At 45.3% G+C, this 115343-nt stretch carries 102 protein-coding genes, 2 tRNA genes and 1 rRNA gene (1 of these 105 running past the window's edge); 56 read left to right on the top strand and 49 right to left on the bottom strand.

Features of this window, described 5'->3' with window-relative positions:
• On the bottom strand, positions 1-1821 hold the 5' portion of the coding sequence (gene can, locus EML15_RS00525; protein ID WP_144272911.1) for an aconitate hydratase. 1002 nt of this gene lie to the left of the window's left edge; the window shows 1821 of its 2823 coding nt (coding positions 1-1821); its start codon is at positions 1819-1821; the stop codon falls past the left edge of the window.
• 269 nt (positions 1822-2090) lie between these two features.
• On the opposite strand from can, the gene EML15_RS00520 reads away from it, so the two are divergent.
• The 3 genes from EML15_RS00520 to EML15_RS00510 all read left to right on the top strand — a co-directional run bounded on the left by EML15_RS00520 (position 2091) and on the right by EML15_RS00510 (position 6119).
• On the top strand, positions 2091-2585 hold the full coding sequence (locus tag EML15_RS00520; RefSeq protein WP_144272910.1) for a DUF6676 family protein: 495 nt from the start codon (positions 2091-2093) through the stop codon (positions 2583-2585).
• A gap of 498 nt (positions 2586-3083) precedes the next feature.
• Positions 3084-4892 carry an NlpC/P60 family protein gene (locus EML15_RS00515; RefSeq protein WP_144272909.1) on the top strand — a complete coding sequence of 603 codons (1809 nt, stop codon included), beginning with the start codon at positions 3084-3086 and terminating at the stop codon, positions 4890-4892.
• 84 nt (positions 4893-4976) lie between these two features.
• Positions 4977-6119 carry a ferrochelatase gene (locus EML15_RS00510; protein WP_144272908.1) on the top strand — a complete coding sequence of 381 codons (1143 nt, stop codon included), beginning with the start codon at positions 4977-4979 and terminating at the stop codon, positions 6117-6119.
• Positions 6120-6128: 9 nt separating this feature from the next.
• On the opposite strand, the gene EML15_RS00505 is transcribed toward EML15_RS00510, so the two are convergent.
• Positions 6129-6923: a hypothetical protein gene (locus tag EML15_RS00505; RefSeq protein ID WP_144272907.1), complete on the bottom strand. Its 795-nt coding sequence runs from the start codon at positions 6921-6923 to the stop codon at positions 6129-6131.
• A gap of 54 nt (positions 6924-6977) precedes the next feature.
• Between EML15_RS00505 and EML15_RS00500 the strand changes: the two genes are divergently transcribed.
• The 3 genes from EML15_RS00500 to EML15_RS00490 are packed head-to-tail and all read left to right on the top strand — an operon-like array spanning position 6978 to position 9485.
• On the top strand, positions 6978-7820 hold the full coding sequence (locus tag EML15_RS00500) for a DUF3097 domain-containing protein (protein WP_144272906.1): 843 nt from the start codon (positions 6978-6980) through the stop codon (positions 7818-7820).
• Between the two features lie 54 nt (positions 7821-7874).
• Positions 7875-8315 (top strand): NfeD family protein, encoded by a 441-nt coding sequence (locus EML15_RS00495; RefSeq protein ID WP_144272905.1) that lies wholly within the window; start codon positions 7875-7877, stop codon positions 8313-8315.
• Positions 8316-9485: an SPFH domain-containing protein gene (locus EML15_RS00490; protein ID WP_144272904.1), complete on the top strand. Its 1170-nt coding sequence runs from the start codon at positions 8316-8318 to the stop codon at positions 9483-9485.
• 11 nt (positions 9486-9496) lie between these two features.
• Here EML15_RS00490 and EML15_RS00485 read toward each other — a convergent pair whose 3' ends face one another.
• Positions 9497-10090, bottom strand: a complete 594-nt coding sequence (locus EML15_RS00485; protein WP_144272903.1) for a MarR family transcriptional regulator — start codon at positions 10088-10090, stop codon at positions 9497-9499.
• Positions 10091-10128: 38 nt separating this feature from the next.
• On the bottom strand, positions 10129-10839 hold the full coding sequence (locus tag EML15_RS00480) for a TVP38/TMEM64 family protein (protein ID WP_144272902.1): 711 nt from the start codon (positions 10837-10839) through the stop codon (positions 10129-10131).
• Between the two features lie 286 nt (positions 10840-11125).
• Between EML15_RS00480 and EML15_RS00475 the strand changes: the two genes are divergently transcribed.
• From EML15_RS00475 to meaB, 3 genes are all read left to right on the top strand, one after another.
• Positions 11126-12937, top strand: a complete 1812-nt coding sequence (locus tag EML15_RS00475) for a methylmalonyl-CoA mutase family protein (RefSeq protein ID WP_144272901.1) — start codon at positions 11126-11128, stop codon at positions 12935-12937.
• 2 nt (positions 12938-12939) lie between these two features.
• On the top strand, positions 12940-15141 hold the full coding sequence (gene scpA, locus EML15_RS00470) for a methylmalonyl-CoA mutase (protein WP_144272900.1): 2202 nt from the start codon (positions 12940-12942) through the stop codon (positions 15139-15141).
• 66 nt (positions 15142-15207) lie between these two features.
• Positions 15208-16299: a methylmalonyl Co-A mutase-associated GTPase MeaB gene (gene meaB, locus EML15_RS00465; RefSeq protein ID WP_144272899.1), complete on the top strand. Its 1092-nt coding sequence runs from the start codon at positions 15208-15210 to the stop codon at positions 16297-16299.
• Between the two features lie 33 nt (positions 16300-16332).
• Here the strand turns inward: meaB and EML15_RS00460 are convergent.
• Positions 16333-16418 (bottom strand) — tRNA-Leu (locus EML15_RS00460).
• 283 nt (positions 16419-16701) lie between these two features.
• On the opposite strand from EML15_RS00460, the gene EML15_RS00455 reads away from it, so the two are divergent.
• Both EML15_RS00455 and EML15_RS00450 read left to right on the top strand, forming a co-directional pair.
• Entirely contained in the window at positions 16702-17238 is a 537-nt protein-coding gene (locus EML15_RS00455) for a YbhB/YbcL family Raf kinase inhibitor-like protein (protein WP_144272898.1), read from the top strand.
• Entirely contained in the window at positions 17225-17611 is a 387-nt protein-coding gene (locus EML15_RS00450) for a hypothetical protein (protein ID WP_144272897.1), read from the top strand. Before EML15_RS00455 ends, EML15_RS00450 begins: the two co-directional genes overlap by 14 nt.
• Before the next feature lie 31 nt (positions 17612-17642).
• Here EML15_RS00450 and EML15_RS00445 read toward each other — a convergent pair whose 3' ends face one another.
• Together EML15_RS00445 and EML15_RS00440 are read right to left on the bottom strand one after the other, a co-directional pair.
• A complete protein-coding gene (locus EML15_RS00445) occupies positions 17643-18749 on the bottom strand; it encodes a quinone-dependent dihydroorotate dehydrogenase (protein WP_144272896.1) in 1107 nt (368 codons plus the stop codon).
• A gap of 12 nt (positions 18750-18761) precedes the next feature.
• Positions 18762-19892, bottom strand: coding sequence for a hypothetical protein (locus tag EML15_RS00440; protein WP_144272895.1), 1131 nt, complete (start codon positions 19890-19892; stop codon positions 18762-18764).
• A 154-nt stretch (positions 19893-20046) separates the two neighbouring features.
• Between EML15_RS00440 and EML15_RS00435 the strand changes: the two genes are divergently transcribed.
• The 9 genes from EML15_RS00435 (at position 20047) to EML15_RS00395 (ending at position 31946) form a co-directional block, all read left to right on the top strand.
• The gene (locus tag EML15_RS00435; RefSeq protein WP_185967156.1) at positions 20047-20907 is read left to right on the top strand and encodes an undecaprenyl-diphosphate phosphatase; all 861 of its coding nucleotides are present in this window, start codon (positions 20047-20049) and stop codon (positions 20905-20907) included.
• A 52-nt stretch (positions 20908-20959) separates the two neighbouring features.
• The gene (gene mshC / locus EML15_RS00430) at positions 20960-22225 is read left to right on the top strand and encodes a cysteine--1-D-myo-inosityl 2-amino-2-deoxy-alpha-D-glucopyranoside ligase (RefSeq protein WP_144272894.1); all 1266 of its coding nucleotides are present in this window, start codon (positions 20960-20962) and stop codon (positions 22223-22225) included.
• 57 nt (positions 22226-22282) lie between these two features.
• Positions 22283-22717, top strand: a complete 435-nt coding sequence (locus tag EML15_RS00425) for a hypothetical protein (RefSeq protein ID WP_144272893.1) — start codon at positions 22283-22285, stop codon at positions 22715-22717.
• A 67-nt stretch (positions 22718-22784) separates the two neighbouring features.
• Positions 22785-26387 carry a methionine synthase gene (gene metH, locus EML15_RS00420; RefSeq protein ID WP_144273422.1) on the top strand — a complete coding sequence of 1201 codons (3603 nt, stop codon included), beginning with the start codon at positions 22785-22787 and terminating at the stop codon, positions 26385-26387.
• Positions 26388-26471: 84 nt separating this feature from the next.
• Complete coding sequence (locus EML15_RS00415; protein ID WP_185967129.1) at positions 26472-27167, top strand: HAD family phosphatase; 696 nt, start codon at positions 26472-26474, stop codon at positions 27165-27167.
• Positions 27168-27215: 48 nt separating this feature from the next.
• Complete coding sequence (locus tag EML15_RS00410; RefSeq protein WP_144272891.1) at positions 27216-27479, top strand: phosphoribosyl-ATP diphosphatase; 264 nt, start codon at positions 27216-27218, stop codon at positions 27477-27479.
• A gap of 49 nt (positions 27480-27528) precedes the next feature.
• Positions 27529-28374 carry an ATP phosphoribosyltransferase gene (gene hisG / locus EML15_RS00405; RefSeq protein WP_144272890.1) on the top strand — a complete coding sequence of 282 codons (846 nt, stop codon included), beginning with the start codon at positions 27529-27531 and terminating at the stop codon, positions 28372-28374.
• Between the two features lie 236 nt (positions 28375-28610).
• Positions 28611-30140: an aspartate ammonia-lyase gene (gene aspA / locus EML15_RS00400; RefSeq protein ID WP_144272889.1), complete on the top strand. Its 1530-nt coding sequence runs from the start codon at positions 28611-28613 to the stop codon at positions 30138-30140.
• Positions 30141-30278: 138 nt separating this feature from the next.
• The gene (locus tag EML15_RS00395) at positions 30279-31946 is read left to right on the top strand and encodes a formate--tetrahydrofolate ligase (protein ID WP_144272888.1); all 1668 of its coding nucleotides are present in this window, start codon (positions 30279-30281) and stop codon (positions 31944-31946) included.
• Here EML15_RS00395 and EML15_RS00390 read toward each other — a convergent pair whose 3' ends face one another.
• Positions 31947-32777, bottom strand: a complete 831-nt coding sequence (locus EML15_RS00390) for a RecB family exonuclease (protein WP_144272887.1) — start codon at positions 32775-32777, stop codon at positions 31947-31949.
• A gap of 89 nt (positions 32778-32866) precedes the next feature.
• On the opposite strand from EML15_RS00390, the gene EML15_RS00385 reads away from it, so the two are divergent.
• From EML15_RS00385 to EML15_RS00310, 16 genes are all read left to right on the top strand, one after another.
• Positions 32867-34144, top strand: coding sequence for a M18 family aminopeptidase (locus EML15_RS00385; protein WP_144272886.1), 1278 nt, complete (start codon positions 32867-32869; stop codon positions 34142-34144).
• A gap of 6 nt (positions 34145-34150) precedes the next feature.
• Complete coding sequence (locus EML15_RS00380) at positions 34151-34987, top strand: tRNA (adenine-N1)-methyltransferase (protein ID WP_144272885.1); 837 nt, start codon at positions 34151-34153, stop codon at positions 34985-34987.
• An 84-nt stretch (positions 34988-35071) separates the two neighbouring features.
• Positions 35072-36658: a proteasome ATPase gene (gene arc / locus EML15_RS00375; RefSeq protein WP_144272884.1), complete on the top strand. Its 1587-nt coding sequence runs from the start codon at positions 35072-35074 to the stop codon at positions 36656-36658.
• Between the two features lie 3 nt (positions 36659-36661).
• Positions 36662-38194 carry a depupylase/deamidase Dop gene (gene dop / locus EML15_RS00370; RefSeq protein WP_144272883.1) on the top strand — a complete coding sequence of 511 codons (1533 nt, stop codon included), beginning with the start codon at positions 36662-36664 and terminating at the stop codon, positions 38192-38194.
• Between the two features lie 63 nt (positions 38195-38257).
• Positions 38258-38449, top strand: a complete 192-nt coding sequence (locus EML15_RS00365; protein WP_144272882.1) for a ubiquitin-like protein Pup — start codon at positions 38258-38260, stop codon at positions 38447-38449.
• Between the two features lie 26 nt (positions 38450-38475).
• The gene (gene pafA / locus EML15_RS00360) at positions 38476-39867 is read left to right on the top strand and encodes a Pup--protein ligase (protein ID WP_144273421.1); all 1392 of its coding nucleotides are present in this window, start codon (positions 38476-38478) and stop codon (positions 39865-39867) included.
• 53 nt (positions 39868-39920) lie between these two features.
• Positions 39921-40910 carry a WYL domain-containing protein gene (locus tag EML15_RS00355; protein WP_144272881.1) on the top strand — a complete coding sequence of 330 codons (990 nt, stop codon included), beginning with the start codon at positions 39921-39923 and terminating at the stop codon, positions 40908-40910.
• Positions 40903-41877: a WYL domain-containing protein gene (locus EML15_RS00350; RefSeq protein WP_185967128.1), complete on the top strand. Its 975-nt coding sequence runs from the start codon at positions 40903-40905 to the stop codon at positions 41875-41877. Before EML15_RS00355 ends, EML15_RS00350 begins: the two co-directional genes overlap by 8 nt.
• A gap of 76 nt (positions 41878-41953) precedes the next feature.
• The gene (gene tatA / locus EML15_RS00345; protein ID WP_144272879.1) at positions 41954-42229 is read left to right on the top strand and encodes a Sec-independent protein translocase subunit TatA; all 276 of its coding nucleotides are present in this window, start codon (positions 41954-41956) and stop codon (positions 42227-42229) included.
• Between the two features lie 64 nt (positions 42230-42293).
• A complete protein-coding gene (gene tatC, locus EML15_RS00340) occupies positions 42294-43349 on the top strand; it encodes a twin-arginine translocase subunit TatC (RefSeq protein ID WP_144272878.1) in 1056 nt (351 codons plus the stop codon).
• Positions 43350-43358: 9 nt separating this feature from the next.
• Positions 43359-46151 carry a DEAD/DEAH box helicase gene (locus tag EML15_RS00335; protein ID WP_144272877.1) on the top strand — a complete coding sequence of 931 codons (2793 nt, stop codon included), beginning with the start codon at positions 43359-43361 and terminating at the stop codon, positions 46149-46151.
• Positions 46152-46221: 70 nt separating this feature from the next.
• A complete protein-coding gene (locus EML15_RS00330; protein WP_144272876.1) occupies positions 46222-47367 on the top strand; it encodes a Xaa-Pro peptidase family protein in 1146 nt (381 codons plus the stop codon).
• The gene (locus EML15_RS00325; protein WP_144272875.1) at positions 47364-48122 is read left to right on the top strand and encodes an SDR family oxidoreductase; all 759 of its coding nucleotides are present in this window, start codon (positions 47364-47366) and stop codon (positions 48120-48122) included. The genes EML15_RS00330 and EML15_RS00325 overlap by 4 nt, the downstream gene beginning before the upstream one ends.
• Before the next feature lie 22 nt (positions 48123-48144).
• Complete coding sequence (cbiE, locus tag EML15_RS00320; RefSeq protein WP_246858044.1) at positions 48145-49440, top strand: precorrin-6y C5,15-methyltransferase (decarboxylating) subunit CbiE; 1296 nt, start codon at positions 48145-48147, stop codon at positions 49438-49440.
• A gap of 78 nt (positions 49441-49518) precedes the next feature.
• Positions 49519-50292, top strand: coding sequence for a precorrin-4 C(11)-methyltransferase (cobM, locus tag EML15_RS00315; RefSeq protein WP_144272874.1), 774 nt, complete (start codon positions 49519-49521; stop codon positions 50290-50292).
• Positions 50280-51014 (top strand): cobalt-precorrin-6A reductase, encoded by a 735-nt coding sequence (locus tag EML15_RS00310; RefSeq protein ID WP_144272873.1) that lies wholly within the window; start codon positions 50280-50282, stop codon positions 51012-51014. The genes cobM and EML15_RS00310 overlap by 13 nt, the downstream gene beginning before the upstream one ends.
• A gap of 2 nt (positions 51015-51016) precedes the next feature.
• Here EML15_RS00310 and cobJ read toward each other — a convergent pair whose 3' ends face one another.
• The 3 genes from cobJ to EML15_RS00295 are packed head-to-tail and all read right to left on the bottom strand — an operon-like array spanning position 51017 to position 54431.
• Positions 51017-52528 carry a precorrin-3B C(17)-methyltransferase gene (gene cobJ / locus EML15_RS00305; protein ID WP_144272872.1) on the bottom strand — a complete coding sequence of 504 codons (1512 nt, stop codon included), beginning with the start codon at positions 52526-52528 and terminating at the stop codon, positions 51017-51019.
• A complete protein-coding gene (locus EML15_RS00300; protein WP_144273419.1) occupies positions 52525-53226 on the bottom strand; it encodes a precorrin-8X methylmutase in 702 nt (233 codons plus the stop codon). Before EML15_RS00300 ends, cobJ begins: the two co-directional genes overlap by 4 nt.
• Positions 53226-54431, bottom strand: a complete 1206-nt coding sequence (locus EML15_RS00295; RefSeq protein ID WP_255455962.1) for a precorrin-3B synthase — start codon at positions 54429-54431, stop codon at positions 53226-53228. Before EML15_RS00295 ends, EML15_RS00300 begins: the two co-directional genes overlap by 1 nt.
• Positions 54432-54628: 197 nt before the next feature.
• On the opposite strand from EML15_RS00295, the gene cobN reads away from it, so the two are divergent.
• From cobN to EML15_RS00270, 5 genes are all read left to right on the top strand, one after another.
• Positions 54629-58267 carry a cobaltochelatase subunit CobN gene (cobN, locus tag EML15_RS00290; RefSeq protein ID WP_144272871.1) on the top strand — a complete coding sequence of 1213 codons (3639 nt, stop codon included), beginning with the start codon at positions 54629-54631 and terminating at the stop codon, positions 58265-58267.
• 31 nt (positions 58268-58298) lie between these two features.
• On the top strand, positions 58299-58844 hold the full coding sequence (locus EML15_RS00285) for an FxsA family protein (protein WP_246858043.1): 546 nt from the start codon (positions 58299-58301) through the stop codon (positions 58842-58844).
• 12 nt (positions 58845-58856) lie between these two features.
• Entirely contained in the window at positions 58857-60452 is a 1596-nt protein-coding gene (gene lnt / locus EML15_RS00280) for an apolipoprotein N-acyltransferase (RefSeq protein ID WP_144272870.1), read from the top strand.
• 68 nt (positions 60453-60520) lie between these two features.
• On the top strand, positions 60521-61318 hold the full coding sequence (locus tag EML15_RS00275) for a polyprenol monophosphomannose synthase (protein ID WP_144272869.1): 798 nt from the start codon (positions 60521-60523) through the stop codon (positions 61316-61318).
• A gap of 57 nt (positions 61319-61375) precedes the next feature.
• On the top strand, positions 61376-62227 hold the full coding sequence (locus EML15_RS00270) for a hypothetical protein (RefSeq protein WP_144272868.1): 852 nt from the start codon (positions 61376-61378) through the stop codon (positions 62225-62227).
• Positions 62228-62278: 51 nt separating this feature from the next.
• Here EML15_RS00270 and EML15_RS00265 read toward each other — a convergent pair whose 3' ends face one another.
• Positions 62279-62662, bottom strand: coding sequence for an RNA polymerase-binding protein RbpA (locus EML15_RS00265; protein WP_144272867.1), 384 nt, complete (start codon positions 62660-62662; stop codon positions 62279-62281).
• Between the two features lie 222 nt (positions 62663-62884).
• Here EML15_RS00265 and EML15_RS00260 point away from each other — a divergent pair, with 222 nt between their 5' ends.
• Entirely contained in the window at positions 62885-63229 is a 345-nt protein-coding gene (locus EML15_RS00260; protein ID WP_144273416.1) for a hypothetical protein, read from the top strand.
• Between the two features lie 32 nt (positions 63230-63261).
• Entirely contained in the window at positions 63262-63951 is a 690-nt protein-coding gene (locus tag EML15_RS00255; RefSeq protein ID WP_144272866.1) for a YceI family protein, read from the top strand.
• A gap of 150 nt (positions 63952-64101) precedes the next feature.
• Here the strand turns inward: EML15_RS00255 and EML15_RS00250 are convergent, their stop codons facing one another.
• Positions 64102-65439, bottom strand: coding sequence for a class I SAM-dependent methyltransferase (locus EML15_RS00250; RefSeq protein ID WP_144272865.1), 1338 nt, complete (start codon positions 65437-65439; stop codon positions 64102-64104).
• Between the two features lie 253 nt (positions 65440-65692).
• On the opposite strand from EML15_RS00250, the gene EML15_RS00245 reads away from it, so the two are divergent.
• Entirely contained in the window at positions 65693-67039 is a 1347-nt protein-coding gene (locus tag EML15_RS00245; protein ID WP_144272864.1) for an NAD(P)/FAD-dependent oxidoreductase, read from the top strand.
• Between the two features lie 156 nt (positions 67040-67195).
• Entirely contained in the window at positions 67196-68275 is a 1080-nt protein-coding gene (locus EML15_RS00240) for a magnesium and cobalt transport protein CorA (RefSeq protein ID WP_255455977.1), read from the top strand.
• An 87-nt stretch (positions 68276-68362) separates the two neighbouring features.
• Here EML15_RS00240 and EML15_RS00235 read toward each other — a convergent pair whose 3' ends face one another.
• A complete protein-coding gene (locus tag EML15_RS00235) occupies positions 68363-68677 on the bottom strand; it encodes a GlsB/YeaQ/YmgE family stress response membrane protein (protein ID WP_144272863.1) in 315 nt (104 codons plus the stop codon).
• A gap of 76 nt (positions 68678-68753) precedes the next feature.
• Positions 68754-69218: a PaaI family thioesterase gene (locus EML15_RS00230; protein ID WP_246858042.1), complete on the bottom strand. Its 465-nt coding sequence runs from the start codon at positions 69216-69218 to the stop codon at positions 68754-68756.
• A gap of 168 nt (positions 69219-69386) precedes the next feature.
• Between EML15_RS00230 and gndA the strand changes: the two genes are divergently transcribed.
• The 5 genes from gndA to EML15_RS00205 all read left to right on the top strand — a co-directional run bounded on the left by gndA (position 69387) and on the right by EML15_RS00205 (position 75661).
• The gene (gene gndA / locus EML15_RS00225) at positions 69387-70844 is read left to right on the top strand and encodes an NADP-dependent phosphogluconate dehydrogenase (protein WP_144272862.1); all 1458 of its coding nucleotides are present in this window, start codon (positions 69387-69389) and stop codon (positions 70842-70844) included.
• Between the two features lie 19 nt (positions 70845-70863).
• Positions 70864-72228, top strand: a complete 1365-nt coding sequence (locus EML15_RS00220; protein WP_144272861.1) for a DEAD/DEAH box helicase — start codon at positions 70864-70866, stop codon at positions 72226-72228.
• Positions 72229-72307: 79 nt separating this feature from the next.
• On the top strand, positions 72308-73729 hold the full coding sequence (locus tag EML15_RS00215) for a hemolysin family protein (RefSeq protein WP_144272860.1): 1422 nt from the start codon (positions 72308-72310) through the stop codon (positions 73727-73729).
• A complete protein-coding gene (locus tag EML15_RS00210; protein WP_144272859.1) occupies positions 73729-74784 on the top strand; it encodes a hemolysin family protein in 1056 nt (351 codons plus the stop codon). The genes EML15_RS00215 and EML15_RS00210 overlap by 1 nt, the downstream gene beginning before the upstream one ends.
• 1 nt (position 74785) lies before the next feature.
• Positions 74786-75661 (top strand): 3-methyladenine DNA glycosylase, encoded by an 876-nt coding sequence (locus EML15_RS00205; protein ID WP_144273413.1) that lies wholly within the window; start codon positions 74786-74788, stop codon positions 75659-75661.
• A 51-nt stretch (positions 75662-75712) separates the two neighbouring features.
• Here EML15_RS00205 and EML15_RS00200 read toward each other — a convergent pair whose 3' ends face one another.
• From EML15_RS00200 to secA2, 5 genes are all read right to left on the bottom strand, one after another.
• Positions 75713-76261, bottom strand: a complete 549-nt coding sequence (locus EML15_RS00200) for a MerR family transcriptional regulator (protein ID WP_144272858.1) — start codon at positions 76259-76261, stop codon at positions 75713-75715.
• Between the two features lie 265 nt (positions 76262-76526).
• The gene (locus EML15_RS00195; RefSeq protein ID WP_144272857.1) at positions 76527-77111 is read right to left on the bottom strand and encodes a bifunctional nuclease family protein; all 585 of its coding nucleotides are present in this window, start codon (positions 77109-77111) and stop codon (positions 76527-76529) included.
• A gap of 59 nt (positions 77112-77170) precedes the next feature.
• Positions 77171-77899, bottom strand: a complete 729-nt coding sequence (locus EML15_RS00190) for a MerR family transcriptional regulator (RefSeq protein ID WP_144272856.1) — start codon at positions 77897-77899, stop codon at positions 77171-77173.
• 108 nt (positions 77900-78007) lie between these two features.
• Positions 78008-78436 carry an oxoglutarate dehydrogenase inhibitor Odhl gene (gene odhI / locus EML15_RS00185; protein ID WP_144272855.1) on the bottom strand — a complete coding sequence of 143 codons (429 nt, stop codon included), beginning with the start codon at positions 78434-78436 and terminating at the stop codon, positions 78008-78010.
• Positions 78437-78770: 334 nt separating this feature from the next.
• Positions 78771-81065 carry an accessory Sec system translocase SecA2 gene (gene secA2 / locus EML15_RS00180; RefSeq protein ID WP_144272854.1) on the bottom strand — a complete coding sequence of 765 codons (2295 nt, stop codon included), beginning with the start codon at positions 81063-81065 and terminating at the stop codon, positions 78771-78773.
• Between the two features lie 183 nt (positions 81066-81248).
• Between secA2 and EML15_RS00175 the strand changes: the two genes are divergently transcribed.
• The 4 genes from EML15_RS00175 (at position 81249) to EML15_RS00160 (ending at position 84726) form a co-directional block, all read left to right on the top strand.
• Positions 81249-82439 (top strand): alpha/beta fold hydrolase, encoded by a 1191-nt coding sequence (locus tag EML15_RS00175; RefSeq protein WP_144272853.1) that lies wholly within the window; start codon positions 81249-81251, stop codon positions 82437-82439.
• A gap of 155 nt (positions 82440-82594) precedes the next feature.
• Positions 82595-82668 (top strand) — tRNA-Pro (locus tag EML15_RS00170).
• Positions 82669-83168: 500 nt separating this feature from the next.
• Positions 83169-83834: a hypothetical protein gene (locus EML15_RS00165; RefSeq protein ID WP_144272852.1), complete on the top strand. Its 666-nt coding sequence runs from the start codon at positions 83169-83171 to the stop codon at positions 83832-83834.
• An 85-nt stretch (positions 83835-83919) separates the two neighbouring features.
• The gene (locus tag EML15_RS00160) at positions 83920-84726 is read left to right on the top strand and encodes a class I SAM-dependent methyltransferase (RefSeq protein WP_144272851.1); all 807 of its coding nucleotides are present in this window, start codon (positions 83920-83922) and stop codon (positions 84724-84726) included.
• Positions 84727-84736: 10 nt separating this feature from the next.
• Here EML15_RS00160 and der read toward each other — a convergent pair whose 3' ends face one another.
• From der to EML15_RS00055, 21 genes are all read right to left on the bottom strand, one after another.
• A complete protein-coding gene (gene der / locus EML15_RS00155) occupies positions 84737-86245 on the bottom strand; it encodes a ribosome biogenesis GTPase Der (RefSeq protein ID WP_144272850.1) in 1509 nt (502 codons plus the stop codon).
• Complete coding sequence (gene cmk / locus EML15_RS00150) at positions 86242-86952, bottom strand: (d)CMP kinase (RefSeq protein WP_144272849.1); 711 nt, start codon at positions 86950-86952, stop codon at positions 86242-86244. Before cmk ends, der begins: the two co-directional genes overlap by 4 nt.
• Complete coding sequence (locus EML15_RS00145; protein WP_144272848.1) at positions 86952-87908, bottom strand: pseudouridine synthase; 957 nt, start codon at positions 87906-87908, stop codon at positions 86952-86954. Before EML15_RS00145 ends, cmk begins: the two co-directional genes overlap by 1 nt.
• Positions 87909-88022: 114 nt before the next feature.
• Positions 88023-88571, bottom strand: coding sequence for an SMC-Scp complex subunit ScpB (gene scpB / locus EML15_RS00140; protein ID WP_144272847.1), 549 nt, complete (start codon positions 88569-88571; stop codon positions 88023-88025).
• A gap of 42 nt (positions 88572-88613) precedes the next feature.
• Positions 88614-90191: a sodium:proton antiporter gene (locus EML15_RS00135; protein WP_144273412.1), complete on the bottom strand. Its 1578-nt coding sequence runs from the start codon at positions 90189-90191 to the stop codon at positions 88614-88616.
• A 52-nt stretch (positions 90192-90243) separates the two neighbouring features.
• Positions 90244-90921, bottom strand: coding sequence for a dethiobiotin synthase (gene bioD, locus EML15_RS00130; protein WP_144272846.1), 678 nt, complete (start codon positions 90919-90921; stop codon positions 90244-90246).
• 15 nt (positions 90922-90936) lie between these two features.
• Positions 90937-92253, bottom strand: coding sequence for an adenosylmethionine--8-amino-7-oxononanoate transaminase (locus tag EML15_RS00125; RefSeq protein ID WP_144273411.1), 1317 nt, complete (start codon positions 92251-92253; stop codon positions 90937-90939).
• Positions 92254-92267: 14 nt separating this feature from the next.
• Positions 92268-93119: a segregation/condensation protein A gene (locus EML15_RS00120; RefSeq protein WP_144272845.1), complete on the bottom strand. Its 852-nt coding sequence runs from the start codon at positions 93117-93119 to the stop codon at positions 92268-92270.
• 6 nt (positions 93120-93125) lie between these two features.
• Positions 93126-94001: a ParA family protein gene (locus EML15_RS00115; protein WP_144272844.1), complete on the bottom strand. Its 876-nt coding sequence runs from the start codon at positions 93999-94001 to the stop codon at positions 93126-93128.
• A gap of 195 nt (positions 94002-94196) precedes the next feature.
• A complete protein-coding gene (gene xerD, locus EML15_RS00110) occupies positions 94197-95141 on the bottom strand; it encodes a site-specific tyrosine recombinase XerD (RefSeq protein WP_144272843.1) in 945 nt (314 codons plus the stop codon).
• Positions 95131-95826, bottom strand: a complete 696-nt coding sequence (locus tag EML15_RS00105; RefSeq protein WP_144272842.1) for an NUDIX hydrolase — start codon at positions 95824-95826, stop codon at positions 95131-95133. The genes xerD and EML15_RS00105 overlap by 11 nt, the downstream gene beginning before the upstream one ends.
• Positions 95827-95831: 5 nt before the next feature.
• The gene (locus tag EML15_RS00100; protein ID WP_144272841.1) at positions 95832-97499 is read right to left on the bottom strand and encodes a CTP synthase; all 1668 of its coding nucleotides are present in this window, start codon (positions 97497-97499) and stop codon (positions 95832-95834) included.
• 222 nt (positions 97500-97721) lie between these two features.
• The gene (locus EML15_RS00095; protein WP_144272840.1) at positions 97722-98687 is read right to left on the bottom strand and encodes a copper transporter; all 966 of its coding nucleotides are present in this window, start codon (positions 98685-98687) and stop codon (positions 97722-97724) included.
• A 7-nt stretch (positions 98688-98694) separates the two neighbouring features.
• The gene (steA, locus tag EML15_RS00090) at positions 98695-99888 is read right to left on the bottom strand and encodes a putative cytokinetic ring protein SteA (RefSeq protein ID WP_144272839.1); all 1194 of its coding nucleotides are present in this window, start codon (positions 99886-99888) and stop codon (positions 98695-98697) included.
• A gap of 65 nt (positions 99889-99953) precedes the next feature.
• Positions 99954-101687 carry a DNA repair protein RecN gene (gene recN, locus EML15_RS00085; RefSeq protein ID WP_144272838.1) on the bottom strand — a complete coding sequence of 578 codons (1734 nt, stop codon included), beginning with the start codon at positions 101685-101687 and terminating at the stop codon, positions 99954-99956.
• A gap of 118 nt (positions 101688-101805) precedes the next feature.
• Complete coding sequence (locus EML15_RS00080) at positions 101806-102729, bottom strand: NAD kinase (protein ID WP_144272837.1); 924 nt, start codon at positions 102727-102729, stop codon at positions 101806-101808.
• 4 nt (positions 102730-102733) lie between these two features.
• The gene (locus tag EML15_RS00075) at positions 102734-103549 is read right to left on the bottom strand and encodes a TlyA family RNA methyltransferase (RefSeq protein WP_144272836.1); all 816 of its coding nucleotides are present in this window, start codon (positions 103547-103549) and stop codon (positions 102734-102736) included.
• An 18-nt stretch (positions 103550-103567) separates the two neighbouring features.
• Positions 103568-103747: a hypothetical protein gene (locus EML15_RS00070; RefSeq protein ID WP_144272835.1), complete on the bottom strand. Its 180-nt coding sequence runs from the start codon at positions 103745-103747 to the stop codon at positions 103568-103570.
• A 6-nt stretch (positions 103748-103753) separates the two neighbouring features.
• Positions 103754-104737, bottom strand: coding sequence for an HAD-IIA family hydrolase (locus EML15_RS00065; protein WP_144272834.1), 984 nt, complete (start codon positions 104735-104737; stop codon positions 103754-103756).
• 34 nt (positions 104738-104771) lie between these two features.
• A complete protein-coding gene (locus EML15_RS00060) occupies positions 104772-105725 on the bottom strand; it encodes a tetratricopeptide repeat protein (RefSeq protein WP_144272833.1) in 954 nt (317 codons plus the stop codon).
• A gap of 244 nt (positions 105726-105969) precedes the next feature.
• The gene (locus EML15_RS00055) at positions 105970-107676 is read right to left on the bottom strand and encodes an ABC transporter ATP-binding protein (RefSeq protein ID WP_144272832.1); all 1707 of its coding nucleotides are present in this window, start codon (positions 107674-107676) and stop codon (positions 105970-105972) included.
• A 70-nt stretch (positions 107677-107746) separates the two neighbouring features.
• Here EML15_RS00055 and EML15_RS00050 point away from each other — a divergent pair, with 70 nt between their 5' ends.
• Both EML15_RS00050 and EML15_RS00045 read left to right on the top strand, forming a co-directional pair.
• On the top strand, positions 107747-108439 hold the full coding sequence (locus EML15_RS00050; RefSeq protein WP_144272831.1) for an antibiotic biosynthesis monooxygenase: 693 nt from the start codon (positions 107747-107749) through the stop codon (positions 108437-108439).
• A gap of 11 nt (positions 108440-108450) precedes the next feature.
• The gene (locus tag EML15_RS00045; protein ID WP_144272830.1) at positions 108451-110244 is read left to right on the top strand and encodes an ABC-ATPase domain-containing protein; all 1794 of its coding nucleotides are present in this window, start codon (positions 108451-108453) and stop codon (positions 110242-110244) included.
• On the opposite strand, the gene EML15_RS00040 is transcribed toward EML15_RS00045, so the two are convergent.
• From EML15_RS00040 to rrf, 8 genes are all read right to left on the bottom strand, one after another.
• On the bottom strand, positions 110241-110441 hold the full coding sequence (locus EML15_RS00040) for a hypothetical protein (protein WP_144272829.1): 201 nt from the start codon (positions 110439-110441) through the stop codon (positions 110241-110243). The two genes, EML15_RS00045 and EML15_RS00040, sit on opposite strands and share 4 nt — an antisense overlap.
• Positions 110442-110461: 20 nt before the next feature.
• Positions 110462-111127: a hypothetical protein gene (locus tag EML15_RS00035; RefSeq protein WP_144272828.1), complete on the bottom strand. Its 666-nt coding sequence runs from the start codon at positions 111125-111127 to the stop codon at positions 110462-110464.
• The gene (locus tag EML15_RS00030; protein WP_185967127.1) at positions 111124-111759 is read right to left on the bottom strand and encodes an ABC transporter ATP-binding protein; all 636 of its coding nucleotides are present in this window, start codon (positions 111757-111759) and stop codon (positions 111124-111126) included. The genes EML15_RS00035 and EML15_RS00030 overlap by 4 nt, the downstream gene beginning before the upstream one ends.
• 285 nt (positions 111760-112044) lie before the next feature.
• Entirely contained in the window at positions 112045-112641 is a 597-nt protein-coding gene (locus EML15_RS00025) for a class I SAM-dependent methyltransferase (RefSeq protein WP_144272826.1), read from the bottom strand.
• Positions 112642-113072: 431 nt separating this feature from the next.
• The gene (locus EML15_RS00020) at positions 113073-113435 is read right to left on the bottom strand and encodes a hypothetical protein (protein WP_144272825.1); all 363 of its coding nucleotides are present in this window, start codon (positions 113433-113435) and stop codon (positions 113073-113075) included.
• Position 113436: 1 nt separating this feature from the next.
• Positions 113437-114090: a hypothetical protein gene (locus EML15_RS00015; protein ID WP_144272824.1), complete on the bottom strand. Its 654-nt coding sequence runs from the start codon at positions 114088-114090 to the stop codon at positions 113437-113439.
• Between the two features lie 297 nt (positions 114091-114387).
• The gene (locus tag EML15_RS00010) at positions 114388-114969 is read right to left on the bottom strand and encodes an MFS transporter (RefSeq protein WP_144272823.1); all 582 of its coding nucleotides are present in this window, start codon (positions 114967-114969) and stop codon (positions 114388-114390) included.
• 262 nt (positions 114970-115231) lie between these two features.
• A 5S ribosomal RNA gene (gene rrf, locus EML15_RS00005) occupies positions 115232-115343 on the bottom strand; the annotation flags it as partial.

The following is a 115343-nucleotide window of genomic DNA, read 5'->3' as shown; positions in this document are numbered from 1 at the left end:
CATGGTACCGGCAATAGCATAAGCGATAACCATGATTGGAGATGCGAGGTAGTTCATTTTCACGTCTGGAGAAATGCGACCCTCGAAGTTACGGTTACCAGAAAGCACAGCAGTAGCTGCTAAGTCATTCTTGTTAATTGCTTCTGATACTTCATCTGGCAATGGACCAGAGTTACCGATACAGGTAGTACATCCGAAACCAGAGAGGTAGAAGCCAAGAGCTTCTAGGTCTTTCCACAAGTCTGCGCGCTGGTAGTAACCATCAACGACCTGGGAACCAGGAGCACAGATGGTCTTTACCCATGGTTTAGCCTTAAGACCTTTTTGCGCAGCCTTACGTGCAATCAGACCAGCACCAATCATTACAGAAGGGTTAGAGGTGTTCGTGCATGAGGTGATAGACGCAATAGCGACCATACCGTGATCGAGAGTATAGGAACCACCATTTGGTGACTGAACAGTAATTGGATTTGATGGACGTCCTTTAGCTCCTGCAGCTGCGGATTCACCTGCACCACGACGTGAAGAGTTGTACCCAGCTACCTCAGCTGGAGTTTCCTCTACATTTTCGACGTCGCCGCCTTCGCTTTCCATCTTCTTTGCTGGCAGAGAATCATCAACGCATACTTCGTCGCTAGTGTATGTACCAAGATCTTTACGGAACTGCTCTTTAGCTTCATCGAGCAAAATGCGATCTTGTGGACGCTTTGGACCAGCGATGGAAGGCTTAACAGTTGATAGATCAAGTTCAAGGTACTCAGAGTATTCAGCCTCTGGCGCATCTTGCTCAAGCCACATTCCCTGTGCTTTTGCGTATGCCTCAACAAGTGCAATCTGCTCTTCTGGACGACCTGTAAGGTGCATATACTTTGTGGTTTCTTCGTCAATAGGGAAGATCGCACAAGTAGAACCGAACTCTGGGGACATATTACCAATGGTTGCACGGTTAGCTAGTGGAATTGACTTCACACCATTGCCGTAGAATTCAACGAATTTCTGTACTACACCATGCTGGCGCAACATATCGGTAATGGTCAATACCACGTCGGTTGCGGTAACACCGGCAGGGATTTCTCCAGTGAGCTTGAAACCAACAACTTTTGGAATCAACATAGAGACTGGCTGACCAAGCATTGCAGCCTCAGCCTCAATACCACCAACACCCCAGCCAAGAATACCAAGACCATTTTCCATAGTGGTGTGAGAGTCGGTACCGATACAGGTATCTGGATAAGCGAGTCCTTCATTATCGAAGACAACGCGAGCAAGATACTCAATGTTTACCTGGTGCACAATTCCTGTTCCAGGTGGTACCACACGGAAATTAGAAAAGTTCTCTGCACCCCAACGCAAGAACTGATAGCGTTCCTCGTTGCGTTCATATTCAATGTCAACATTCTGTTTTAATGCGTCAGAAGAACCAAATGCTTCAACGATAACAGAGTGATCGATAACCATTTCTGCTGGATTAAGCGGGTTAACTTTGTCTGGATCTCCGCCAAGAGTTTTCACAGCTTCACGCATGGTTGCCAAATCAACAACACAAGGCACACCTGTAAAGTCCTGCATAAGAACACGGGCAGGTGTGAACTGAATTTCGATGCTTGGTTCAGCAGTTGGATCCCAGTTTGCAATAGCTTCGATATGCTCGGTAGTGATGTTTGCACCGTCTTCCGTGCGCAAAAGGTTCTCACCGAGAACTTTTAAGGAATACGGTAGTTTCTCCATGCCTGCAACCGCATTGAGTGCGAAATAGTCATATGACTTATTGCCAACTTCAAGCTTTTGCTTGGCATTAAAGGAGTTCTTGCTTTCAGTCACAGTTGCTCCACTTCAGATAATTGTCAGATAAATAGGTGATCAGTTTGGATTAATCTGTTCACACACGAACGGCTGGTATTCATGTGATATGCATGCCATCGTTATTGACTTACCAGACAATAACGTCGCCTGACGCATAGTTTAACAATACAGGCGTACTGTTGCCGAATTAGACACCCCCCAATTGGTTAGCCGCTTTTTCCTTGAACTTATATATGCTTAGCAATGATAAATGTTGTAGAAGTTTTGATTGTGAGAGTATAGCGCCAATGATTCCTAATAGCGTTGATCTTGAAGGGCTAATCACGCAGTTAAATGAGGATCACGTAGCTTTCGATGAATATAATGCGCCACTCAATGACGCTATGCGTGAATCTATTGTTGACGCACAGAATCGTGGGTTTGGTGAGTTGGGGGCCGTCATTCTTAGCGATACAGAACTAAAAGGAACCGAAGTGCGTGATACCGCCCAGCATTTACTTGATAACTCTGAGGTAGAAACACTTATTTTTATTTCCCCTGGCACGGGGGCGGTAATGAGTAGCAAATACTCCAGAGCTGAGGTCGAATCGGCTCAAGTGGATTTTCTTGGCAAACCGGATTTCCCACGCGCAACAACTCAATTGGTGGATCATATACTTGACGATCCTGTACCAGGGACAGTCTTATTATCATCGGCAGTATTGATCGTTGTGCTGGCTATTGTGGGCACTCTTATTTTCTTGCGACGATTAACTCCGCGCTCCTTGCGCGATAATGTTTAAGCATATCCACGTTATTGCACTTGCTGCCTAGGTCTTAAACCCTCTTGACGTATTCAGTCAAGAGGGTTTTGTCTACCCCGTAGACTTGACTATAGCTAAAAGGGCGCCATAGTTACACTATGTGACTTTTATCACTAAAAAAATAGCTATCTCATTTATGCAGCTCAAGGGACGAAAGTTTCTATTGTTACTACTGTGAATCAAGGTAACTCATGAATCTAATGAGGAAAATGCTAAGTAAATAATCTAATGTTTAACACATTGACTCATGAGTCGATTTCAGAAGCTTGACTATCTTCTTTGTGGAGGATGTTCACTATGGAAATTGGGTATGTGGGGAAGCATGCGCGCAATTGCTAATAGCTGTAGTCGGGTTGAAAAGTATGTACGTGGGTCATGCTCATTAAATCGGTCGTTATTACGGCTGTTGATTGAGTGTAAACCGATCAGGAGTCTTGCCCTCAGGCTTGACTTTGGGTAAGAATGCAAGGAGTTTAGGTGCGTAAATACAACTTCGGAGACAGTACGGCGAGGTCTGTATCACGTAGTGTCGTTGCGGCAGCTCTGTGTTTGAGTTTTTCTGCAGGTCTTGTTCCTGCAACAGCACAACCTGTGAATCCTTCTGATGAAGAAATTTCTTCAGCACAAGGGGCTGTTACTGGTGCGCAAGGCAAGGTTGCAGATCTCGCTGCATCTATATCTGAATCTGATTCAGAATTAGCTGCACTAGAGTTAGAGATGGGCGCGTTGCGTGAATCTGTGAACAAGAGTCTTGTTGATTTGCATGATGCTCAATCTCGAGCAGAACAAGCTCGTCGTGGTGTTTCTGCCGCTCGTTCCAATCTTGATCATACTCAAAGCGAGATTGAGCAAGCTCAACAGCAGCTCGACGAAATCTCACGTACTGCTTATCGTCAAGGTGCGACCTCGGCAGGGGTTAGCGGTATGTCTGGAAAAGCTAATTCTGAAGACTCCCTTGATCGCCAGACATATTTGAGGACTACTGCTGAAAAGCAGCGTGAAGCAATCGACGAATTAGATCGTTTGCGCACCGAACAGGCTAACGAAGAATCTAGGTTACGTGTTGCGCGTAACTACGCAGATGAGCAAGAGGCAGAGGCGGAGGCTGCGCAGGAGCGCGCGCAGGCAGCGATTAGTGAGTCTGCGGCAAAAATTAAGCAACGTCAGGTTGAGCATGATGAGTTGGTGGCAAGTCGTGCTCAGGCGCAAATTGAGTTAGATGAGGCTAAAGGCAATGTCTCAAACTTGACTGGGCGTCGTGCTGAATACCAGGCATATGTAGAAGCTGAGGCCGCGCGTAAGAAAGCTGAAGAAGAAGCAGCACGTGCGGAAGCTGCACGTAAAGCTGCTGAGGAAGAGGCCGCACGCAAAAAGGCTGCTGAAGAGGCGGCACGTGCGCAAGCAGAACGCAAAGCTGCCGAAGAAGAAGCTGCACGCAAGGCTGCAGAAGAAAAAGCCGCAGAAAAGGCAGCGGCTGAGGCGGCTGCAAAGAAGGCAGCAGAGCGTGCTGAAGCAGAACGCAAGGCACAAGAAATGGCTGAGGCAGCTGAGGCCGCGCGTAAGAAAGCTGAAGAAGAAGCAGCAAACGCACAATCAGCACAACAAGAAAGTGAGCAAGCTGATTCTTCGGCCACCCAGGCTGCTGAAGCACTTGTGGCTGCATCGCAGCCGGAGCATACAGATACTTCTACTCCTGCGAATCAGAATGTGAGTGATAGTACTGAACAGGCAAGCGTGCCTGCAGTGCAAAATGCAGCAGTAGCTGAATCAGTGAATTCAGAACTTGCAGATTTGGATGTGGTGAAATTAGAGTCATCTGAATCTGTTAGCCAACAGACTACACAGCTTTTGAGCGGTAGCTCTAGAGAGCAGCAGATTGAAACTGTTATTGCTCGTGCTATGTCTCAAATTGGTATGCCGTATGCTTGGGGTGGCGGTAATGCTTATGGTCCTACGCTAGGTATTCGTGATGGTGGAGTTGCTGATTCATATGGGGACTACAATAAAGTTGGCTTTGACTGTTCTGGTTTAACTCTTTATGCCTACGCGGGTGTTGGAATATCTTTGCCACACTACACTGGATACCAGTATGAACGCGGTACAAAAGTATCGCCAGAAAATATGCAGCGCGGTGATTTGATTTTCTATGGACCTAATGCTGAATATCACGTTGCCATTTATTTGGGAGATGGCACGATGATTGAAGCGCCACAGTCGGGTTCTACAGTTCAGATTTCTCCTGTTCGTTGGAGCGGAATGAGTCCTTATGCAGTGCGTTTGCTCTAAAAAATAAGAGTTGTATTTTGCCAGTGAACTTTTATGAGTTCGCTGGCAATTTTGTTTCTGGTCAGTCGGTGCTACGGTAATTTTATGAGTTCATATGAACAAGACTCCCCATATTTTGATTGTGTCACTAGTCAAACTTTTGATTGGTCAATTGCGGATGTTGATGCCCTTTTGGTTCTTTCTTTTGGCGGACCAGAGGGGATGGAAGATGTTCGTCCTTTTCTAGAAAATGTAACTCGTGGTCGAGGTATCCCTCCTGAGCGCCTGGATGAAGTAGGAGCCCACTACTACCATTTTGGTGGAGTAAGTCCGATTAATAAACTAAACCGAGAACTTATCTCAAATATCGAAGCAGAGCTTGTGCAGCAAAATCTTGATATTCCGGTTTTTTTCGGAAACAGAAATTGGCATCCATTTGCTCACGACGTCGTGAGTGATATGGCAGCACAAGGCATTCGCAATGTGCTGGTTTTCGCGACAAGCGCGTGGGGAGGCTATTCGGGATGTCGGCAATATGGTGAAGACATAGAAAAACTTGTTGATACATTGGCTGTACATGATGCACCGAAAATGAATTTTGTTCGTATGCGGCAGTTTTTTGATCATCCGGTATTTATTCAGGAAAATGCCCAGGCGATTCGTTGCGCCTTTGCTCAACTTCCACAGCAGCTGCAAGAGGAAGCACGGCTGGTTTTTAGCGCTCATTCTATTCCTATTGTTGCGGATAAGGCTTCAGGTACCGTTGAGGACGGTGCCTTATATTCACGACAAGTCAAACAAGCAGCAGCATTAGTTGCGCAAGAATTGGATATTGATAACTACGATGTTGTCTGGCAATCGGCTTCTGGTGATGGAAAAATACCGTGGTTGGGACCAGATATCGTCGATCATACTCACGACTTAGCACAGCAAGAAGTAAAAGCTATGGTCGTATGCAGCATTGGTTTTATCTCTGACCATATGGAAGTGGTATGGGACCTCGATTATGAGTTGCAAGATGCAGCGGCCCAACTAGGGATGACTGTTGTTCGAGCACGCACTATTGGTAGTGAAAAGCGTTTTGCACAACTTGTAGTGAGTCTCATGAATGAAACACTACATCCCGATATAGCGCAGCATTGTGGTTCAGTAGCCTCAAAAGGGGTTTCTTTCAATGGTGCCCCTTGTGAAAAGGGTTGCTGCAATATGCCCAAAAGGCCTACAAGACCTACTAGAGAGAATAGCTAGCCGATAATTTTAGGTTCGTGCCCATTCGAGAAAAGCATAATTTACTGCGCTCATTCGTGCCTGGCGAATATGCTGCCCTAAAGGGAACAAAATGTGATCAAAACTGTGGTCGCCGATGCGGGAGACAAGCGCTTCGACGATGGCAGCAACATTATTTGCTCGTGCAATGAGTTTTTCGCTGCGCACAGGTGTCATGGGCGGTATTCCTGGAGCTTCATAAAAATCATTGAGAGAGCCTACCAAAAGCCTTGGTTGGGACGCCTTAAGCGCATGAGAATCTGCATGGATCTTGGCGGCAGTGGTATTTTGTTCAATGCTCTTTACTGCATCACGTGTTGCGTCACTGAGCATTTTATCGGCTTGACCTGGTAAAAGATAAGATGGTGCAGGTGCGATTCCTTGACTCTCATGCCAATGCCAAATAGTTGAGCCATCTGTTTCAACAGGGATAAGCGTAGCGTAGTCGAGATCTGCTCCACTAAAAAATAATGCGCCTGTGCCCTGTTTGACAAGGTCATAAGCAGGATGACTAGGGGCGATGCCAATGGGATTTCCTATACCCCCAAGTGCAAAAGATACAGGTACTGTGTAAGTATTTTGAGAAAAGGGCTGATGGTATTGCCTTATTCTTGCTAGCAAATCGATAAAAGGTTCCTCGGTGGCAGATTGCTGGCTACCAGAAAGCTCATCTAATGCTTCTAAAAGGTCATCATACGAGACGTGATTATATAACCAAGCTACTAGCCATAGCGCCATATTCTGTATCGGTGAATAAACCTGAGAACGAAAATCCATAGTGCTCATAATTATGGCAAGCCTAATACAAACACGCACACAAGTTGGTTAGGCTAGTGCCTTATGAGTTTTGATGACCGGTACGCGGGAGATATTTTCTCTGGCCATGCACGCAATAAAACGCCAGAATACCCAAAAATTGAGGCACAACCCGGCCTCGTCGTCGAAGTGCTTGCCGACGGTTTCGTTGGTGCGGTTATTAACTTTGAGCGCACATATGACGGTGATTTTATTCGTCTGGAAGATCGCTATGGGGTGCAGCGGTTATTCAAGATGCGTCCTGGTGCTTTCTTGGTTGAAGGGCAACGTGCGACGCTTATTCGCTATGTCCCAAAGCAACAACCGAAACTTTCTCATTCGGGCTCTCGACGAGTAGAAAATCTACAGGCACGAGTAGCACTGCCTTCTCGTATTTTGGTTGAAGGAGTTCATGATGCTGCTTTAGTAGAAAAAATATGGGGACATGACTTAAGAGTGGAAGGCGTTGTGGTGGAATATCTGGAGGGTCTTGATAATCTTCCTAGCTATTTAGCCCAGTTTAAGCCCAACCCACAGAGGCGTATTGGTGTATTAGCAGATCACCTCACCGAAGGTTCCAAAGAAACGCGACTCACCCAGAATCTAGGTCCGGATGTTGCGGTGACTGGACATCCGTATATTGATATTTGGGCAGCCGTGAAACCGCAGAAACTCGGCATGCGAGCATGGCCAGAAATCCCTTATGGAGTTGATTGGAAAACAGGTGTATGCCAAGCACTTGGGTGGAGTGATCCTCGAGAGGGATGGAATAGGGTATATAACGCTGTAGAAAATTATAAGGATCTTGACTCCTCCCTAATCGGAGCGGTAGAGCGGCTTATCGATTTCGTCACCAATCCGCATTTAACAAAAGAAGACATCATGTAGTTTCTTTTCCCATCTACATAACTTTGTGCTGCCTAATCCATTATGCTGGTATATGTGGGAGCAATTATTTGGTTGGTTATAGCGGCAGTGCTAGTAATAGCAGAATTAGCAATTGCTGGTGAATTAACTGCTCTTATGTTAGGAGCCGGTGCTTTAGCTACTGCAGGCATTGCGCTTTTGCCAGTTCCACTGTGGGCTGAATTAGTGTGTTTTTCAGGTGTTTCTTTTGGCTTATTATTTTTCCTCAAGCCGATATTAAAGCGGCACATGACCAAGAACATCGGATTGGATACGTCGCCGCGCGCATTACTCGGGCAAAAAGCTCTTGTAGTAGAGCCATTCAGAAATGGTCGCGGTATGGTGCGTCTTGATGGTTCATTGTGGAGTGCTCGCACAGCTGACAGCACCGATGAGGCTAATGACTATGAAATCGATCAAGAGCTACAGGTTGTCGACATTGATGGCAATACTGCAGTGGTGTGGAAAGGAGTGTAGATGATAGTCGCAGCAGTAATCATTGTTCTGGTGTTATTGCTTATTTCCCAGACAATAAAATTAATTCCACAAGGTCAAGCGGCAGTGATTGAACGTCTTGGCAAGCACATTAAAACTGTTGATGGTGGAATTACTTTCTTAATCCCGATGATTGATAAAGTACGCACCAAAGTTGATACCCGTGAACGCGTGGTATCTTTTCCACCTCAAGCGGTAATTACCAAAGACAACCTCACAGTTGCTATTGATACCGTAGTGACATTCCAAATCAATGATGCTGCAAAAGCAATTTATGGCGTAGACAACTATATCGTTGGTGTTGAGCAAATCTCTGTAGCGACATTGCGCGATGTCGTAGGTGGTATGACCTTAGAAGAAACCCTTACCTCACGTGAGATAATCAACCGACGCTTGAGGGGCGAACTGGATGACGCTACCACAAAGTGGGGGTTGCGTATTAGTCGTGTGGAACTTAAAGCTATTGATCCACCTCCTTCGATTCAGAAATCGATGGAAATGCAGATGAAAGCTGATCGTGAGAAACGCGCCATGATTTTGACTGCTGAAGGTCGTCGCGAAGCAGACATTCGTACAGCTGAAGGTCAAAAGCAAGCGATGATTCTAAGCGCAGAAGGCGAAAAGCACGCAGCAATTTTGGCTGCTGAGGCAGAACGTCAAGCAACTATTTTGCGTGCTGAAGGTGAGCGTGCGGCGAAGTTCTTAGCTGCCCAAGGTGAAGCTCGAGCAATTCAGAAAGTCAATGCTGCTATCCGTTCTTCTCAGGTCACACCAGAGGTACTTGCTTATCAGTACTTAGAGAAATTGCCAAAGATGGCACAGGGTGAGGCTTCTACAATGTGGATGATTCCTAGCCAATTTGGTGACGCACTCGAAGATTTTGCCAAGGCATTAGCTAAAAAAGGCGATGATGGTGTGTTCCGCTATGAGCCTGCCGATGCAGCTGCACAAGACAAAGAAATCCTTGAGCGTGATGCAGATGAAGATTGGTTTAGCACTGAGTCTAATCCAGAGATTGCCGCTGCTGTAGCAGCAGCAAATGCGGTAGCCAATAGTCCCATGAGTGATTCTCCCATGGGTGCAGAAATCTCTAGTGAGGCAGTAGTTGCCGATGACCAGCTAAATACCTCTGAGTCATTACCTGAAGAATGAGAGCAATATAGCTAGTGCTCTTTGATGACTCGTTCTAATAGGCTAATGGCTTGAGTGTACCCGGCCATTTCTGCTTGCCAGCCAGCTGCTTGTAGGCGTTGGCTCATAGCCTGTTTAGAAATACCGAGTTCGTGAGCTGCCTCATTCTGGTTAAGTCCAGATCGTACCAATGAGGTTGCCTCACGTCCTTCAGCGGTACGCTTGTTGAGTATAAAAGCGAGCATGGTAAAAGCAGCCTGGATATCCTGTGCCCAGGCTGCATCTTTTTTCTTATCCCGTTGTACTACTACTTTTACAGTTCCACTGCGGGCATGAGTGCCTAAGCTGCGCGTAGCAAGTGAGCGAACTTTTTGTTCTGCTTCTTCATCGTTTGCTGTGTCGTCGCATGATATGGCAAGTGCTATTGCCCAATCATGGGCAGAAAGCAGTGCCATGATTGTGTCACACACACCTTCTGCAGAGTCTATTGTGGCTGCAATATCTTCCACACCGATTACGTGAAAAGAGTCAACACCATTGAGCGTTGAGAGAGCCTGTGCAGAGCGTTCCACGAGTTGTGCTCTGCGACGTTCTTTTCCTCTATACCTAGCATGAATTGCAAACATAGACTATCTTTCTGAGATAAAATACCACCAAGTAAAATCTACTCCGGAGACTTGACTTTTCTTTTAGAGTCTAGCACTAAAATAGTGCAACCAATGATAGCGAAGCTAACTACGATAACAAGATAATACGGATTTGTGTCCCCGGTTAAGGAGTGTGCAAGCAAAACTGTGGTGATTGTTCCAGGTGCTGAACCAAGTAAAGTTGCAAGCGCAAAAGTAACAAGTGGCACACTAGTCAAGGCTGCAGCATAGTTCATAATGGAAAAAGGAATACCAGCTATCATGCGCAGTGAAATAATAGGCAACCAACCACGTGTTTTTAAGCGCTCATTGATGCTATAAACCGCAGGATGTTGCAGACGGGGTGCGATCCATTCCCCCAAGAAGCTGCGCACGATGAAAAGGGATAGAGCTGCTGAAAGCATTGTTGAACTCAGTGCGACGATACACCCTAATAAAGGGCCGAATAAAATCCCCGAGGATAGCGTCAAGAGGGTACGTGGGATGGGGAATTGAGTGATGATGATATAAAGCAACGCAAATACCAGAGGAAAAACTGATCCCAGATCATGCGCCCATTGTTGTAGTTGGGCAAGTGGAGGAGCGTCAATACAGACTGTAGCGACGATAAACAGCGCTACTAGGCCGATGACTATAACTTTTTTGGGAATTGACCAGGATCTGAACGAAGCAAGCGCATCTTTAGAAAGTTCAATGCAGAAATCGAAAATGGTGGAGAGAATGCGCATAACCTATCAGCCTAGCGTGCTTTTTAACATTGCGGGAGAACATGATTCGTAGCGTTTCCTCATGGTTTTCACCTGTACGGGGGTGTTTTTTACGAAAAAGAAAATAAGACTTCCTGTATTAAGGGGTGGGAACAGTAGAATAGCTAGTGATTTTGCGAGTGAGAACACTTAGTGAATCTAAGCAAATATAGGTCACACAGTGGCGGGCCATCACTCCGATAGCATATGGAAAGTGCAAGGTTTCTTAGCAAAATCGGTGCCAAATAGAAGGAAGAGTAGGTTTCGCGTGGTCGATACACACTATCAACTCGATGAAAATTTTAGCGAGAGTCAACAAGCGTGGTATAAAGCTGTCGCAGGTGTTTTTGCGCGTGTAGAAAAGAAGAATGTCGAAGATGTTTCTCTCGACTCTTGGCGAAAACTCATAAAAACCACATATGACGGGATAGAAATTAATCCACTCTATACCAGAGAAAATGAATTAGATGAGCTGCAAGCTCCCGGTGCTTTTCCCTATACGCGCGGCGCAAAGAACGCATCTACTGCTCACAATTATGGGTGGGGTGTCACCGAGACTTTTGACTCCAAGAACACAAATGAGCAACTTCTTGACGCGATGGCTAATGGTACTACCGATATTGTCCTTGCTGGAAAAGTTTCCGTCGCCCAGCTACTAAAAGGCGTTATGCTTTCGCTAGCTCCAGTTCGTTTAGCAGCTGGCAACGATACTCTGGCTGTTGCAGAGGAATTATTAGAGTTTGCCGATTCTCAGGAACATATGCCAGTTTCCCTAGAGTTAGGTGCCACACCACTTTCTTCGCTTATCGACGATTCGCCAAGTATTTCGCTGACAGAAACTATTGCCCTTGCACAAAAGGTAGTTGAGCGTGACAACGTCCGCCCAATTCTTATTGATGCTGTTTCCTTTGCCAATCAGGGCGCAACTGATGCGGAAGAAGTTGGTTTAGCACTTGCCGCAGGCGTGGAATATGTGCGAAGTCTTGAATCAGCTGGGATAGATATCGATAAAGCTCTTGATCAACTTTCGTTCCGCTACAGCATTAGCGATGATCAATTTGCGCAAATTGCTAAGCTCCGTGTGGCTCGCAAACTATGGGCTAGGGTTGCTGAGATTCTGGGGTATCCAGAGCATGGTTCTGCACCACAGCACGCTCTTAGCGCGCCAATCATGTTTAGCCAACGTGATCCGTGGGTCAATATGTTGCGTTGTACAGTAGCTGCTTTTGCTGCAGGCGTTGGTGGGGCAACTGATGTAGAGGTTCTTCCTTTTGACTGGGCAATACCTGGTGGTTTAGCTAAAACCTCACGTACCTTTGCCGCGCGTATCGCTCGAAATACTAATCTATTACTTCTTGAAGAGTCTCATCTTGGTCATGTTCTTGATCCTGCCGGTGGTTCTTATTATGTCGAAGAACTAACCAACCAGTTGACCCAAAAAGCATGGCAGGTATTTAGTGATATTGAAGCTCAAGGCGGGTTCTTAGCTGCTCATTCTGCTGGAGCAATCAATGAATTGCTTGACTCATCATATGCGGCAATACGTGCGGATATTGCACATCGTCGTAAGCAAATTACTGCAATCAATGAGTTTCCTAACCTAGCTGAAGCGCCATTAACACCGCAACAACGTGTAGAGCCTGACCACGTACGTAGATGGGCAGCCGACTTTGAGGCATTACGCAATCGTTCTGATGCGTACTTAGAAGCACATGGCCAACGACCATGCGTTGCGCTTATTCCGTTAGGACCTTTGGCTAAGCATAATGTTCGTACAGGTTTTGCTACCAATTTACTTGCCTCAGGTGGGATATCGGTTGTCAATCCTGGTGCCATTGAGCTTGGCAGCGAGGAATTTAATGCTGCAGCTTCAGAAAGCGACGTGCTAGTTATCTGTGGCACCAATCAAGAATATGAAAATAGTGGTGCCCGAGCAGTTGAATTACTCAGAACACAAGGAGAGAAAACGATTTTATTGGCTGGTTCTCCAAAAGCAGGTTTAGCCGTCGACGGGCACCTAAATCTGACCATTGATGCAGTAAAGACACTATCTGAGCTATTGGAACAGTTGGGAGCATAACGATGAGTACAATTCCAGATTTTTCTCAGTATTCACCAGAGCCAGAAAAAACTCTTGACGCGACAGCTGCAGGAACAAATGAGGTTTGGTCTACTCCAGAGGGCATTGATGTTCCCCGAGTCTTCACGCGCAAAGATCGCAATGAAGAAATATCAGCTGCTCAGCTTGATTCTTTTCCTGGATTGCCACCTTTTATGCGTGGTCCCTATCCAACGATGTACACCAATCAGCCGTGGACAATTCGCCAATATGCCGGTTTTTCGACAGCAGCAGAATCAAATGCGTTCTATCGTCGCAATCTTGCTGCTGGTCAGAAAGGTCTTTCTGTTGCTTTTGACCTAGCAACACACAGAGGATATGACTCCGACAATGAGCGTGTTGTTGGCGATGTTGGTATGGCTGGTGTAGCGATTGACTCAATCCTCGATATGCGTCAGCTATTTGAGGGCATTGACTTAGGCAACGTATCTGTGTCGATGACTATGAATGGTGCTGTGTTGCCAATTTTAGCGCTCTATATTGTTGCTGCTGAAGAACAAGGCGTAGCACCAGAGCAATTAGCTGGTACGATCCAAAATGATATTCTCAAAGAATTCATGGTGCGTAATACCTATATTTATCCACCAAAACCATCAATGCGCATCATCTCTAATATCTTTGAGTACACCTCATTGAAGATGCCACGCTTTAATTCCATTTCTATTTCTGGCTACCATATTCAGGAGGCGGGTGCTACAGCGGATCTCGAACTTGCTTATACTCTTGCAGATGGTATTGAATATATCCGTGCTGGTCAGGAAGTAGGGCTTGACGTCGATAAGTTTGCTCCGCGCTTGTCATTCTTCTGGGGTATTTCGATGAATACCTTTATGGAAATTGCCAAATTGCGTGCTGGTCGACTTCTATGGAGTGAATTAGTCGAGCAATTCGAGCCAAAGAATAAAAAATCGCAATCACTGCGTACTCATTCCCAAACCTCTGGTTGGTCTTTGACAGCTCAAGATGTGTTCAACAACGTTGCGCGTACTGCAATCGAAGCAATGGGAGCAACCCAGGGGCATACGCAATCTTTGCACACTAATGCTCTCGACGAAGCATTAGCGCTGCCTACTGATTTTTCTGCACGCATTGCTCGTAATACTCAGCTTTTACTGCAACAAGAGTCAGGCACTGTCCGTCCTGTAGACCCATGGGCTGGTTCCTATTATGTGGAATGGCTTACCGAGCAGCTCGTACAAAGAGCACGCAAGCATATTGAAGAGGTTGAAGCTGCTGGAGGAATGGCACAAGCAACAGTTGAAGGTATCCCTAAACTACGCATCGAGGAGTCTGCTGCGAGAACACAAGCTCGCATTGATTCTGGTCGTCAGGCATTAATCGGCGTAAACAAGTATATTGCTGTCGAAGACGAGGCCATTGAGGTACTTAAAGTTGATAACTCTAAAGTACGTGCTGAGCAACTGGCAAAGCTAGAAAAACTACGTGCAGAACGCGATGAAGAGCAAGTACAAAAAGCTCTCGCAGCACTAACTGCAGCAGCACGCAATGAGCACAAAGAACCAGGTGACTTGGAACAGAACCTGCTCAAACTTTCTGTCGACGCAGCGAGAGCCAAAGCAACCGTCGGTGAGATTTCTGATTCATTAGAGGTCGTATTTGGCCGTCATGAGGCAGAAATCCGTACCCTATCGGGTGTGTACAAAGATGAAGTATCTAAAGAAGGAACCATGAGTAATGTGGCTCAGGCTATTGCCTTAGCAGATGAGTTTGCTAAGCAGGAAGGCCGTCGTCCACGTATTTACATCGCCAAGATGGGGCAGGACGGGCATGATCGTGGTCAGAAAGTGGTTGCTTCTGCTTACGCTGATCTTGGCATGGACGTTGATGTTGGACCACTATTCCAAACTCCTGCTGAGGCTGCACAGGCAGCAGTCGACGCCGATGTGCACGTCGTTGGTGTGTCTTCTTTGGCAGCAGGACATCTCACCCTAGTTCCAGCGCTCAAGGAAGAACTGGCTAAACTAGGGCGCGAGGATATTATGATTACTGTTGGTGGTGTTATCCCACCTGGTGATTTCCAAGAATTATATGACGACGGTGCGGTGGCAATTTATCCACCGGGAACTGTTATTGCTGAATCTGCAATTGATTTGATTACAAAACTTGCAGATAGTCTAGGCCTTGACCTAAACAGCCCAGAATAATAGTTGTACTTGTCATGCCAGCTCGCCAACGCGCAGCTGGCATGATTCGTCTGGCAAGGAAAAGATATGTCTCCCCATGATTTTTTAGAAGAAAATTTAGGTACATTGAGCACCGTGGCGGGTACAGCAATCGGAGCACACTATCGCGTCGCACCTGAGCGAGTGCAACAAGCTCGAAAACGAATTGATGTTCCTGAACTATTTGATGGCGTGCGTTCCCATAATAGGACAATACTTTCCCGGGCGATTACTCTTCTAGAATCAACAGCACCGGCACACCGCGTTCTTGCACAAGAACTATTAGTGCAGCTTTTACCCTTTAGCGGTAATGCTTTGCGCGTAGGTATTACTGGTGTACCTGGTGTAGGAAAATCGACCTTCATTGAAGCACTAGGAACAAAATTAATTGCCGAAGGGCATAAAGTGGCGGTACTTGCTATTGATCCTTCGTCAACTAAGACAAGAGGGTCAATTCTAGGCGATAAAACGCGTATGCCGAAATTAGCGCGTAGCACAAATGCTTTTATCCGTCCATCACCTTCTGCTGGAACACTTGGTGGCGTAGCCAAAGCTACCAGAGAAGCAATAGTAGTGTTTGAGGCAGCAGGATACGATGTCATATTGGTGGAAACAGTAGGAGTAGGGCAGTCTGAGATTGCAGTATCGCAAATGGTTGATTGCTTTAGCTTTTTAGCGCTAGCTGGTGCAGGAGATCAACTACAAGGTATTAAAAAAGGCGTTTTAGAGATGGCAGATATTGTTGCCATCAATAAAGCTGATGGTAACAATCTCAAAAATGCCAAAAGAGCAGCGCGAGAACTGGCAGCAGCCCTAAAGATGGTAAGACCCGAACAAGATATATGGCATCCCCGTACCATGACACTTTCAGCAGTGGAAAATAACGGTATTGATCAATTTTGGGATGCTGTCCAGCAACATCAGAAAATAATGCATGAGAAAGGTGTTTTTGATAGGAAGCGGCGGGAACAGCAAGTGCAATGGATGTGGTCAATGGTTCATGAAACTATTGTGCAGCGGCTTAATAGTGATCCATCAGTAGTAGAGGCACAGAGTATTGTGGAGCGACAATTAAGAAATGCACAAATTACGCCAACCTTGGCTGCCGAGAAAATACTGGCTGCTTTTGATGGGAAATAAAAAATGCTGTGAGATGATCTCACAGCATTTGAGTGCCCGAGGGGGGACTTGAACCCCCACGTCCATTAGTAGGACACTAGCACCTCAAGCTAGCGCGTCTGCCATTCCGCCACCCGGGCTTAGGGTGTTTAAGGCTGCAACAGCCTGGCACTCGCTAAACTATAATGACCCAACGAGGATTTATGCAAATCGCAATGTCAGAAGGGATTTATTCAGTTGTCGGCATGATTTTCTGCTCGGTCAATATAGTGCACTGCAGGTTGCTTAATCCGAGAAAACGATATGCAGTGCCTCACATTTGGGGGTGAAAAATGGTCCTTGATGTTCGATTTTCTTTGCTTTTTCGATCCAAGAAACAGATTAAGTAGTAATTATCCCCACTAATAAGGTAAAAAGTGAGGCATGAGTAACTATGCTGATGATTCACGTTTTCCAGGTCCTGACCCCTATGCACCATTAAAAAAATTACCCAGCTTTGAGTTACACTCTGATGATTTCTCACATGGCGATAAACTCAATGATATCCATGCAGCGCCACAGCATATTTCACCTCATTTAGCATGGTCACAATTGCCAGAAGGTACACAGTCTCTTGCCATTACGTGTTTTGACCCAGATGCGCCGACTGCTGCTGGTTATTGGCACTGGGCAGTATTTAATATCCCAGTTAGCGTCCAAGAAGTATCCCAGGGCGGTAGCGTCGATCTTGCGCAGCTTCCTGGAGTAACGGAGCTCAAAAATGATGCAGGCACAATAGGGTACTATGGTCCACAACCACCTGCTGGACATGGACCACATCGTTATCTTTTTGCCGTCCATGCTGTCGATGTCTCCGAACTAGATATCACACCAGAATCAACGCCCACTGTGCTAGGTTTTAATCTTTATTTCCATTCAATCGCGCGTTCGATTATCTGGGGTTGGTATGAAAACACCTAAAGAAGAGCAAAGAATAGAGTTATCATGGCAAATGCGTATTGCCGGTGCATTCATGGCAATGGGATGCGTATTAGCTCTTTTCTTTGTTCTGGATGTGTTACAACACGGATGGGCATGGGATGAGCCGTTTGCTGTGACTATTCGTGTTGTCTTGATTGTTGTAGCTTCAGGGCTTTTTGGAGCCTTTGCTACTGTGAGCAAATATCAAGAGGGGCGTAAAAGCCAAGTTATTGCATTATCACTAGCGATTACTCTTATTGCTGCTGGTCGGCTTATAGATAATACCGTGCTGTTTCCACTAGAGATACTGTGGTTCATGAGTATCACTTTTGGTTTTATCCTTTGCGGGCTCATAATTCGTTCTCGTATGTAGCTGTTCAAGGATAAAACCCAAGACTGGTGCTCTAATCAAGTGTCCATGGTTTTTCGCATCCTATTGCTTCAGCGATAGAACTAAAACCGTATGCTCGCAATTGCTGGGCAATACCGAGATGAATGTCCCTAATCCAATCAGGACCACCATAAATAAGTGGGGTATATCCTTGGAGCAGCGTTGCACCTGCAGCAATTCGTTCCCATGCTTGTTGAGGAGTGCTGATACCGCCAACAGAAATTAGTACCAATTGATTGTCAACCCGCTGATAGAGTCGTTTGAGCACTGCTAAAGAACGTTGAGCCACTGGTGCGCCAGAAATACCACCAGCACCTAACTCAGCTATTTTTTTAGCTGGTGTTGCTAAGCCATCACGCGAAATAGTGGTATTGGTGGCAACAATTCCAGCAAGTTTCAGTTCAAGTGCTAAATCTGCTACTGCATCAATATCTTCATCACTAAGATCTGGGGCAATTTTAACCAGTACCGGAGTTGTGGTTGCTGCTTGCACTGCAGAAAGAATTGGTTTTAGAGACTGTACTGCTTGTAAATCTCTTAAACCAGGAGTATTAGGAGAAGAAACATTAACCACAAGATAGTCGGCAAGATCACCTAGTAATGAAGCAGAACGACGATAATCAGCTTCCGCTTCTTCTAAAGGAACAATTTTAGTTTTGCCGATATTAATGCCAATGAGGTCATCGAATTTTCGCCGACGCAGATTATTAGCTACCTCGGCAGCGCCTGGGTTATTGAACCCCATGCGATTGAGCAAGGCTTTGTCGGCGGGCAATCGAAAAAGCCGTGGGGTAGGGTTGCCTGGCTGTGGCGACGCTGTGACTGTACCTAGTTCTGCATATCCAAAACCTACTGCAGCCCACACATCGGGGCAGTGTGCTTCTTTATCAAAACCAGCAGCTAAACCTAGTGGTCGAGGGAAAGTTTTACCGAAAACTTCCTGCTCTAAGATAGGGTCGGTGACCGCAAGATTTTTTGCCAAAATACGATTAACTGGGCTGAGAAATTGGAGAACATCGAGTCCACTATTGATCAGACTATGAGTTTGTTCTGCGGGAATTCTAAACAGAACCTTCAGCAGCGCATTATAGAGCTGTGTTCGTATTGGATGAGTTGTCATGGGAACCTTCTACTAATTTTTTTGTGGGGAAATAAACTCTAACGCAACATCAGCGGTAGAAGCGAAAACCAGTCTGCCATCCGATAAGACTGCCATATTTCTTACATCCGCTATGGTTCCAAAAGATTGTTTTTGGATTAAATCACCAGAGCTTGGATCATAACTGAATGCTTTATTGTGAGCACCAGCATGAACCCATGCTGTGTTTGTATTTTTGTCCCAAGCAACTGCCCAAGGAGCATCATAGACACCAATGGTTTTTTGCAATCGGATGACGTCGTCAGCGAAATATAAGGCCAGCTGGTTGCCAACATTATCAGAGGCTAACAGCAAACCATCTTCTGCGGGCTTAATGCTGCCTACACCTTTGCCAACTCGCAACATCGCACCTGCTTTTTTATTTTTCCAATCTAAATCTTGGATAATGGAATACTGACGATTAATACGCACAAAGGCATCGCTTTTTTGCTTATCCTTTTGTTTTTCGTCCTTATTTTTAGTGTCAATCGGAACGCTGATGAGTTCGTCGGTAGGATAAGAAACAGGAAATTGCGCTATCTTCTTTTTCTGCTGAGCGTCTAATAACACTACTTCAGCAGTGTCTTTTATTCCTGCAGCGATTGTGCCATCACTACTTAGTGCCGCAGTATTGAGTGGTTGCTCACTAGGGATAACATTATCTAGCTGTGGTTTTTGTGCATCGATCAATGCAACGCCAGAAGGACAAGCAAGTACAAAAGTATCCTTTGTCGCTGTTAAATCACCACAGGATTTATCGATTTCTAAAGTAGTAAGATCCGTATCGTCCGGGGCAGGATGAGCGTCGAGAAAAGCATCCGCCTTAGCGACGATCAATTTATCCTGACTGCGTAACGCAAGAATATCGCCAGCCTGTTCCATATCGATAAGTTCAGCATTCTCATCAAAAAGATGCTTAAGAGAGACAACCTGTCCTTCTGGTTCATGCATCACCGCACCATGCGCAGGAGTTGCGTTACCAACGACGGCCTCCTGTGCTTTTTCGCTTTTTTCTGTAATAGCATTAGGCAAGGAACAGCTACTGAGTAAGACAGTAGAAATAATGGCAACGCTACCTAAAGCGAGTGCGCATTTCGATGAAGAACCACGTAACATCTTTTTCACACTTCCACACATTACCAGCTTTCACGGTATGCATTTTTGATTGACTTTTCTTTGCTCATAGAAGATAACTGTGGTTTCTTAGCAAGGTAAACGACAAGTGTGTTGCTGCTTTCTAGTTCAGTAACAGGAGAGTAGCCTTAACTTCGTGATTGATATGACTTTTCTTGCACAGACGGAAAATACACCTGGTATGTCGTGGGTTCAGACGATTGTATTATCCATTGTTCAAGGTTTAACTGAGTTCTTGCCAATTAGTTCCTCGGGTCATTTGCGTATTATCTCAGAGCTTTTGTGGGGGCAAGATGCAGGTGCATCCTTTACCGCGGTGGTACAACTAGGAACGGAAGCAGCAGTATTAGTGTATTTCGCCAAAGATATCTGGCGTATTTTTGTAGCGTGGTGTCAGGGGCTTGTGAATAGAACAAAGCGCGGTTTCGACTATGCGATGGGCTGGATGGTAATTTTTGGTACCATCCCGGTGGCAGTTGTTGGTTTTCTTGCTAAAGATCTTATTCGAGATAATTTACGTAACTTATGGATTACTGCCACAGTGCTCATTGCTTTTTCCTTTGTCTTTATCCTTGCGGAAAAAAAGGGAACAAAGCACAGAAGTTTTGAGCGCTTAACTATGAAAGATGCGCTTATTATGGGCTGCGCACAGTGTTTGGCTCTTATTCCAGGAGTGTCTCGTTCTGGTGGCACCATCTCTGCTGGTCTTTTCCTTGGATTAGAGCGTGAGGTAGCCGCTCGGTTTAGTTTCTTGTTAGCGATTCCAGCGGTGTTAGCGTCGGGATTATTTTCGTTAGGTGATGCGTTTAATCCAGAAGCAGGGCAGGCAGCTTCAGGGATGCAATTACTTGTTGGGACCGTAATTGCCTTTATCCTTGGCTACGTCTCTATTGCCTGGTTATTAAAGTTTGTATCGCATCATTCATTTAATTGGTTCGCTGCATACCGTATTCCAGTGGGCATTATTGTCATGATTTTGCTTGGTACAGGAATAATGACTGCGTAGTAACTGGGCTTAGCTCAAAAATATCCCATAAAGTGAAAGGCGAAGATCATAAATGTATTCCTGGCGTTATCCGACTATTCCCGCCATTGACGGCAATCCAATTCCACTGAGTTTGTATGACACTGCAGATGAAATTATCAAACCAGTGTTGGTTAAGGATCAACCGGTAGGGATGTATGTGTGTGGTATTACCCCTTATGATTCCACTCATCTTGGTCATGCTGCTACGTATGTTACATTCGATCTTATTTATCGCCAGTTACTAGATAATGGGCACAAAGTACATTATGTGCAAAATGTTACTGATATTGATGATCCACTCTTTGAGCGGGCACAACGCGATGGCGTGGATTGGAAAGAGCTTGGCAGCGATCAGATTGAATTATTCCGGTCAGATATGACTGCATTATCAGTTCTTCCCCCTCAGGATTACGTCGGAGCTATGGAATCTATCGACGAGGTTATTGCTATGGTGCAAACACTTCTCGATAAGGGTGCTGCGTATATTGTTGATGATCAGCGTTATCCCGACGTCTATGCCAGCATTGCCGCGACCAAAAATTTTGGGTATGAATCGCATTATTCCCGTGAACAAATGGATACTTTTTTTGCTGAACGCGGAGGTGATCCACAGCGCTTAGGGAAACGCGATAGTCTTGATGCTCTCTTATGGCGAGCGCATCGTGAAGGTGAGCCTTTCTGGGATGCTCCTTTTGGTAAAGGCAGACCGGGATGGCATATCGAGTGCTCAGCAATTGCTACAACTCGCCTTGGTGCCAGCTTTGCCATACAAGGCGGTGGCAGTGATCTTATTTTCCCGCACCATGAGTTTTCTGCTGCTCATGCAGAGGCAAGCTGTGGTAGTTCTCGTATGGCTGAGCATTATGTCCATACCGGCATGATTGGTCTTGATGGCACAAAAATGAGTAAGTCTTTAGGGAATCTTGTTTTTGTCTCTGCGCTACGTAATCAAGGTTATGCTCCCTCAGCTATTAGACTAGGGATTTATGCTGGTCATTATCGCCAGGATCGAGATTGGTCTACCACAGTACTAGAGACTGCCCAACAGCGATTAACTTTGTGGTCACGTGCTGCTAAATATGAATACGATTTTGAGCGTGCTACCAGTATCGTGCAGAAAATCAGAACGGCGTTAGCACATGACCTTGATACCCCCACAGCCTTAGCGCATAGTGATCAGTGGGCTCAGGAGGTTCTTAATAGTGCTGCCGCTCAAGGGGAACCTGTAAAGACAGAGGCAGGTGCTTTCGTGGCTGATGCGTTTAATGCACTACTTGGAGTAGTGCTTGATCACTAGGTGGGATATGATCCAGATGAAGGTAAAAGCATCGTACCCCTCAAAGATGGATAGATTATGAGCCCTCTATTATCAGATACTTTCCAACCACGTATTGATGAGTTTATTGAGTTTTTATCAGACTTTGGATCAGGAACCTATGTACGCGATGCGGAGGTGCCAACGTGGTCGCAACCTTTTGATGTTTCCGCATTGCCAGAATTAAAAGCCCTCATTGAGCGTTATGTATTGAGTTTGGATCATCACTGCGAGACAGATGAATCTTTGACGCAGCATATTAGTGAGTTCTATCAGCAATTAATGCTTTTTAATGAGCGACGTTGCCCTGAGGCTCCTATTGTAGAAGACGAAGAAATCGCTGATCTTGAAGTAATTATCCATGATGCTCTTCGTCATCTTGGTGTTTCTTCAGAGCGTATTAGTGCGATTCCTTCCTGGGAGGATCTGGCAATGAGACACGATAGCTTCGATGAAGTCGATGGGGAAGACTGAAATTATATATTCATTTTTAGACTGTTGGTTTAATGCACGTGCACAAACATACTAAGCTGTCTATTTGATGGATATTTCAGCACTAGAACTAAAATCAGATTTTCTCGATGCCCTACATGAGCGCGTTCTTATCGGTGATGGCGCTATGGGAACGCAATTACAAAGATTTGATCTCGACGTTGAACAAGATTTTCTTGGCTTAGAAGGATGCAATGAGATTCTCAATGACACGCGTCCCGACGTCGTGAGTTCTATTCACCGTGCCTATTTTGATGCTGGTGCAGATCTTGTTGAAACAAATACTTTTGGCTGTAATCTCCCCAATCTTGCTGATTATGACATAGCTGATAGATGTCGTGAATTAGCGTATAAGGGAGTAAAAATTGCCCGCGAGGTAGCGGATGATTTAGGGCCTGGACGTGCGGGAATGCGTCGTTGGGTGGTTGGTTCTCTAGGACCGGGAACAAAACTTCCTTCTCTAGGACATATTTCCTATGCGGAGATTAAGCAGTATTATGCGCAAGCTGCATTAGGAATGGTAGAAGCAGGTGCTGATGCCATTTTAGTAGAAACGGCTCAAGACTTATTGCAAGTAAAAGCTGCGGTACATGGTTGTCGCGAAGCGTTTTTTGAGTTGGGTCTGCGGCTGCCCATTATCTGCCATGTCACAGTAGAAACCACTGGAACGATGCTACTGGGATCGGAAATTGGTGCTGCATTAACTTCATTGGAACATATCGGAATTGATATGATCGGGCTTAACTGTGCCACTGGTCCTGATGAAATGAATGAGCATCTGCGTTATCTATCTCGTCATGCTCAGATTCCTATTTCGGTGATGCCTAATGCTGGTTTGCCTATTCTTGGTAAGAATGGAGCTGAGTACCCATTATCTGCTGCTGATTTAGCTCAGGCATTGCGTGGGTTTGTGCTCGATTATGGTCTTTCTATGGTTGGCGGATGCTGCGGGACTACTCCGGAGCATATTAGTGCTGTACGAGACGCAATTGTGGGTAGTGCAGATTTAGCTGGAGTGGAAAAAATGCAGCGCGAAGTATCGGCTGATGATGCTGTATCTTCGCTCTATACTAGTGTAAACCTTACTCAAGATACTGGTATTACCATGATTGGTGAGCGCACTAATGCTAATGGCTCTAAGGCCTTTCGCGAAGCAATGCTTGCTGGGCAGTGGGAAACGTGTGTTGATATTGCAAAGCAGCAAACCAGAGATGGCGCGCATATGTTAGATCTTTGCGTGGATTATGTTGGGCGGGATGGACGCGCAGATATGGCGCAATTAGCGTCTTTACTGGCGACGAGTTCTACATTGCCAATCATGCTTGACTCTACGGAACCTGAGGTGATTCGCACTGGGCTTGAACACCTTGGTGGACGGTGTGCTGTTAATTCGGTGAATTTTGAGGATGGTGCTGGTCCGGACTCACGATATCAACGCATTATGCGGTTAGTGAAAGAACATGGGGCAGCGGTTGTTGCACTGACTATTGATGAACAAGGACAGGCACGTACTGCGGAGAAAAAAGTAGAAATTGCTCAGCGTCTAATCCACGATATCACGCATACCTGGGGATTAGCCCAGTCAGATATCATCGTCGATACGCTCACTTTCCCTATTTCTACTGGTCAAGAAGAAACACGGCGTGATGGTATTGAAACTATTAACGCTATTCGAGAGATAAAGAAACGCTATCCTCGCGTACATACCACTCTTGGGTTATCAAATATATCTTTTGGACTTAATCCTGCTGCGCGTCAGGTGCTTAATTCTGTTTTTCTTCATGAGTGTATTCAAGCTGGTCTTGATTCTGCGATTGCACATAGTTCTAAAATTTTGCCAATGAATCGCATTGATGCACGTCAACGCGAAGTAGCTCTGGATATGATCTATGATCGTCGTCGTGAGGGATATGATCCCTTGCAAACGTTTATGGAACTATTCGAGGGGGTTTCAGCTGCTTCAGCTAAAGATGCCCGTGCAGAAGCGTTAGCTGCCATGCCATTGTTTGAGCGCATTGCACAGCGCGTTATCGACGGGGAAAAAAATGGGCTGGAAGCGGATTTAGATGCAGCAATGCAAGAAAAAAGTCCGCTCGATATTGTCAATGAAGATCTTTTGGCTGGCATGAAAACTGTTGGTGAGCTATTTGGTTCTGGACAAATGCAATTGCCTTTTGTACTGCAATCAGCGGAAACGATGAAAAAAGCTGTGGCCTATTTAGAACAATTCATGCACGCACAGGATAATTCTGGTTCTAAGGGGACAATTGTCATTGCGACTGTCAAAGGCGATGTCCATGACATCGGAAAAAACCTGGTCGATATTATTTTGTCCAATAATGGTTTTAACGTAGTCAACATTGGTATTAAGCAACCAATTGGCAATATCTTGGCAGCAGCGCAAGAGCATAAAGCTGACGCCATTGGTATGTCAGGTCTTTTAGTGAAATCCACTGTGATTATGAAAGAAAACTTACAGGAGATGAATGACACCGGTAACGCTGGTTATCCGGTGATTCTTGGTGGGGCAGCGCTAACGCGTGCTTATGTCGAAGATGATTTGACACAGATTTATGAGGGCAATGTTTTCTATGCAAAAGATGCTTTTGAGTCATTGCGCTTGATGAATGAGTTTATGGCACGCGCTCGTGGTGAAGTTTCGAGCCTGCATGATGAACAAGCTGTATTAGCTGCAAAAGAAAAACAAGAGCGTAATAGGCAACGTCGTGCGCGAGCTAAGGAAATTGCTGCTGCACGCAAAGCAGAGCAAGAACCCATCGTGGTACCTCAGCGAAGTGCTGTTGCTTATGATACTGAGCTAGCGACACCGCCTTTTTGGGGAACGAGAATCGTGAAAGGCATAGCGCTATCTGAGTTCTTGCCTCTTGTTGATGAGCGTGCGTTATTCATGGGACGTTGGGGGCTTAAAACAAGTCGTGGCGGCAATGGATTAAGCTATGAACAATTAGTAGAAACTGATGGACGTCCACGCTTACGCTACTGGATTGATCGACTCAAAGCTGAAGGTATTTTAGATCATGCGGCTGTGGTGTATGGATATTTTCCAGCTGTTTCTGAAGGCGATGAGGTTATCATTTTAGAAGAACCAACCCCTAGTGCTAAAGAAATTGCCCGTTTTACTTTCCCACGTCAGCAGCGAGGAAAATTCTTATGTATTGCGGATTTTATTCGCAGTAGAGAACTAGCACAGGAAACCAATAGTGTCGACGTTTTTCCCATGCAACTAGTGACGATGGGTAATCCTATTGCAGAGTTTGCTAATGAGCTTTTTAGTGCAGATAACTACCGTGATTATCTTGAAGTGCATGGCGTCGGAGTGCAATTGACTGAAGCGTTGGCTGAGTATTGGCATGCTAGAGTGCGTAGTGAATTGCGTTTTTCTGATGGTCGTTATGCTGCCGACGAAGACGCTAGAGATTTGGAGCGCTTTTTCGATCTTGACTATCGTGGAGCAAGATATTCCTTTGGCTATGGCTCCTGTCCTAATTTAGAAGATCGTCGTACATTGGTGACATTGCTTGATGCACAACGCATAGGTGTGGAACTCTCAGAGGAATTACAGTTGCATCCTGAACAATCGACGGATGCCTTTGTGCTGTATCACCCTGAAGCAAAATACTTTAATGTGTGATGTGTGTGATACCCAGTGAGTACTATTGACTGGGTATGTACTGTATGTGCCTGTATGCGGTGAGCTTTTGATACACTAATGATCATGCTCAAAGCGATTATGTGGGATATGGATGGCACACTCATTGACTCAGAGTATTTGTGGGAACAAGCATTAATTGAGCTAAGCGAGAATAAAGGTAAACGCATAACTTCAGATCATCTTCGACAAACTCGGGGCGGGAATGTTAATTTCAGTTTCGATGTTATTTCTCGCTATATCGGTTTAGATCCAGAGACTATTGATCGTCAACAATGGCGCGAGGAACTGTATGCGCAGGTCATTGCATTGATGAATGAGCATCTTGAGATTCGTCCTGGTGTAACTGAGCTACTCAAAGATCTACGTAGCGCAGGGATTCCTATGGCATTAGTTACTAATACTGAGCGTGCTGTAGCAACAACAGCAATGCAAATTCTTGGTGATGAGTATTTCGATTTCGTTATCTGTGGTGATGAAGTAGAATCTCCCAAGCCTGCACCCGATATTTATCTTAAGGCTGCTGAATTACTGGGATTTGCTGTGGAAGAGTGTCTCATTTTTGAGGATTCTTTTACAGGAATGACGGCAGCTATAGAGTCAGGTGCTCATGTCATTGGATTGCCGGAACACTGTGATGATCCACTCCCGCAAGGGGTGTATCCCATGCGTGAACTATGCGGTTCCATTAGCTTTGAGTCAGTGGATGCTGCTCTGGTACAACAGTGGTTTGCTCGCATCAGTCCAAATTCATCGCTGTGATTTTTTCGCAGCTACAGACTCTGCACCTTATGTGCGATAATACACAGTGTGAAAAACCTCGAGATTTTATTTAATGAATTAGAGCAACGCGCGCAGCAACGACCTGAAGGATCTGCTACTGTGGCAGCTCTTGATGCTGGTGTTCATACTTTAGGGAAAAAAATAATTGAAGAAGCAGGTGAAGTATGGCTAGCTGCGGAATATCAGTCTGATGAGGAATTAGCAGAAGAAATTTCTCAGCTTATGTACTGGACCGAAGTCATGATGATTAAACGTGGCTTAACACTAGAAGATGTGTATAAGTATCTTTAACTTTTCACTCTGAACATATGTATAGGCAGTAAAAAATTAAGGTGAATCCATGCTTAAAATCGCTATTCCTAATAAGGGGTCTTTATCAGAGGCGGCAGTAGAAATACTTGCAGAAGCAGGGTATGCGCGCAGAATGGAAGCGAAACAGCTCAGTGTTCGAGATCAAGTCAATAACGTTGAGTTCTTCTTTCTACGCCCTAAAGATATTGCAATTTATGTTGCTGGGGGGCAACTCGATCTAGGAATCACAGGTCGAGATTTAGCAGCCGATTCTCGTGCGCACACAACTGAAATTATGCAGCTTGGTTTTGGTGCATCAACATTTCGATATGCAACTACAGCAGGTAGTCAGTGGAACATTTCTGATCTTCAGGGAAAACGCATCGCGACGTCCTATCCACATTTGGTTAAAGCTGATTTAGAGAAACGGGGCATTAGCGCTGACGTCATTCGCTTAGATGGTGCTGTCGAGATCTCGATTCGCCTTGGCGTTGCTGATGCCATTGCTGATGTGGTTTCTACTGGTCGGACGCTACGCAAACAAGGCTTAGAACCTTTTGGTGACGTCATTTGTGAGTCTGAGGCCGTAGTAATTGGGCGCCAGGGAATAGCGATTAGCGACGAACATCGTATTTTCTTAAGGCGCTTAGAAGGTATTTTGCATGCGCAAAACTATCTTATGCTCGATTACAACATTTCTCGTGATGTACTAGAGAAAGCAAGAGAAATCACTCCAGGATTGTCTGGACCAACGGTGTCGCCTTTAGCCCGAGAAAACTGGATTGCAGTTCGTGCTCTAGTACCACGTAAACAAGCAAATACTGTTATGGATGCCTTATCTGCATTGGGGGCAGAGGCTATCTTGGCTTCTGAGATAAGGATTGCGCGCATTTAATTTCTTTGTGCTACCCCTTGAATGGGGTAGCATTATTGTTTATTTATGAGAAAAGATTTTTCTGAGTTTCATTCGTTCTATAGAACGTGCTGGTACAGTTAAAAACGCTTTCATTCCTATAGATTTGCAGGTAAAAGAGATAGCTGCACGCCTACCCCTCATCACTAAATCAGTCTACGCTTGGTTATTGGAGCTATTTTTTCAACCCCGTAACATAAGGAAGATGACGCATAGTAATGCCCAAAGCAACTAAAACTACTCAGTCTGAAAAAGCAGAAAAGTCTTCAGCACCAGTGGCAGAAGAAAAATCTACGAAAGCAACCAAGAAAGCACCTGCTGCTCGCAAGGGGTATCGCTTAGAAGAAGATCTTTTGGGCGTTATGGAAGTACCCGATGATGTGTACTACGGTATTCATACCATGCGAGCGATTGATAATTTTCAGATTTCTCGCACTACTATCAACCATGTTCCAGAATTTATTCGCGGTATGGTACGAGTTAAAAAAGCAGCAGCATTAGCTAATCGTCGACTTCATACCTTACCTGCGCAAAAGTGCGATGCAATTGTATGGGCCTGTGATGAAATCCTGGAAAAGGGACGTTGCATGGATCAATTCCCTGTGGATGTTTTCCAAGGAGGTGCCGGTACTAGCGTTAATATGAATACCAACGAGGTTATTGCTAATTTAGCACTCGAGCATCTTGGACATCCCAAAGGTTCCTATGACATCATCAATCCCAATGATGATGTGAATATGAGCCAATCCACTAATGACGCATATCCAACTGGGTTCCGCCTTGGTGTATATGACTGTATGAATAAACTCATTAGTCAAATTGATGAACTCCAAAGCGCGTTCTTAAATAAATCAACAGAGTTTGTGGATATCCTCAAGATGGGTCGCACTCAACTTCAAGATGCGGTTCCTATGACTCTCGGTGAAGAATTCCTGGCTTTTGCACACAACCTTGCAGAAGAGCAATCTATCCTACGCAGTGCAGCTGATCGACTATTAGAAATCAATCTTGGTGCAACTGCAATTGGCACCGGTCTCAATACACCAGCTGGTTATCGTCACCAAGTTACTGCCTCGCTATCTGAGGTAACTGGTTATGAGATGAAGTCTGCTCGTGACCTTATCGAAGCAACCAGTGATACTGGGGCATATGTGTTAGCTCATTCTGCTGTCAAGCGTGCAGCTATGAAGCTATCGAAAATTTGTAATGACTTGCGTTTGCTTTCCTCTGGTCCTACTGCAGGTTTACATGAGATTAACTTACCAGCACGCCAGGCAGGTTCGTCGATTATGCCAGCTAAAGTTAATCCGGTGATACCTGAGGTTGTTAATCAAGTATGCTTTAAGGTATTTGGTAATGACCTCACAGTTACCATGGCAGCAGAAGCAGGGCAGTTGCAGCTTAATGTTATGGAGCCTGTCATTGGTGAGGCACTATTCCAGTCGATTCGTATTCTTGGTAACGCAGCAGATGTTTTGCGTGAGAAATGCGTCGTAGGCATTACTGCAAATGCAGATGTGTGCCGTGCGTATGTGGATAACTCCATTGGAATTGTTACCTATCTTAATCCTTTCATTGGCCACCATAATGGCGACATGATTGGTAAAGAAGCTGCGGCTACCGGGAAGAGCGTTCGGGAGTTGGTGCTTGAAAAAGGACTCATGGATGAGGAAACCCTCAATCAGGTACTTTCTCCTGAGAACCTCATGCACCCTATGTTCCGAGGCAAACTGTATCTAGACAATTGATAATGAGTGCATCGTAGATTAAGTGTCTTTAGTATTATCAAAGCTAAAGGCACTTTTTATATGTTGTATTCTCTCATTCCTATTCCCGCCTAGTTCCCATTAAAATAAAACGATGGTTTCACTGATGAAAGGAAACATATGCTCACTGATGTTGAGATTGCACAGCAGCATCAACTAGAAGCAATCACAGACATAGCCGTGCGTGCTGGTATCAATCAGGATGAATTAATCCCTTATGGTACGACGAAAGCTAAGGTAGATGCAGCTGCTATCGCTAAGCGTTGTGGTCAGGGACAAGAGCAAAAGGCAAAATTAGTTCTTGTTACAGGAATGTCGCCTACGCCAGCTGGTGAGGGAAAATCCACAGTACTCATTGGTCTAGCTGATGCGCTAAAAGAACGTGGACATCGATCTATCGTTGCTATCCGCGAACCCTCTTTAGGGCCTGTGATGGGAATTAAAGGCGGGGCAGCAGGGGGTGGATATGCTCAGATTGTGCCAATGGAAGATATCAACTTGCACTTTACTGGTGATTTTCACGCTATTACATCTGCTACTAACACTCTTGCAGCATTAATTGATAACCACATTCATCAAGGTAACTCTTGTGGTATTGATCCGCGGAAAATAACGTGGCAGCGTTGCTTGGATGTTAATGATCGTTCTTTGCGTCATGTCGTCACCGGTCTTGGTGGGGCACCACATGGGCTGCCAGCGGAAACAGGATTTACTATTACTGCAGCAAGCGAGCTTATGGCAGTGCTTTGTTTGGCAAAAGACAATGATGATTTGCGTGAACGCATTTCACGTATTGTTATTGGGCAAAGTTTCTCTCGAAAAGCAATAACGGTAAAAGACATCAATGCTCAAGGAGCACTATGCGCACTACTTCGCGATGCTATCAACCCTAACCTTGTGCAAACATTAGCAGGTACTCCTGCATTAGTACATGGCGGTCCTTTTGCGAATATCGCTCATGGCTGTAATTCAATTATTGCTACGCAAACAGCACTTTCATTGGGGGATATTGTTCTCACCGAAGCTGGTTTTGGATCGGATTTGGGGGCAGAAAAGTTTTTTGACATTGCCAGTCGTGCTGGCAATTTTGATGTTAACTGTGTTGTTATTGTGGCTACAATACGTTCTATCAAGTACAACGGTGGTATCGACAAAGGTGAGTTAGCCGAACTCGATATCGATGCATTGCGTAGAGGTATTGTCAATGTAGAACGCCACATCAGCAATATCGCCAAGTTTGGTATTGAAGCAATTGTGGCGCTTAATCTGTTTAACAGTGACCATGAAGAAGAAAAACAATGGCTACAGCAATGGGCTGCTGATCGCAAAGTTACATTAGTCCAGACGCGTGTATGGTCACAAGGAGGAACAGGCGCTTTAGAGCTTGCCGACGCAGTGCTAGAGAATGTGGCTGCCCATGCCAAACCACTCTATGATCCTGCAGCTGGTATTGAGTCGTCAATAGCAACTATCGCTCATGAAATTTATCATGCTCACGACGTAGCATACACTGCACAGGCTCAAAAGGATTTGGCATATATCAAGGAACAAGGTTGGGATACTTTAGCTGTATGTATTTCCAAGAATCAGTATTCCTTTAGCGATAATCCCACGGAACGTGGTGCTGCTTCAGGACATACTCTTCATATTCGTCGCTTGTTGCCACGCCTTGGTGCTGGTTTTATCGTTGCGCTGACTGGCGATGTTATGACGATGCCAGGGTTGCCCAAGAAACCAGCAGCAGAAAACATTGATGTCGTTGACGGAAAAATAACAGGATTATTTTAATCAATCAGTATGAGTTGATTCCTGTTGTGTCGCGCTTTCGACAGGTAAACCTGGATATTCAGGAGGGACACCACCGAAAGCGGGACACAGTTTTTGGAAATGGCACCAACCGCAGAGCACTGTTTTATGCGGACGAAAATCTCCGGAGTTAACGTCGGCAAGAATTTTCCCCCATAAGTGCGCTAAATCTTTCTCGAAATACTCTAATTCCTCTTTCGAGGGAGTCAAGAACAGTGAATCATGTACTTTGAGATACATAAGTCGTAGCTGAGTTGGAATAACACCATGTATCCGCCAATAAACTAAAGCATAAAAAAGCATTTGGAACTGTGCAGATTGGGCGTATTGAGGTTTAGGTTTTTTGCCTGTTTTATAGTCAACTACTCGTACTTCGCCAGTAGGGGCAATATCTATCCGATCAATAAACCCACGTACTGGAACTCCATTAGGAAGTTGCGTATCGACATATAGTTCACAGGCATGGGCATCAAATGCTTGTGGGTTCTCCATGTAGAAATACCCTTTAAGCAGCTGGCGCGACTGTACCAAGAAGTCATAGGTTTCCTGCTCAGGTACTAACTCCAACAATTGTGCATCTTTGGTACACATTTTTTCCCAATTAGGTTTGAGCCTTTTTACTACTGCAGGATAGGTGCGTTCTTCTCTATCCCATGAATGCATATCCTCCAAACACGAATGTACTAAATTGCCCATTACCTGCGGAATTGTTTTAGGCTCAGGTAATTTGTCAATCACACGAAAACGATATCTCAATGGACACTGGCGATAATCTATCGCACGAGAGGGGGAGAGAGCAAGAGAGTTATTCATAGCCTCTTCCAGCATAGTCGCTATGCACCAAAACTGTATGGGGCACCCCCTATGTACAAGTGAAAATTTTTATAGCTAAAGTGATACCCATGAGTACGAAAACATCGATCGAATATGAGCATGCACAAGATTTTTTGGATTTTATCTCTTGTTCGCCTAGCTCCTACCACGCTGCTTCTTGCAGCGCGTTTCTTTTGGAAGCGGCAGGTTTTATTCGACATGAAGAACAACAAGCATGGGATGTAACACCAGGTGGACACTTCATTGTTCGAGGTGGTGCCCTTATGGCATGGTATGTTCCAGATGGCGCAACTGCAGAATCCGGGTTCAGAATCATTGGTGCACATAATGATTCTCCTGGTTTTAAGCTAAAACCCAAAAGCGATTTTACAAGTCATCAGTGGCAGCAAGTCGCAGTGGAAGTATATGGCGGTCCGCTACTGAGTTCCTGGTTTGATCGTGAACTCAAGATAGCAGGAATAATCGGGCTTGCCGACGGCAGCACACAGCTCATTTCCACACAACCACTGCTGCGTATCCCGAATCTGGCTATACATCTTGATCGTAGCAATTCGGTAGAAATTGATCGGCAGCAACATACTCAACCAATTTTTGCCGTGTCACAACCACAGAGCAATATCCTCGAAGTAATTGCCAAAGAAGCAAATGTTGCAGCATCTGATATTGTCTCGCATGATCTCATCACCGTCGATGCGCAACCTGGACAAATTTTTGGTACTCAGCAGGATTTCCTTGCAGCGGGAAGACTAGACAATCTTAGCTCTGTTTTTAGTGGTCTTAATGCGCTGATACGTGCGAGTTACGATGCACAGACGAATGATATTTTAGTTTTTGCCGCTTTTGATCATGAAGAAATAGGTAGTGGTTCAGCTACTGGTGCCGCAGGTCCTATTTTGCATGATGTACTCGAGCGTACTGGATATGCGTTGGGGGCAGACGCAGAACAATTGCATAGAATGTATGCGCGCTCTAGCTGTATTTCTGCAGACGCAGCACACTCGATACATCCAAACTATGCGCACAAGCACGATCCTGCTAACCATCCAATACTTGGTCAAGGGCCGGTATTAAAGACTAATGCTAACCAACGCTATGCCACTAGTGCCTCCATGCAAGCATTGTGGCATAAGGTTTGTCGCCAGGCAGGATATAGTTCACAGATTTTTGCTGGTAATAATGCAATACCTTGTGGCTCTACCATCGGACCTATTACTGCCACCCGACTTGGTATTCCGACTGTTGATGTTGGTATCCCATTGCTATCAATGCACTCTGCGAGGGAATTAGCTAGTGCACATGATATGTATGTCTTCACTGAAATTCTTTACACATATCTGGTAGGTTAATCGCTCATGGCATATTCTGGTCCTTTTCAAGTAGGAGATCGGGTACAACTGACCGATCCAAAACGCAGGCATTCCACCATCGTTCTTAGTCCTGGTGAAAAATTCCACACGCATCGTGGTGCCATTCATCACGATGAGATTATCGGTGCCCATGAAGGAACCGTCGTAAAGTCTGATTTGGGAACGGAATTTCTTTGTTTTCGTCACCTCATGGTTGATCACGTGCTATCCATGCCACGCGGGGCAGCTGTTATTTATCCAAAAGATTCTGCACAAATTCTCGTCGAAGGCGATATTTTTCCAGGCGCACGGGTACTAGAAGCAGGCGCAGGATCTGGGGCGCTAACTATGGCTCTTCTGCGTGCAGTAGGTAGCGAAGGAAGCGTTATTTCTTATGAAGTACGCGAAGATCATCTTGAATTCGCACAAGCTAATGTTGACGAGTTCTTTGGCGGACGACCAAGTAATTGGTTTCCCCACTTACAGGATGTGCGAGAAGCCACTGTAGCAGATATCGGCGGACACGTTGATCGTATCATTCTGGATATGCTGGAACCTTGGGAATGTTTGAGCACTGTAAAGGACTTACTGATCCCGGGGGGAGTCTTCCTTACTTACGTGGCAACAGTGCCTCAGCTGATGAAAGTTATGGAGGGTATTCGAGAACAAAAATGCTTTACTGAGCCACGTGCATGGGAATCATTGATTCGCGATTGGCGCGTAGAAGGTCTAGCTACCAGACCAGAACATCGGATGAATGCACACACTGCTTTTTTGGTTATGACAAGGCGCTTAGCTGATGGTGTCACACCACCACGTCCGCAACGTAAGGCACGAAAATAAGTGACAGCCATTGCGCGTATGCGCATCTCATAGCTCAGGTGAGGGAATACTAACTTTCATGCAAAAAGCAGTATGCTAATAAGCATGAGTATTCCCCTCAACTCGCACACCGACAGTACACGTCCTGGTTCGCACAATAGTGATTCTAGCTCTGCAGAATTGCAGCGCACTGTCAATGAACTTGTGCAACGTAACCAAAAGCTAGCACAACTACTTAAGGCTTCACGGGATAAACTCAGTGTGCTCACCGCACAAGTGGAGGAATTAGCTACTCCGCCCTCCACATACGGCACATTCTTAGAACTCTCTCCATCTTCAACGACGACATCTTCAACAACAGCCGAAGTATTTACTGCTGGTCGAAAAATGCGATTAGCTATTTCGCCTTTAGTAGATACATCTGCGTTAGTAGCAGGGGTACAAGTTCGTCTAGGAGAAGCAAACCAGATTGTTGAGGTTTGTGAATTTAGCACTACAGGGGAACTAGCGACGCTCAGCGAAATGGTGGGATATGAGCGTGCTCTTGTAGCGGATAATAATGGTGAAGAAAAAATAGTGCGCCTTGCTGCACCTTTATTAGACGGTATGTGTCGTCGTCCCAGAGCTGGCGATACCCTATTAGTTGATCCTAAAGCAGGCTATGCCTTTGAGATCATTCCGAAAACAGAAGTGGCTAAATTAGCTCTAGAAGAAATACCTGATGTTAGTTATAAGGATATTGGCGGGCTAGCCAAGCAAATTGAGCAAATCCATGACGCAGTGGAACTCCCGTTTACTTATCCAGAGCTCTACCAAACCTACAATCTACACCCGCCCAAAGGAATTTTGCTCTATGGACCACCCGGCTGCGGCAAAACACTCATTGCCAAAGCAGTAGCGCATTCCTTATCGCAACGCGTAGGCAACGGAACAAACAGCTATTTCATCAATGTAAAAGGACCTGAATTACTCAATAAATACGTTGGCGAAACCGAAAGACGCATTCGACTCATTTTCGAGCGTGCACGTGAACTCGCCGAAGACGGTCGCCCAGTCATTATCTTCTTTGATGAAATGGAGTCCATTTTCCGCACTCGCGGTTCGGGAGTCAGTTCTGATATGGAAACAACTGTTGTCCCACAGCTACTCACTGAAATTGACGGGGTAGAAGCACTATCAAATGTCATTGTTATTGGTGCTACAAACCGTGAAGAATTAATTGACCCGGCAATTTTGCGACCAGGACGTTTGGACGTGAAGATAAAGGTAGGACGCCCAAGCAAAGAAAACGCCCGAGACATTTTCACTAGACATCTCACAAGCGCTATCCCACTTGCTCACAACGTACCAAGCATTGATTATCTCATTGATAACACCGTCGATAAGCTTTTTAGCGATAATCCTTATGTCGAATTGACTCTGGTCACGGGAGAAAAAGAATTATTGCACTATCGGGATTTTGTATCCGGTGCCATGATCGCCAATATCATTGATCGCGCGAAAAAAAATGCCATTAAACAGCACATACAAGGCACAGAAAAAGGCATGACTCTACAACATCTTCTTGACGCCGTAGAAACAGAAATGCAAGAAAGTGAGGATCTGCCCAATACGAGCAATCCAGATGAATGGGCTCGTATCATTGGGCGCGGTGGCACTCACATAGTTCATGCGCGAGTAGTAGGGCGATAAGCAATGACTCGTTTCCTTGGAACCGAAACAGAATACGGAATCGTAGCACCGAGTCATGCTGCTTTATCCCCAATAATCACTTCCACGCATCTTGTAGTTGCTTTTGGCATGGCTAAGCGATGCGCCACTGGTGCACGGTGGGACTTTGCTTCTGAGCATCCACTACGAGATACTCGTGGTTTTGATCTACGCAGATACCAGAGCACACCAGTCATTGACCCCAGTGCTATTGGTATGGCAAATGTGGTACTCACCAATGGCGGCCGATTCTATGTCGATCATGCGCACCCAGAGTACTCCAGCCCCGAGACAACAAATGCTTTCGACGCCATGCTCTACGATTGCGCAGGTGATGTGATTTTATCGAGTGCTTGTGCACAAGTAGCGCATTTTAGTGCACTTAACCATTCCGTCCTCGATAATCATCAGCCATGTCCTGCATTAAAAATCTATAAAAATAATGTGGATGGTAAAGGCGCTAGTTATGGTGCACATGAAAACTATTTTTACCGCAAAGATATTGACTTTGATGCTATTGCCCGAGGGCTCATTCCATTCTTCGTAACGCGCCAAGTAATTATCGGTGCTGGTAGAGTCGGAAAAGGGGTATCTGGGCAGGAGTCTGGATTCCAAATCAGCCAACGAGCTGATTATATTGAACAGGAAATCTCCTTGGAAACCACTCTCAACCGTGGCATTATCAATACTCGCGACGAACCTCACACCACTGCCGATCGTTTTGGTCGCTTGCACGTCATTATTGGCGATGCGAATATGTCTCAAATAGCCATTTTCCTTAAACTCGGAATGACTTCTCTGGTTCTTGACGCTATTGAAGCAGGAGTTGATTTTAGTGACTTGCAGCTCAAAGATGCAGTGGCTGAGGTAAAAAATGTCTCTTATGATCTTGGTCTAAAGCACGCATTGGCACTTGCTGATGGTCGCAGCTTAACTGCATTAGAAATTTTGTGGCATTATCATCAACGAGTGAATCCGCAGACACAGGTTGATAGGAGAGTACATCAATTATGGGCAGAGGTTCTTGAGTTATTAGCCCAAGGACCGCATAAGGCTGCTCATATGTTGGATTGGTGTGCGAAATATAGTTTGCTAGAGTCTTTCGCTCAGCGCGGTGTATCAGTGCACAGTGCAAAAGCACAGCTCATTGACTTGCAATATAGCGATATTGATCCTCAAAAAAGCCTTTATCATGCTTTAGTGCATAAGGGAAGAATGCAACAATTAGTCTCCGCACAAGACATTAGTGCTGCTGCGTGGACCCCGCCACAAGACACCCGTGCTTATTTTCGTGGCACAATGGCAGATACTTTTGGTAGCAGTATCTTGGCAGCAAATTGGGATTCACTTAGTACAAGGTGTGGTAACCATGATGTGCGTATTTCTTTTCCAGGATTAGCTGATTTTACTGCTCAAAAAACAAAGCACTATTTTGATAGTTTTGGCCAGGATCAGCTCGAACAATTATTACAGGCATTATCGGAAGATATGCCCAATGATGCTCTAGAGTGGTTGTAATTTATAACTGTTGTGAGCGTGTTGTAAGAATTAAGAATGTGAGAAATAAGGAAAGAGAAGAATATGGCTGGGACACAGATTAATCACCACTCTGGTAACTCAGGTGATGCTGACGAAAATGCTGGAGAGCTCAACAACACACAAATATCAATCAACACTACAGGTGTTGATGACTTATTAGATGAAATTGATGGTCTACTCGAGGCTAATGCAGAAGAGTTTGTCCGCTCCTATGTACAAAAAGGTGGAGAATAAGAGTGGATATTTTTACCCGCCGTATCATGGGGCTAGAAACAGAGTATGGTATTACCTGTGTAAGCGATGGTGCGCAGCAATTGAGTGCTGATGAAGTGGCTCGGTATATGTTTCGTCCAGTTATTGAACGGTGGGGAAGTTCTAATATCTATCACCCGAATGCTTCTCGGCTTTATTTGGATGTAGGATCACATCCAGAAATAGCGACAGCAGAATGCGATAGTATCGATCAGCTTATCGCTTATGATCGGGCTGGTGATCTCATCGTCGATGAGCTTGCGCGTGAAACAGAAAAAACTTTAGCACTACAGGGAAAAACTGCACGAGTATTTCTGTTTAAGAATAATCTTGACTCACAAGGTAATAGTTATGGTTGCCATGAAAATTATCTCATCAGTCGTGATGCAGTAATTAAGACATTGGCAAAAAAATTCCTTGGGTTTTTAGTTACTCGCCAACTAATTGTTGGTGCGGGAAGCATTAAAAATGGACAATTTCGCCTTTCACAACGCGCTGATCATGTGTGGGAGGGAATCTCCAGTGCCACGACACGCTCGCGCCCTATCATTAATACTCGCGACGAACCTCATGCGGATTCTTCTCGTTTTCGTCGATTGCACGTCATTGTTGGTGATTCTTCTATGTCTGAAGTCACCACTGCACTCAAGATTGGCACAACGCTATTGGTCTTGGAGATGATTGAGGCAGATTTTGAGCTAGCAGACGTAGAACTTGGAGAATCCATCGCAGTGATTCGTGATATTGCTGCTGATCCTACAGGTAATACCCCTGTTCAACTGGCTGATGGGACTACGTGTAGCGCGCTAGAATTGCAAACACGATATCTCCGTGCTGCGCAGCGTTGGCTAAACCATCGTCAAGAATCTTATCCAGGTACCAGTAACGTAGATATGCAGCGCATTGTGGGCTTATGGGAAAAAGTGCTTAATGCAATGAGCAAAGAAGACTATGCTGCTTTAGAAAAAGATGTCGATTGGGCGATTAAATTATCACTATTGCGCAGCTATCAACAACGTTTGGGGCTAGCTCCGCATGATTTTTCACATCCCAAACTTGCCCAAATTGACTTGGCTTATCACGACATTCGACCTGGTAGAGGTCTTTTTAAGTTATTGGAGCATAAAGGAATTGCGCACCGTTGGCTAGAGTCAGAACAGGTCATGTATGCCTATAATCATGCTCCTCAGACAACACGAGCTCATCTTCGTGGGCAGTTTCTTAGCGCTGCTCAAAAATATAATGCAGAGTTTTCAGTGGATTGGTTGCGGTTAAAAGTCAATAGACCAGAACCACAAGTAGTGGAATTAGCAGATCCTTTTGCTAATAGCGACACGCGTGTTGACGACTTGATAGCGTATATGCAGATGCATGATCAACCTGAATCACAGTCATCATGAGCAACTAGGGGAGGAGAGCTACATTGCCAGTAACGCGTTATACCGAAAGAGCCGTGAATCTTGTCTTTGCTTTTCTGAATGCAGAAAAATCAGGTCAATCATATTTGACTACTAAATGGATTATCGATCATGTTGCTGGTTATAGCAAAGATGAACATAATAGACCGCGCTCGCAGAAAACAGCAGAGAAACTCGTCGAGCGTGATAGAAATGTGCTGGTTAAAGTAGGGGTTCCGATTGAAACCATTTCGATTAATTCGCAGGTTGCTTATCGATTGCAGGCAGATGCATATCACTTACCTCATATTGACTTCACCCCGGAAGAAGCTACGGTTCTCGCTCTTGCTGGACAAATCGGAATGGGCGATGAGCTCGCTGCTTTTTCGCGTTCTGGCTGGACAAAAATCGCTGCTACTGGCGTGGAAAGAGATATAAAAGCAAAAGTAGCATTGACTGCCATTAATGATTGGAGCTCTTTGTCAGCACAATCACTCGACGTCATCCTATCTGCTGTGCAGGATCATGGTCGGTTGTCTTTTCTCTATACATCTTCTCATGCTTATGAGCCGCAAGAGCGTTGGCTTGATCCTTGGGGGCTGGTCAATATGGGCGATCGACTCTATCTTGTTGGCTTTGATGTAGATAGAGAGGATGTACGGGCTTTTCGTACCAAAAAACTTTCTGAGATCACTACACTGGAAATGAACAAGCAGCATATCAGTGTATATGGCGAGTTTCATCATGCTCCTGAGGGGATAAATCTACAGGAGATCGTCGAAAAGCAATTGCGCGGCACAAGAAAAATTATTGATGCTACTTGTCGTATTGCGCATAATGCTGAAAATGAAATAACGCTGCGCGCACAGAAGAAAGAGAATGATCTTTGTGAGCTTCACGACGTCGATCGCGATTGGTTAGTACGCACAGCAGCTGCCCTAGCACCAGAGGTTATTGTATGCTCGCCTGCTGATGTCGTCGCTGATGTTCGTGCACTATTACAGTGTGCTCTTGATCCCAGCCAAAAGGGAGAAAACTGTGGCTAAATCGTATAAAAAACTTGAAGACCTTGTGCGGATGCTTAATCTCATTCCATATTTTAAGGCGCATCCGGGAAGATCAGTCATGGAAGCGGCTGCTGATTTGGGTATGCAGAATAAACAGCTACTTGAGGATCTCAATAGTCTTTTTTGTTGCGGTCCAGGTTCTCTTCCTGATGAATTAGTCGATATGGACTCAAGTTTTCGTGCAGTAGAGATCATTAATTCTCAAGGGATGGATCAGCCACTTCGCCTTACTCGGACAGAAGCAGGAGCTTTGCTTTTATCCTTGGAGTATTTGGAGTCAGTCCCTGGCTTAGTCGATGCCTCTGCGGTACGCAGTGCTGCGCATAAGTTACGTCAAGCGATGGGCGATGATGTTTCTGGTGTGTTTGATACAAAGATTGCTACTGATACATCCACTGAAATAGAGAAAACTATGGGGACTATTCAAGAAGCAATGATGAAGCACAAACAAATTATTTTTGATTATCTGCCCGCAGATCAGTCCAAAGAAAAGAAGCAACGAGTAGTAAGTCCTATACGCATCTTTACCCATGACTTGCATTCTTATCTGTGTGCGTGGGAGGACAGCGTAGCTGATACCCGTAATTTTCGACTTGATCGCATTCATCATGTAGAGATAAGCGACGACAAGGCAAAGAATAGTTCAGACTTTAATTTCGACGACAGTGATCCTTTTGGATACGCAGCTGTGGCAACTCAAGCAACACTGATTTTTCATGATCATGCAGTATGGTTGGCAGACACTATCCCTGGTGCTTTTGGAAATTGGGAGCGCTATCAAGGAAAGCAATGCTATGTAGTGCAGGTGCCTATTATTTCGCAACAATGGCTGGTGCAATTTTTGCTGAGCAATGCTAAAGATGTCTATGCAATTGAGCCTAGTAGTTTACTTGACGCGGTTCGTAAACAGGCACATCAAGGCTTAGCAGCATACAATGGCGCATAAGTGCTACAGTCATTAGTGAAGTTAATAAAAATGAAGGCTCAAGTAAAAATCTGAGTTTTACAGAAAGGCTAGTATCGTGGGTTCTCTCGGTGCACCAGAAATTATTATCATTGTTCTTGTTATTGCTTTGCTCTTTGGTGCCAAAAGACTGCCAGATGCAGCACGCTCTTTGGGGCGTTCCATGCGTATCCTCAAATCTGAGGTAAAAGAAATGGGCAAAGACGACGAGCAGCAACCTAAGCAAATCGCTCAACCTGTGGTATCAGATCAGCATACATACCAGCCGCAAAATAATCTCACAAATCATAATTCTATTCAGCCACAGCCTCAGCAAAATACTCCTGAGCAATAAGTCATTAATGTGGTACCTCTTAGTACAATTGTGAGATATTTTTTGGTGTCGGAGAAACCAGCATATGTCTGAAACTACTGCGTCTAAAAAACGTAGCTGGCGAAAAAAGAAAACATCCGATGGCTCCATGGAGCTTATAGAGCATTTTCAAGAACTGCGTCAGCGGTTAATTAAATGTATCTGTGCCCTTTTTGTAGGATTAATCATCGGTTATATCTGGTATCAGCATTCTTTATTTTTTATTCCTAGCCTTGGCGACATTATGCTCAAACCTTATTGCGCCTTACCCGTTGATAAAAGAGCATTTAGCGGAGCAGACGGGCAATGTCGTTTTTTGGCTACAGCACCTTTTGACATGATAATGCTCCGGATCAAAATGGGGGCAATCGCTGGAGCGGTACTGGTATCACCCATATTTTTCTATCAAATTTGGTCTTTCATTACTCCTGGTTTGATGAAGAATGAGCGTCGTTGGGCAAGACGCTACGTCAGCTGTGCAGTGTTGCTATTTCTCGCTGGTTGTGCACTTGCATATGCAGTGTTGTTCTTTGGTCTTGAACTCTTACTTACTATTGGCGATAAGTTCCAAACGGCAGCGCTAACCGGAAAGGATTATTTTTCCTTCGTCCTCAATATGTTTTTATTGTTTGGTATCAGTTTTCAAGTGCCACTATTACTGGTGCTACTCAATCAGGCAGGATTACTTAGTTACAAAGCAGTAAGTAAGCGACGTGACATCACGTGGATTTTATTAGCAATTTTCGCTGCTTTTATGACACCGGGACAAGATCCATATGGCATGGTCATCCTCGCAGTCACGCTATGTATTATGGTGGAGTTTTCTTTTCAGATTATGCGCCTTAATGATAAGCGAAGAAAGAAAGACCGACCTGATTGGCTTGATACTGCAGATGATACAGCTTCATCGCTAGCACCTACTACACACGAGGGTGCTGATGAACACAATACAGCAGATTCTTTTGACTCCAGCATTCTTCCCGCACAGCCCATTGAGCGTCCTCAGCCTATTGCAGAGCCGAGCGAAGATATCCATACCTCCGGCACAGATCATTCCACCAACAATAGCCATATATCCCATCCATTTGATGATGTTATCTAAGACGGTATTATGACCACTAAGCATTTAGATTTTTTTCAATCTTCTCTGTCATTCTCCATGGATGATTTCCAGGTTCGTGGTTGTGAACTGATTGAAGAGGGAGAAAATGTTTTAGTATGTGCGCCTACTGGTGCAGGAAAAACAATCGTCGGTGAATTTGCAGTTTCGTTAGCGTTAGCACAAGGCACAAAATGCTTTTACACCACACCGATTAAAGCGCTCAGTAATCAAAAGTATCACGATCTTGTTGCAGATCATGGTGCAGAAAACATTGGTTTATTGACTGGTGATGTATCCATCAATCATGATGCTGATGTTCTTGTTATGACCACAGAAGTATTGCGCAATATGATCTATGTGCAGTCGGAGACGCTGACACGACTTAGCCATGTTGTCATGGACGAGATCCATTTTCTCTCAGATAAAACTCGTGGCGCAGTCTGGGAAGAAGCAATTTTAGGTCTTGATCAGGATGTATGCCTTATTGGTTTATCAGCGACAGTGAGTAATTCTGAAGAATTCGGGCGCTGGCTCCATAGCGTTCGCGGCAGTACGTCAGTTATTGTCAGCGAACATCGACCAGTTCCGTTAAAACAATGGATGCTCGTCGACAAGCGCTTGCATCAATTATTCGATGATGATGGTGTCAGCGTTAATGAGCGGTTGCAGCGACACGTCGCTAAGTTGGAAGAAAAGGGTTTCTCGGCTAATTCGCACGCTAAAGCTGGCGGATTTCGTTCCCGAAGTGCTCACACTAATGGCATAGAAAAATTCTCAGCGCATGCACAACGCAAAAACCACCATGCCTTTCAGCCATTAAGCCGACCGGATGTATTAAAAATATTGAATGAGCAAAATATGCTGCCGGCCATCACGTTTATTTTTTCGCGTAGTGGCTGTGACAGTGCGTTATACCAGTGTTTGAGGGCACGGTTTTCGCTCACTACGACTGAGCAGGCACAAGAAATCGCTCGTATCGTTGATAGAGCTGTTGCAGATATCCCAAAAGAGGATCTGAGAGTTCTTGATTTTTCTCGCTGGAAAACTGCTTTACAGCGTGGTTTTGCTACCCACCATGCTGGAATGCTACCGGCATTTCGTCATGTTGTGGAGGAATTATTCAGCAAAGGGCTTGTGCGTGCTGTGTTTGCAACAGAGACATTGGCGCTTGGGGTGAATATGCCAGCGCGTACTGTGGTGTTAGAAAAACTGGTGAAATTCAATGGCGAATCTCATGTCGAATTATCCCCAGGTCAATATACACAGCTGGTAGGGCGTGCTGGTCGACGCGGAATCGATACTATCGGACACGCAGTTGTCATGTGGGCACCGGCTCTAGATCCGAAAACTGTTACTGAACTAGCCTCTACCAGGACTTATCCTCTCAACTCTACTTTTGCACCGGGCTATAATATGGCGGTAAATTTGCTGGGCACTATTGGATTTGAGCCAGCACATCGGTTATTAGAAAAATCTTTCGCCCAGTATCAGGCAGATGGTTCAGTGGTAAGCGAGGTACGTGAACGCGAACAAGCTGAACAGAATGAAAAAGAGTGGGCAGAAAAGTTGCATAAGCTCATTCAATCAATGGCTCCGCCTAGTGAGCACCCTGAACAGGAGCTTTTAGAATATATCCAATTGCGTCGTACGCTCAAAGATGCAGAAAAGCAGGCGAAAAAACAAGCTGGTATTGAGCGCGAAAAAGAGGTTATTCGTAGTTTATCCAGGTTGAAGCTGGGGCAAGTTATTGCTTTGCCAACAAAGAAACGACCAGTGCTTGCTGTGGTCGTGCAACCTGCTAAAGATAATCACGATCCTCATCCTTGGGTCACAATGGAATCTGGTTGGTCAGGGAAAATCTCGGCAGATAGTTTACGAATGCCACCGATTATTGTTGGGACCATGTCTTTGCCGCGCTTGGCTATTGCACGCCCGAGAAAAGGTGCTGCAAGTGTGGTGAGAGCTTTTGCACGGCATCATTTTGATCGTCCCAAAAAGATGAAGCTAGAGGCAAAAGCTCGATCAAATCGCAGAGTTCTTGCCTTGCGTACCCAGCTACGCCAAAGCCCTGTTCATTATTGGGCTGATTTGGAGGCAGCAGTTTTATTGGGTGAAAAGCTACTGAAGGCGCGTCGCACAGTTGCATATCTATCTGAAAAAATTTCTTCAGCCAAAGATACTCTTGGACACACTTTTGACCGCATTATCGAGTTACTGGCGGAACTAGACTATGTTGAGTTCGTTGAAGATAGCAGCAGTGGCACACGCCTGCCACAGATTACCGATGAAGGAACACGGCTCGCGCACATACATACTGAATCAGATTTGCTTGTGGCACAGTGTCTCAAGCGGGGTATTTGGAATGAACTTGATCCTGCAGAACTTGCTGGTGTGGCGAGTATGTGCTGTTTTGAGAATCGTAAAGAGACTCGTGGACAACATAGGCAAACAGTTCAGGCTGCCAGTGAAGCAATGGAAAATGCTATGAACAATACGATTAGATTGTGGGATGCGTTAAGCACCGATGAGCGTCGTTATCGCTTGCCCATAACTCGTTTTCCCGATGCGGGTTTTGCTTTGGCTATTCATCAATGGACTGCAGGTGCGCCTTTGGATTATTGTTTGGCTGCTGCAGCCGAATCAGGAGCCGAGCTCAGCCCTGGTGATTTTGTTCGTTGCGCACGCCAAGTTGTTGATCTTTTAGAACAGATACGTACTACTGCATACACCGATGAAATGCGCTATAGTGCACGACAAGCAGCAGATGCTATTCGACGTGGTGTAGTAGCCATCGGTGATTAAACCAGACAATCGTGTCCATTATGAATAGTGGATATGAGATATTGGATCGTGAGTAAAAGGAACGAAAACTATGACTGAACAAAAATGTTTTCCAGCACACGTTTATCAAGAAAGACTCAATAAAGCGCAAGAGATTTGCCGCCACAAGCACGTAGACGGTCTTATTATTTCCAGCGGGTCACAATTTGCTTATCTGCTGGGTACATATATGCACACACACGAGCGTTTTTGTGCTCTTATTATTCCTGCTTCTGGACAACCGGCACTGATATTGCCTGATGTTGATAAGGCGGAATTGGCTAAAGGCGTTGTCGGTGCGTTAGATATCAAACTCACCGGATGGCAAGACGGCGAAAATGCATATGCTCTTGCATTATCCGTATTGGCTGCTCAACATGATTCAGGTGATGGTGAACTTCGTCGTATAGGGGTTGGTCCTGATTTAACTGCTGATCATTTCCTTAAGATTCGCACGCATTTGCCACATGCTGAGTATGTACTTGCAACCACGTTACTTGCAGAGTTATTTGTCCAAAAAGATGAAGAAGAAATTGCGCAGTTGCGTCGTGCTGCTCAGGCTATTGATGCAGTTCATGCACAGGTTCCTGCTTTATTAGTTGCAGGTCGTACTGAAGCAGAGGTTGCCGCACAATTACATGAACTTATCGCTTGCGAACATGAACATATTGATTTTGTCATTGTTGGTTCTGCAGAAAATGGTGCAAATCCTCATCACGACTATTCTCAACGAATACTAGCCACCGGCGATGTTGTTGTCGTCGATATTGGTGGTACTACTGATTTTGGTTATCACTCTGATTGCACCCGTACCTATGTTGTCGGTGGTAGTGAGACTGTTGATGCTGAGGTTGCGCGTCGTTATGCTATCTTGCAAAAAGCACAAGCTGCCGCGTTAGCTGCTGTCGCACCTGGCGTCAGTGCGCATAGTATTGATCAAGCTGCTAGAGATATAATCGCTGAGGCTGGGTTTGCCGATAATTTCATTCACCGAACTGGGCATGGCATTGGGTTATCTGTGCACGAAGAACCATATATTATTGCGGGTAATGAGCTGATTTTACAGCCAGGAATGTGTTTTTCTGTGGAACCAGGTATTTATTTTCCAGGTGAATTTGGTGCACGCATTGAAGATATTGTGGTGGTTACCGAAACTGGATGTGAGACTCTCAATAATCAACCTCGAGGCTTGCAATGACACCCACTATTGTTCTTCTTGGCGCTACCAGTGAAATAGGCAGTGAACTTGTACTTCGCATCTGTGCACAGCATCATGTTGTCCTTGCTGCTAGACGTATCGACGCATTAGCTGATTTAGAAGAAAAGTTATTGGATCGAGGAGCACTTAGTGTTGAAAAACTATTCTTTGATGCTCAGGATCTAGATTCTCATCGTCCGTTATTCGAGCATATCGTGCATAATGCACCAGGGTATATTCACCATGTTATTGTTGCTTTTGGTATTTTAGGCGATCAAGAAAAAGCACAGGTCGATGAGTTGCATGCAGCTGAGATCGCTCATATCGACTACACTGCACAAATAGTGGCTCTTAGTGTGGCTGCTGATATTTTGCTCAGCAACCAAGAAGTGTCAACACTTACTGCTTTTTCTTCTATCGCTGGATGGCGTGCTCGTCGCGCAAACTATGTTTATGGTTCGACTAAAGCTGGACTCGACGCTTTTTGCCAAGGCTTGACGGATAGATTGCATGGTAGTTGCGTAAACATGATTACTGTTCGTCCTGGGTTTGTTATCGGTGCCATGACCACAGGGATGAAACCGGCGCCGTTATCAGTTGATGCAGCTACGGTGGCAGATACTGTAGCAAAGACTTTGACTCTGCCAATGGGGAAGTTGCGTAGTAGAACCTTGTGGGTACCAGCACAGTTGCGGCTGTTGGCGTGGGTCATGCGGATTATTCCTCGTGGCGTGTGGCGAAAAATGCCTCGTTGATTTCCATACTAGGATCAGAATTATGTCTAGAACTGCGCTTTCACCACACCTTAAGGCATATAGCAATAGCGATGACCATAATATGCAGCAACAGTATTGTGCGGTCGTTGGTATAGGAGCTGCTGGTTTTTCTGAGCTAGGTTATAAAGCTCAGCAGCTCATTATCAATGCCGACGTGGTCGTGGGATCATGGCGACAACTGCATTTAATACCTGAGGATGTTTCAGCTGATAAGCATCCTTTGCCAGCGCCACTGTTACCTGCGCTACCAAAGTTTTTTGCCCGTCTTGAGGAACAGTATCGTCGCATTGTTTTTTTGGCTTCTGGTGATCCTCTGTTTCATGGCATTGGCAACACCTTATTGCGATTATTTCCTGATAAAAGTTTTCATATCATTCCTGCTGTTTCCAGTGCTAGCCTTGCCTGCTCTCGACTAGGTTGGTCAGTGGCAGATACTTCTGTTTTTAGTTTGGTATCCAATGACATTTCTGTGCTTCATCGTGCACTAGATGAGAATCAGCGTTTCCTAGTATTAGGCAGGGATGAACAAAGTCCACATGATATTTGCCAATTGCTATCCGAGCGCCATTTGTCAAATAGCAGGGTAACAGTGCTCAGTGACCTGGGTAGCGTCGATGAGCAGATTATTTTTTCTAGTACGCATACACCACCCGAGGTGACAAGTTCACTTAATGTCATTGCTGTAGAACCTCATAGTGATGATCTTGGTCAGGATAGTATTCGCTCCTTAACCCCAGGACTAAGCGACCACTGCTATCAACATGATGGGCAACTAACTAAGCAGCACATTCGTGCTTTAACAGTATGTGCACTTCAACCTCGTAATGGCGAAACTCTATGGGATATTGGTGCTGGTGCTGGTTCTGTTGCCATTGAGTTTTTGCGTACGACGAAAAACTCTCATGCAATTTGTTTTGAGTCTATTCCAAGTAGACAAGAAAATATCATGACCAATGCACATCGCCTTGGGGTAAAACGCCATATTGCTATTCAAGGACAAGCACCGCAAGCCTTTGATTCTGTACCAGATGCGCCCGATGTTATTTTCATCGGTGGTGGGTTGACCAATGAAAATCTATTTCATCAAGCATGGTTGAGGCTCAAGCAGGGGGGTAGGCTTGTTGCCAATGCAGTGACAATTGAAAGCGAGCAATTACTGTGGCAACTGCATAAAAACTATGGCGGCGACTTAACAAAAATCAATGTTGCAACGCAACATAGCATTGGTTCTTTTTCTGCATGGCGCCCTGCGTATCCCATTACTCAGTGGGTTGTGGTCAAAAAAGACCTAGCATAGTTCTTGAAAAATTTTTAATGCACACCCGTGTGTACGACTAAGATAAAAACCAATCATTAATTTGGCAAAGGATTTTTTGTGACTGTTTATTTTATTGGTGCAGGTCCAGGTGCAGCTGATTTGCTTACTTTGCGGGCAGATAAGCTCATTCGCTCTTGTCAGGTGTGCCTATATGCAGGCTCAATTGTGCCTCAAGAGGTGTTAGAACATACTCCAGAGGGAGCACAAGTAATAAATACAGCACGAATGCCGCTTGATGAGATTATTTCTTTAATCATTGCTGCTGATGAGCAAGGGCATGACGTCGCACGCTTGCATTCTGGCGATACATCTATTTATTCAGCACTTGCTGAACAACTTCGTCGCCTTGAGCAGCATAAAATACAGTACGAAATTGTTCCTGGGGTTACTGCTTTTAGCGCGGCGGCAGCAGTATTGGGGCGAGAATTAACAGTACCTACAGTTGGACAGACAGTAATTCTCACGAGGGTTCAAGGACGTGCTTCGCGTATGCCAGTGGGGGAGGATCTCCACAGTTTGGGTCAAAGCCGTGCAACAATGGTTATTCATTTGGCGGTGCATGATATTCGACGAGTCGTTCGTGAACTCACACCGAATTATGGTGATGATTGTCCTTGCGCTGTGGTCGCCTATGCTAGTCGCCCAGAAGAAACTATCTGTCGTGGAACTCTCCAAGACATTGCTGAGAAAGTAGAAGAAGCACAGATTCAACGCACTGCAGTGATTATCGTAGGTAATGTGCTCACTGCAGATACTTTTAGCGATTCATATTTATATTCCCTGCATCGACCTCGTGATGAAGAAGGACGAACCATCCCATGCGTGCGTTAATTCTTGGTGGCACTCATGAGGCACGACAACTAGCACAAGAACTCTATGAGTATGGTTGGTATGTCACCAGTTCGTTAGCTGGCAGGGTGACTCATCCTCGGTTGCCTGTCGGGGAAGTGCATATAGGTGGCTTTGGTGGTCCCGCAGGTCTTGCTGCCTGGTTATTAACGCATGGCATCGAACTCATTATTGATGCTACACACCCTTTTGCCGAGCGTATTAGTATCAGTGCTTCTGAAGCAGCACGGGCTACTGGGATTCCGCTTATTGCTTTGCGACGCCCCGGCTGGCAACCACAAGCCCGAGACAAATGGGTCAGTGTTGATTCCATGAGCAAAGCAGCTGAAGTATGTGCTCAGCAATTCCACCACATTTTCCTAACAATTGGGCGCCAACAGCTTACTCATTTTGCCCATGATCCTTATAATCTCTACGTCATTCGCTGTGTGGAAAAACCTTCGTGTCCTTTGCCTCCACGCCATCGGCTAATTTTATCGCGTGGACCTTTTGAGGTAACTACTGAGAAGAAGATAATGCGTGACAATCAAATTGATTGTGTTGTCACAAAGAACTCTGGTGGACAACTCACCCAGGCGAAACTAACAGCAGCACGAGAATTAGGGATTAGCGTTGTTATGATTCAGCGCCCGATTCTGCCTAAAGCAAGCTATGAGGCAACAAGCGTTGACGATGCTATGCGCTATATTTCTATGCTTGCATGAAACTATGCGGGATAGCGTCGTGAAGTAAATACTCGTGTTGTATCGTGCGCACGATATGTGCGAGTAGTTGAGGCACCAATAATGATCATGGTGCGCATATCGACAATGCTAGGATCAAAATGCTCAAGATCAGTAATAGTGATGTTTTCCTCAGCACTTCCTACTGCTCTCGCGACGATCACCGGGGTGTGTGGTTGCTGATAGCGGCGCACAATATCGCGCAATCGTGTCACTTGTTCACGACGTTCCCGTGACGCTGGGTTATATACCGCAAAAGCCATATCTGCCTGGGCAAGTGCATGAATTCTTTTTTCAATAACGCTAAAAGGCTTCAACCTATCGGACAGGGAAATCATGCCGAAATCATGACCAAGCGGTGCACCTACGCGTGCAGCAACTGCTTGAGCAGCGGTCATACCAGGAACAATACGAACTGGCACATCAGCCCATTGGGGATCATCTGCAGTTTCTAATACCGCAGCTGCCATCGCAAAAACACCAGGATCACCAGAAGATACAACAGCCACCCGACGCCCTCGCTTGGCTAAATCCAACGCCATTGCTGCTCGTTCTGCTTCCACTTTATTATCACTAGCGTGTCGACGCTGACCAGGAATCTTTGGCACGCGGTTAATATAGGTGGTGTAGCCAATAAGGTCAGTGGCGTATGCCAGTTCCTCTGTAGCTTCTGGAGTTGTCCATTCAGACGCACCAGGTCCTAATCCAAGAACGACTACTTCACCTCGTCGCTGGGTTATGTTTTCTGTGACAATGTCGTCTTTTTGTGCCTCCAAAGATGGTACGACAGCAACAGAAAAATAGGGGACATCTTTTTCTTGCGCGTCTAGTAAGGGGATATGCTTTTGACCTGCCATTCCTACCCGGACGACAACATATGCTCGCTGAGCAACCCCAGCCTGAATCATAGCGGCCTTTACCTTGTTAAAGGTTCTGCCTAGCTTCATGATGACTGCGCTCTGGCACTGTGATAATGCTTGAGTTATTTCTTCCCGGCTGCAAGTTCCCGGAATAATACTAAGGATTTCTTTCTCCTCTGCCAGTGCCAGGCCAAGATAATCTGCAGCAGCAGTAATGGAGGGGATACCCGGTACGATTTCTGCGGCATAATCCTGTGCCAAAACCCTATGCAAATGCTGATATGAGCTATAAAGCATGGGATCCCCAAGAGCAAGCACCGCCACAGTCTTTCCCTCAGATAAATGCTGTGACAATCGCTGACTAGCTTGATGATAGAACTCAGCCATTGCGCCTGCATAACCACCTGGATGCTCAGTGATACCCGTGGTGACTGGATATTCCAGTAATTCTAAATGTTGATGGCTTTTGATATGCTCTTTCACAATCTCATAGGCCGTTGACTCACCTTGTGGTTTGGCGTGAAAAGCAACAACATCAGCGCTTTCTAATGCTTTTATCGCTTTGATGGTGAGCAACTCCGGGTCACCAGGACCGACACCAATACCGATTAGTTTTCCACCAAAATTATTGCTCACGACATAATCTCCTCAGGATGAGCTAGGGCATTGAGTGCAGCACAGGTAATTGCTGAGCCACCCCGACGACCATGCACAGTGATATAGTGCGTACCGAGTTGCTCTGCCATACGAGCCAGTGCCAGTTTTGATTCTGCTGCTCCCACAAAACCAACAGGAATGCCAACTATAGCAGCGGGACGCGGTAATTTTGGTGAGGCAGCAAGCTCATTGAGCAAATGAAAAAGTGCGGTTGGCGCATTACCAATGGCTACCACTGCATTTGCTAAATCAGGTTTCCATAGTTCCACAGCTGCAGCACTGCGTGTCGTGCCCAATGTGTGTGCTAATTCAGGAACTGCTGGGTCGTGCAACAAGCATCGAATATCATTATGTGCAGGTAATCTCATGCGTGTGATACCTGTGGCAACCATGGTAACGTCGCACAAAATGGGTGCTCCTTGGGCTAGTGCCGCATAGGTATGTTCAACAACATCATCACTCATAGCAATGTCTTTGGCTAGTGCGGTATCACCAGCAGCATGAATCATACGCACTGCAACTCGTGCTTGGTCTTCAGAAAAATCTCGAAGATCAGATTCAGCACGGATCATTGCAAAGGAACGACGATAAATAGCATTGCCGTCAGTGATATATTCCTGTGTTACATCATTGAGATAGGGGGCTACATGAGGATAAGCCACATCATTTTTTTCCATCATCGGGTACTGACCTCATATTCTGCGTCGGAAATAGCTAAAAATTCTGTATGAGTATCTAATGGGTGGCCGCATCTACGTTGGCAACCAGAAAAATGTACTAGTCCCTCAACCTGAGTCTGTTGCTGAGCATAGGCTGCGGCATCATGACGTACATTAGATAGTGCCTGTGTGCATCCAGGTAATCCGGTACACGCACTGAGGGACAACCAAGGAGATTGTTCGTCAAAAATCATTCCCATAGGAGCCAAGACTTTAACTATCGCTTCTGCTACGCTTTCAGACACATCATGCACAATGACACTTGCCCAAGGCGTTACCGTCGTGGGTGCACCAATAGCTGCAAGAATTTGTGCGATAGTGGCATCATATTGGCCAAATGCACTAGCGAACCCCAATGTTACTGAACCATGCTCATTATCGAACCAACCAACACGTCGCTTCTGACTTTGTTCCTGGGATAGCACTGGCATATCGTGCTGGTCGAGCATGGTCAAGTTGTAGGTGTCTACCAAAAAGTCAATTGTGTGTTGTGAAAAAGAATCATGCTCATGTACACGCCATAGTTGTGCCCGTTCCTGCTGCCACTTAGCTGCTGCTGCAAGCAAAATTTCATTGCTATCTTGAACGCGATCAATGGCTACGCGTGTAAGTTCTCCTCCCAGAATGAGTAATGAACCATACTCAAAGCGCATTATGCCAAAGTCTGGTTTTTGGCTGAGGATATCACCTTCGCCTGAATCAAAACCAAAAAGAATCCGACCAGGTAAACCCACAATTTCATCGTTAGCTAATAATGCAGCATCAAACTTGGCGACTACCTCCCATAGTTGGGTAGAAAAAGGCGAAGCAATGATATTGCGCAATCTATCATGAGCTTTCGACGGTACAAGCCGCGCCTGGGATACAGCATTGCTAAAGGCCAAGGGGTCTTTTATCCCACGTATTTGGACGTTGCCACGAGAAGTGAGATGAAAATGAGAATCACCATGTTCGGCTGCGAGTTGATGGATTGTCTCCCAATTTTCTGGTTGCACAAGACCACCCGGGAATCGAAGACGACCAACATATCCGTCGGCAGCTTGGTGCAGGGAATGGGCACCAGGACATCGATCGGTACGAGAACCTCGTATAACGTTTTTTTCTTTTTTCGTCTCGTCACTATTGCTATCCCTCGATGGGGACAAATGTTTTCGGACAGTCACATATATCAGTTTAACTTACTGCTCATGCTATTCTGTGACATATAAGCCACCTGCATATTTATGTTTCTATGGAAGTCGGTGTAATTCCGCGCGGTCGCGCCACTGTCATAGTCAGACCTATGGGAATATAAGCGGTAGTTTTAGCACCTCATCGCCTAAGGGCGCGTTACCCTTCTACGATTTCTATAAGGACCATAGTGATTACCTTACTTTCCACTTCAGACACAGATTTATTAACTGCACAAGCTGCTAATGCACACGAGAATGTGCACTTCAAGTATGCTAATCCAACGTCGATTAGTATGTCGTGGTTAGACGAACATATCCGCAGCACTGATGTGTTTATTGTCAGACTACTAGGTGGTAAAAGAACATGGGAGCAGGGGATAGAAAAGCTCCTTGACTCTGGGGTACCCACTATTGTCGTCTCCGGGGAACGCGCCATTGATGCTGAACTGACACAGCTATCAACAGTTGCCTCTGGTACGGTAACAACAGCCCATACATATCTTGCTGAAGGCGGAGTGGAAAACCTCGTTAACCTCCATCATTTTCTCTCCGACACCATTTTGTTCACTGGCTTTGGCTTTGCACCACCTCAGCATATGCCACTGTGGGGATATCTTGATCGCACTGATAACACCACTCATAGCAACTCTGCTGTAACTAAAGCACAAAACCCCATACCACGCATCGGCATTGTGTACTACCGCGCACAACACCTAGCAGGAAACACTGCCTATGTTGAAGCACTTGCACAAGCAATCGAAGAACGTGGTGCTCAGCCTATAGCACTCTATACTGCATCATTGCGACAAGCACCCGAGCAACTTCTTCAAGAACTAGCAACCTGCGATGCCCTCATCACCACTGTATTAGCTGCTGGAGGCACAAAACCTGCTGCTGCAGGTGCTGGTGGCGATGATGAATCATGGGATGTCGCTGCTCTAGCAGAACTAGATATTCCCATCATCCAAGGTCTTGCGTTAACTAATTCTCGCGCACAGTGGGAAGAAAATGATGAAGGACTATCCCCAGTAGATGTTGCAAGCCAAATTGCAGTACCAGAGTTCGACGGCAGAATCATCAGCATTGCTTTTTCGTTCAAGGAATACGATCACAACGGTCTGATCTCATATGTACCCGATCCAGAGCGATGTCGTCGACTAGCTGGTATCGCATATCGTTATGCAATGCTCCGCAGCATAGACAATGCAGCAAAGAAAATTGTGCTCATGTTCTCTGCTTATCCCACTAAACATGCACGGATCGGAAACGCAGTAGGCTTAGATACGCCGTTGTCTACGCTAAAGCTACTACGCGAATTAGAAAAGGCTGGTTATGATCTGGGAGATACCACCCTCATCCCGGGATATACCAGTTCAGATGACCAAGGTTCCTTAGATGGCGATGCACTCATGCACGCTATTATCGACGCCGGCGGCCATGACCCACAATGGTTAACCCAAGAGGTACTTGAGAATAACCCACTCAAATTAAGCAAAGAAAAATACCTTGAGTTCTTTGCTACATTGCCTGCTGATATGCAAGAAGAGATGACTGCGCACTGGGGGCAAGCACCAGGTGAGCACTATGTCAATCCTGACACTCAGGAAATATATATTGCTGGCTTACAGTTTGGCAATGTCATCATCATGATCCAACCACCACGAGGATTTGGCGAAAATCCAGTAGGCATTTACCACGATCCAGACTTACCTGCGAACCATCATTACCTTGGTACATATTATTGGTTGCGCGAAGTCTTTGGTGCCGATGCCATTGTTCACATGGGTAAACATGGAAATATGGAATGGCTACCTGGAAAAAACGCTGGACTTTCCGCGCAGTGCTATCCCGATCAGGCAATCGCCGACTTGCCACTGATCTACCCATTCTTAGTTAATGATCCAGGTGAGGGGACACAAGCAAAACGTCGTGTCCATGCCACTCTCATCGATCACATGATTCCGCCTATGGCACGTGCAGAAAGTTATGGCGATATCACCCGTCTGGAGCAGCTTCTCGACGAACACGCCACAATTTCCGCAATGGATCCAGCAAAACTTCCTGCGATTCGCCAAGAAATCTGGACACTGCTCCAAGCAGCAAAAATGGACTCTGATCTAGGCTGGGACGAACGCCCCGATGACGATGCCTTCGACGATAAGATGATGGAAATCGACGGCTGGCTTTGTGAAATCAAAGACGTTGCTATCCGAGGTGGACTCCATATCCTGGGAGAGGTACTCAACGGAACCACACGTGTAGAGCTAGTCCTAGCAATGCTACGTGCCCGTCAACTGTGGGGTGGGGAAGAAGCAGTACCAGGTCTACGCGAAACACTCGGCTTATCAGAAACCGGACAAGAAACCCGACACCGCGTTGACGAAATAGAAAAAATTGCATATAACCTGCTAGAGCAACTAGAAGATAAGCAATGGCACGTACACAGTATTGATCAGATTCTTCAGGCCACGCCATTACCACAAAGCACTGACCATGCCGCGCTACGCAAATTATTAGTATTTAGTTGCCAAGAAATTATTCCGCGTCTTGAAGCAACAAGTGCAGAACTTCATCAAATTATCCGAGCACTTGACGGACGGTTCATCGAAGCTGGACCATCAGGTTCACCTATGCGCGGATTGATCAATGTACTACCGACTGGACGTAATTTCTATTCCGTCGATCCCAAGTCAGTGCCTTCGCGCCTAGCATGGGAAACTGGTCAGCTGCTAGCTGATTCGCTTATTGAGCGGTACCAGAAAGAACATGATAATGCTTATCCTAAATCAGTAGGGCTAAGCATCTGGGGTACTTCTGCAATGCGCACCTCAGGCGATGATATAGCAGAAGTCTTTGCGCTCTTAGGTATTCGTCCCATTTGGGATGAAGCCTCCCGTAGGGTAGTCGATTTGGCCGTTATCCCTTTGGAAGAACTTGGTCGTCCACGTATTGACGTGACAGTTCGTATTTCCGGCTTTTTCCGAGATGCTTTTCCTCATGTTATCGCTTTGCTTGACGACGCTATCCAACTCGTCGCTAGTCTTGATGAAGCACCAGAACATAATTATGTTCGTGCTCATGCAATGGAAGATGCCATGCCGATTCGACGTATCTTTGGTTCCAAACCAGGTACCTATGGTGCAGGTCTACTAGAGCTTATTGAATCTGGTAACTGGCGCAATGACCAAGATCTTGCCGCAGTATATAGCACCTGGGGTGGTTATGCCTATGGACGCAATCTTGATGGGGTTCGGGCTGAACAGGAGATGCATAATGCTTATCGACGTATCCAAGTAGCAGCGAAGAACGTCGATTCCACTGAACACGATATCGCTGATTCTGATGATTACTTCCAATTCCACGGTGGCATGGTTGCAGCTGTGCGTGCACTCACTGGTGAGTCTCCTGATGCTTATATTGGCGACTCGACGAGACAAGAAACAGTAAAAACTCGTACCTTGCATGAAGAGTCTCGTCGCGTATTCCGTGCTCGTGTTGTCAATCCTCGCTGGTTAGAGGCAATGCGCAATCATGGTTACAAGGGGGCGTTTGAGATGAGTGCTACTGTGGATTATCTCTTTGGTTATGATGCGACGACTGGACTCATGGACGATTGGATGTATGAAAAACTAAGCGAAACCTATGTTGCTGATCCGACTAATCGCGAGTTTTTTGAGAATTCTAATCCGTGGGCATTGCGTGATATCTCGGAACGACTACTAGAAGCTGCAGAACGTGGTCTATGGGAGAATCCTACTCAGGAAAGTCTTGATACATTGCGCACTACTTTCCTAGACATGGAAGGCACTATTGAAGATCGTAACTAATAGTAGTTTCAGCGTAGTCTAGTACAACGCAATGCTTAGAACAGGTACTATGGCAGCTATGCCGTTGATTATTCCTGCACTTGTCTATATTGTCGTTGAGTCTGTGGTCTTTTGGCTAGTGGCACACTTAATTGGTACAGGTTGGGCATTACTATTGCTTATTGCATTTTTCTTTTTAGGGCTCATCCTAGCGACCATGCAAATGCGCTCAATTGCAGCCCGTCTGGCTCACGGCAAAGCAACCCCAGGTAAGGCACTTGGGAATCTAGGTTTAGTAGCTGCCGGTTGTGTTTTCATTACGTTACCTGGCTTTGTCAGCAGCGCCATTGGTTTTTTACTGATTAATTCTGGTACGCGCTCTGTTATTCAGACACGACTATCAAAGAAAATGCGTAAGAAAATTGAAGATCTTGGTATGCGTGGTTTTGAGGCAACTAACCAATATCGGCAGCGATCCTCCTATGGTCATTTTGCTGATACGCATACTGATGCAGCGCCATCGTCACCATCTGAGGAAGACGAAACTAACATTCGCATTTGGTCCCAGCACGTTGATCCAGATGATTTCAAGGAATAGCCACTTTCAATAATGAAAACAGTTTTTCCTCTTTTACTCAGGACAGGTGCAGCCGCATTATCTGGGATTTTAATCTATGCGTCCTATGCGCCTCTCGGCTGGTATTGTGCTGCCATTATCGGGGTGGCACTACTTTTTCTCGCATTGGCACCAGCGACTCTTATCAGAGAGCTTAGTTCCTTTGCGTTGCGCAACAAGCAGCCTCTGAAAAAAACAAAACACAAGGCCACAACGAAAAAGAAAACTCCCATATCAACTCTGGATCTGTCTGGGCGCACCAGATTTTTCCTTGGGTTTGTTCATGGCATGGTTCTTTATTTGCTGCTTTTGCCGTGGATCGGCGAATTAGTTGGCGCGTTCCCTTATGTGGCTCTATGTATCTACCTCAGCTTATGGTCAGGGCTATTAGGTATATGCTTCTCGATTATTAGCAAAAAGTTCGTTCGTGGGGCATTAGTATGTTTCCCTTTTATCTATGCAACAATCGAGTGGGGCAGAAGTACCATACCTTTTGGTGGCTTTGCTTGGGTGCGCTTAGCATGGGGACAAGTAGACAGCCCGCTCGTGTATTTTGCCCCTTGGGGGGGCGCTCCTTTGGTCAGTTTTCTTACTACTGGTATCGCAATGCTTTTTCTTGCGCTTTGCCTTTCTCAAGTTTTTAGAAAAGTGCTTATCAGCCTCATTGTCTTTGGTCTTATTAATGTGAATGCATGGCTTAGTGGTGGCAGTGCTGACCAAGGGCATATAAAGGTAGCAGCAGTTCAAGGCAATGTACCGCAACTTGGTTTAGAATTCAATGCACAACGTCGAGCGGTATTGCGTAATCATGTGGTAGAAACTGAAAAAATCACTCAACCTGTGGATGCTGTATTTTGGCCGGAAAATGCCGCGGATGTTAACCCATTCAGTGATACTCAAGCTGGGCTTATGCTGGGTCAAGCCTTGGATCGCGTTCAGGCACCGATTTTGCTCGGTACGATTACCGAGGATGCTTCTGGGCTCCATAACACTATGGTTGTGATGGATCCGCGCACTGGTAAAGGAGATGAGCATAATAAAAAATTTCTCCAACCATTTGGCGAGTATATGCCGTGGAGAAGTTTTTTCCGGATGTTTACCCCTTTAGTAGACCTCGCCGGTGATTTTAAGCCTGGTAATGGTACTGGTACTGTCGCAATGCATACTGCGCAATCCAATCAAAATATAACCGTAGGCATAACAACTTGCTATGAGGTAGCTTTCGATCAGGCAGGGCATAGCGCTATCAATGCCGGCGCACAAATCCTTACAACCCCGACTAATAATGCGACTTTTGGCTTTAGCGATATGACTTATCAGCAATTGGCAATGAGCAGAATGAGGGCTATTGAATTAGACCGAAGCGTCATCGTAGCAGCTACTTCTGGTGTTTCTGCGCTTATCGATCCAGATGGTGTCGTAAAGCAAAAAACAGAAATTTTCACTTCTGATACGCTTATCGACGATATGCCTTTGCGGTCTTCTGTTACTTTTTCTGCTCGATATGGTCATTTTGTTGAACCGATCCTTGGCTGCATCGGGATCGTACTATTGGGGATCAGTATCTTTTCTCAGCGTGTACGTAAGTAGTGCTAGAGCATAAATCAGCTATTATTGTTTTTTGGTGTTAATCCTTAACCAAGGAGTAAAGAACTTTAATGTCAAAGCCCAGCGAGAAAACTTTAGTAATTATCCCCACCTATAACGAGTTGGAGAATCTACCACTCATTACTGGTCGAGTACGAAGCGCTACGCCTGATGTTGATATCCTTATCGTTGATGACAATAGTCCAGATGGTACTGGTGCAGCGGCTGACGAGTTAGCAGCAAATGACGACCATATCCATGTACTACATCGTCAGGGTAAAGGTGGGTTATGCGGCGCATATGTAGCTGGTTTCCGTTGGGGATTAGAGCGTGATTATACCGTTCTGTGTGAAATGGACGCAGATGGCTCTCATGCCCCTGAGCAGCTTTATTTATTGTTACGCGAAGTTGATGATGGTGCTGATCTCGTCATTGGTTCTCGTTATGTTCCTGGTGGTGAGGTAATCAATTGGCCTAAAAAGCGTTGGATTTTATCCAAGGGAGGAAATATCTATATTTCCTTAGCACTTGGTGCAGGCTTATCCGATATGACTGCTGGTTATCGTGCTTTTAGACGTGAGGTTCTTGAGGCAATTAATCTTGATGAGCTCTCTAATGCTGGATATATTTTCCAAGTTGATATGGCCTTTAGGGTTGTGCGTGCTGGGTTTGATGTTCGCGAGGTTCCTATCACTTTCACAGAACGCGAAATTGGTGAGTCAAAATTATCCGGTAGCTTTGTCAAGGATTCACTTTTAGAGGTAACTCAATGGGGTTTTGCTCATCGAAAGCAGCAGCTTAGCGATTTCATCAGTGATTTTTCTGGGCTGATAAAGCATGAAATTCAAGAAAAAATGCGTAACAAATAACTATTCTTTTTCGCTATTTATATACAGAATATCCATCCTCAAAAAAGAGAGTTACCTATGAAAAAATTTCTCTCAGGCTTATGTGCAGCAATACTCGCTATGAGCATTGCTCCTCTTGCTAATGCAGTTGAGTTAGAATCTGCTCCACCACAACGTACCCAAATCGCAATTGTCTATGACACTGGTGAGGCAATCGGTTCTGCAAATCAGCATGAAGCTCGTCCTGCGTTGTCGTTGTCAAAACTTTATCTTGGTATGTGGGTGTTACGCAATGGAGATAATGCTGATAAAGCCAAGGTAGAAAATATGATTAGGTTCTCTGAGGATGCCACTGCATCATACCTTGATCGTAAATATCCGCAGGCAATATCCGAAGTCATTGGAAACTATGGTTTGACCCATTCTCGCTATGGTGGGGCATGGGGGAATAGCACTACGAGCGTGTCTGATGTTGCTCGCTTTGTTTCAGCTATCAAATATGATCCTGTAGCGGCACCAATCATCCAAGGAATGCGTACTGCAGCTCCGATTGCCGCTGATGGTTACCCGCAAAATTATGGTACTTCACAGCTACCTAGTTCTGAGGGCACCAAGTTTGGTTGGTCTGATAATCATAATGTCAATGGCACTGTTTCTTTTGGCCCTGGTTATGTGGTTGCTGCTTCTACTTTTGGCTCAGCAAGTGATAATACTTCAGATGTGAAAAGCTCTATTCGAGATACTCCTGCAGGTATTCCTGGTATTCCAGATATTCCTGGCGTTTTGCCTGGCTTTAATGGTGGTGCTGAGCTTAAGCAGCGTCTACGTTGTCTTGTCCCTGAAGAAGCTGGGGCAGCAGTGGAGCAGATTATTCCTGATAATGTGCCGATTCCACAACAGCTGGTTACTGTCTTGCCACAGTGTCGCTAGAAATAAAAAAAAATCCAGTCAATCACTGACTGGATTTTTTTTATTGTCTGATTAGCTTTGTTTAGCAGCTTCTTCTTGTTGCTGTTTAAGTAAACGTTGCGCATTTCGACGACGCTTGCGTAATTGATCGATACGTTCTTCAAGAAGTAAATCTAGTTCTTCGATAGAGCGACGCTCTCTGAGCATATCCCAGTGTGTACGAGGCGGTTTGGTGACTTTTGCTTCGCTGCCTTCGCCCTCCATGAGGTAACCAATTTGCCCATTTTTGCATAGCCAAGTTGATGGTATCTCCGCATCATCAGCGAATGGTACTTCATAAACCTCGTCAGTTTCAGTTTTGTATCGAACCAATTGGCGTGGTGCCAAATCATGGTCACGATCTGTTTCATAACTCACAGCACCCATGCGGCTGCCGCGAAGAACACGATCTGCCATATGGTGATCAGTCCTTTCGTCGTAAATAATTATCGAAGCAAGCTAAAATTTTCTTACCTAAGATCTACTACTATAACGCATGAAACCTCTAAAAGATTCCTTAATATCGGATATTGATATTATTCTTGTTTTATTATTTTCTTATTCTATTGCTTTTCGACGTTATCTTTTAGATTATGATTCTTCCTAATTGCTTCCTTATGCGACTAGACTTATCTAGTGATGGTCACAAAGTCTTATAACAGTGCTGAGCGTTTGCCTACCTGCAAATGGTGTGGAAAAGAAATGCCAAGTAGTGGACGTGGGCGCCCACGAGTGTATTGCAAATCCTCATGTAAGCAGCGAGCTTATGAGCAACGCAATGCTGTGACGGTCACACCAATTTCGGATCAGGCTGTTGTATTATCGCCAGAGAAGGTAGAAAATCTACGTGATCTGCTTTTTCAGATTCGCTGTGCTGCTGAAGATATCGCAACTGCTTATCGCGAAGATGCGAGTCAGCAGGAAATTCAGCAATTGTGTGATGAACTGGTGGAGTTATCCCTTTCAGCTGAGTCCATACGATAGAGCATAAAGAACGGATATAGACGGATAAAATCATGGATAAAAAACGCAAAATCATTATATTCTCTACTGTTGCTGCAGTTATTCTGCTGTCAACTTTTGCTTTAGTAACTGTTCTTTATCCGTTATTCAATGGTCCAGGAATTAAGACAGAAGAGTTAGACGCCTCAAAAGCGCAGCCGGCAAGCACTGATGTTGATGGACATTGGCAGATCGCATATGGTTCTGCGCCTAATATCAGTTCAGTTGGTTTTACCTTTCATGAGATACTTCCTGCGGAAAAGCGGATAACCTCTGGTTCGACGCAGAGCATACGCGGAAATATTTATGTTGAAAACAAAACTTTAACATCTGGGCGTATTGAAGTTAATATGGACGATATCAGTTCCGATCAGGAAAAACGTGATATCAATGTTCGGAGTAAAATTTTCGAGACAGATAAATATCCCACGGCAACATTTGATGTAGCAGAAAAAGTTGATCTCAGCACAATTGGTGATCATGCGGAAGTCGCAGAGATTGACGTTCCAGGCGATCTCAGCATTCATGGAAAGACTCACAGGGTCGTACCAACGTTTAAGGTTGTGCGTAGCGGGAAGCAGATTATTTTATCGACTACGATTCCAATTAATCGCTTAGATTATGATGTACAAACTCCTGAATTTGTTGCAGCGAAGATTGATGAAAATGGCGAAATCAATGTGCGATTAACTTTAGAGAAGTAATACGTCAATTACTTGCACACACAGCCAGCCGCTTAATTGCGTCACAGTGACATAATTAAGCGGCTACTCCACATCGGATGCCCACCCTAAATGTCCGATAATATACATTATGTCAACTTAGATTCTCGGCGCGCCCCCTACCATAACGCGTTATACGTTTCGTCGCCGACTTGGACGCACTGCAACTAGCTGCACCACATCAAGAAGTCCAGAATGTATCAACGCTTCTTTCATTGACAGGTAATACACCCACATACGTCTATATACGGCATCAAAACCATCTGCCGCCGCCTGACGTTCCTGCGACTGAAACATTTGACGCTGTAGCGCCAACCCATGTGCATAATGATTAGCGATATGTGTCTGGGAAATGACGCGCAAATTGCTGTGTGTATCAAACAGCTTACGCAAGGAATCAAGATCGCTAAACTCTTGAGCCGACCACAAATAAGCCTTACCTAAAGATAATGCAGCCTCAGCTTTTGTACGGCTTTTTTCTCGTGAAACAATAGTTTGAGAAACAAAAATACCAGAGTGGTTTAGCAACCGATCAATTTTGCGAATATATTCACGCTTCGTGCGTTGATCCATGTGCTCTAGCTTCTCTACACAGCTGATTACATCATAGTCCACAGACCATTCTCGTGGATCTACTAGAGGCGAATCGCTGAGCTCAATGTGAACATTATCGCTTACTTTTGCCGCATGTATTACAGAGCGAATATCTTGGACAAAGTCAGCATCTGAACTAATCGCATCCACAATAGCTTTGCGACGCGCAGCCATAATTGCTAAAGAGCCACCTGAACTCGGAAAATCCAATATATGACTGCCCTGGCGAACATGCGCCGCATCCAAGAGCATGGCTATATTATGCAGCTGAGCACCTGAAAGATCTTGTTTCTCTACATAAGTAGGATCAGTCAGTGTTGTGTCATCGATATAACGCTGTGCAGGCTGTCGAACCTTCGTTACCTGTGTGGTTTTTGCAGTTGCTGCGTAGTTTTTCACTGCAATGCGCTCTGTAGTAGGCACTCCTGAAGAAAAAACTGTACCCGAGGCACTCATACCGTCGCCAGAAAATAGACGAATGAGCTGTGGTGGCAATTCCATACCGGTATATGAATCACTGATGTCAGCAGCAAGACGACGAGGAATTCTTGGATTGTAACCGGCTCGAATAAGTTTTTCCAATACCACAGCTAAGTTATCTGATTCCCACTCGCCTGCCATATACCCTTCTGCCAACCCAAGCCAACCGCCAGCAGCAATACGGGCAAAAAGTGAATCCTCCACGATGGTCAAATCTGCATCGTCGCCAGATAATATGAGCTCAGCTTTTGCAGCTGCAGCTGCGAATTTTGCTTCTGCAGCACGTGCTCTCCAAGCAGTCCAGGTGCCATCTGGAACTTGTGCAATACGCGGCCATGTCTGAGCGTCAATGGAAAATTGTGCACGCGAATAAGTATGTTGCGCTGTATTATCCATAGAGCATTCTCCCAGAGATGATTTTTCCGGTATATACCGTGTCATTCCTGCCTTACTTTATCTATGTAAGGCGGATAAAAAAGCGTTACGCGCCGATAACACATCCTTAATGAAGTTTATAAGCAAAAATGCTGGTTTTATTAGTCTTTATTAGCCGTAGAGATGAAAAAACTGAGCAAAAATTGTAACATGGTGTCGATCACTAAAATAACTATCATGCAATAGTGTTTATAGGTACACAAGGAGACTTTTTATGTCTGAGACTGCGTTTCGTCCAGAAAGCGGACGTCACCATGTAGTTGTCATTGGTTCTGGATTCGGTGGTCTATCTGCCGTCAAAAACCTTAAAGATGCAGATGTCGATATCACACTTATTGACCGCACAAACCATCATCTATTCCAGCCACTACTCTACCAAGTAGCAACTGGTGTTCTTTCCTCAGGCGAAATCGCTCCTGCTACTCGCCAAATCCTTGCCGGACAAGACAATGTTAATGTTGTCAAAGCAGAAGTCACAGATATTGATACAGCAAGCAAAACAGTAACTGCGACCCTAGAGCAGCACAACAAAGTTTTTGCTTATGATTCCCTCATTATTGCTGCTGGTGCTGGTCAGTCTTACTTTGGTAATGATCACTTTGCGCAATATGCGCCAGGCATGAAAAGCATTGATGACGCACTAGAGATTCGTTCCCGCATTATTGATGCTTTTGAGCGTGCAGAACTAACTGAAGACCCAGTTGAGCGTGAGAAGCTACTCACTTTCGTGATTGTCGGCGCAGGTCCAACCGGTGTTGAGCTTGCTGGACAGGTCGCTGAACTAGCGCATCGTACTCTAGCTGGAGCTTACTCTCGTTTCAACCCAGCAAATGCAAAAATCATTCTTCTCGACGGTGCGCCACAGGTATTGCCTCCTTTCGGAAAGAATCTTGGGCGAAAAGCACAGCGTCAATTAGAAAAAATTGGTGTTTCAGTAAAACTCAACGCAATTGTGACTGATGTAAACGAGACATCTGTAACTTATAAGTCCACAGCTGATGACTCTACCCACACAATCGAAGCATTCTGCAAAATTTGGTCTGCTGGTGTTGCGGCATCACCACTGGGCAAACTTGTTGCTGATCAACTCGGTGTCGAAGCAGACCGCGCAGGTCGTGTATCTGTTAATCCAGATCTCAGCGTTGGTGCTGAGAAAAATGTGTTCATCATTGGCGATATGATGTCGCTCAACCGTCTGCCAGGTGTTGCACAAGTTGCAATCCAAGGCGGTGCATATGTAGCAGAACAAATCGCTGCTGAAGCTGCAGGGCGTTCCGCTGAGGAACGTGAGCCTTTCGACTATTACGATAAAGGTTCTATGGCGATTATTTCACGTTTCTACGCAGTAGTGAAGATGGATAAGACCGAACTCACTGGGTTTGGTGCATGGCTAATGTGGCTTGCTGTCCATGTCGCTTTCCTTGTTGGTTTCCGCAACCGCGCTGGAGCAGTATTCACGTGGTTACTTAACGCAGTTGCCCGTAAGCGCTGGAATATGGATACTACTCGCCAGCAGCTACATTCTCGTCTAGCACTCGATAAGAAAGCCGACGAGAAATAACACACAACATTATGTTGCTATGGGGTACTTATATCTAGTACCCCTCTTTTTCACTCTATTCATAAAGATGTTCTTTAATATATTAGGATTCTATCGACGCAACTAAGGCAGGTGTTTATTGTGGTAGAAAATAAAAACAATGGTCAACGCGGACCTATTTCTAAACTACGCCCTGCTAAACCCGCACATACTACACAATCAAAAATACGTGTCCCCGTTGAAAGGGTCATCGATCACTGCTGGATGTATCTCAACGGCATACGTCAAAGTGGTAGCTGCCATCATGCTTCTGCTCTCGAAAACCTGCGTTCGCGCATGACTGAAGAAGATCAAGGTTTTATTTGGTTAAGTCTCAGTGGTCCGTCGGAAGAGCAAATGCACAAAATTGCAACCGAGTTTGGGGTTCATCCTCTTATCGTAGAGGATGTCGTTGGTGCATATCAGCGCCCAAAGGTAGAGCGCTATGATGATCAATTGTTCATGGTTATTCGTTCGGTGCAGTATTCCGACTTTGGCCATCACCCACGAACCGTTCAGTCAGCTCGCCAAGTTATCGAAACTGGTGAAATGCAGATCGTCGTCGGGGATAATTTTGTGATCACCATCAGGCATAATACTTCCCTACCTGACATTGACGACCGGATCAATGACACAACGACATTAGCAAAGCATGGTCCAATGTCTATTGCCTGGGCAATAGCGGATGTGCTTGTGGATGACTACGTATTCATTAGTACAGAATTAGCTGACGACGTCGACTATCTAGAAGAAGAAGTCTTTACCCCTGGAGCGCGTATCAATGTAGACCAGATATATTTGCTCAAACGTGAGGTACTAGAGATGCGTCATGCCATTGATCCTCTCGACCCTGCCCTAAAGATGATGATTGCGGGTAATAAGGACATTCTCAACAAACAGATGCGCTCTTATTTTCGTGATGTCCTTGATCATGAAATCAGAGTTAAAGATGATATTGCCAGCCATGACGAACGACTCATGACACTGATCAAAGCGGCAGAAACCAAGGTAAGTATCCAGCAAAATGCAGATATGCGTGCCATTTCTGCATATGTTGGCATGGCAGCAGTACCTACCCTAATAGCCGGAATCTATGGCATGAATTTTGATAATATGCCTGAGTTGCATTACCGGTATGGCTATTATGTTGTGCTTTTTATTATTGTCACGGTTGTATGCATAATGTGGTGGTGGTTCCACAAACAAAAATGGCTATAAGCATTAGTAATTTGTAATGTCTAGCAAAGTGCAGCCATAAGAAAAGCCTGGGAGATATCAATCACCCAGGCTTTAATATCCTTCATATTATTTCTTGCCAGAAATTAACTTGAAGATCCAGAGGAACAAGCAAGACCCGACCAAGCAGGTCAAGAAGCTAAAGAACTTACCGCCACCAGCAACATCAAAACCAATCAGCGATAGCACCCAACCGCCAAGGAAACCACCGATAATACCAACGAGGATATTGAGTCCGAGTCCCATTTGACCATCGGTTCCCATGATCTTTGAGCCGATCCAACCAGCAAGACCACCGATAACAAGCCAACCAATAAAACTTAATGCAGGCGCACTAGCTGCAAGATATGTAACACTTTCCTGTGCTTGAGATAATAAAGTCATACTTACAATCATGCCTACACTTATTGAAAACTTCAATAAACTTTTGACAACATTTCCTTATAGGAAGGATAACGATCTATTGCGGAACGAGCAATGTGCGTAACGTCGAACGCGCAACCAATTTCTCCTGATTAAACATCTCGATGGAAATCAGCTGCGTCTTGCGCCCTGCTTTAATAACACGCGCCTGTGCTTCAATAACTCCATCAGCAACTGAGGAAAGGAAATCGGTGCTGTTGTTCACGCCTAAAACCACAACGCCTTTAGAAGCAATAAGTCCCATAACAGAACCAACAGTTTCTGCAATAGCGCAATAAACACCGCCATTAACCACACCTGTCACCTGTAGGTGATTCTCCTTAACCGGTAACTGAGCGCATACTTTTTCAGAATTAGCATGCGTGAACAGTAACCCTAAATGGTTAGTAAATCCCCCACTATATTGTTGCACTATAGATAGGTCTTCCTGGCTCAAACCTTCACTAGGTATAGTGCTTAAAAGTTCAAGAATATCTACCGTTTTTTTAGAAATAGACATCATATCCCCTTTGAGAAAAGCGATTAGTAGTTATGTACCTATGAACGTTTCATAAGTCTTTTCTTTAATCTAGTTGAGAATATGTTGCTGCCGCTTAAAAATCAGATAAAAAGTCGACAGCAATAAATCCCATATAGCAACTCCTCCAGTGGCAAGGTAGAATGCAATGCTATGACTGTAAATAAAGAGTTGGCTCATATTGGTGTTATTGGTCTTGCGGTAATGGGCTCAAATTTGGCCAGAAACTTTGCGCGTAATGGGCACAAAGTAGCTGTTTTTAACCGTTCGTATAACAAAACACAAGCGCTCATTGATAATTACGGTAATGAAGGATCTTTTATTCCTGCACAGACCATCGAAGAATTTGTTGCTTCACTAGAACGACCACGCCGAGCAATTATTATGGTGCAGGCTGGTGCGGCGACAGATGCGGTCATCAACCAACTCGCTGACCTAATGGAAGAAGGAGACATCATCATTGATGGTGGTAATGCCCTTTACACGGATACCATCCGACGCGAAAAAGAGATATCTCAGCGTGGTCTTAACTTTGTTGGAGCAGGTATCTCAGGTGGTGAAGAAGGAGCCTTGAATGGTCCTTCTATTATGCCTGGTGGACCAGCAGAATCTTGGGAGGCATTAGGATCCCTTTTCGAGTCAATCGCCGCTAAAGTTGATTCAGTTCCCTGTGTAACCCATATCGGTCCAGATGGAGCTGGTCACTTCGTCAAAATGGTGCATAACGGCATTGAGTACGCAGATATGCAGGTAATCGGAGAAGCATATCAGCTTTTGCACTATGGAGCAGGACTGAGCCCTCAAGAAATCTCTGATATTTTCAAGACATGGAACCAAGGTGATTTAGATTCTTATCTCATCGAAATTACCTCAGAAGTATTGGCGCAAGTAGATCAAGAAACTGGAAAACCACTGGTGGACATAGTAGTCGACGCAGCTGGCCAGAAAGGTACCGGGCGTTGGACAGTAAAAGCAGCTCTTGACCTTGGTACACCAGTCACAGGTATTAGTGAAGCTGTATTTGCTCGTGCATTGTCAAGTGCTAGTGCACAGCGTCAAGCAGCTAATAATCAATTACCTGGTGGCAGCCTCACGACCATTGAATCTTTGGGCATTGATCGGGAAAGCTTTATTGAAGATGTGCGTCGAGCGCTTTATGCCTCAAAACTTGTTGCCTATGCACAAGGTTTTGACGAAATTAAGGCTGGCTCAGATGAACACGACTGGGATATTGATCCGCGAGGATTAGCAACTATCTGGCGAGGCGGATGCATTATCCGTGCACAATTCCTTAACCGCATTGTAGAAGCCTATGATAATGATCCACAGGTAGCATCTTTGCTTTTAGACCCTTACTTCCGATCAGAGCTAGCTCAGCTCATTGATTCCTGGCGTAGAGTTGTGGTTGTTGCTACTCAAATAGGACAACCAATCCCTGTGTTCTCTTCTAGCTTGTCGTATTATGACAGCCTACGTGCAGATCGCCTACCAGCTGCGTTGATCCAATGTCAGCGTGATTACTTCGGCGCACACACATACAAGCGCGTTGATAAACCAGGCTCATTCCATACACTTTGGTCCGGCGACCGATCTGAAGTCCAAACAGACTAAGGTTATTAAAAACTTCGGTATGAGTGTCAACACCACCTCTGACTTTGCAGAAATGGGGCTATCCACTCCACTTCTGCAGCAACTTAAAAAACAAGGTATTACTGCTGCTTTTCCCATTCAAGCAGCGGTTATTCCAGATATTTTATCCAAAAGAGATGTATTAGGGCGTGCTCCTACTGGCTCTGGAAAAACCTTAGCTTTTGGGTTGCCGTTATTAGAGAACATTGCCAAAGGTGGTATATCGCAAACGCATCATCCTCGTGGTTTAGTCTTAGCACCAACCCGTGAACTGGCTACCCAAATCTATGAAACACTTGCTGACTATGCGGCAGTGCTGGGACTGCGAATTTTGCATGTTGTTGGCGGTGTAGCAATCAAAAATCATATCCGCTCCCTGGCAGCTCCAGTCGATGTTCTCATCGCAACTCCTGGACGTGTACTCGACTTGATGAAGCAGAAAGAACTTTTTTTGGATCAAGTTCAGGTTAGCGTATTAGATGAAGCCGACCAGATGGCAGATTTAGGGTTTTTCCCACAGGTACAAAAAATTCTGTCCCTCACTGAGCCCACCACCCAGCGCCTACTTTTCTCTGCAACTCTTGACTCAGACGTCGATAAGCTGGTAGCACAGTTTATGGTTGATCCCGTCATTCATTCAGTAGTCGATGCTGCGGCGAATACCACGCACACCTTACCGCGCAAGGATTATTGCTTTTTCGTAGAAAATATCAGTACACGCGACGCTGTACTTGCCCATATTGCAGCACGCCGCGGCAGAACAATAGTATTTGCGGGTACAAAAATCGCAGTGGATCGGTACACGCTGCAATTGAGGGAAAAAGGAATACATGCAGCTGCCCTGCATGGTGGCAAAGGACAGCGCATGCGCGAGTATATCCTCGAAGAATTCAGCAGCGGAAGGATATCAGTCTTAGTAGCTACTGATGTCGCTGCGCGTGGCATCGATATTTCTGCAATAGATCTAGTTGTTCATGCAGACATTCCAGCTGATCACAAAGCATATATACATCGTTCAGGTAGAACAGCTCGGGCGGGGGCAAGTGGAACTGTTATCACTCTTGCCTTAACGCAGCAGCATAATCGATTCATGCAGCTTTTTCGACAAGCACAGTGCAACCCTGAAGAGCATACTGTCGACGAGCATTCTAGCGTGCTACGACATATAGCAGGTGCTCGTGCTCCTAGCGGAAAAGCACTAGCCCCACTAGCACTTCCAGAAAATGACTCAGGAAAAAAGAATGGGCGCCCAATTTCTGGCAATGGATATGATAAAAATCCAAGAAATGTTTATGGACGCAGTTCATATAAAAAATCATCCAAAAAGAAAAACCGCTATAGTTCTACTAAGAAGCATGGAAAATAATTGTTATGTCTATGCCGCCTGTCATTGAGAAAACAGAAAGAGAAGGTATTGCAACTGACGTCGCGTAGTTGCTTCTAATATGGACATTGTTATCAGTATTATCTCGCTTGTCGGTTTTATTTTGCTCACCGCAAGTACCGGTTTATTTGTTGCCGTCGAATTCGCTCTAACGGGTTTGGAGCGTTCCACCATTGATGACGATATAGCTCAACGCAACGATAAATCTGCTCAAAAAGTCAAGAATGCTTTTCATAATCTCTCTTTTGTACTTTCAGGCGCACAACTTGGTATCACTATCACTACCCTAGCCACCGGCTATCTAGCTGAGCCAATTCTAGCTAGTTACTTTGGTCCTTTGCTCGAGCTACTTCATATTCCGCAAAGCGCAACTACATCTATTGCTTTAGTCTTAGCTCTTATCGTTGCTACTACCCTATCCATGGTTTTTGGTGAGTTAGTCCCAAAAAACATCGCTATCACCAACCCCATGGACACTGCTCGTATTGTTATTGGACCAGTTAATTTCTTTAATGCCTGTTTCAGTGGTTTCATCAAATTGCTTAATAGTACAGCTAACCGAGTCGTCCGAAAGATGGGGATTGAACCATCTGAGGAGCTCGCCAGTGCACGTTCCACACAAGAATTAACTGCATTAGTACGGAATTCAGCTAAAACAGGCGGTCTAGAAAAAACTACTGCACTTATGCTTGACCGATCCTTGAAATTTGGTAATAGCACCGCTGAAGAACTCATGACTCCGCGGTCTACTGTGGAATCGCTTGCTGCTGAAAGCACTGTCACAGATCTTATTACCCGTACCATCGAAACAGGACATTCACGTTTTCCTATTATCCGCGGTGATCTTGATGACACTGTTGGAGTTGTTCATTATAAGGACGCTTTTTCTGTACCCAAAGAGGATCGAGATAAAACACAGCTCAAAGAATTAGCGCGCCCCATTCCTGTTGTACCAGCATCCTTAGACGGTGATTCGGTACTCGATACAGTACGTTCCACTGGTTCCCAAATCATCTTAGTTGCAGATGAATATGGTGGCACTGCTGGATTGATTACCATCGAAGATGTAGTCGAAGAGATACTCGGTGAAGTCTATGACGAACACGATGATGCCGAAGCAGAACGCGACTTTCACAAGTTTGGCAGTAGCTGGTCTGTTTCTGGGCTTGTCCGACTAGATGAACTAGAAGAAAAAATTGATTATAGCGCCCCTCAAGGTCCTTATGAAACTCTTGGCGGTCTGGTTATGGCACAGCTAGGACGCATACCTGCTACTGGTGATGAACTATTACTGCCACATAATGATACTTCTTTCTTGCCAGATTCCGAACTAAGTAATAGTCAATGGTTAGCAAAAGTCGCTGCCATGGAAGATAGACGCGTCGATACAGTTATTCTCTCACCTGTTTCTGATGCAGAGGCTCATGCCGTTTTACAGAACATCACTGCGTCGGCGGCAAAGAAATCACGGGAGAATACATAGTGTCTGTTATAACCACCACGTTGTTAATCATCGTTCTACTGCTAGCTAATGCCTTTTTTGTTGCTTCCGAATTTGCATTAATCTCCTCACGCAGGGATCGCATCGAAAACCTTATCGCTCAAGGAAATAGGCGTGCACAGCGAGTTCTTTATGCGATAGAAAATTTGTCAGTGCTATTGGCAGCATGCCAACTAGGTATCACCATTGCTTCATTGATTCTTGGTAAAGTTGCTGAACCAGCTATCGCTCATTACATTGAAAAACCTTTTCAGGCTCTTGGCTTGGCCGATCATTTACTTCATCCGTTTTCCTTTGTTATTGCGCTAGCAATCATTACCTTTTTGCACATATTACTTGGCGAGATGGTTCCCAAGAATATAGCACTAGCTGGACCAGAGATTCTTGCGCTTTGGCTAACCCCGCCTTTGCTTGCGTTCATGCAAATTTCTCGTCCTATTGTGGAATTGTTGAACTGGATTGCACGTATTACGTTGCGGATGTTCAATATAGAGCAAAAAGATGAATTGGACGCCACAGTAAATCAAACGCAATTGGCAAGTATGATTGCAGAATCTCGTAGTGAGGGATTATTGGATGCGGAAGAAACCATCCGACTTCGTAAGGCCTTAACTTCAGAATCTCGTTCTGTCACCGAAGTAATGATTCCGCTTGATAAAGTGCGTACCCTTGATTTTACTGGTAGAGGATCTCGGTTGAGTGACGTCGAAACGGCTGTCGCAGAAACAGGTTTCTCCCGCTTTCCGGTAAAAGCAAAGGATGGATCTTACATGGGGTATATCCATGTAAAGGATGTGCTAGATCGTCTTGAGGATACGCAACCAGATCAATTAGTCCACCGCTCAGAAATCAGACCACTGTCGATAGTTGATGCTTCTGGATCACTTGAAGAGGCATTGCATCTCATGCATCGTAAATCAGCGCATATGGCTCAAGTGCGGGATCGTGGAGAGTTACTTGGTGTCATTACTCTCGAAGATCTTATCGAGGAATATGTAGGTACCTTTTCCGACTGGACTCATGGACAACACACGTAGCATGATGGATTTCACTGTATTGTCTGAGCAACAATGGCAAGAAAGCATGGAGCAGCATCACAGACGTGCTGATTCTTTTACAAAAGATCACCTTGCGAGACGACGTGCTGGTAAGCACCACCCTGTATATGATTTCTTGTTTGAGTATTATCCTGTTCGCATTGCGCATTTACATAAGTGGCATCCAGGATTTGGCGTTGCTCTATCTGGTTTGCCACCACATAAGGATTGGAAATTCTATCACGTCAGCAAAGAAGTCACCAGCATAGATAGCCAGAGCTTATGGGCACAGCGCCACAAAACTATCAAGTATATTCGAGAGCTATTAGCAAAAACGAATACTAATCCAGCTCATTTCGACTGTTTCGGGTTGCATGAGTGGGCAATGGTCTATCAAGCAAACTCCACCAGGCATGAGCTTCCACTTCGCCTTGGTGCTGCAGGTACAAATGAGGTTGTAGAAAATAATACTCTGCGCTGCACGCATTTTGATGCTTTTCGATTTTTTACACCACCTGCTCGCCCGTTGAATTTCACCATATTGACCAGAGAAAATCAGCCACAGCAAGACCAATGTGGTTGTTTGCACGCCAATATGGATATCTACAAGTGGGCAACAAAATTACAACCACTGATACCAGGTTCATTGTGGCTTGATGCTTTTTCTTTAGCATGGGATGCCCGTGTACTTGATATGGAAGCCAGTCCTTATGATTGTCGAGATTATGGTCTAGGAGTGGTGGCCATAGAAACTGCCGAAGGAAAGGCACACTATGTGCGTCGACAGCGTGAACTGGCGGTACGGGCAAATCAACTGCGCGAGAGAATTATAAAAATAATCGATGATTTTTGTCTCAGTATCTCTACAAACAAATAATCATCGATGGTAATTAAAGTTTTGACCAGGCAAGAAAAAAGAAAAACTTAATCAGGAGCTCTTGCGCTGACGACGAAGTGCAAGTTCGTCATCAAATCCAATCACGGAGTGATTCTCTGCAGCATAATCATCAATGCGTTCTGCTGGGAAGGATGAGATAGTACCGGTGAGTTCTTTGACAATTCCAGGTACGGCAATTCCAAATACGCCCTGACCGCCGCCAAGCAAATCAAAAACGTCTTCGGGAGAGCGGCATTCGTAAACGGTATGCCCATCAGAGACTAAAGTAATCTGTGCTAGATCATTGACCCCTAGCTCGTGAAGTTTTTCTACCGCTAGTCGTATATTTTGCAGAGAAATGCCAGTGTCCAATAAGCGCTTAACGATTTTGAGAACCAAGATGTCCTTGAATGAGTACAGGCGCTGTGAACCTGAACCACGAGCAGTGCGAATACTTGGTTTCACTAAGTTTGTCCGTGCCCAGTAGTCAAGCTGGCGATAAGTAATGCCAGCAACTTGGCACGCAATTGGTACCCTGTACCCTACTTCTTCATCTGGCCCTAGATCAAAAAGTGAGTATTGTGATGATTGATCTGTCATAGCTTTTCTCCTGCATGCTCTGCTCGCAATTATACGGGCAATAGTATCTTTGTGCTTTCTCAGCCTAGAGTATTTTCCACCTTCCCTTTGGCGACACACCCTAAGTCTAAACTTTAACTTTAAGTTTAGACTGAAATTACACCTTTGTCATCTTTAGTCACAAATATGCACATAATTCACATCTATATCAGAAAAAAGATGCTTTTCCATCATGGTTTCGCCAAGAGCTCCAGAAACACTGCGAATAACTTTTAGGCATGAAGCGTTAATTCTTATCCTCATGATCAGAAGAATCTATATCAAAAAAATCATCGACAAAAATATCTGACTCACGCACCCCCATGCTCTCCATGAGACCAGAAAAATCATCATCTGCCAGTGAATTATCTGGCAATGCAGTATCGTCGTCTGCCTGTATAAGAGGTTCTAAGCCAAGATATGCTTGCAAGTCATCATCAGAGACATAGATACTGGCTTGGTCAAGCACCTCAGGCGAAACCTGAATGGGAATATCAAGCAACCGAGAGATAATAACTGCATCAGTTGCACGCGCATCTAGTTCTTCCCCGCTATCCAATACGAAAGAAGCAATAAACACACCTTGGTAATAACTAATAATGCGTATCTCATTGACACCACCCGCCGCGTCAAGAGCATCGATAAGCAAATCGTGCGTCTGCGGCCTTCTAGAGGCCTGTCCTTCTTCACGCAGTGAAACAAAGGCAGCGTCCTCTGCCGCAATCCATATTGGTAGATAGCGGTTGCGTTGTGTCCATCGAAAAAGTACACAAGACTCTAATTCTGGCGGTAGAAAGTGCACTCCCTGGTATTCAACTTCAACAAAATCCATAATCAGTTTTTACTACCAATCTTTCTAGACACTCATGGTGCATTACCATGCCTAGTTGCTTAGCGACGAGAATTACGCAAGAGAGATTTAACGAAATTAGTATGCAATGACACCACAACAGCCATCATCTCTTGGGTCATCTCTTCGGCACGCTCAGCACCACCATCTTTAGTTTTAGCCATAGGCAATAGAGCACGCTCGATAAGATCTGCCTGACGGCTTGCAGTATTGCGTAAGGATTTTAGATGTCGAACATCGAAACCAAATTCTTTTAGCTGAGTAGCCGTAATGACAATCGCGACATCATCTGCAGTAAAAAACCCAGAAGTATCTGGCACGATGATACCCGCATCGATGTACTCAGCGACCAGCGATGAATCTACTTGAGCCTGGGAAGCAATATCACTATCAGTAAGACGAGTGGCTACTGGAGCCCGAAAATTCTCCGGATCTACAACAGTTGCTGATCTTTTTGCACTACTCAATGGAGTAATTGCACCAGAGTCCATAGCTTGCAACTGCTCACGGATCACTTTCAGCGGAAGGTAATTATCACGCTGCGTAGTTAAAATAAAACGTAACCGATCAAGATCAGCCTGGGTAAAACGTCGGTATCCAGAAGAAGTACGCTGTGGGGAGACTAAGCCCTCAGCTTCTAAAAAACGAATTTTTGATACTGTGACATCGGGAAACTCTTTTTTGAGTTGTTCAAGCACTACGCCAATGGACATAGTTTTTGTCGATGATGTTCTTCTGTTCAAGGAAGAATGTGAAGGTAACGCACTCATAAAATTTTCTCGATGTTTTCTTGAATATCTTTGGGTTGACAGGTTCTGTATATGCCAAGACAAACAGAACACTACTAACTACTCAGTAGTGTTCTATTTTCATGGGGTTTATTCTTCAGCGCCAGCTAGAAAAACTAAACGAAACTTACCGATTTGTATCTCGTCGCCAGTAGAAAGCTGTTGCGCATTGCGTGGCTCACGATTGACGTAAGTTCCATTGAGACTTCCCACGTCAACAACCTGGAATACTCCATCCTCAAGGCGAAATTCCGCATGCCGACGAGAAACAGTAACATCATCTAAGAAAATATCACTATCGGGATGACGACCAGCTGTCGTAGTAGGTTGATCAAGCAAAAAACGTGCACCAGCATTAGGACCACGCTTAACCACGAGCATGCCTGCACCAGCAGGAGGGGTAAGGTTAGCACCAGTAGCTGGTGCAGCTGCACCATTTTCCATTTCCTTTAATAAATCAGCACGAAAAACTGATGTAGTCTCTACTTGCACCTCAGGTGCAGCAGTGTTGTCACTCATTCCAACCTCCTAGTCAAATATGGACTTGTGATCCTTGTTATGAGAAGTTTTCCCGTTAAGATAGCTCTTCGCTTAGTATAGCCTGCTTCATATAAAACTTTTATCTACATGATAGCCTCAGAGTACCTCAGCGAAGAATCCACAAAACCATATTGATGAATCTATGAATCCCATCATAGCGCCATTAGTTTAGAAACAGATAGACAAAATTTTCCTCAGCGAAAAATAAAAGGGAGTTGTCTAGGCTTTTTCATCTATTACCCACTCCTTGAATTAAAGATTTACATACTCTTATCAGCACTTATGCAAATTTATTAACTTTTAATAACATTTATCATCGAAACGTCTCACGCATTTTCTTGGCAAAAGATTGACCAAATGTAGATAAAGGATTATCGCTGACCATATATGTCCATGTTGCAGATGGCCGAGTTAAACCGACATCAGCCAAATGCGCCCCATCTTCGTCGATAAGCACTTTTTGGAATGTAATAACTGCTTCATCGACTGCACGGTGTACCAGCCTCTTAAACTCACGGACAGCTATTCGGTGATATTCATCTATCGGAGTTTCTCGCGCAACAGCACGCAAATGTATAGATTCACGAACATCGCTCATCATAGCCAAATGCTCACTCCAGCACTGGTCAAGGTGGAAAAGCATAATTTCTCGTGCAGCTTGTTCTAAAACATCTTCCGCGATATGACCAGTCAGTTCTTGAGCGCGCTGCGGTGCTCGTTGCGATAATTCCATCCATGCTTGATCGCTATCGAGCAGCTTGCTCCGACGCTGATCAATAATATGTCGTTGATCAGCAAGTAATTTATTATATCGCCACGTCTGTGCATGGATTTCCAGCAATTGGCCTTCTGTTACTCGTTGACAATGCTCGACCCAATCATAAATGCGCTTTGCGTCTATTCTTCCTTCATTGTCAGGATATGCTGTTATTTCTTCGCCAGCCCCTCCGCTTATGAGAACATCATCTTCAAGACTGAGAAAAAATACGGAACGACCTGGATCGCCTTGTCTACCTGCCCGACCACGCAATTGATTATCCAAGCGCGCTGTACGATGCCGGGAGGTACCTATGACTACAAGACCTCCACGCTGAACTACCTGATCATAGTCTTTTTCATCTGCTCCCCCAAGCCTGATATCAGTACCGCGACCTGCCATTTGCGTTGAGATAGTCACACGACCAAGGTCACCAGCCTCAGCAATGATGCGTGCCTCTTGCTCATCGTTTTTAGCGTTGAGCACACTTACCTCTATGCCGGCTTCTCGCACCAACTGCGCAAGTTCCTCTGACTGCGCAACATTGAGCGTACCAACCAGAATCGGCTGCCCAGTGGCATGAATCTGTTTAATTTCAGCAACCAGTGCACGCATTTTTTGCTCTTGCGTCGCATATATTCGATCAGGTTCATCAATGCGTACTAAAGGTTGAGCCCGCTCAATGACAGAAACACGCAAATCATAGAATTGACGTAATTGATCTGTTGCTTCTACTGCGGTTCCAGTCATACCACAAACTGTGCCATAGCGATTCATTAATGCTTGAATCGTGATTGTGTCGAGCACTTTGCCGCGCTGGCTAATGTTTAGTCCTTCTTTCGCCTCTACCGCCGCTTGGATACCATCAGGCCAACGCTGTAAATCAGCAACTCGTCCCTTGGAAGAATCAACAAGAGCTATTTTCCCATCACGCACAATATAATGTATGTCTTTAATCAATAAGGCATGCGCATGTAGTGCTAAATTAACCTGAACTAATGTTGTACCGACGTGTTGTTCATCATAAAGATTTTCGATGCCCAAATTACGCTCTATGAGCTTTGCTCCCTGCTCATTAAGAAATACATTGCGACGATCCTCATCGACATCGAAATGAATTTTCTCTTTGAGGGCACGTACCGCGTTAGTAATTTTTTCCTGAGGTGCATGGTCATCCTCACTGCCTGCTAAAACAAGAGGTACTAATGCTTCGTCAACTAAAACTGAGTCTGCCTCATCAACCAATGCAATATCGGCACCATGTTGTATGGCATCGCTGCGACTATAAATCAATTGATCACGCAAGACGTCAAAACCTATTTCATTGACTGATGCATAAACAATATCTGCAGTATATGCTTTACGACGCTGCTGCTCGTCCATTTCTTCACTGATAGCTGCTACGCTGCAACCAAAGAATTGCGCTAACGGACCTACCCATGTGGCGTCACGCTGTGCCAAGTAATTATTGACAGTGATTGAATGTACTCGTTTATTCATCAACGCAAAACCAGTATTGGCCATAGCACCTACGAGAGTCTTTCCTTCGCCTGTTGCCATTTGGATTACATCTCCCTCAAGCAATCTCAAAACAGCCTGCAGCTGGACGTCGAAAGGCACAAGGGACAAAGTGCGCTGTGACGCAATAGATAATAAAGCCAGGAATTGTGCTGGATCAATAAGTTTATCTCCGGCGATACATTCGTGAGCCTGTGCACGTAATTGCTGGTCGCTTAATGTTTCTAAGCTGCTGCGTCGTGACTGGGCCTGAGCCACGATGGAAAGACTACGCTTTTGGTTCCTTCCTGAGCGCGCGCCCATCGTTTTCCAGAACCAATCAAATCCAGCCATATAGATTCCATACCTTAATTTGCATTTGTTTCACATTCATTTTTCTCACTGTGAGATACATTGCAACTATAGCAAGAGCTTAATTAAGTAAACATTTCTAAACAGTGCAGAAACAAGTTGAACTGCCTAGACTAATAGGTATTTCACCTCATAAACCTTTAGAAACTACGAAAGAAGAAAATAGTGCATTCAATAAGTGTAAAGGTACCTTCTAGCAAGGGATATCAGATGGCTGGAACACTCGATATGCCTGATACTGAGCCAGAAGCCTTTGCCATTTTTGCTCATTGCTTCGTCGGATCACGCTTTACCCCAGCTGCTGCCCGAACCTCCAAACAACTAGCACAAATGGGTATTGCGTGCTTGCGCTTTGACTTTCCAGGTCTTGGACAATCAGAAGGAAATTTTGCCGAAACATCTTTCAGCGAAAACGTCGAAGATATTATTGCTGCAAACAACTGGCTTACGCAGCATTACTCAGCGCCACAGTTACTCGTTGGACATTCCCTTGGCGGCGCTGCGTCCTTGAAAGCTGCAACAAAAATCAAAAATCTCAAAGCAATAGCTACCATTGGTGCTCCATTTGATCCTGCTCACGCAGTGTTACACTTTGCTGACCGTATCGGAGAAGTCGATGAAGCAGGTTCAGTAACACTCAACCTTGGCGGTCGTGAGATTGTCATGTCTCGTGAATACCTGGAAGATCTTGCAGAGACAAACGTCGAAAGCTATCTGCCGAAACTAAGAAAGCCACTCCTTGTGATGCATTCCCCTATTGATCAAACAGTGGGAATCGACAATGCTATTAAAATTTACACGCTGACGCGTTACCCTAAATCACTTATTAGCCTCCATAAGGTAGATCATTTGGTGACTCGCCCTGGTGCTGCGCAAGAAGCTGCAAAAATGATTTATACCTGGGTTAAGCAGCATATCGTTCCAGAAAATACCGAATACAACAGCGATGTCATTCCTGAAGGTGTTGCCATTGCTACTTCAACGAAGGCCGGAAAATACACAGATATTATCCGTACTGGTACTCGTATGCTGGAAACGGATAAAGAAAAAGCTCAAGGTGGAAAAAACCTAGGCTATAGCCCTACTTCGCTCATTGTCTCGGCTTTGGCAGCAGCAACTAGCCAGGCTATTCGTCATGCTGCACGGGAAGGAAAAATCACTGGCTTAGATGATGTGCAGGTAAGTGTTTCGCGTACACTCAGCAGTGACAACAAAGTACACTTGCGACGAGAAATCACCTTGATTGGTCAATTGACTGATGAACAACGGCAGGAATTGCTTACAGCTGCTTCGCATAATGAGGTACAGGATATGCTTTCGGGCAATACTATGATCCAGGATGAAATAAAGAAGTAGCGTTCTAGTGGCTCATTGCATGCACTGGATAGTAGAAACAACCAGCTGATTAGTTCAATGAGCACCGACTGTTGTAGGCTAGGTTCGTCGTCAATAATCACAGACTCACTGATATATCTGGTTCAGCGTATGTGAAGCATTTATGACGGTGCCATCGGGATGTGGCGCAGTTTGGTAGCGCACTTGACTGGGGGTCAAGGGGTCGCAGGTTCAAATCCTGTCATTCCGACAAGTTATTCGAGTGGTTATAGTGTGCTATAACCACTGTTTAGTTTTTCTTTTGTGGTATATATCTTTTCACTCTGTACTGAGTGTTGTAGATGTTCTATGGATAATTATGTAACATTTTCATAACACCCCCAAAAAGGTGAAATAAAATCCCATATGGTGAAGCACCATTATTAAACCCTCTGGCGTATATCAGAGGTTTGCCACCACAATCTTGGCTAGGTCTTGAGAATCAATACAGCTAGGTCACCCTATCACTCCGCCCTTATTCTTGGAACTCACAGAACTGTTTGGGAAGATATTTGGTGCACGAGATCCGTTACACACATGACATTTCTGAGAAAATCCTAATAAATCGTTATCTAGCCGTTGCAATCAAATAAATATACGCATATTATTCTTTCTTGAGCACATACTCCATGCCTTTCCATGCGTTCAGTAGGGATAAGGATAAGAGTGAAGTGTAATGAAAACTTTTCGTATAGTTCTTAGGAGAACACTATGGATTTCCTCCTTCAGGTTCAGGAATTCGTTGAAGGTCCAATTAAGGATCTTTTGGTAAAGCTAAATCTTGGTTCCCTTTTCAACCTCAACCTTCCTGCTGTACCTGCTCCAGCACCAGCGCCAGTTGCAGATAACGCAAGCTCAGGAGAGGTTGCTGTTTCAGGAAACAACCTCAACTTCGGTTCTTCTTTTGGAGACATCACCTTCGCTCCTTCTCAGGGCGATAGCAGCACTGAGTTCTTGACCAAGGGCGACACCACTTCTGGTGATACTGAGTTCTTGACCAAGGGCGATACTTCTACTGCTACCGAGTTCCTTACCCGAGGACACTCACTTGACGCAGATGTGGATGCAGACGTTGATACAGGCGACAAGACCACCAACACTGAATTCCTCACCAAGGGTGATACTACTTCTGGTGACGTAAGCGCTCTTAACAGCACCAAAGGTGACACCGCTGTAGATCTCAAGGGTGCTGACACCATTCAGCCAGAGACTACTGTAACTGGTATCACCGAGCCTAAGACCGACGTAACCGGTATCGCTCAGCCTGACACCGATGTAACTGGTATCACCGAGCCTAAGACTGACGTAACCGGCGCAGATATCCACGATCTCTTGGGTATCCCAGGTCTTCCTAGCCTTCCAGGTTCTGGTGAATAAGCTAAAAGTTCTTTAACTCTACATCGAGTTAGATACAACACCAATCCCATGCCTCTGCTTAATGCAGAGGCATTTGATTATTATCATGACCTTTCCCTTTGATTCATCTACAGTCGCACCTACTGCCCCTCCTATTTCTCGAAAAGATCAGCCAAAATTTCATAATGAACACCAACGAAAGCGCTCAGCACAGGCTTTCAACCATAATTCGGATTTATACGATGACATTCGTCCAGGCTATCGTGAGGAACTGCTTGATCTACTACCGCGCACGCCACAGAAAGTCATAGATTTAGGCTGTGGAACAGGAAAGCTGAGTAGTCTACTAGCAAGCAGGGATCATGACGTGATTGGTATTGATCCCAGCATGGATATGCTACGTGTATTTAGCAGGAAGATGGCTATGCCATGTATCCAAGCCACTGCAGAAAACACTGCTCTACGTGATCACAGCGTTGACGTTATCACGTGTGCACAAACATGGCACTGGGTCGATAGTTCATTAGCTTCAGCAGAATGCGATCGTATTTCGACAAGTAACGCTCGCTTAGTCCTGGCATGGAATAGTCTCGACGTAACAATTCCCTGGGTGCATCGCCTTAGTCGTATTATGCACGCAGGTGATACCCTCAAAGAAGGGTTTTATCCGCACGTGGAAACTCCGTGGTCGCTAGCCCAAGAACTGCGATTGCGCTGGAACCACAACGTAGTTCCAGAGGATATAGAGAAGCTGGTACAAACTCGTAGTTATTGGCTACGCTCAAATGAACATACTCGTGCAAAAGTTATGCACAATCTGCAGTGGTACCTCTATGACCACCTTCAATACGAAAAAGGGAAGTCAATACAACTTCCCTATCGCTTTGATTGTTTCCTTTATCGGAAACAATGATTGTGCCGCTCTATTTCTTTGATCGGCGTTCTCTAACACGAACCGCAATTTTTACTGGTGTTCCCTCAAAACCAAATGTCTCTCGGAATTTTCGCTCGAGAAAACGTCGATAGCCTGCGTCTAAGAACCCTGTGGTAAACAGAACAATAACTGGTGGGCGCGTTGAAGCCTGAGTAGCAAAAAGCACACGAGGCACGCGTCCTGATTTCATAGGTGGTGGGTTTTGCGCGATAGTAGCGCGTAACCAGTTATTGAGCTGACCGGTAGTAACACGTTTATCCCAGTTCTCTAGAGCTTCTATCATATATGGCTCAAGTTTTTGCAGTGCACGTCCAGTTTTTGCAGAGATATTGACTCGTTTTACCCAGGGAATGTGTTTTAGCTGCTGATCGATCTCACGATCCAATTCCCATCTACGATCCTCATCCATGAGATCCCATTTATTGAAGACGAGGACAAGCGCCTTACCGGCTTCAAGTATCATTCCTAAGACGCGCTGATCCTGTTCGGATACTGGTTCTGAGGAATCAATCATGAAAATACATACCTCAGCTGCATCAATCACACCACGGGTTCGTAGAGACGCATAATACTCATGGCCTTGCGCATTTTTTACTTTTTTACGCAACCCTGCCGTATCAATGAACTTCCACAGATTTTGTTCCAATTGCACTAGCGAGTCAACCGGATCAACTGTAGTACCAGCAACATTGTCAACAACTGAACGGTTTTCTCCCGTTATTTTATTGAGCAACGATGACTTACCCACATTGGGTTTTCCTACCAAAGCTACTCGACGTGGTCCTTCAACAATAGAAGTTTGTCGAGGTTGTTCAGGAAATAAACGCAGCACTTCCTCTAAAACATCAGCGCCACCGCGACCATGCAATGCCGAAACTGGCCAAGGATCGCCTAGCCCCAATGCGTAGAATTCTGCCATATCGCCATAGAGAGTCTCAGAATCAAACTTATTCGCCACAAGAATCACTGGAACCTGAGAACGCTGCAAATTACGCGCCATGACTGCATCAGTTTCTGTAATACCTACTTTGGTATCAACAACCATGACAATCACATCTGCAGTATCCATTGCTACTTCTGCCTGCCGGGCAATGGCACCATGAATTCCCTTAGCATTTGGATCCCAGCCACCGGTATCTTGCACCCAAAACCTACGACCGCCCCAATCTGAAAGGTAGGAAATTCGATCACGTGTGACTCCTGGAAAATCCTCCACAACAGCTTCTCGACGACCGATAAAGCGATTAACCAAAGTTGATTTTCCAACATTAGGTCGTCCAACAATAGCAACGGTGCAAAGATTTTCCTCCAAGTGCTGCTGGGGTGACACACCAAAAGCACGCTCTAAATCTTCCCACTGCTCCTCGGTGTATTCTTCACCAAAATCCAATGGAGCAAAGTCGTCATCGACATACTCAAAAGTGACATCGGTGTCTTCGTGTTCACCGAACTCATCGATGTCATCAAAAAACTCATCAGACATATGCTCATCACTCATGAGTTGTTCTCCCTGCTTGTTTTTTCAATCAAAGTAATTAAGGTATCTATGACTTGTTCTAAGCTAAGCGCCGAGCTATCGACGATAATCGCATCCTGTGCTGGACGTAAAGGTGAAATTGCTCGATTGGTATCTAACTCATCACGACGAAGTACATCAGCGAGAACAAGAGCATAATCAGTCTCTATTCCTTGTGCACGCTCTTGCTCATAGCGTCGTTGAGCTCGAACCTCTGGCGAGGCAGTCAAAAAGAATTTAGCCGGTGCATCTGGTAACACATGGGTACCAATATCTCGACCGTCGAGAATGCATCTACCAGCTTCTTTCGCTAGTTCACGTTGCTTATGTACCAGATTAGTGCGCACTTGGGCAATGGCAGAAACTGCCGAAACATTCTTATTGATCTCCGGGGTACGAATCAACTCAGACACATCGTGTCCGTCCAATAACACTTCCCGTGAGTAAGGATCATCATTAATTGTTAGCGGAAGAGTATGCGTTAATTCAATAACTTTTTGGGTATCAGCGAGGGCAACACCTTGTTGCAGCACATACAAAGTAGCCACTCGATACATTGCTCCTGTATCGAGATATTTTGCCTCAAGTCTTTTAGCAACAGCCCGACAAACAGTGGATTTTCCAGCTCCTGCCGGACCATCCACAGCTACGAGAAGACCATGCTCTCCAGTATTGGTTATCAAGCTCATCACATATCCACCGCTTTATAAAGACTGGTAAGCTCCGCGTTATTCAAGGCACGGAATGCACCAGGTGTCTGTTCTCCTAGCTGAACAGTATGCAGTTTAGTACGTACCAGGCGCAAAACTGGATAACCACATTCTTTGAGCATACGACGAACAATATGTTTACGCCCTTCATGCAATTCCACACGAATCAACGATTTGCCTTGGTGAGTATCAATGATTTGTGCATAATCTGCCTGTGCCACACCATCATCTAATTCCACTCCTCTACGCAAAGTCGTCAGCAAAGAACGATCTGCTTCACCTTGAACAGTGGCAAGATATGTTTTTGAGATCTTATAACGTGGGTGCATGAGTCGGTTCGCTAACTCACCATCATTAGTCAAAAGAATGAGCCCCTCTGTATCTGCGTCCAAACGCCCCACATGGAATAGACGCTGCCCTGCACTTATGCGCTCTCCGACGAGATCGCCAATACAAGGACGCCCCATTTCATCATGCATCGTTGAGTGCAATCCACGAGGTTTATTGAGGATAAAATAGCGATGTTCCTCATTAACATTGACACGCACGCCATCAACACGAATGACATCAACATTTGGATGCACCCGCATCCCTTGTTTCATCACAATGTTTCCGTTGACCTCGACACGACCAGCATCAATAAGAATCTCAGCATGACGTCTTGAGGCTACACCTGCCTGCGCCAATACTTTTTGTAAGCGAATACCCTCTGAAGACTGTTCAGATCCAGATTGCAGCTCACTGCGCTTTACGTGCTGCTTCTTTGCAGGTTTTGCATGAGAAATGATGAGATCCTGCACGCTTTTTCGCTTTTGCTCAGTCCCAGAACCTGATTGCGCTTTCTGCCCTCGATGTGGTCTTTTTGCTTGGCTGTGCGAAGCTGAAGTTCGAGTTTTCTTTTCCGGTGTGCCATCTCGGCGAGCGGTATGTTTCACGATAATCCTATCGATAAATATGCGGTTATAAATACTCGCTTATTCTAGTAGAGTATCCTCTCTTTTTCCAGCTGCCCCCCCAGTTGCACCTCGATGAAAGAATATGCGACACCGCTACAGCTGCTCATCAATTCCATCAATATCAGGTAATAATGGCGCTAAATCAGGAAGACGATCCAAGGAATCAATACCCAATTGTTCCAGGAAAAGTTCAGTGGTGACATAATAATGAGCACCATGTGTTTCCTCAGGGATATCAGCTTCTCGAATTAAACCACGCAGCTGCAAAGTACGGATAACACCATCAACATTTACCCCTCGAATAGCAGCTACTTGCGCCCTCGTGGCTGGTTGTCGATAAGCAATAACGGCAAGAGTTTCCAGAGCAGCACGGGATAATTTGGTGTGAGTGCCATCCAGCAAAAACTTCTCTACCACTTCTGAATTTTTTTGCAACGTGTAGAATCGCCAACCTTCATCACTAAAACGCAAATCAATACCGCTACCACGGTGCTCTAGCTCTTCTTGTATCTCTTTTAACACAGCACGCACTGATGCTTCTTCACTATTAGTCACTCGTGCAATGTCTTGGCTACTCACTGGAGTATCAACAACAAGTAAGATGGACTCAACCTGTGATCTTAACACTGATATTTCTTGCATAATCACCCTTTAGTTTACGTAGCACAAGTACATGACCCGTGCCTATGCTCGAACACGTTTTTCAGTCACGATGATTTGAGCATCAATTTCTTTTAGCACATCATCAACAATTACTGGATCAATATGCCGCTCACGACGCGCCTGCAATAATTCCTGTTCTGCAGCACGTAATGCCTCCAAGTGGATGCTATTCATCACAACACCAACCTGTTTTATTTTTTCTGCTCGTTCTTCAGCACTGAGCTCTTGGAACTCCTCAAGTTCCATGGTCGAGTTTTCAAGGACTCGTTCGCGAATAACGCTCATCATCTCTTCAGAAATATCATCAGAGTGAGTCTTCATGCTTTCGATTGCTGCTTTACGCGCCCGTTTAACTAAAAGTTCACGGGCTTTATCACCAAAGGGATCAGGGCCAGCATTGAGATTAAGTTTTTTGGTTAACAGCGGCAAGGTCAGTCCTGGAATTACCATTGTTAAAAACAGCACGACCAAAGCAATAACACTTAACTCGTTATAAAGTGTAAAACCCGCAGTAGAAGGCACAGAAAGTACCAGCGCCAATGTAACCAGGCCACGCATACCACCCCAGGTCAGCAAAAGCACCTCTTGGAGTCGTAGCGGAGCTCCTGTACGAGCATTACGTCGAATGTTTTGTCGATAAATGACATAGAGCCATAACCCACGCACCAGAAAAGCTACCAAAGAAAGTACGGCACCAAGCCAAACCGCATGCCATAAATCTGTTCCTACCGCTTCAACTGCACCACGCACAGTCAAACCAATAAGCCCGAAAGCAACACCAGTAAAGAGCAACTCTACTACTTCCCAAAACGCAGCACCTGAAAGCCTGTCCTCTGCTTCAATTTGCACGCGAGAATTAAATTCAATCGCCGCTATGACAATTGCAATAACACCGGATGCGTGTAATTCTTCTGCTGCTATATAAGTAGTAAACGGGATAATCCAGGTAAGAGCATTGCGGGCAGAAGAATTTGTGGACCAGTTAGTGATATATGCACTAATTCTTCCAATGGCAATGCCGAGCATAATAGCGATCACCGCGGAATAGAAAAAGGTGAAAAGTGCTTTATACCAGGTTATTTTCTCACCCATGGTTAATGCGTGAAGCGCAAGGTTAAATACCACGATGGACGCAGCATCGTTAAATAAACCTTCAGTTTCTAAAGCATTAGTTAAGCGCCGTGGCACGCCGGCAGGCTCTGCAACCGCATCGACAGCAACTGGATCTGGCGGAGAAATCGCCGCACCAATGATAAAAGCACCAGCAATACTCAATGAAGGAACAAGAAGATAAGCCGTAAACCCAATGGTGATCGCGCTAATAATGGTGAGCAGAATTGATAACAATAAAATAAAACGCCAATTATTTCTAATTGAAGACCAACTCGTCCGTCGAGCCAACGCCCATAGCAATGGCGGAATGAAAATTGGAAGCATCAACTCTGCTGGTATTTCTACCTGCGGCATCCAAGGAATGAAAATGCCCAAAGCAATCACAACTGTGAGTAAAACTGGCCAAGGCAGGCGGAATTTATCACCGATAGCAATCATAATCACTGTAGAAAAAAGCAGTGTTATCAACCCGATGAGCACTTCCACACTAAACCTCTTTTCTTGCGATCGAGTCTTACTCAATCATTATCATTTGAGTTCATTCGATTTCTGGCAGTAGTAATTGTTTTTCTACCATTCTAACGAATTCAGTGCGGCTCAATTGGCCGCTGCCCTCTGGGATACATCCCAATAATTTTATTCCGGTAAGAACTTCCAGCTCAGCTATATTAAGACGCGTTGCTAAATCAGGTTCTGCAGGCATAGAACCACCAATAATCCCTCGTACTGATAGCCCACGATGACGTGCTGCTTCAATTGTTAGCTCTGCACTATTTAATGAACCCAGTCCTAAAGAACTCACGACGATAAGTGGTGCCGATAATTCTTGTGCAATATCTGCAATCGAAAACGTATCTGCGAGACGCACCAATAAGCCACCTGCACCTTCTACCAATAGAATTCCCGTTTCCCCTAGACGTGCATGATGATCGCGAATCTGTGACATTATCCAGCGAAAGCCAACTTGTGGCAATCCGGCATAACGTGCAGCTAGATTGGGTGCTAATGGATCAGGATACCGAACCAAATCCTGAGCCTTCACTCCGCTTAAGCGCTCAATAGTTACTGCATCACCACTACCATGTACTTCACCAGTCTGAACAGGTTTGAGCACCTCAACAACATATCCTGCCTGTTGAAACTTCACTGCCAAAGCAGCGGTAGCAATAGTTTTCCCAACATCTGTGTTAGTACCGGTAACGATGAAAATACTCATAGCTACGTGTCCTCATCACTTTGTTATCATTTTCTCATGCTCTTTAATAAGGGTTTGTATTGCCGTAATAATTTTTTCTACTTGTTCATGCGTAGAAATAAACGGCGGCATTGTATATATCAGCGTGCCAAAAGGACGTAACCATACCCCTTGTGCTAGGCACACCCTACTGACCATTGCCATATCAATATCCTCTTTGAGTTCTACAACCCCAATCGCGCCCAACACTCGAACATCAGCTACCGCAGGAGAATGAATACCAGCTAATCCCTGTTGAAGTTGCTGTTCAATACGTGCCACTTGTGCTTGCCACTGGTTTTGAGCAAATAACTCGACACTGGCCTTGGCTACAGCACACGCTAGAGGATTTGCCATAAAAGTCGGACCATGCATGAGTGCGCCACCACCTTGTGGTGAGTTGATTGCCTGTGCAATTTCTTCCGTGGTCAATGTAGCAGCCAAAGACATAAAACCACCGGTCAAGGCTTTTCCTAAGCAAAGAATATCAGGGCATACACCTGCTCCTTGAGTGGCAAAAAGCGCACCTGTTCGTCCAAAGCCAGTAGCTATTTCATCAGCAATAAAAACAATTTTATGTTTGTCACATATACGCCGAATACCTTGCACGATCTCTGCATCATGAAAGCGCATACCGCCTGCACCCTGCACAATTGGTTCGATAATAACACCAGCTGTGGTTTGATCAACAAGCGACTCAAACTGAGTGAGATAATCGTCGATTGTTTCTTTATCACTACCCTGTGCAGGCGGTTGTGGGGCAAAAATATGTTCCATAACAAGATCACCCCACATACTGTGCATACCAGTATCTGGGTCGCAAAGACTCATCGTGGCAAAAGTATCCCCATGATACCCTCGACGCCATGTCAAAATTTTCTTCCGCTCAGGTTTGCCCATTGCTAATGCATATTGAAAACAAATTTTCAGAGCAACTTCAACTGCTACAGACCCCGAGTCGGAAAAGAATACTTTGGTCAATGCAGAATCCGTAAGCTCAATGAGCTTTTGCGCCAATTCAATGGCGGGGCGATGAGTAAGACCGCCAAACATTACATGGCTCATCTGATCAATTTGCTGATGCGCTGCTGCTACAAGATGTGGATGTGAATGTCCATGAGCAGCTGCCCACCAAGAACTCATAGCGTCGATAAGCTGAGTACCATCACTGAGCTGCAAATACACTCCTGATGCAGCATGAACAAATAGCGGATCCACTTTTGCGGGTGAACTACTATAGGGATGCCAAATATGCTGCTGGTCAAATTGCACTAAGGCAATAGAATCATTATCCACAGGCTCTGCCTTCCATATACTTTGACTTGCCCTTAAGACCAATTGGATGAAGCAACAACTGCAGGGTCTACCTCTAGCCCTGTCCAGGAAATGTTCAATTGTCCTAGCGACTCTTCTTGCCCGACGTCAATTGCTTTAGCTTTATACAGCTCTAACAAGGCTAAAAACCTACCCACAATGTGCATCGATACCTGGCAGTCTCTGGTAAGAGCATCAAAACTCAGCCACTGATTTTTTCCGATAATTTTAAGGGTATCTAAAATTTTTCCTGCTTGTTCCGGCACAGAAACTGCCACATGATGAATATGGCCTGTAGCCACAGTTTCTGGTGGTTTAGGTCGAAATACGCTAGCAGCTAACTGGGCAAAACTTGCAGGCGTATGTTTTATCTCTACTGGCGGAATAATCGAGGAAAATTGTTCTTCAACACTGACTGCCCGTGGATAGCGTCGTTGAGCGTGTTCTTGCCATGTAGCAAATAAATCAGCGACACTTTTATACGCTTTGTACTGGAGCAATCGAGCAAAAAGAAGATCGCGAGTCTCTAATAGTTCCAGATCTTCATTGCTATCGACCTCACCGCTAGGTACTAACCGTGCCGCCTTAAGGTCAAGTAAAGTTGCCGCGATCAGCAGAAATTCTGTAATTTCATCCAAATCAGCATGCTCACCCAGTTTTTTTGTATAGGCAACAAACTCATCAGTAACTTCCGACAAAGCAATTTCAGTGATCTCTAATTTTTTGGCTGAAATCAACTGCAACAACAGATCAAAAGGACCTTGAAAATTATTCAGAACGATACGAAAACCTTTTTGTGTTTCTTGTGCCTCGTCCTTTTCCTTATGGTCTAGCTGATCTTGAGGAAAATCTACACTGATAGTCATGACTGTCTAATGCCTATCAGTACGCTCAATCACCTCACGCGCTAGTTGGCGATATTGTTGTGCTCCTGGTGAACTAGGAGCCCAGGTGATGATGGGTTCTCCCGCTACCGATGTTTCCGGAAAACGAACTGTTCGCGTGATGACAGTATCGAAAACCTGATCAGCAAAAACCTCTACCACGCGTGACATCACCTCACGAGCATGGGAAGTGCGCCTATCAAACATTGTGACCAAAATGCCAAGAATCTCTAAATTAAAGTTAAGGCGATCACGTACTTTCTCAACAGTATCGGTAAGCAGCGCGAGCCCACGTAGAGAGAAGTATTCACATTCCATCGGGATAATAACTCCCTGAGCACACGCCAGTGCATTCACAGTAAGTAGCCCTAAGGAAGGTTGACAATCCAGAATAATGAAATCATAGTCTTTCATTACAGGGCGCAATGCTCGAGCAAGAGTTTGTTCTCGACCTACTTCATTAACTAATTGGATTTCGGCAGCTGATAAATCAATGTTAGCTGGTACAACATCTAAACCAGCGACGGCTGTTTTATGGATTGCATTAAAAATGGAAGCATGATGGTCAACCATGAGGTTATATACTGTGATGTCGAGTTCATCATGCGGAATACCTAAGCCAGCCGATAACGCACCTTGAGGGTCTAGGTCGACAAGAAGCACTTTCCTGCCGGCTTCTGCTAAACAAGCACCAAGGTTGATTGTTGATGTAGTTTTGCCGACCCCACCTTTTTGGTTGCACATTGCCAAAATTGTGGCAGGCCCGTGTCGATCAAGTGGCTGTGGTTCCGGGAATTCGCGCAACGGACGCCCAGTCAAACCAACTTTATTGACAGGCGCTCCAAATAAGCCCGAATCACCCATAATCTACCCTTCTTCCTTGACTATACGCAATGCTCAACTTTGCACTATCGATACACCCACATTACACACATCACTACCGATGATTATAAGCAATAAATCACGAAGCGGCACAATAAAAAATTACAGTGATGTCATTAATTCTACAATTATCCACATAAAATATAAGAACAAGAAGGAATATCAAGCTCTAGAGGTTTACTTTGCCCGAGGATGTGCCTCTGCCCATATCTGTCGCAAACTATCCACAGTAATATGCGTATATATCTGTGTTGTCGTGACAGAGGAATGTCCCAATAATTCTTGAACAACACGTACATCAGCACCCCGCTCTAAGAGGTGCGTCGCATAGCTATGCCGCAACGTGTGCGGTGATATATCCTTGGCCAACCCAGCACGCTGTGCAGCATTTTTCAGAATCGTCCAAGCACTTTGACGCGATAACCTTCCACCACGCTTATTCACGAAAAGTGCATGGCTCTTACCATTACTGAGCACCGGTCTACTACGCACGAGATAACGCTCCACCGCTGCTAACGCTTGCGAACCAATAGGAACAATTCTTTGCTTAGCACCTTTACCAGTAATTTTTAAGATACCAGTTTCCTTTATCCCCGCTATATCATCAAGATTAAGCTGCATTATCTCACTGATGCGTGCACCTGTGCCATACAGTAACTCGAGCAATGCCGCATCACGTAAATCTAATACCGACGCAGCTTCATCAACAGCGATTGCAGTAATAAGCTCCTCTACCTCAGCAATGCTTAACGTATCGGGCAGATGCCTACCACTGTTAGGTACCGCAATATCAGCTGCTACATTAACATCTACTGCCCCCTCTGATAATGCGAATTTATGGAATCCTCGCACAACCACCAAAGCCCTACTACTCGACGATGCTGCTAAAGGCGCTATTCCCTGCTCCTTATTCCCTGTACGCAACTCAATGAGATAGCGTTCAATATCTGTTGCTTTGACCTGCGCTAAATCAGTAATTCCCTCGCGCTCTAAAAAGTCACAATAGCGTATTGCATCACGACGATAATTGCTCAACGTATGCTGACTAGCTCCTTGTTCAACCCCCAAATGAGTGAGCCAGATTTTTAATAGACCACGTAGCGCTTGCTTCTTATGAGTCACTAACAATAGCTTTCTTTTTCTCTGGTAACACCAAAACGCCTGATTGTTTCATGTCATCATAGCCTTGCTCACGACGTCGACTAGCTAAACGAGTAGGTTGTACTGCAAAAGCTGATGTGGGCTCCGACAATTCACAACGATTCTCAAGGGCATAATATGCAGCAAGAATCGCAGATACGCTGATTGCATTATAGATTTTCCCCTCGAGAATCAACTGCACAGCTTGCTTTAATGGTATCCACACAATCTCTGCATCTGCTTCTTCTTCGGTAACGTGAGGGCGTGGTACACGAGATAAATCTGTAGCGAAAAACACCCGTACTGCTTCATCACAAAACCCTGGGCTGGTCATAAGGTCGATCAATACATTCCATGTTTTCGCTTCTGCACCTATTTCTTCACGCAATTCCCATTGAGCACATTCATAGGCACTCGCATGTGCATTATCAATCAATCCTGCAGGTACTTCTAATAGACGTCGCGCTACGCTATGTCGATACTGTTCAACAAGTGCAATCGATTCAGTTGCTTTGTCATAAGCAATAATTGCAGCGCCGCCAAAATGTTCAACCACCTGTCGGTAGCTCGTAGTGCCTTCTGGCATTGTCACGCAATCATTGCGAACGGCAAAAATAGGCGTCTCAAGCAATAAATCAGAACTGATAACCGAAAACTCAAAAGCCATGGTCATTATTTTTCAGCATCACGACGTTCCAAAGCAGCTGCCATCAACCCCTTGAACAGCGGATGTGCACGATTAGGACGAGATTTATATTCAGGATGAGCTTGCGTTGCCACTAAGAAAGGGTGCACGGTCTTTGGATATTCAACAAACTCAACAAGGTTCCCGTCGGGAGATGTGCCAGAGAAAACCAAATCAGATCCTGCACTAATGCGCTCACGATACTTATTATTGACCTCGTAGCGATGGCGGTGACGCTCACTCACATCGGTTGTCCCGTACAGCTCAGCTACTACCGACCCTTCTGCTAACACAGCTGGATAAGCACCCAACCGCATGGTACCACCTAAATCTGCGTTACCCGATACTGCTTCTTCCTGCTCTTGCATCGTTGCAATCACAGGCTCAGTGGTATGCGGATCAAACTCTGTAGAAGATGCATTGTTAATACCTGCATGACGAGCAGCTTCCAAAACAGTACACTGCAAACCAAGGCATAAACCAAGCAGAGGTATATGGTTCTCACGGGCATATCGGATTGCGCCAATTTTTCCCTCAATACCACGAATACCAAATCCACCAGGAACTACCACTGCATCAACATCGGCAAGTTGCTCATGGGCACCATGATCTGTTTCACAGCTATCTGACGTAACCCAGATGATTTCAGCTTTCACATGGTGAGCAAAGGCAGCAGCACGGATTGCCTCTGCAACAGAAAGGTATGCATCGGGCAGATCAATGTATTTACCGACTAAAGCCACTTTTACTACTGAGCGAGGATTATGCACCCGAGTAAGCAAGTCACTCCACGCAGTCCAATCAACATCCTGGAATGGCAATCCCATTTTTCTGATGATAAAGGTATCAAGGCGTTCCTTGAAGAGCACCTCAGGGATATTGTAGATTGATGGCGAATCAGGGCAAGAGATCACCCCATCATCTTCGATATCACACATCAATGCTATTTTCTTTTTGAGATCTAGGGGCACATCACGATCACAACGAAGTACCACAGCATCCGGCATAATACCGATAGAACGCAGTTGTGCAACGGAATGCTGAGTAGGTTTCGTCTTTAATTCACCTGAAGGTGCCAAGTACGGCACGAGAGAAACATGAATGAAAAAGATGTTTTCGCGTCCGACTTCTTGGCGAACTTGTCGTGCAGCTTCCAAAAAAGGCTGAGACTCAATATCGCCAACAGTGCCACCAATTTCGGAGATAACAATATCAGGACGATTGCCTTGTTCATCCGGCTGCGCCATGGCAAGAATACGTGATTTAATTTCATCTGTAATATGCGGAATAACCTGCACGGTCTTTCCAAGAAACTCACCACGACGCTCTTTGGCAATCACTGTGGAATAGACTTTTCCAGTAGTGACATTAGCGTTTTTTGTAAGATTTCGATCTAAAAAGCGTTCATAATGACCAAGGTCAAGATCTGTTTCTGCCCCATCTTCAGTAACAAAAACCTCACCATGCTCAAAGGGATTCATTGTGCCCGGATCCACGTTGAGATAAGGATCAAGTTTTTGCATAGTCACACTCAAACCGCGTGCAATCAATAACTGACCCAAACTAGCTGCTGTGAGTCCTTTACCTAGAGAGGAAACAACGCCTCCGGTCACAAAAATAAACTTTGTTGTATGCTCACTATTGCGCTGAGGCATATGGCTTTCCTTCTCTCTATCACAATCTTTACTTGTATAAATTTTGCCAAGGCACCTTACAGTACAGGCATTATGTGTTATGTATGTCCTTGCGGAAAATCTATATAAATAAAGAAAACCGTAGGTGCATACAATAACCTACGGGCTTTCAGTCTAACATTACTGAGCACAGATTTCAATTACTCAATAGAAAACGGCTTGTTAGCTTTCAGAACGCTGCTCTCACTGAGGTTGATCACTTGCGTTCGATTGATGTGGCACAGGTGATGTAGCATCAGCATTTGCTGCAGCCCCATAAGCTCCAACTTGCCCTTCTAGCTGTTCGCGCAGTGCCAATACACTTGCAATCCGTCCCCATGCGCGGTTCACTGAATCAACAGAGGAAACTGAATTGCCTTTATTTTTTTCAGAACGGACAATACCAATCGCTCCAGTATCGCTTGCTGTGTTAATCTCACCAGCCATAACAACTGCTCGGCTACGACTCTTAAGAGCCTGCGCAAATTTAGCTTGGGCATGAGCCGTATAAGAATTTCCACTGCCATCATCATTGCCTAACACAATAATCGCAGCTTGAGCTGGCAAAATAGTACCCTCTTGATATTCCAAAAAACCAGCTTCTTTTAGACTATCCAACACAATTGCGCGTTCTTCATTGGTTGCCTGTGCAGCATTATCAGCAGAAAGCATTACTGCACTACCAAGAGATTCGCCAGAATGTGTCCCAGCATCACGTTGTTGCACAGATAACTCTGCACCTGCAGGCAGCGTATTCGATACGATATTTTTTAGACTATCTGCACCATCTTGGTTAAAGAACTTATCCTTAAGCTCAATAACTCCCGCTTCCCTTGCCTCAGCAGCGTCAAGCAAGCGACGCAGTGCATCAACATCATTCTGATTAGCGTCGGGAGCAACAAAAAGCATGACCGCTTGGTCTTTAAGCGTAGCAGCAACTGTTGATAATGATAAGGTATCGATAAAGGTATCGGCACTGCTTGCTTGTGCTTGTGCAATATCCAATTGCTGCTGAGCTTGATCAATATGTGCTGTTTGTTGTGCCTCATGTTGATTAGCACCATCGGCAAGATTAGGCGCTAATGCAAACACACCTAATGCAATTCCTCCAGCAAGGCCAAAAGCTAAACCGGCAATCACACCACCAGAGTTTTTATTTCTACCTGTCATGCAGCACCTACTTAAAAAAACCTTGAACAGTTACGGCAATGTTATTCCATGTATCAATGAGATTATCAACAAAAGAACCATTTCCGTTAAGTCCGGCAATGAGAATAATGACTGCCACAAGGACTAACAAACCAAAAAATGCCCATAGCCACCCCACTCCTGCACTTGAACGCACTGTATAGAGGTGAGATATAGCTGAAGCGTCGACAAGCTTCTCACCTAGTTTGGTTCGAGTGATCAAGGAAGAAGGCATAGCCGAGTCTTTACCAGCAAAAATTGCATCCAAATCAAGAGGAGCACCTGCATTAACAATCAATTCTGCACCATGATAATCAGCAAGCAACAATGCTAGATCGGTAGCAGAATCTATTGCTGCTGGGAAAGTCATTGCCCCAATACCAAGATCTTGAATGCGATCTAGTCCTGCTGCGTGTCCATCTGGTTCTGCAGGAAGAATCACTTGCGCTCCGCTACGCAAGGCTTCAGCACCTATTCCTGATGGATCGCCAACAATAAGCTCAGGAGTATATCCCATGCCCACAAGAGTATCCGCAGCAGAATCCACGGCAATAATAGCTGGTTCATATTCACGGATGAAATTGCGCAACTGATCAAGCTGTTCCTTAAAACCAGCTCCGGGACTAACAACCAGAACTTTTCGATGCGCTAAAAATTTTCCTGAATCCGGAATTCCCAAACCATCGATAAGCAAAGGCGCTTCAGACTGAATGAACTGAATTGTGTTACCAAAGTAGGCTTCCATGTGGTCAGTCAAAGATTGCTGTGCGTCAACAAAAATTTTGTCAGCAGACTCTAATTCTAAGACGTTACCAGCAGCAATGGTTTTGTCACCATAGAGCAATTCGCCTTGCTCTGTAAGGAGGATTTTTTTACCATCCTTAAACTTGGACCAGATCTCTTTTCCCACTCCTTCAACAAGCACAATGCCTGCTTCGAGCAACATTTGCGGACCAAAATTAGGAATCGCACCTGTAGAGAATTGCGCTGTATTGACCACGGCAATTGGTTTCTCATCAATGAGATACTGCGCAAAAGACCTCGAAATATCTGGGCAATCAATAACGGCAATATCACCTGCAGCAAATTTTTTCAGCCCTTTAGAGGTTGCACGACAATCGCGGGCTGTGCCAGAGATACCCGGAATATCAGAAGTACGCGAGAACAGACTCATGCTCCCTATTGTCTATAAAAAAGTTTTCCTATCGTGGCAGACGCGCAGAAAAAGTAACATTTTTCCTTACATTTTCAGACTCTTCTCATTCCTGCAACTTCAGTTTGTGCTTTCTGCAGTAATTCTTTAGCATGAGCTCGCCCTGTATCAGTATCGTCCAGACCTGCCAACATACGTGCCAACTCTTCAACTCTTTCTTCATCGCTGAGGGTAGTGACCACTGAACTAACTGATTCATCCCCTACTTCTTTAGAAACATGTAAGTGAGTATCCGCAAACGCTGCTACCTGTGGCAAATGCGTTACGACGATCACCTGATTCTTTGTCGCCAAGCGGGCAAGTCGACGCCCAATTTCCACTGCTGCTCTGCCACCAACACCAGCATCAACTTCATCAAAAACTAAGGTATTACCGTGATTTCCCGCAGATAAAATCACCTCTAAGGCAAGCATTACTCGAGAAAGCTCACCACCAGAAGCTGAGTTATGTAATGGTTGCGGCGCCATAGCTGAATTAGCAGCTAATTGAAACTCCACCTCATTACATCCGTACTTATGTAATTCAGTATCAGTTAGTGCAACATGAAAGATAGCTTTTGGCATAGATAACCCATGTAGTTCTTCGGTCACTAACTCCGCAAGTTGCTTGGCTGCTGCACGACGCTTCTCAGTTAAGCTAGCCGCTTTTTCCTTGGCTTCAACATAGGCAGCATCAACCTCATGTTTTAGTTTTTCCAATGCTTCTGGAGAAGAATCTAAACTAGCTAATTTGGTTTCAGCTTTAGCTAACCATGCAAGAACCCCATCAATATCAGGAGCATATTTTCGAGTAAGCGTTTTTAACTGTTGTTGACGAGTCAAAAGTTGTTCTAATTCCTGAGCATCAGTAGGTAAGTGTGATAAAAAAGTACCTAGCTCTGCTGATACTTCACCAAGAATAACTCGAGCCTCAGCAAGACGAGACGCCAACTGCCCTAATTGAACATCATCAGCTGAACTTAGAGCAGCTTCCGCTTGCCCCAATAAATCTGAAGCTGCCGATTCCCCATTATCTGGAAAATCGCCGAGAGAATCAGAACCATCAAGCGCTACTAATGCTTGAGTAGATGCTTCTCGCAGTTCATCAGCATCTTGTAAACGTCGAATCTGCTCTACTAGCTCTTGTTCTTCACCAGGTTGAGGATCAATATCCGTTATTTCCTTGATAGCGTATTCTAAGCGATCAGCTTCTTGTGCCAATTGCATACGAGACGCGGTACGTTTTTCTAGATCTCGCGATAATTCCCGCCAGCGGAAAAAACTTTCCTGATAGGAAGATACTAATCCCTTTATGCTTGGGTCTAGGCGATCAAGTGCATCACGCTGTTTATCAGAATTCAATAGTCTGAGCTGATCATTTTGCCCGTGAATAGTTAATAGCTCAGTGCTAAATTTTCCTAAATGCGCAGCAGGAATCGCTTTACCGCCCAAATATGCTTTAGAGCGTCCACTTGCTTTGACTACTCTACTTGCTAGATATTCTCCATTCTCATCAACAATTGCCCCCAATTGCTGTGCATACTCATCAATTTTCTCTGCTTGGTCAGCATTGATCCCCTCAAAGCTAAAAGTGCCATCAACCACTGCTTGTTCGCTACCTACTCGCACACGAGCAGAATCAGCTCTGCCACCAGTCAATAATCTTAGACTGGTAATGATCATCGTTTTACCTGCACCAGTTTCACCAGTGAGGACACTAAGCCCCTTACTTAGTTCCAATGATGCATGAGGGATGACACCTAAATTTTCAATCGCAATTTCCGCGAGCATACTGAACATAGTACAGCATGAAAAACAATCATGCGAAAATATGTGCGAGAATTTTTACGCTTTATCATTTGCCATTGATTCATTGATCCGATGATTCAATAATGAATGGCAATGGTTTTTAATGCGAGTTATTAACGCCACGCCAGCCTTCTACCGGTAGGTGCAATTTACGCACTAAACGATCAGTAAAAGGCAAATTATCCAAACGAATCCATTTCACATCACGTGCACCACGACACACTTCAACTCGTGAACCTGGTGGCATACTAATTCTGCGGAATCCATCCATAACCGCAGTGGCGGTATTGGTCGTCGCTGCGCTTTCTATGGCTACTGTCGAGGCTGGACTCACCACTAGAGGCTTCGTAAAGAGAGCATGAGCGTTATTCGGCACAACAAGAATGGCATCAAGTTCCGGCCATAGGATGGGTCCTCCTGCTGAAAATGCGTATGCAGTCGAACCGGTGGGCGTCGAAACAATAACGCCATCACAACCATAAGAGCTTACTGGTCTGCCGTCGATACCGAGAATCGCATCAAGCACTCCACTTTTATTGCTATTTTCGATTGATACCTCATTGAGTGCCCAACTTCTACCAATGACATCATTATGCTCATCGCGCACAGTAATATCTAAGGTCATACGTTTTTCGATCCGATAATCTTCTTGCGTCACCCGAATTACTGCCTCATCTAACACATCTTGTTCCCATTCGGCAAGGAAACCAATATGCCCCAAATTGATCCCTAGGACAGGTATATCCGCATGATGAGACAAATCAGCTGCCCGCAAAAAAGTGCCGTCACCTCCCAGCACCAGGACTAATTCAATTCCATCAGTTGCGTGTTCATTATGTGGCACTTGCGGAAAATGTTTGAGCACCGGATGATCAGCAACACCTGGATTGTTATCCGGCACAACAATGCGCACACCAATACGTGCTTCATCCAGCATAGTTGCAGCTAGAGCCGCAGATTCAACATTAGTGGCTCTGCCACAATGCGGCACTAATAATACTTCACGCTTTTTTTGTGCAGCCATCTGTCTAAGGTCCTTCCTCTACGGCTTTACGCACCAACCGCTTAACAGCTGTCAGCTCCATTTTTCGTTTTCCGTTATCTTTTTTCAACCATAAAAAGTATTCAGCATTACCCGATGGACCTGGTAATGGACTAGCGACAACGTCGATAAGGCTAAGACCAAGTGTTTGTGCGTACTCTGCTACTTTGGTTGTTACCTCAACACGCAAGTGAGGATCTTTAACAACGCCAGTGTGACTAAGCCGTTCTTTTCCTACCTCAAATTGAGGTTTGACCATAGGCAATAAATCAGCCTCATCGTGCAATACGCGTGCAATAGACTCCAGCACAAGAGTAAGCGAAATAAAAGATAAATCACCGACCATAGCATCGCATAAACCATTCGTATCCGATACATCGAGATACCGTATGTTCATAGCATCTATGACTACTACGCGTGGATCCGACTGCAATCGAGGTATGAGCTGATCGCGTCCGACATCCACCGCAACCACTTCTCGTGCCCCATGACGCAGCAAAACATCAGTGAAACCACCAGTAGATGCTCCAGCATCTAAAAAACGCTTCTCAGCTACTTGCAGTCCTTTTTTCTCAAAATGAGCTAATGCACCCAATAATTTATGAGCCCCTCGAGAAGCCCAGGAGTCCTGCTCAATCGCATCAATGATAATGTGCGTTGTCTCATCTACTTGAGTGGCTGGTTTTATCGTCGAAAAGCCTGGTAGAGATACTTTTCCTTCTTTAATGAGCAATCGTGCTCTTTCTCGTGAAGGCGCAAGACCGCGTCGTACAATTTCTGCATCGAGCCTAGCAGTGCTCACCTAATTCTTACCTTCCTACTAGCCCAATGCCTTATGGAGCACAGAATGCGCCTGGTCAAGCCTCATATATTCTTCTTGTAAAGAGGTAACAACCTGTGAGAAAAAGGACTCAAACTCCTGATTAAGTTCCTCCACAGTTACCTGATGAGTTTTCCTGGGATCATGTGGCTTTGGCGCAGCATTCATAGGTTTGTTCATGGTTCATCATGCCCATTCTTCAAGTATCTGCTGAGCACGAGGACTCTCAGCAATAATGTTTCCCTCAAATTGCTCATCCTGCCACGCATATGCCACGACACTACGCAATGCTTCAATGCTATGAGACTGTTCACTACCACCGGAGAGAATAATGTCTCGGGCATCTCGACGCACGATAAAGCCACCTTGTTCTTGGGGTGTTAACCGATCTCTATCCTCATGCAATGCCCGTAGATCTTGAGCGATATATGTTGGTCGCTGAGAGCTTTTTGCGTGAATAAGCTCATAACTTTGCGAAACACCAGTCAGAACGTGCAATGTGTCCATGTGAGCAGCAACGCCACCAGCAATATCCGTATCAAGACGATCACCAATCACAAGCGGACGACGCGCAGCACATTTTTGTGCTGCTTGATGAAACAATGTAGGTTCGGGTTTACCTGCAGAAATAGGTTGCTGACCAGTGGCCGAAACAACTGCAGCGACCATTGAACCATTACCAACCATAAGACCACGCGGTGACGGCAAAGAAGCGTCTAAATTACTCACAAAGTATTTGGCACCACGTCGAATAGCCAAGGCTGCCTCTGAAAGTTCTTTCCAACCCGTTTCTGGACTATGCCCTTGCACTACAGCCTTAGGATTATCATCAGCACTATCCACCACGCGATATCCAGCTTCATGCACAAGATCTCGAAATGAATCAGCCCCAAGCACAAGCACCGTGTCCCCCGCCTGAAGGTGCTGCGTAGCAAGATTGACTGCTGCCTGTGCTGCCGTCAGCACTTGATCAGTGCGAGCCATAATGCCACATTCATTCAATAATTTAGTGACTTCTTGTGCACTACGCGAAGCATTATTGGTGATATAAAAAATATGAGCATCAAGTGCATTGAGGACAGAAACTGCGTGTGGCAATGCAGTCGTGCCCTCCCAAACCGTGCCATCAAGATCGAAGAGCATTGCATCATAATGCGTGCACAAGCTCATATCACTACCTACTTAATCTATTAACCTTAGCCGTTTACTGCAATTCTTCGAGACGCTCAGATGCATCAAGCAAGCCATCAATATCTTGCTTATTTGCGTTCCGGAACCATTCTCGCGCTTGCTCAATACGACCAGCTGCCACCAGCGCATCAGCATATGCATAGGAAAGGCGAGCGTAAGAAATGCCAGTGCGACGAGCAGATAAAGGTGCACGCTCCAAAGTAGCAAGAGCAGAGTCATACTGCCCTAGGTCTTGTCGCGCACCTGCGCTAACAATCGCTAACTCAATTTTTGTTTCTAGATCCAGTTGAGATTGATCTTGTTCTCGTGCAATCTCAATCGCCTTTTCTGGACGACCTAAACCACGTTCACAATCTGCCATGACCGCAACAAGACCTGGACCATTTCCCATCCTCCGTGCAGCCCGCAGCTCAGATAATGCTTCTTTCCATTCTCCGGCGTGATATGCAGCAATACCAGCTGTTTCCCGCACAACTCCCACACGACCAGCACGATCCTTAGCCGCACGAGCATGGCGCAAGGCCAGCTGTGGATCATCAACCAGCAGTGTTGCCGCCATGATCAGATGCTTAGCTACAATATCCGCATTGTCTTTAGACAACACACGCAAATCCTGCAGTACCAATGGATCTAAATCTTTTATGTCAATATCGCCTGGTAAATCAGGTTCATTCTGTCGTTTTGCTATACGCTCATCGCGATATCCCGCACGATGTGGTCCATGAAAATTATCGCGCCCTTTCCCACCACGCTGCGAATGCCGCGTCCGACGTTTTGATCCGGCATAGCGAGAGTGCTTTTCGTCATCGCGCTGCTTAGAATTTTGATCATTATGACGCTGATAGCGAGATGGGCGTTCTACGTCAGATTTCTCATGCCGATCACCATGATGTTGTTTGTTTCGAGAGGTACTCTCGGATTTCTTATCGCCACTTCGCGTGTATCGATGTGAATTATATTCAGGCATATTCCTCGTGCTAATTCTTGTAGATAATGTAGGTTTTTCTTGAATACCAACTAGCTTTTCTTCAAGCAAATAATGATTGGATTCTATCACAGCTCGCTATGCACAACTTCTTTTAAGTGCGCCAAAATCTCTTAAGCTGTAGAGAAAAATTACTAAGGACTATCACAATCTCGCGATTGTCTATCCTATTTCAAGGCTCCTAGCGGTGTTGAAAACTATCAATCGTGGCGAGACAGACCAATAGCTAATCCAATAACTGATGACGTGCAAGCTCCTGATACACAGAACTACTACGCATCAAAGTCTCATGCGTACCACGAGCAACAATACGCCCCTGATCCATAACAATAATCTGATCAGCATCCACAATCGTTGATAACCGATGCGCCACCATCACAAGAGTGCGCCCCTCAGAACGATCCGCAATAGCGTCAAGAATAAGCTGCTCATTACGAGAATCCACCGCACTCGTCGGCTCATCCAAAAGCAAAATAGGAGTATCCATCAACAACATACGAGCCAACGCCAACCTCTGACGCTGCCCACCAGAAAGATTAATCCCCCGCTCACCCAAAAAAGTCTCCAACCCCTGAGCCCCAGAAAGTTTATCCTCCAAACCAACCTTCCGAATAACATCCCAACACTGCTCATCCGTGGCATCAGCATGACCCAATAACAAGTTCTCCCGTATAGTTCCCGATAAAACAGAAGCTTCTTGCTCCACAAAACCAATACAACGACGCACCGAACTGCGGTTATAATCAAAAACATTCTGAGACCCCACAAGAATCTGCCCCTCACACGGGTCATAAAAACGCTGTATCAGAGCCAAAATAGTGGATTTCCCTGAACCACTAGCACCCACAAAAGCAGTCGTGGTACCAGCAGGAATATGGAAGTTCAGATCCTTGAGAATCATCTCTGATTCCTGATCGTAACGAAAACTGACATTCACAAAAAATAAATCCCCCGAAGGCTCTATATCAGGCCCATCATCAGTCTCTGCCGGGTACGACAGAACTTCCTCTATCCTTTCAACAGCCCCCATTGCTGAGCGGATCGTCGTAATTGAGTGGAACAGCATTCCCAACGGCATCGCTAGCGTAAATAAATACATCACAAATGCAACCAGATTTCCCAGGCTCATGACCCCTTGAGCAACACGAGTACCACCAACACCAAGAACCATGAGAAAACATAATTGAATAGCAATACCTGTAACTGGGTATAAGATACCCGCGTATCGAGCAATTTTCTTACCCTGATCCCATGCGCGCACGGACTGCTTATCTAGCTCAGCCTCTACCCTATCCTGCGCATTAGCGGCACGAATTGAACGAACAGCAACCAGAGCTCTATTCATATCCGCGCCCACATCTCCCACTGCTTCTTGAAGCTGCTTGGTGTACTTCTGCATCTTGGATGACTGGAACAGGACAATTACCACGCATACACCCAGTACAGCAGCGACAACGGCAAATAACAGCGGATCGACGATCACCATAAAGGCAATGGCACCTATCATTGTTACGACACTGGCAATGCCATCCACAAACCCGTCGATAAACGCAGAACGAATAACAGTAGTATCCGAGCTTAGTCGTGCAACAAGATCACCTGAACGCACATGATCTAAGCGACTCATAGGCAAACGCAGCACTCGAGCGATAAGAGCACGCCGCGTGATATACACAGATCGCTCCGCGGTTTTGTTAAGCAAATAAATCTGTACTCCACTACTTATGGCACCAATGAGAAGTAATGCGATTAAGAGAACTACCGAAGAACTAACCGGCTTATCCCCCAAATTATTGATCATGGTGTTAATAATCATTGGCTGAACAAGATTGACCGCCGAGGCAATAAGCGACAAAACAATTGCTAGCGTTAGCACAACACGATGCTTCAGCATCATGGTAAGCAAAGTCATAAAAGAGGGCGATGGGCTCATAAAATTAATTTTAGGTAAAATTTCTTCAGTCGCATTCCAACAAAGAATATCAAGCACTAAAATCCTGCCTATGAGTACACCATCTCAAACTAATAAGGCAGTTTCACCATCCTCTGTTACTGTCCAAATTTTTAGAAAAGTGGACACACACGCCGCAGAGAAGGTTGCACCCTGGTTTAGTATAGGGCAAAGCATCATCATTAATTTCCCTGGTTACCTAGGATCTGGGTTTATCCGGACTCAACCCAACTCTGACCTGTGGGTGATGATTTATCGCTTTGATTCCCCAGAAAACCTAGCATTCTGGGAACAATCAGAGGAGCGTAAGCTCTGGTCACAGCGCTTTAAGGAGCATATCCAAGAAGAAAAAGCCCATAAGCGCACAGGTGTTGAAGGTTGGTTTGATAGCCCAATCATCGATGATGATTCTCATGGTATTCAAGCTACGGACAACGTCGACAGCTTTATAGAAGATAGAGATGGGGAATCACATACCAACGCTCCTACAGCTGCAGAACAAGAAAGCATCATTCCCCCACGCTGGAAACAGATGATTGTTATTTTCTGCGGTTTCTACCCCATGACCATGACCATCAATATCCTCCTATCAATGCTTCTACCAGCAACAACACCACTTCCTGTGAAAGTTACTCTTGCTGTGGTCATCGTGATGCCACTGATGGTTTACCTGATCCTTCCGTTTCTAACTCAGAAGTTTCACCCCTGGCTCACAAAACCACGGAAGAAGAAACCAATGCACTAGCATGGGAGACTATGAGTATCTTCCGTGACATTGACGGTGCTAGTTTTGGCGCATATAAACGCCTCCGTGGGCGCTGGGATATTGACCATGACACTGATCTATTTATTGACCGAGTCCAATCAGACCCCTATGCTGCCCCTTCACTAGCCAGGATCAGGCTCAATCTCACGGAAGCAGTAGTTGACCCTACAGTCATAGCAGAACTATCTCGCTGTAGCCGACCTAGCCAACACCGTGCCGCCTATCACGCCGCAACAGATTTTATTGCACGACGTTTCGCCCGTGAAATCAAAAAATACCGTTTCACAGGCAATAAAGAACACGGCTCTATTGCTATTGATATTCCTGGGCAGGAAGTTCTCCCGCGGGCTGCCGTCGTACTCACAAAAGAATATGCTGAGCTGCGGATTGAGGTGGCATTGCCGGCGAGGGGGCGTCGTATCCGGGGCTATGCGGCAGAAAAATTACTCTACGAGACTCTACCGGATCTAGCGCAAGCAGCTGTGTGGGATATGGATGCTCGGGAACTCCAGGCACATATCCAATTGGTCTGTGACCAGGAAGATCTACGGAGCCAACTTGCGCGCAGAGGGCTTGTGGCTTTTCTGGGTGATGGCAGTGTGTTGCCGCGTGCTGCGGGGAACTCTAATCTGCCATTGGAGGGGGCACGGGAGTTTTCCTCACCTGAATCTTTGCGCACGACGATACGCCTGGCGTCAGGGCGTGAGGTCACAGGCATGGGTGTGCCGCAAGGAATTAGTGTGATTATTGGTGGTGGCTATCACGGTAAATCCACTGTGTTGCGGGCTATAGAGCGCGGTATTTATAACCACATTGCGGGTGATGGGCGTGAGTGGGCAATCACCTGCCCTGATGCGTGTGCTATCCGTGCCGAAGACGGGCGTAGTGTGGTGCGTACTGATATTTCTCCTTTCATCAATAATTTGCCCTCGGGCACTGATACCCGCCATTTTTCTACTACGAATGCTTCGGGTTCTACCTCCCAGGCGGCATCTTTGATGGAGGCGTTGGAGGCAGGTGCTGATTGTTTGCTCATTGATGAGGATACGTCGGCAACAAACTTTATGATCCGTGACCAACGGATGCGCAGCATTGTTCCTGCCCATAAGGAGCCTATTACCCCTTTTATTGACAGGATTCGTGCACTGTACACAGATTGTGGTGTTTCGACTGTTCTTGTTGCCGGTGGTTCTGGGGATTTCTTTGATGTGGCAGATCATGTGATCATGATGGATTCTTATGAGCCACAGGATGTGACGGAGCAGGCGCAAGGGCTAGAGCCAACTCTGAGGGCTCAACCAGCTGTGACTCAACCAAGTACTAGTCAGCCAACTCCCACCCAACCAGCTGACACTCAACCAGTTGCAGCAGCGCAGACTTTTGAGCTTCCTGCAGCACGTCGCTTACGCCAAGGCGGTTTAGCTAGAAGCGAAAAGTTTGGCAAACATGGCGCTAAACCCCCAAAGGCGCAGTCCGAGGATAGCATTATTCTTGGTCGCAGCGTTATTGATCTTAGTGCCGTGGCACAGTTAGTTGATAGATCACAGACCCAGGCTATTGCGCGGATTATTGGTGTACTCAAAGACCGTGATGATGATACAACGCCACTGGTAGAGCAGGTTTCAGAGCTTATTATGCGGGCGCAGCAGGAGGGCATGGATTCTTTGAGCGGTGGGGAACGTCGAGGAGGTCATGGGACTACTCACCCGGGGCATCTTGCTCTACCCAGGGTATTGGAAGTCATGGCGGCTATTAACCGCTACCGAGAGTTGGATGTGCGCTAAGACTTTGCTTTTGTCTGCCTTCGACGCCACCCTAGGGCACAACATAACCCAATCGCTAACGCTATGAAGGAGATGGCGTTAGCGAGCATTGTGGAAAAATCTAATAGGCTAGTGCTGTAAAAAATAATAATGAATCCCAGCCCCAGTAAAAGAGAAGATAGAGCTGCAATAGTAAGCAACCAATCACTTTTACTCATATGTCTCTCCTTAAAGTAATTCAGACTAATTCCTGCGTCGAAAGCCAGGCTGTTGTGTATCGAAATACACCAATAGCTATGCAGAACATAACAAGCGAACAACAAATAATTGTCGATAGTGAGGCCCCCGAAGGTCCATTGGCAAACCCATTTGCTACAAGCATAGAAAGGCAGAATGAGACTAAAATTGCACCTGAATCACTTGCCCACCGCACTCCACAAGAAACTGCGATAACTGATATAGAGGTTGCTAGAATCGCGCTGAAGATCATACCAATGCTGACTGAAATGAAAACTTCGGAAGATGGATGCACAAATAATAGACCTACACCCATAGGGATGACTAAACCACAGAAGTCAATTAGTGCTGTGTATAGCCACATTCTGCGACAATCTTTAGCAAAATATGCTCCAGATTTGGATGGGTAGCTGATAAAAATAGAGAGAAATTTGCGATTGTAAAGCTGTAGCAATTTTTCACGCTGTGCAACAGTATTGACGACGGAAAACACCCACACGCCAATAGCCAATGATAAAAACCAAGGTAATATCGATGTTTGGATATTCATCTCTGATTCACTTGGCTCAGCAATAGAAAAGAAAAGTAGCGCGAGAAAAATAACAGCACTGAATACTGCACAACGGCACACAACTTCTTTTGTCGATATAGTATATGGATAATTCATATGTTCTTCTCCAGATGGAGAAAATCCCATCTATTATCATTCGCCATTTTCTTTAGTAAATCTTTATTATGTGTCGCAAGTATGCATATCCTGCCAGAATCTAATTTCTTGTTTATTTCTTGAAGCAGGATATTCATTGCAACATCGTCGAGAGCGTTATCTGGTTCATCAAGAATCAATACATCTGGATTAGTTATCCACGCCCTCGCCAGCGCCAAGCGCATTCGTTGTCCCAGTGAAAGTTTTTCATGCGACGCATCTAAAACTTGTTCTAGACCAAACATTTTAAGTGTGACGTCCACTTCCGACTTCCCATCAAAATGCGCTGCATGAAATCGAACTACTTCTCGGCAGCTTTGACCGGGATAGAATACTGGACTTCCGAGAACCATTCCAATATGCCCACGAGCATTTTCAGCTCTGATTAACTTTTTGTCTTTGAGATAATGCACAGTCCCGGTAGATGGTGTGAGAACCCCGGCACAAATTTTTAGTATCATAGTTTTCCCTGCACCATTGGCACCTGTTATACCTAATGCTTTTCCCGAGGAAAGACAAAAAGATTGAGACTCTAAAATCGCTCGGTGCTCTATATTCAGCGAAATATTCTCTACTATAAGTTCAGTAATCACTATTATCCTTAGACAGGTTTTCCCACTTCTAGCTCAAATTTTCAAGCACAACAAGATGTAACGAAAACTACGCATTCTACTCTATAAGATGGTGTCCCCCCCCCCATCAAGTTCTTCTACAAATTCACTAAGCTACAGTGAAAACCATCGCTTCGCAGGTGCATTCTTCTTTCCTCCACATAGGCACCCTACGAGCTATTTTTGCAGCAACTCTGGTGAACTGTCCCTCTTACGATCATCACTGCCGCAAGAGTATCTTCATACCAACACCCGACGTTTAGTGTTTTAGATGCGCTCTGCCACGATTGAAATATGAGGACGAGCATTATCTGGGTGCCGTTTCTGAACAGAACAAATACAAAAACCAGCTACTGTTAGCAGTTCAGATAATCTGTCTTCTGAGCAATAAAAAGCTTGAGTAATTGCATGGTCAAAAGCCTGGTCATGGTCACCAAGAAAAGCACCCACAAGAATAGTTCCACCCGGTTTAAGAATTCTAGCCAATTCCTTTAATGCGTAAGCGCAAGTATCTGATTCCATGTGAATAAGCGAATACCAGGCCAGAACGCCATCAAAAAGAGAATCCCGAAAAGGTACATTCAAGATATTTCCGTAAACAAATTCAACATCAGGAAAACGCTGAGCAGCAGTAGTCACAAACTCAGGAACCATGTCCATTCCATAGACATCACATCCACATTTTTCTAATAATCCACTCCAATGCCCTGGCCCCGCTCCCGCATCGAGAATAGCGCCTTCCACATTACAACCCCAATCTTTAATAAGGGCTATATCAAAAGGGTCCATACCTTCAATGGAACCTAATACCTTAATATATTCAGTTGCACGTTGAGAATACGAGCTTATTGTACGATCCAGCATGGGTATCCTGTTACAAATTAGAATCTGACTAAAAATCCAGTAGACAGCTTACCTTTAGGAGACCCCTACGATAAATGCAACCACTAACCAAGAGGATCATTCCTGGTGTGCCGCACCCTCACGCACACAGCACACCCCGCACCAGACGCCACTTGCCGCACCCTCACGGGTAGCGTGCCCCCGCACACCCCGCACACGTGCTGTTGGGCTGTGTTCTACCAAAATTGACTATAGATCTTACCCATAAAATATATAGATATTTTCCTGGTATTTTACCAATTAGAGAGTGCGGCACCCCCGTCAACAACGTGAAAAAGAGGACACTTTATGCCAGGTTGTGTCCCTGTCTGTGCAGGTGAGGGGCATGTTAGTCTATGTCAATTTTGGTAGAACACAGCACTTTATTTACCAACTGCAATGCGGCCTTTTGGCTAGTTTCCCTCTATTTTATCCCGGTTTGAATTAAGTTTCGTCGGGATAAATAGATGGGTAACTGCAAAAATGATAGTAACAGCACGTGAAATGTCATTGGGCAATGCTATGGAAATGAAAATGATTGCCATGAAAAATAACGTGGTGCGAATCTGCTCTGCCCACCTGTTCTGTAGATTCCTCTTCGCATAAACGGCCATCCCGAATGTTGCAAGCATGACTATTGCATACATCCATGGGTACCAAGAATCTGCGAGAAAACCGGAAAACCCATGAACCTCTATGATGGAAGATGCGCAGACTGCGAAAACTGCACCAATCAACTCATAAATTCGAGATGTGAACCCAGTAGACGACATCATATTAATCACCTTCGATTTCTGCCCTGAGCGGCGGGAAGCCGCATTTGCTATAGAAAGTTATCCCCTTACCCTGTGCGACAGCTCCAGTGATTTTAAGAGCGAGATCAGCGAAGAAAGCAAAACCGAGTGCACCACCGACTGAGGCAACCAGTGTCCCAATTGGACCTGCTTCGATGAATGCCCAGGCAATGAAGGCTGCCTCTAAGGCATAGGAGCCCGCTTCGGCTGCAACAACGAGAGTAGCTGCAGCACCGTACTCGAGATCGTTATTACTGATGTGTCCAAGACGGTGGTCATATGTTGTGACAATTCGCTTATCATTCTTGCCGCGATCAAGGGTCTCTCGATCGAGATTCATGATTGCGTGAAGCTGCTCAAGTTCGGAATCTGAGAAATCGTAGTTTGACTTGATTTCCTCATCGGTCAGGTCAACAGTTAGCTTTCCGTCTTCTGCTCCCTGGTAGTGCTCTCCGATGGAAGCTACCTTTTCGACAAACTGGAGATCCTCTTCCGATATATTTTCTAGCGTTTCTGCTATTGCATCTTCCGACCAGACGGTTTCTTTTTCATTGTCAGTTTCTGCACCTGCGATGCTGTGGGGAAAGCTTAATGCGAGAGTGGTACCTAGTGCAATTGCTTTCATGGTTTTTCTCATTGCGTCAACCTTTCTTGGTTTCAGTAAAGAAAAAATTCTGGGTACGCTTTTATTTTCGATTCTCTATACTGCATCTGCTTTCGGCTGAATTGAACCTTAGAACATTATCTTGACCCTTGCATGGAAACGGAGGCGTATCCCCCATTATAGGTGTGTACGAAAATCGACCTTCCTGGTGAGCCGGGTCATATAATGTGTAGATTTTATGGTGACATCATGGGGTTCAGGTGGTGGGGTGAGTTGGGGGTCTGCGGGGTATCGGTGTCCTCTAGATGCTGTGCTCTACTAAAATTGACATCAAACACCGGTTTTTTGTTGAACTGCAATAGGACAAATCAACATCACACAACACAAAACCCACACAAATGACACGGCATCAACCCAAAAAGGTGCCTGATCAGAAACAGAAAGCAACATACCAGCAAGTAACGGCCCAACAAGAACCCCAACACTATAACGTCCTTGATTAACCGCCATAGCCTTTGCCAATAAAGAAGGCTCCACAATCTCTTTCAGAAAAGCACGCTCTGCTGTACCAAAAGCCGACGACACCACCCCCAATAAAACGGCAGCAAAACAAAAAAGAACTACCGAAAAATCAACTTCAGTAGCCCACACACATAACAATGACCCAATAATCCCCACAGTCGCAGATAACCGCAAAATATACAACCGAGAAAACCGATCAACGACTTGACCGATCGGCAAGCCAAACACAACCATGCTTAAAACACAAAGACCAGAAATCACACCAGCTGTTGCAGAGGAACCCGTAACATGAAGAACCACGAGTAACAAGGCAAAGGAAGTAACCTGATTACCAATCACACTCACAGTCTGCCCAGCCATCAACAATCGGTAATTCTTACTGGTCCACATGCTTTTTGTCCTTTTTTGATGTTATGACACCCACCCCACACAATACGCACCAACACCACCCCACAACAAACCCCCACACACAACACACCCCCGGACAGCGTGCACGATGCACCCGTCGTACCCCACGGGTAGCACACACCCCCCGGGCACCACTTGCCGCACCCCCTGTGCCCCCCTTGTGCGCCACACAAACACACAAGCACACAAAAAAAAGGGGTGTGCACCACACGGCACACACCCCACAACCATATTAAAAAACCAATGTTGGCAGCGACCTACTCTCCCACACCCTCCCAGATGCAGTACCATCAGCGCAATCAGACTTAACGACCGGGTTCGAAATGGGACCGGGTGTACCCCTGACACAACAACCA

Origin of the sequence: Corynebacterium sp. sy017 (assembly GCF_017918135.1) — a bacterium.
Classification (GTDB): domain Bacteria; phylum Actinomycetota; class Actinomycetes; order Mycobacteriales; family Mycobacteriaceae; genus Corynebacterium.
This window is presented reverse-complemented; position numbering and strand designations above follow the sequence as displayed.

What these genes read in the sequence shown, in the direction of transcription:
- meaB (WP_144272899.1), top strand. Translation starts at nt 15,208, where the DNA reads ATGTCTCCCCATGATTTTTTAGAAGAAAATTTAGGTACATTGAGCACC.
- mshC (WP_144272894.1), top strand. Translation starts at nt 20,960, where the DNA reads ATGTATTCCTGGCGTTATCCGACTATTCCCGCCATTGACGGCAATCCA.
- EML15_RS00115 (WP_144272844.1), bottom strand. Translation starts at nt 94,001, where the DNA reads ATGGGTGATTCGGGCTTATTTGGAGCGCCTGTCAATAAAGTTGGTTTG.
- EML15_RS00455 (WP_144272898.1), top strand. Translation starts at nt 16,702, where the DNA reads ATGAGTAACTATGCTGATGATTCACGTTTTCCAGGTCCTGACCCCTAT.
- EML15_RS00505 (WP_144272907.1), bottom strand. Translation starts at nt 6,923, where the DNA reads ATGAGCACTATGGATTTTCGTTCTCAGGTTTATTCACCGATACAGAAT.
- hisG (WP_144272890.1), top strand. Translation starts at nt 27,529, where the DNA reads ATGCTTAAAATCGCTATTCCTAATAAGGGGTCTTTATCAGAGGCGGCA.
- EML15_RS00190 (WP_144272856.1), bottom strand. Translation starts at nt 77,899, where the DNA reads ATGAGTGCGTTACCTTCACATTCTTCCTTGAACAGAAGAACATCATCG.
- EML15_RS00275 (WP_144272869.1), top strand. Translation starts at nt 60,521, where the DNA reads ATGTCAAAGCCCAGCGAGAAAACTTTAGTAATTATCCCCACCTATAAC.
- EML15_RS00450 (WP_144272897.1), top strand. Translation starts at nt 17,225, where the DNA reads ATGAAAACACCTAAAGAAGAGCAAAGAATAGAGTTATCATGGCAAATG.
- odhI (WP_144272855.1), bottom strand. Translation starts at nt 78,436, where the DNA reads ATGAGTGACAACACTGCTGCACCTGAGGTGCAAGTAGAGACTACATCA.
- EML15_RS00330 (WP_144272876.1), top strand. Translation starts at nt 46,222, where the DNA reads ATGACTGAACAAAAATGTTTTCCAGCACACGTTTATCAAGAAAGACTC.
- lnt (WP_144272870.1), top strand. Translation starts at nt 58,857, where the DNA reads ATGAAAACAGTTTTTCCTCTTTTACTCAGGACAGGTGCAGCCGCATTA.
- EML15_RS00230 (WP_246858042.1), bottom strand. Translation starts at nt 69,218, where the DNA reads ATGATGTCTATTTCTAAAAAAACGGTAGATATTCTTGAACTTTTAAGC.
- EML15_RS00065 (WP_144272834.1), bottom strand. Translation starts at nt 104,737, where the DNA reads ATGAGCTTGTGCACGCATTATGATGCAATGCTCTTCGATCTTGATGGC.
- secA2 (WP_144272854.1), bottom strand. Translation starts at nt 81,065, where the DNA reads ATGGCTGGATTTGATTGGTTCTGGAAAACGATGGGCGCGCGCTCAGGA.
- EML15_RS00425 (WP_144272893.1), top strand. Translation starts at nt 22,283, where the DNA reads ATGAGCCCTCTATTATCAGATACTTTCCAACCACGTATTGATGAGTTT.
- EML15_RS00220 (WP_144272861.1), top strand. Translation starts at nt 70,864, where the DNA reads ATGAGTGTCAACACCACCTCTGACTTTGCAGAAATGGGGCTATCCACT.
- cbiE (WP_246858044.1), top strand. Translation starts at nt 48,145, where the DNA reads ATGTCTAGAACTGCGCTTTCACCACACCTTAAGGCATATAGCAATAGC.
- EML15_RS00380 (WP_144272885.1), top strand. Translation starts at nt 34,151, where the DNA reads ATGGCATATTCTGGTCCTTTTCAAGTAGGAGATCGGGTACAACTGACC.
- EML15_RS00095 (WP_144272840.1), bottom strand. Translation starts at nt 98,687, where the DNA reads ATGACAGGTAGAAATAAAAACTCTGGTGGTGTGATTGCCGGTTTAGCT.
- EML15_RS00500 (WP_144272906.1), top strand. Translation starts at nt 6,978, where the DNA reads ATGAGTTTTGATGACCGGTACGCGGGAGATATTTTCTCTGGCCATGCA.
- gndA (WP_144272862.1), top strand. Translation starts at nt 69,387, where the DNA reads ATGACTGTAAATAAAGAGTTGGCTCATATTGGTGTTATTGGTCTTGCG.
- EML15_RS00285 (WP_246858043.1), top strand. Translation starts at nt 58,299, where the DNA reads ATGCTTAGAACAGGTACTATGGCAGCTATGCCGTTGATTATTCCTGCA.
- EML15_RS00510 (WP_144272908.1), top strand. Translation starts at nt 4,977, where the DNA reads ATGAGTTCATATGAACAAGACTCCCCATATTTTGATTGTGTCACTAGT.
- EML15_RS00250 (WP_144272865.1), bottom strand. Translation starts at nt 65,439, where the DNA reads ATGGATAATACAGCGCAACATACTTATTCGCGTGCACAATTTTCCATT.
- EML15_RS00480 (WP_144272902.1), bottom strand. Translation starts at nt 10,839, where the DNA reads ATGCGCATTCTCTCCACCATTTTCGATTTCTGCATTGAACTTTCTAAA.
- EML15_RS00435 (WP_185967156.1), top strand. Translation starts at nt 20,047, where the DNA reads ATGACTTTTCTTGCACAGACGGAAAATACACCTGGTATGTCGTGGGTT.
- pafA (WP_144273421.1), top strand. Translation starts at nt 38,476, where the DNA reads ATGGGGCTAGAAACAGAGTATGGTATTACCTGTGTAAGCGATGGTGCG.
- cmk (WP_144272849.1), bottom strand. Translation starts at nt 86,952, where the DNA reads ATGAGCTTGATAACCAATACTGGAGAGCATGGTCTTCTCGTAGCTGTG.
- bioD (WP_144272846.1), bottom strand. Translation starts at nt 90,921, where the DNA reads ATGAGTATTTTCATCGTTACCGGTACTAACACAGATGTTGGGAAAACT.
- EML15_RS00040 (WP_144272829.1), bottom strand. Translation starts at nt 110,441, where the DNA reads ATGAGTAAAAGTGATTGGTTGCTTACTATTGCAGCTCTATCTTCTCTT.
- aspA (WP_144272889.1), top strand. Translation starts at nt 28,611, where the DNA reads ATGCCCAAAGCAACTAAAACTACTCAGTCTGAAAAAGCAGAAAAGTCT.
- EML15_RS00335 (WP_144272877.1), top strand. Translation starts at nt 43,359, where the DNA reads ATGACCACTAAGCATTTAGATTTTTTTCAATCTTCTCTGTCATTCTCC.
- EML15_RS00050 (WP_144272831.1), top strand. Translation starts at nt 107,747, where the DNA reads ATGAGTACACCATCTCAAACTAATAAGGCAGTTTCACCATCCTCTGTT.
- EML15_RS00020 (WP_144272825.1), bottom strand. Translation starts at nt 113,435, where the DNA reads ATGATGTCGTCTACTGGGTTCACATCTCGAATTTATGAGTTGATTGGT.
- EML15_RS00365 (WP_144272882.1), top strand. Translation starts at nt 38,258, where the DNA reads ATGGCTGGGACACAGATTAATCACCACTCTGGTAACTCAGGTGATGCT.
- EML15_RS00215 (WP_144272860.1), top strand. Translation starts at nt 72,308, where the DNA reads ATGGACATTGTTATCAGTATTATCTCGCTTGTCGGTTTTATTTTGCTC.
- metH (WP_144273422.1), top strand. Translation starts at nt 22,785, where the DNA reads ATGGATATTTCAGCACTAGAACTAAAATCAGATTTTCTCGATGCCCTA.
- EML15_RS00265 (WP_144272867.1), bottom strand. Translation starts at nt 62,662, where the DNA reads ATGGCAGATCGTGTTCTTCGCGGCAGCCGCATGGGTGCTGTGAGTTAT.
- EML15_RS00160 (WP_144272851.1), top strand. Translation starts at nt 83,920, where the DNA reads ATGACCTTTCCCTTTGATTCATCTACAGTCGCACCTACTGCCCCTCCT.
- EML15_RS00235 (WP_144272863.1), bottom strand. Translation starts at nt 68,677, where the DNA reads ATGACTTTATTATCTCAAGCACAGGAAAGTGTTACATATCTTGCAGCT.
- recN (WP_144272838.1), bottom strand. Translation starts at nt 101,687, where the DNA reads ATGCTCGCGGAAATTGCGATTGAAAATTTAGGTGTCATCCCTCATGCA.
- EML15_RS00520 (WP_144272910.1), top strand. Translation starts at nt 2,091, where the DNA reads ATGATTCCTAATAGCGTTGATCTTGAAGGGCTAATCACGCAGTTAAAT.
- der (WP_144272850.1), bottom strand. Translation starts at nt 86,245, where the DNA reads ATGAGTGATGAGCATATGTCTGATGAGTTTTTTGATGACATCGATGAG.
- EML15_RS00325 (WP_144272875.1), top strand. Translation starts at nt 47,364, where the DNA reads ATGACACCCACTATTGTTCTTCTTGGCGCTACCAGTGAAATAGGCAGT.
- EML15_RS00120 (WP_144272845.1), bottom strand. Translation starts at nt 93,119, where the DNA reads ATGACTATCAGTGTAGATTTTCCTCAAGATCAGCTAGACCATAAGGAA.
- EML15_RS00270 (WP_144272868.1), top strand. Translation starts at nt 61,376, where the DNA reads ATGAAAAAATTTCTCTCAGGCTTATGTGCAGCAATACTCGCTATGAGC.
- EML15_RS00060 (WP_144272833.1), bottom strand. Translation starts at nt 105,725, where the DNA reads ATGCCTGAATATAATTCACATCGATACACGCGAAGTGGCGATAAGAAA.
- EML15_RS00070 (WP_144272835.1), bottom strand. Translation starts at nt 103,747, where the DNA reads ATGAACAAACCTATGAATGCTGCGCCAAAGCCACATGATCCCAGGAAA.
- EML15_RS00200 (WP_144272858.1), bottom strand. Translation starts at nt 76,261, where the DNA reads ATGACAGATCAATCATCACAATACTCACTTTTTGATCTAGGGCCAGAT.
- EML15_RS00080 (WP_144272837.1), bottom strand. Translation starts at nt 102,729, where the DNA reads ATGGCTGCACAAAAAAAGCGTGAAGTATTATTAGTGCCGCATTGTGGC.
- EML15_RS00490 (WP_144272904.1), top strand. Translation starts at nt 8,316, where the DNA reads ATGATAGTCGCAGCAGTAATCATTGTTCTGGTGTTATTGCTTATTTCC.
- EML15_RS00485 (WP_144272903.1), bottom strand. Translation starts at nt 10,090, where the DNA reads ATGTTTGCAATTCATGCTAGGTATAGAGGAAAAGAACGTCGCAGAGCA.
- EML15_RS00195 (WP_144272857.1), bottom strand. Translation starts at nt 77,111, where the DNA reads ATGGATTTTGTTGAAGTTGAATACCAGGGAGTGCACTTTCTACCGCCA.
- EML15_RS00385 (WP_144272886.1), top strand. Translation starts at nt 32,867, where the DNA reads ATGAGTACGAAAACATCGATCGAATATGAGCATGCACAAGATTTTTTG.
- EML15_RS00105 (WP_144272842.1), bottom strand. Translation starts at nt 95,826, where the DNA reads ATGGCTTTTGAGTTTTCGGTTATCAGTTCTGATTTATTGCTTGAGACG.
- EML15_RS00445 (WP_144272896.1), bottom strand. Translation starts at nt 18,749, where the DNA reads ATGACAACTCATCCAATACGAACACAGCTCTATAATGCGCTGCTGAAG.
- EML15_RS00035 (WP_144272828.1), bottom strand. Translation starts at nt 111,127, where the DNA reads ATGAATTATCCATATACTATATCGACAAAAGAAGTTGTGTGCCGTTGT.
- scpA (WP_144272900.1), top strand. Translation starts at nt 12,940, where the DNA reads ATGAGTACAATTCCAGATTTTTCTCAGTATTCACCAGAGCCAGAAAAA.
- dop (WP_144272883.1), top strand. Translation starts at nt 36,662, where the DNA reads ATGACTCGTTTCCTTGGAACCGAAACAGAATACGGAATCGTAGCACCG.
- EML15_RS00165 (WP_144272852.1), top strand. Translation starts at nt 83,169, where the DNA reads ATGGATTTCCTCCTTCAGGTTCAGGAATTCGTTGAAGGTCCAATTAAG.
- EML15_RS00310 (WP_144272873.1), top strand. Translation starts at nt 50,280, where the DNA reads ATGCGTGCGTTAATTCTTGGTGGCACTCATGAGGCACGACAACTAGCA.
- EML15_RS00055 (WP_144272832.1), bottom strand. Translation starts at nt 107,676, where the DNA reads ATGAGCCCATCGCCCTCTTTTATGACTTTGCTTACCATGATGCTGAAG.
- arc (WP_144272884.1), top strand. Translation starts at nt 35,072, where the DNA reads ATGAGTATTCCCCTCAACTCGCACACCGACAGTACACGTCCTGGTTCG.
- EML15_RS00300 (WP_144273419.1), bottom strand. Translation starts at nt 53,226, where the DNA reads ATGGAAAAAAATGATGTGGCTTATCCTCATGTAGCCCCCTATCTCAAT.
- EML15_RS00415 (WP_185967129.1), top strand. Translation starts at nt 26,472, where the DNA reads ATGCTCAAAGCGATTATGTGGGATATGGATGGCACACTCATTGACTCA.
- EML15_RS00390 (WP_144272887.1), bottom strand. Translation starts at nt 32,777, where the DNA reads ATGAATAACTCTCTTGCTCTCTCCCCCTCTCGTGCGATAGATTATCGC.
- EML15_RS00245 (WP_144272864.1), top strand. Translation starts at nt 65,693, where the DNA reads ATGTCTGAGACTGCGTTTCGTCCAGAAAGCGGACGTCACCATGTAGTT.
- tatC (WP_144272878.1), top strand. Translation starts at nt 42,294, where the DNA reads ATGTCTGAAACTACTGCGTCTAAAAAACGTAGCTGGCGAAAAAAGAAA.
- EML15_RS00205 (WP_144273413.1), top strand. Translation starts at nt 74,786, where the DNA reads ATGATGGATTTCACTGTATTGTCTGAGCAACAATGGCAAGAAAGCATG.
- EML15_RS00015 (WP_144272824.1), bottom strand. Translation starts at nt 114,090, where the DNA reads ATGAGAAAAACCATGAAAGCAATTGCACTAGGTACCACTCTCGCATTA.
- EML15_RS00395 (WP_144272888.1), top strand. Translation starts at nt 30,279, where the DNA reads ATGCTCACTGATGTTGAGATTGCACAGCAGCATCAACTAGAAGCAATC.
- EML15_RS00260 (WP_144273416.1), top strand. Translation starts at nt 62,885, where the DNA reads ATGGTCACAAAGTCTTATAACAGTGCTGAGCGTTTGCCTACCTGCAAA.
- EML15_RS00100 (WP_144272841.1), bottom strand. Translation starts at nt 97,499, where the DNA reads ATGCCTCAGCGCAATAGTGAGCATACAACAAAGTTTATTTTTGTGACC.
- EML15_RS00255 (WP_144272866.1), top strand. Translation starts at nt 63,262, where the DNA reads ATGGATAAAAAACGCAAAATCATTATATTCTCTACTGTTGCTGCAGTT.
- EML15_RS00045 (WP_144272830.1), top strand. Translation starts at nt 108,451, where the DNA reads ATGAGTATCTTCCGTGACATTGACGGTGCTAGTTTTGGCGCATATAAA.
- scpB (WP_144272847.1), bottom strand. Translation starts at nt 88,571, where the DNA reads ATGCAAGAAATATCAGTGTTAAGATCACAGGTTGAGTCCATCTTACTT.
- EML15_RS00010 (WP_144272823.1), bottom strand. Translation starts at nt 114,969, where the DNA reads ATGTGGACCAGTAAGAATTACCGATTGTTGATGGCTGGGCAGACTGTG.
- EML15_RS00025 (WP_144272826.1), bottom strand. Translation starts at nt 112,641, where the DNA reads ATGCTGGATCGTACAATAAGCTCGTATTCTCAACGTGCAACTGAATAT.